Annotated in this window: 76 protein-coding genes; 42 read left to right on the top strand and 34 right to left on the bottom strand. The window is 70.5% G+C overall.

The annotated features are described in order from the left end of the window. Nucleotides 1-62: 62 nt before the first annotated feature. Genes ACWGDX_RS20345 through ACWGDX_RS20330 form a run of 4 tightly spaced genes read right to left on the bottom strand, consistent with a single transcriptional unit; the run spans nucleotide 63 to nucleotide 3,642 of the window. Nucleotides 63-782 carry an ABC transporter permease gene (locus ACWGDX_RS20345; RefSeq protein ID WP_453627395.1) on the bottom strand — a complete coding sequence of 240 codons (720 nt, stop codon included), beginning with the start codon at nucleotides 780-782 and terminating at the stop codon, nucleotides 63-65. A gap of 25 nt (nucleotides 783-807) precedes the next feature. Then, complete coding sequence (locus ACWGDX_RS20340; protein ID WP_453627394.1) at nucleotides 808-1,719, bottom strand: ABC transporter ATP-binding protein; 912 nt, start codon at nucleotides 1,717-1,719, stop codon at nucleotides 808-810. Further along, nucleotides 1,716-2,651 (bottom strand): ABC transporter permease, encoded by a 936-nt coding sequence (locus ACWGDX_RS20335; protein WP_453627392.1) that lies wholly within the window; start codon nucleotides 2,649-2,651, stop codon nucleotides 1,716-1,718. Before ACWGDX_RS20335 ends, ACWGDX_RS20340 begins: the two co-directional genes overlap by 4 nt. Beyond that, nucleotides 2,641-3,642, bottom strand: coding sequence for an ABC transporter ATP-binding protein (locus ACWGDX_RS20330; RefSeq protein WP_453627405.1), 1,002 nt, complete (start codon nucleotides 3,640-3,642; stop codon nucleotides 2,641-2,643). The genes ACWGDX_RS20335 and ACWGDX_RS20330 overlap by 11 nt, the downstream gene beginning before the upstream one ends. Nucleotides 3,643-4,012: 370 nt before the next feature. Here ACWGDX_RS20330 and ACWGDX_RS20325 point away from each other — a divergent pair, with 370 nt between their 5' ends. From ACWGDX_RS20325 to ACWGDX_RS20300, 6 genes are all read left to right on the top strand, one after another. After that, a complete protein-coding gene (locus ACWGDX_RS20325; RefSeq protein ID WP_453627390.1) occupies nucleotides 4,013-4,843 on the top strand; it encodes a M24 family metallopeptidase in 831 nt (276 codons plus the stop codon). Further along, a complete protein-coding gene (locus tag ACWGDX_RS20320; protein WP_453627388.1) occupies nucleotides 4,840-6,705 on the top strand; it encodes an SDR family oxidoreductase in 1,866 nt (621 codons plus the stop codon). Before ACWGDX_RS20325 ends, ACWGDX_RS20320 begins: the two co-directional genes overlap by 4 nt. Next, nucleotides 6,702-7,619, top strand: coding sequence for a metal-dependent hydrolase (locus ACWGDX_RS20315; protein ID WP_453627386.1), 918 nt, complete (start codon nucleotides 6,702-6,704; stop codon nucleotides 7,617-7,619). The genes ACWGDX_RS20320 and ACWGDX_RS20315 overlap by 4 nt, the downstream gene beginning before the upstream one ends. Beyond that, on the top strand, nucleotides 7,616-8,350 hold the full coding sequence (locus ACWGDX_RS20310; RefSeq protein WP_453627384.1) for a MerR family transcriptional regulator: 735 nt from the start codon (nucleotides 7,616-7,618) through the stop codon (nucleotides 8,348-8,350). Before ACWGDX_RS20315 ends, ACWGDX_RS20310 begins: the two co-directional genes overlap by 4 nt. 132 nt (nucleotides 8,351-8,482) lie before the next feature. Further along, nucleotides 8,483-9,037 (top strand): RNA 2'-phosphotransferase, encoded by a 555-nt coding sequence (locus ACWGDX_RS20305; protein WP_453627382.1) that lies wholly within the window; start codon nucleotides 8,483-8,485, stop codon nucleotides 9,035-9,037. Nucleotides 9,038-9,321: 284 nt separating this feature from the next. Continuing rightward, the gene (locus ACWGDX_RS20300) at nucleotides 9,322-9,717 is read left to right on the top strand and encodes a lipocalin-like domain-containing protein (protein ID WP_453627380.1); all 396 of its coding nucleotides are present in this window, start codon (nucleotides 9,322-9,324) and stop codon (nucleotides 9,715-9,717) included. A 155-nt stretch (nucleotides 9,718-9,872) separates the two neighbouring features. On the opposite strand, the gene ACWGDX_RS20295 is transcribed toward ACWGDX_RS20300, so the two are convergent. Continuing rightward, nucleotides 9,873-10,523 (bottom strand): FMN-dependent NADH-azoreductase, encoded by a 651-nt coding sequence (locus ACWGDX_RS20295; protein WP_453627378.1) that lies wholly within the window; start codon nucleotides 10,521-10,523, stop codon nucleotides 9,873-9,875. Nucleotides 10,524-10,641: 118 nt separating this feature from the next. On the opposite strand from ACWGDX_RS20295, the gene ACWGDX_RS20290 reads away from it, so the two are divergent. Further along, complete coding sequence (locus tag ACWGDX_RS20290) at nucleotides 10,642-11,034, top strand: winged helix-turn-helix transcriptional regulator (protein ID WP_453627377.1); 393 nt, start codon at nucleotides 10,642-10,644, stop codon at nucleotides 11,032-11,034. A 157-nt stretch (nucleotides 11,035-11,191) separates the two neighbouring features. Here ACWGDX_RS20290 and ACWGDX_RS20285 read toward each other — a convergent pair whose 3' ends face one another. From ACWGDX_RS20285 to ACWGDX_RS20255, 7 genes are all read right to left on the bottom strand, one after another. Then, a complete protein-coding gene (locus tag ACWGDX_RS20285) occupies nucleotides 11,192-12,199 on the bottom strand; it encodes a methyltransferase (RefSeq protein WP_453627375.1) in 1,008 nt (335 codons plus the stop codon). A gap of 2 nt (nucleotides 12,200-12,201) precedes the next feature. Then, nucleotides 12,202-13,935, bottom strand: a complete 1,734-nt coding sequence (mhpA, locus tag ACWGDX_RS20280) for a bifunctional 3-(3-hydroxy-phenyl)propionate/3-hydroxycinnamic acid hydroxylase MhpA (protein WP_453627373.1) — start codon at nucleotides 13,933-13,935, stop codon at nucleotides 12,202-12,204. Next, on the bottom strand, nucleotides 13,932-14,708 hold the full coding sequence (locus tag ACWGDX_RS20275) for an arylamine N-acetyltransferase family protein (RefSeq protein WP_453627372.1): 777 nt from the start codon (nucleotides 14,706-14,708) through the stop codon (nucleotides 13,932-13,934). Before ACWGDX_RS20275 ends, mhpA begins: the two co-directional genes overlap by 4 nt. Nucleotides 14,709-14,715: 7 nt before the next feature. Further along, the gene (locus tag ACWGDX_RS20270; RefSeq protein ID WP_453627370.1) at nucleotides 14,716-26,544 is read right to left on the bottom strand and encodes an SDR family NAD(P)-dependent oxidoreductase; all 11,829 of its coding nucleotides are present in this window, start codon (nucleotides 26,542-26,544) and stop codon (nucleotides 14,716-14,718) included. Between the two features lie 396 nt (nucleotides 26,545-26,940). Further along, nucleotides 26,941-27,663 (bottom strand): HAD-IA family hydrolase, encoded by a 723-nt coding sequence (locus ACWGDX_RS20265; RefSeq protein ID WP_453627368.1) that lies wholly within the window; start codon nucleotides 27,661-27,663, stop codon nucleotides 26,941-26,943. After that, a complete protein-coding gene (locus ACWGDX_RS20260; protein WP_453627366.1) occupies nucleotides 27,650-28,753 on the bottom strand; it encodes a Gfo/Idh/MocA family protein in 1,104 nt (367 codons plus the stop codon). The genes ACWGDX_RS20265 and ACWGDX_RS20260 overlap by 14 nt, the downstream gene beginning before the upstream one ends. Continuing rightward, complete coding sequence (locus ACWGDX_RS20255) at nucleotides 28,750-29,913, bottom strand: DegT/DnrJ/EryC1/StrS family aminotransferase (protein WP_453627365.1); 1,164 nt, start codon at nucleotides 29,911-29,913, stop codon at nucleotides 28,750-28,752. The genes ACWGDX_RS20260 and ACWGDX_RS20255 overlap by 4 nt, the downstream gene beginning before the upstream one ends. 258 nt (nucleotides 29,914-30,171) lie before the next feature. On the opposite strand from ACWGDX_RS20255, the gene ACWGDX_RS20250 reads away from it, so the two are divergent. From ACWGDX_RS20250 to ACWGDX_RS20225, 6 genes are all read left to right on the top strand, one after another. Then, nucleotides 30,172-30,606, top strand: a complete 435-nt coding sequence (locus ACWGDX_RS20250; protein ID WP_453627403.1) for a type II 3-dehydroquinate dehydratase — start codon at nucleotides 30,172-30,174, stop codon at nucleotides 30,604-30,606. 93 nt (nucleotides 30,607-30,699) lie between these two features. After that, nucleotides 30,700-31,671, top strand: coding sequence for an ROK family protein (locus tag ACWGDX_RS20245; protein WP_453627401.1), 972 nt, complete (start codon nucleotides 30,700-30,702; stop codon nucleotides 31,669-31,671). After that, the gene (locus ACWGDX_RS20240) at nucleotides 31,668-32,792 is read left to right on the top strand and encodes a 3-dehydroquinate synthase family protein (RefSeq protein WP_453627363.1); all 1,125 of its coding nucleotides are present in this window, start codon (nucleotides 31,668-31,670) and stop codon (nucleotides 32,790-32,792) included. Before ACWGDX_RS20245 ends, ACWGDX_RS20240 begins: the two co-directional genes overlap by 4 nt. Before the next feature lies 1 nt (nucleotide 32,793). Continuing rightward, the gene (locus ACWGDX_RS20235) at nucleotides 32,794-33,600 is read left to right on the top strand and encodes a shikimate dehydrogenase family protein (protein WP_453627361.1); all 807 of its coding nucleotides are present in this window, start codon (nucleotides 32,794-32,796) and stop codon (nucleotides 33,598-33,600) included. 156 nt (nucleotides 33,601-33,756) lie between these two features. Beyond that, a complete protein-coding gene (locus ACWGDX_RS20230; protein ID WP_453627359.1) occupies nucleotides 33,757-36,621 on the top strand; it encodes an AAA family ATPase in 2,865 nt (954 codons plus the stop codon). A gap of 558 nt (nucleotides 36,622-37,179) precedes the next feature. Continuing rightward, nucleotides 37,180-40,365: a BTAD domain-containing putative transcriptional regulator gene (locus tag ACWGDX_RS20225; RefSeq protein ID WP_453627357.1), complete on the top strand. Its 3,186-nt coding sequence runs from the start codon at nucleotides 37,180-37,182 to the stop codon at nucleotides 40,363-40,365. A 185-nt stretch (nucleotides 40,366-40,550) separates the two neighbouring features. On the opposite strand, the gene ACWGDX_RS20220 is transcribed toward ACWGDX_RS20225, so the two are convergent. Continuing rightward, complete coding sequence (locus ACWGDX_RS20220; protein ID WP_453627355.1) at nucleotides 40,551-41,462, bottom strand: LLM class flavin-dependent oxidoreductase; 912 nt, start codon at nucleotides 41,460-41,462, stop codon at nucleotides 40,551-40,553. Here ACWGDX_RS20220 and ACWGDX_RS20215 point away from each other — a divergent pair. Next, on the top strand, nucleotides 41,443-41,595 hold the full coding sequence (locus ACWGDX_RS20215; RefSeq protein ID WP_453627353.1) for a hypothetical protein: 153 nt from the start codon (nucleotides 41,443-41,445) through the stop codon (nucleotides 41,593-41,595). The two genes, ACWGDX_RS20220 and ACWGDX_RS20215, sit on opposite strands and share 20 nt — an antisense overlap. Nucleotides 41,596-41,723: 128 nt before the next feature. Beyond that, nucleotides 41,724-42,572 (top strand): Cof-type HAD-IIB family hydrolase, encoded by an 849-nt coding sequence (locus ACWGDX_RS20210; protein WP_453627352.1) that lies wholly within the window; start codon nucleotides 41,724-41,726, stop codon nucleotides 42,570-42,572. A gap of 130 nt (nucleotides 42,573-42,702) precedes the next feature. Here the strand turns inward: ACWGDX_RS20210 and ACWGDX_RS20205 are convergent, their stop codons facing one another. From ACWGDX_RS20205 to hisC, 5 genes are all read right to left on the bottom strand, one after another. Continuing rightward, a complete protein-coding gene (locus ACWGDX_RS20205) occupies nucleotides 42,703-44,409 on the bottom strand; it encodes a GAF domain-containing protein (RefSeq protein ID WP_453627350.1) in 1,707 nt (568 codons plus the stop codon). A gap of 129 nt (nucleotides 44,410-44,538) precedes the next feature. After that, nucleotides 44,539-48,150, bottom strand: a complete 3,612-nt coding sequence (gene cydD, locus ACWGDX_RS20200; RefSeq protein WP_453627348.1) for a thiol reductant ABC exporter subunit CydD — start codon at nucleotides 48,148-48,150, stop codon at nucleotides 44,539-44,541. 51 nt (nucleotides 48,151-48,201) lie between these two features. Beyond that, nucleotides 48,202-49,200 (bottom strand): cytochrome d ubiquinol oxidase subunit II, encoded by a 999-nt coding sequence (gene cydB / locus ACWGDX_RS20195; RefSeq protein WP_453627347.1) that lies wholly within the window; start codon nucleotides 49,198-49,200, stop codon nucleotides 48,202-48,204. Between the two features lie 20 nt (nucleotides 49,201-49,220). Next, complete coding sequence (locus ACWGDX_RS20190) at nucleotides 49,221-50,729, bottom strand: cytochrome ubiquinol oxidase subunit I (protein WP_453627345.1); 1,509 nt, start codon at nucleotides 50,727-50,729, stop codon at nucleotides 49,221-49,223. A gap of 224 nt (nucleotides 50,730-50,953) precedes the next feature. Beyond that, on the bottom strand, nucleotides 50,954-52,036 hold the full coding sequence (gene hisC, locus ACWGDX_RS20185; RefSeq protein ID WP_453627343.1) for a histidinol-phosphate transaminase: 1,083 nt from the start codon (nucleotides 52,034-52,036) through the stop codon (nucleotides 50,954-50,956). Nucleotides 52,037-52,496: 460 nt separating this feature from the next. Here hisC and ACWGDX_RS20180 point away from each other — a divergent pair, with 460 nt between their 5' ends. The 3 genes from ACWGDX_RS20180 (at nucleotide 52,497) to ACWGDX_RS20170 (ending at nucleotide 55,923) form a co-directional block, all read left to right on the top strand. Continuing rightward, a complete protein-coding gene (locus ACWGDX_RS20180; RefSeq protein ID WP_066951829.1) occupies nucleotides 52,497-53,609 on the top strand; it encodes a LacI family DNA-binding transcriptional regulator in 1,113 nt (370 codons plus the stop codon). Nucleotides 53,610-53,847: 238 nt separating this feature from the next. Then, nucleotides 53,848-54,948, top strand: a complete 1,101-nt coding sequence (locus tag ACWGDX_RS20175) for a metallophosphoesterase (RefSeq protein WP_453627400.1) — start codon at nucleotides 53,848-53,850, stop codon at nucleotides 54,946-54,948. Nucleotides 54,949-55,095: 147 nt separating this feature from the next. Then, a complete protein-coding gene (locus ACWGDX_RS20170; protein WP_453627341.1) occupies nucleotides 55,096-55,923 on the top strand; it encodes a hypothetical protein in 828 nt (275 codons plus the stop codon). 59 nt (nucleotides 55,924-55,982) lie between these two features. On the opposite strand, the gene thiC is transcribed toward ACWGDX_RS20170, so the two are convergent. Then, nucleotides 55,983-57,815 carry a phosphomethylpyrimidine synthase ThiC gene (thiC, locus tag ACWGDX_RS20165; protein ID WP_453627339.1) on the bottom strand — a complete coding sequence of 611 codons (1,833 nt, stop codon included), beginning with the start codon at nucleotides 57,813-57,815 and terminating at the stop codon, nucleotides 55,983-55,985. Between the two features lie 209 nt (nucleotides 57,816-58,024). Between thiC and ACWGDX_RS20160 the strand changes: the two genes are divergently transcribed. Next, nucleotides 58,025-59,539, top strand: a complete 1,515-nt coding sequence (locus tag ACWGDX_RS20160) for a YibE/F family protein (protein WP_453627337.1) — start codon at nucleotides 58,025-58,027, stop codon at nucleotides 59,537-59,539. A 91-nt stretch (nucleotides 59,540-59,630) separates the two neighbouring features. Here ACWGDX_RS20160 and ACWGDX_RS20155 read toward each other — a convergent pair whose 3' ends face one another. The 3 genes from ACWGDX_RS20155 to ACWGDX_RS20145 form a co-directional block, all read right to left on the bottom strand. Beyond that, nucleotides 59,631-60,065 (bottom strand): SsgA family sporulation/cell division regulator, encoded by a 435-nt coding sequence (locus tag ACWGDX_RS20155; protein WP_093594306.1) that lies wholly within the window; start codon nucleotides 60,063-60,065, stop codon nucleotides 59,631-59,633. A 736-nt stretch (nucleotides 60,066-60,801) separates the two neighbouring features. Next, on the bottom strand, nucleotides 60,802-61,020 hold the full coding sequence (locus tag ACWGDX_RS20150) for a DUF5326 family protein (RefSeq protein ID WP_453627335.1): 219 nt from the start codon (nucleotides 61,018-61,020) through the stop codon (nucleotides 60,802-60,804). Nucleotides 61,021-61,177: 157 nt separating this feature from the next. Continuing rightward, nucleotides 61,178-61,495: a cupin domain-containing protein gene (locus ACWGDX_RS20145; RefSeq protein WP_365902132.1), complete on the bottom strand. Its 318-nt coding sequence runs from the start codon at nucleotides 61,493-61,495 to the stop codon at nucleotides 61,178-61,180. A 14-nt stretch (nucleotides 61,496-61,509) separates the two neighbouring features. Between ACWGDX_RS20145 and ACWGDX_RS20140 the strand changes: the two genes are divergently transcribed. The 5 genes from ACWGDX_RS20140 (at nucleotide 61,510) to ACWGDX_RS20120 (ending at nucleotide 65,534) form a co-directional block, all read left to right on the top strand. Further along, on the top strand, nucleotides 61,510-61,890 hold the full coding sequence (locus tag ACWGDX_RS20140) for a phage holin family protein (protein WP_363082765.1): 381 nt from the start codon (nucleotides 61,510-61,512) through the stop codon (nucleotides 61,888-61,890). Further along, nucleotides 61,883-62,503 carry a low molecular weight protein-tyrosine-phosphatase gene (locus ACWGDX_RS20135; RefSeq protein ID WP_453627333.1) on the top strand — a complete coding sequence of 207 codons (621 nt, stop codon included), beginning with the start codon at nucleotides 61,883-61,885 and terminating at the stop codon, nucleotides 62,501-62,503. The genes ACWGDX_RS20140 and ACWGDX_RS20135 overlap by 8 nt, the downstream gene beginning before the upstream one ends. Next, complete coding sequence (locus tag ACWGDX_RS20130) at nucleotides 62,500-63,708, top strand: cystathionine gamma-lyase (RefSeq protein WP_453627331.1); 1,209 nt, start codon at nucleotides 62,500-62,502, stop codon at nucleotides 63,706-63,708. The genes ACWGDX_RS20135 and ACWGDX_RS20130 overlap by 4 nt, the downstream gene beginning before the upstream one ends. 400 nt (nucleotides 63,709-64,108) lie before the next feature. Beyond that, entirely contained in the window at nucleotides 64,109-65,002 is an 894-nt protein-coding gene (locus tag ACWGDX_RS20125; protein ID WP_453627329.1) for a LysR family transcriptional regulator, read from the top strand. A gap of 52 nt (nucleotides 65,003-65,054) precedes the next feature. Next, entirely contained in the window at nucleotides 65,055-65,534 is a 480-nt protein-coding gene (locus ACWGDX_RS20120) for an NUDIX hydrolase (protein WP_363082763.1), read from the top strand. A 92-nt stretch (nucleotides 65,535-65,626) separates the two neighbouring features. Here ACWGDX_RS20120 and ACWGDX_RS20115 read toward each other — a convergent pair whose 3' ends face one another. Both ACWGDX_RS20115 and ACWGDX_RS20110 read right to left on the bottom strand, forming a co-directional pair. Beyond that, nucleotides 65,627-67,471, bottom strand: a complete 1,845-nt coding sequence (locus ACWGDX_RS20115; RefSeq protein ID WP_453627327.1) for a globin domain-containing protein — start codon at nucleotides 67,469-67,471, stop codon at nucleotides 65,627-65,629. A 470-nt stretch (nucleotides 67,472-67,941) separates the two neighbouring features. After that, nucleotides 67,942-68,583, bottom strand: a complete 642-nt coding sequence (locus ACWGDX_RS20110; protein ID WP_453627325.1) for an HAD family hydrolase — start codon at nucleotides 68,581-68,583, stop codon at nucleotides 67,942-67,944. Between the two features lie 76 nt (nucleotides 68,584-68,659). Between ACWGDX_RS20110 and ACWGDX_RS20105 the strand changes: the two genes are divergently transcribed. The 3 genes from ACWGDX_RS20105 to ACWGDX_RS20095 are packed head-to-tail and all read left to right on the top strand — an operon-like array spanning nucleotide 68,660 to nucleotide 70,587. Continuing rightward, nucleotides 68,660-69,187, top strand: coding sequence for a DUF2269 domain-containing protein (locus tag ACWGDX_RS20105; RefSeq protein ID WP_453627323.1), 528 nt, complete (start codon nucleotides 68,660-68,662; stop codon nucleotides 69,185-69,187). Nucleotides 69,188-69,192: 5 nt separating this feature from the next. Next, entirely contained in the window at nucleotides 69,193-70,074 is an 882-nt protein-coding gene (locus ACWGDX_RS20100) for a GNAT family N-acetyltransferase (protein ID WP_453627321.1), read from the top strand. Nucleotides 70,075-70,134: 60 nt separating this feature from the next. After that, nucleotides 70,135-70,587 (top strand): N-acetyltransferase family protein, encoded by a 453-nt coding sequence (locus ACWGDX_RS20095; RefSeq protein ID WP_453627319.1) that lies wholly within the window; start codon nucleotides 70,135-70,137, stop codon nucleotides 70,585-70,587. A 101-nt stretch (nucleotides 70,588-70,688) separates the two neighbouring features. Here the strand turns inward: ACWGDX_RS20095 and ACWGDX_RS20090 are convergent, their stop codons facing one another. Next, a complete protein-coding gene (locus ACWGDX_RS20090) occupies nucleotides 70,689-72,137 on the bottom strand; it encodes a serine hydrolase domain-containing protein (RefSeq protein ID WP_453627317.1) in 1,449 nt (482 codons plus the stop codon). A gap of 196 nt (nucleotides 72,138-72,333) precedes the next feature. On the opposite strand from ACWGDX_RS20090, the gene ACWGDX_RS20085 reads away from it, so the two are divergent. The 8 genes from ACWGDX_RS20085 (at nucleotide 72,334) to ACWGDX_RS20050 (ending at nucleotide 81,332) form a co-directional block, all read left to right on the top strand. Beyond that, complete coding sequence (locus ACWGDX_RS20085; RefSeq protein ID WP_453627315.1) at nucleotides 72,334-73,722, top strand: pyridoxal phosphate-dependent decarboxylase family protein; 1,389 nt, start codon at nucleotides 72,334-72,336, stop codon at nucleotides 73,720-73,722. Nucleotides 73,723-73,757: 35 nt separating this feature from the next. Beyond that, entirely contained in the window at nucleotides 73,758-74,378 is a 621-nt protein-coding gene (locus ACWGDX_RS20080) for a hypothetical protein (protein WP_453627313.1), read from the top strand. Further along, the gene (locus tag ACWGDX_RS20075; RefSeq protein WP_453627312.1) at nucleotides 74,375-75,010 is read left to right on the top strand and encodes a DUF6875 domain-containing protein; all 636 of its coding nucleotides are present in this window, start codon (nucleotides 74,375-74,377) and stop codon (nucleotides 75,008-75,010) included. Before ACWGDX_RS20080 ends, ACWGDX_RS20075 begins: the two co-directional genes overlap by 4 nt. Before the next feature lie 474 nt (nucleotides 75,011-75,484). Further along, nucleotides 75,485-76,915, top strand: a complete 1,431-nt coding sequence (locus ACWGDX_RS20070) for an FG-GAP-like repeat-containing protein (protein WP_453627310.1) — start codon at nucleotides 75,485-75,487, stop codon at nucleotides 76,913-76,915. Continuing rightward, nucleotides 76,912-78,357, top strand: a complete 1,446-nt coding sequence (locus ACWGDX_RS20065; protein ID WP_453627308.1) for an FG-GAP-like repeat-containing protein — start codon at nucleotides 76,912-76,914, stop codon at nucleotides 78,355-78,357. The genes ACWGDX_RS20070 and ACWGDX_RS20065 overlap by 4 nt, the downstream gene beginning before the upstream one ends. 132 nt (nucleotides 78,358-78,489) lie before the next feature. Continuing rightward, nucleotides 78,490-79,053, top strand: coding sequence for a dihydrofolate reductase family protein (locus ACWGDX_RS20060; protein ID WP_453627306.1), 564 nt, complete (start codon nucleotides 78,490-78,492; stop codon nucleotides 79,051-79,053). Nucleotides 79,054-79,344: 291 nt separating this feature from the next. Beyond that, complete coding sequence (locus ACWGDX_RS20055; protein WP_453627304.1) at nucleotides 79,345-80,847, top strand: S1 RNA-binding domain-containing protein; 1,503 nt, start codon at nucleotides 79,345-79,347, stop codon at nucleotides 80,845-80,847. 137 nt (nucleotides 80,848-80,984) lie between these two features. Further along, a complete protein-coding gene (locus ACWGDX_RS20050; protein WP_453627302.1) occupies nucleotides 80,985-81,332 on the top strand; it encodes a hypothetical protein in 348 nt (115 codons plus the stop codon). A 9-nt stretch (nucleotides 81,333-81,341) separates the two neighbouring features. Here ACWGDX_RS20050 and ACWGDX_RS20045 read toward each other — a convergent pair whose 3' ends face one another. The 3 genes from ACWGDX_RS20045 to dnaB all read right to left on the bottom strand — a co-directional run bounded on the left by ACWGDX_RS20045 (nucleotide 81,342) and on the right by dnaB (nucleotide 84,243). Continuing rightward, nucleotides 81,342-82,058 carry a LysR family transcriptional regulator gene (locus ACWGDX_RS20045; RefSeq protein WP_453627300.1) on the bottom strand — a complete coding sequence of 239 codons (717 nt, stop codon included), beginning with the start codon at nucleotides 82,056-82,058 and terminating at the stop codon, nucleotides 81,342-81,344. Nucleotides 82,059-82,119: 61 nt separating this feature from the next. Next, nucleotides 82,120-82,620 (bottom strand): TnsA-like heteromeric transposase endonuclease subunit, encoded by a 501-nt coding sequence (locus tag ACWGDX_RS20040; RefSeq protein WP_453627399.1) that lies wholly within the window; start codon nucleotides 82,618-82,620, stop codon nucleotides 82,120-82,122. Between the two features lie 144 nt (nucleotides 82,621-82,764). After that, the gene (dnaB, locus tag ACWGDX_RS20035) at nucleotides 82,765-84,243 is read right to left on the bottom strand and encodes a replicative DNA helicase (protein ID WP_453627298.1); all 1,479 of its coding nucleotides are present in this window, start codon (nucleotides 84,241-84,243) and stop codon (nucleotides 82,765-82,767) included. Nucleotides 84,244-84,665: 422 nt separating this feature from the next. Here dnaB and ACWGDX_RS20030 point away from each other — a divergent pair, with 422 nt between their 5' ends. Then, nucleotides 84,666-86,003, top strand: a complete 1,338-nt coding sequence (locus ACWGDX_RS20030; protein WP_453627296.1) for an MATE family efflux transporter — start codon at nucleotides 84,666-84,668, stop codon at nucleotides 86,001-86,003. A 165-nt stretch (nucleotides 86,004-86,168) separates the two neighbouring features. Here the strand turns inward: ACWGDX_RS20030 and rplI are convergent, their stop codons facing one another. The 4 genes from rplI to rpsF form a co-directional block, all read right to left on the bottom strand. Beyond that, nucleotides 86,169-86,615 carry a 50S ribosomal protein L9 gene (rplI, locus tag ACWGDX_RS20025; RefSeq protein ID WP_363079910.1) on the bottom strand — a complete coding sequence of 149 codons (447 nt, stop codon included), beginning with the start codon at nucleotides 86,613-86,615 and terminating at the stop codon, nucleotides 86,169-86,171. 18 nt (nucleotides 86,616-86,633) lie between these two features. Next, the gene (rpsR, locus tag ACWGDX_RS20020) at nucleotides 86,634-86,870 is read right to left on the bottom strand and encodes a 30S ribosomal protein S18 (RefSeq protein ID WP_003967857.1); all 237 of its coding nucleotides are present in this window, start codon (nucleotides 86,868-86,870) and stop codon (nucleotides 86,634-86,636) included. 43 nt (nucleotides 86,871-86,913) lie between these two features. Further along, a complete protein-coding gene (locus tag ACWGDX_RS20015; protein ID WP_453627294.1) occupies nucleotides 86,914-87,516 on the bottom strand; it encodes a single-stranded DNA-binding protein in 603 nt (200 codons plus the stop codon). A gap of 74 nt (nucleotides 87,517-87,590) precedes the next feature. Beyond that, the gene (gene rpsF / locus ACWGDX_RS20010; protein ID WP_006604399.1) at nucleotides 87,591-87,881 is read right to left on the bottom strand and encodes a 30S ribosomal protein S6; all 291 of its coding nucleotides are present in this window, start codon (nucleotides 87,879-87,881) and stop codon (nucleotides 87,591-87,593) included. Nucleotides 87,882-88,153: 272 nt separating this feature from the next. On the opposite strand from rpsF, the gene ACWGDX_RS20005 reads away from it, so the two are divergent. From ACWGDX_RS20005 to ACWGDX_RS19995, 3 genes are all read left to right on the top strand, one after another. Next, nucleotides 88,154-88,468, top strand: coding sequence for a hypothetical protein (locus ACWGDX_RS20005; RefSeq protein WP_365902148.1), 315 nt, complete (start codon nucleotides 88,154-88,156; stop codon nucleotides 88,466-88,468). 110 nt (nucleotides 88,469-88,578) lie between these two features. Then, complete coding sequence (locus ACWGDX_RS20000; protein WP_453627293.1) at nucleotides 88,579-89,697, top strand: lipid II:glycine glycyltransferase FemX; 1,119 nt, start codon at nucleotides 88,579-88,581, stop codon at nucleotides 89,695-89,697. 114 nt (nucleotides 89,698-89,811) lie between these two features. Beyond that, nucleotides 89,812-90,843, top strand: a complete 1,032-nt coding sequence (locus ACWGDX_RS19995) for an alanine racemase (protein ID WP_453627291.1) — start codon at nucleotides 89,812-89,814, stop codon at nucleotides 90,841-90,843. 209 nt (nucleotides 90,844-91,052) lie between these two features. Here the strand turns inward: ACWGDX_RS19995 and ACWGDX_RS19990 are convergent, their stop codons facing one another. Both ACWGDX_RS19990 and ACWGDX_RS19985 read right to left on the bottom strand, forming a co-directional pair. Further along, the gene (locus ACWGDX_RS19990) at nucleotides 91,053-92,543 is read right to left on the bottom strand and encodes a glycosyltransferase family 87 protein (protein WP_453627289.1); all 1,491 of its coding nucleotides are present in this window, start codon (nucleotides 92,541-92,543) and stop codon (nucleotides 91,053-91,055) included. A 173-nt stretch (nucleotides 92,544-92,716) separates the two neighbouring features. Next, nucleotides 92,717-95,422: a transglycosylase domain-containing protein gene (locus tag ACWGDX_RS19985; RefSeq protein ID WP_453627287.1), complete on the bottom strand. Its 2,706-nt coding sequence runs from the start codon at nucleotides 95,420-95,422 to the stop codon at nucleotides 92,717-92,719. A gap of 370 nt (nucleotides 95,423-95,792) precedes the next feature. On the opposite strand from ACWGDX_RS19985, the gene ACWGDX_RS19980 reads away from it, so the two are divergent. From ACWGDX_RS19980 to ACWGDX_RS19970, 3 genes are all read left to right on the top strand, one after another. Continuing rightward, nucleotides 95,793-96,509, top strand: a complete 717-nt coding sequence (locus ACWGDX_RS19980; protein WP_453627285.1) for a helix-turn-helix transcriptional regulator — start codon at nucleotides 95,793-95,795, stop codon at nucleotides 96,507-96,509. 60 nt (nucleotides 96,510-96,569) lie between these two features. Then, entirely contained in the window at nucleotides 96,570-97,652 is a 1,083-nt protein-coding gene (locus tag ACWGDX_RS19975; protein ID WP_453627397.1) for an inositol-3-phosphate synthase, read from the top strand. A gap of 166 nt (nucleotides 97,653-97,818) precedes the next feature. Next, nucleotides 97,819-99,081, top strand: coding sequence for an MFS transporter (locus ACWGDX_RS19970; RefSeq protein ID WP_453627283.1), 1,263 nt, complete (start codon nucleotides 97,819-97,821; stop codon nucleotides 99,079-99,081). Nucleotides 99,082-99,124: the final 43 nt, after the last annotated feature.

Here is a 99,124-nt window from a genome sequence, read left to right as displayed (position 1 = left end):
GCCCCTGCCCGCAGGGCAAGGGCCCGCCGGGCAGGGGCTGCCGCCGCCGGTGCGACTCCCGTCTACTCCTCGCCCGCGAGCTTCAGTGTCCGGAGCTTCTGGCCCGCGTACCAGGTCGCCACCACCGAGACCCCCGCCAACAGGCCCACCGCCAGCGGCAGGCCGACGTCCGAGGTGATCGTGCCCTCGCCTGCGATCCGCTGGGCGAGCGCGAGCGCCCACTGCTGAACGCTGAGCGTCCGCGCGCCCGCCACCAGGCTGCCGAAGAGCGTCTCCCAGACCAGGGCGTAGACGAGTCCGATGACCACCGCGTGGCGGCTGACCGTACCCAGCAGCAGGAAGAGCGCGCTGTACGCGATCGAGGCGACGAGCGCCGCGACCGTGTACGCGACCGCGATCTGCTGGCCGTTGCCGTTGAGCACGTATCCGGCGATGAAGGTGGGGACCGCGGAGAAGGCCATGGTCACGGCTATCGCCACGATCAGCTTGGTGAAGATGATCGACGACCGCTTCACCGGCTTGGAGAGCAGATAGACGATCGATCCGTCGTCGATCTCGGGTCCGATCGAGCCCGTCCCCGCGATGACACCGATCAGCGGCACCATCGTGGCGAGCGCGAAACCGCCCAGCACATCCACCGCGACCTGGTCGTCCGCGCCGTTGAGCACCCGGACCGCCACCGCGATCAGGATCAGCAGCGCGGGCAGTACGAAGAGGATCGCGGCCCGGCGCCTGCCGAGCAGGGCCCGGTAGGTGAGCCGGGCGACTGTGGGGTTGTACATGACGTCACAGCTCCTTTCAGGCCGCTCAGGCCGCTACGAGATAGGAGAAGACCGATTCGAGGGACTCGTCCGAGGGCGAGACCGTGAGCAGCCTGATGGAGTGCTCGCGGGCGACTCTCGGCAGCAGTTCGGTGAACCGGCCGAAGTCGACCGCCTGGATACGCAGCGCGCCTTCGGCGAGGTCCACCTCGATACCGGCCGTCGACGGGTCGGCGATCAGTGCGGCGGCGAGCGCGCGGTCGTCACTGGACCGTACGAGGTAGCGGTGCGGCCGGTCGGTCATGAGACGGCGGATCTTGCGGAAGTCCCCGGAGGCGGCATGGCGCCCGGCCACGATCACCTCGATGTGCGAGGCGAGCTGCTCGACCTCCTCCAAGATATGGGAGGAGAAGAGAACGGTGCGACCCGTGGCGCCCATACGCCGCAGCAGATCCATGAGCTGCATCCGCTGACGCGGGTCCATTCCGTTGAACGGCTCGTCCAGAAGGAGTACGGACGGGTCGTGGACCAGCGCGGACGCCATCTTCACCCGCTGCCGCATGCCCTTGCTGTAGGTCGCGATCCGGCGGTCCTGCGCGTACTCCATCTCGACCGTGGCGAGCGCCGTACGCGCCTCTTTCGCACCCAGCCCGTGCAGTTCCGCGTTGGCCACGACGAAGTCGAGGCCGGTGAGGAAGTCGTACATCGCCTCCCGCTCCGGCACGATGCCGATCTCCCGGTAGACGGACTCGTTGCGCCAGATCGGCTGCCCGTCGAGGGTGACGGTGCCCGTGGACGGCGCGAGGAAGCCCGCCATCATATTGATGAGAGTGGACTTGCCGGCGCCGTTGGGGCCCAGCAGTCCGGTGACCCCGGGGCCGATCGTCATGGTGACGTCGTTGACGGCCACCACATTGCCGAACCAGCGTGAGGTGTGCTCGATATCGATGGTGGTCACAGCCCGACCTTCCGGTAACGGCGCATGAGAACGGCGTACGAGCCGAGCACGAGCGCGAGGACGACCAGCAGATAGACCACGCCCACGCCGGCCGAGGGGCCCGCCTCGCCGGGGAAGGCGGAGGTGGCGCCCAGGAAGGCGGTCTGTACGCCGTCGATGAGCGTGACCGGCGAGAAGAGGCCGAGCCACTTGACGGCGCCGGTCGCGTCCGAACTCCACGCGATCGCCTGGAGGGTGGAGACCGCGCCGTACGAGATGGTCAGGGTGGCTATCACGGCGGCGACGCCGAAGCCGCGGCGCGGTGTGAGAGCGGCCAGCACCAGCCCGAGTCCGCCGAAGAGCAGGGAGAGCAGCGCCACCGATACCAGCCCCTGGCCGAATCCCTTGCTCTGGTCCGCGAAGTCCATCTTGGCCAGCAGCGAACCGGCGTAGAGGATGACGAGCGGCGCCCCCGTCAGCACGAAGAGGGCGGAGGCCATCGCCCCGTACTTCGCGAGCACGTAGTCGACGCGCTCGATCGGACGGGAGAAGTAGAGCGGCACGGTCTTGAAGCGCAGATCGCGGGAGACGGACTGCGGGGCCTGGGAGGCCAGATAGAGACCGATGACGGCCTGGGTGAAGATCGCGTAGCGGGTGTAGTCGAGGGGCAGGGTCTTGAGATTGGTCGCGATGGCGACCGCGACGATGATCGCCGCGGGCAGGCACATCACCGCGAAGAGGATCATCGGCAGGACCTTGGACTTGGCCGAGCGGCCGAGTCCGTACGCGCCGCGCAGGGACTGTGAGTAGAGGGAGCGGCGGGCGTAGGCGCGGCCGAGGCGCGGCCCGTCGTAGTTGCGGTATCCGATGTTGTGGATCCGGGTCGTCCCGGCTCCGGCCGCGGAGCCGGACCCGGACCCGGCCGCCGTACCGTTCTCGGTCTCAGTGCTCATCGTGGGCGCCTCCCTTCGGCGATGTGTGCTCCGTCTCGTGCCCGGCCGGCTGTGCGGCCTGCTGGGGGCGGAAGACCTCCGCTATGTGATGGCGCCGCTGTTCCATCCGTACGAGCCCCAGACCGAGTCCGGCGACCGTGTCGCGGACGACGTCGTACGTCTCCTCGCCCTTGGCCTCGATCAGCAGGATGTGACCCGCGCCGGGAAGCCCCTCCTCCGTGCCCGCGTGGAGGGTCAGCCCGGCCGTGGTGAGGGCCTCGCGCAGCGCCGACGTGCCGTCGGGGTGCGCGTCCGTGTCCGTGACCTCGACCGCGAGGGTCGTGGTGATCTGCGTGAAGTCACTGGTGGAACTGGAGCGGAGCAGCGTTCCGCCGTCGATGACGACGACATGGTCACAGGTGCGTTCGAGCTCGCCCAGGAGGTGCGATGTGACCAGGACGGAGATACCGAAGTCCGTGTGGACACGGCGGATCAGACCGAGCATCTCGTCGCGGCCAACCGGGTCGAGGCCGTTGGTCGGCTCGTCCAGGAGGACGAGCTGGGGGTCGTGGACCAGCGCCTGGGCGAGTTTGACGCGCTGCTTCATACCGGTCGAGTAGCCGCCGATGGGGCGGTACCGCTCCTCGTAGAGGCCGACATGGCGCAGGGTGTCCGCGGTGCGCTCACGGGCCGCGGTCGGCGGGAGTCCGGACATGCGCGCCATATGGACGACGAACTCGGTGGCCGAGACGTCCGGCGGCAGGCAGTCGTGCTCGGGCATGTATCCGACGCGCTCGCGGATGGCGCTGCCGCTGGTGGCGACATCGAGCCCGAGCACCGTGGCCCGGCCTTCCGTGGCGGGGGAAAGACCCAGCAGGATCTTGATCATGGTGGACTTGCCGGCCCCGTTGGCGCCCACCAGACCGGTCACACCGGGTCCGATGTCCAAGGAGAGCCGGTCAAGCGCGGTTACCCGGGGGAACCGCTTACTCAGGCCTTCTGTCGCGATCACAGTCACGGTCCGACCGTAGTGGCGAAGGCAACAGGGGGCGTCAGACCTGGCGGCTGTATCGGTGTCCGTCTCCAGATGTAGGGACCCGTAAGGGGGACGTAAGGGCAGGGGGTCCGCCGGGCGGTCGTCCGCGCCGATCCGCGGTCGGTCCGCCGCTGATCCACAGCCGGTCGGCGGCCCGTCCACAGCCTGTTCGCGTCGGTCCACACCTGGATCCACACCTGATCCACACCTGGATCCACATCGGTTGTCCACAGGTACGACCCGGCGCTTGACGCCGCCGTCGGCCATTGTCACATTCATCACTGTGACATTCATCTGTGTCACGTCGCGAACACGTACCGCACACAGCCTGGTGGGAGGCGATGCAGTGACGGATCGACGGACCGCGGAGCTGCGGGGATTCAGGGATGTCCAGCGTCTGGCGTACGAGTGCGCGGAGGCCGTCTCCGCACGGCTCGGGCCGGGGGTGACGGAGCGCGGGGCGGCACGGATGCAGCGTGCGTGGCTGCGCGCCCGTGGGGTGCGCGACTGGTTCCATCTGCCCTTCGCCTGGTTCGGGGACCGTACGGCGTTCGCCGGCTTCCGGATACCGCTCCAGTTCTTTCCCACCGGGCGCCGGCTGGAGGAGGGGATGCCGTACATCCTGGATCTCGCGCCCATCCACCGGGGCTTCACGGCGGATGTCGGCTACTCGGGCTGTCTCGGTCCCAATCCCCTGCACGACCGGCTGCTCGCCGATCTGCGCACGCACCGCGAGCTGATCCTGCGGGAGGTGCGCGAGCGGCGGACGCTGCGCGAGATCTACGAGGACGTGGACCGGCTGATGACGCGGCAGGGCTATGCCAACCGGCACCGGGCGTACCCCTTCGGTGTCATCGCCCACAAGGTCGACCGGGTGAAGGAGCGCCGCTGGTCACCGCACGTTCTCGGATTCGGCACCCAGTCGCTCAAGGGGCTGGCGGGTGACGCGCTGCGTGGTCACCGGGAGGGCTGGTCGCCGCTGTGGAGTCCGTACGGATTCTCCGACCACCCGCCCACGCCGGGTCTGTGGGCGGTCGAACCCCACCTCGGATTCCGGGGTACGGGCGCGAAGTTCGAGGAGATCCTGGTGGTCACCGACTCGCGGGATCCGGAGCAGAGCGCGTTCTGGCTGGATGACGATCTGCCGCATGTGCGGCGCTGGGCGGAGGCCGGATGAGTACGGGGCTGAACGGGGCGCGGGAGCGCCGGGTGCGGACGGGCGGGGTGGAGCTGTGCGTCGCCGAGCTGGGCGACGCGGCCCGGCCGACCGTACTGCTCGTGCATGGCTATCCCGACAGCAAGGAGGTCTGGTCCGAGGTCGCGGGACGGCTCGCCGAGAACTTCCATGTGGTGCTGTACGACGTACGCGGGCACGGCGGATCGACGGCACCCGCGCCCCTGCGCGGCGGCTTCACGCTGGAGAAGCTGACGGACGACTTCCTTGCGGTGGCCGACGCGGTGAGCCCGGACCGGCCGGTCCATCTGGTCGGCCACGACTGGGGTTCCGTACAGGCCTGGGAGTTCGTGACCGTGGCGCGGACCGAGGGGCGGATCGCCTCGTTCACCTCGGTGTCGGGCCCTTCGCTGGACCACATGGGGCACTGGATCAAGCGGCGGGCGAAGCGGCCCACGCCACGTGGGGTGGCTCAACTGCTCGGCCAGGGAGCCAGGTCCTGGTACGTCTACGCGCTGCATACGCCCGTGCTGCCCGAGCTGGCCTGGCGGGGGCCTCTCGGCAGGCGGTGGCCCGCGATCCTGCGGCGGGCCGAGAAGCTCTCCGGTACGTCCTATCCGACGTCCTCCCTGCCGCGGGACGCCGCGCACGGTGCGTGGCTCTACCGGGACAATGTCCGCGCCCGGTTGAGCGGGCCGCGTACCGACGCCTACGCGCACGCGCCCGTCCAGCTCATCACTCCGACCGGCGACGCCTTCCTGTCGGAAGGGCTCTACAACGATCTGGAGCGGTGGGCCCCGGGGCTGGTACGGCGCACGCTGCCCGCCAGGCACTGGGTGCCCCGCACCAGACCGGACCAATTGGCCTCCTGGATCGTCGACTTCGTCCTGGTCCACGAGAACGGCGGGCCCCGGCCCGGGAGTACGGACGGCGGGGGCGGTACGGGCACGCGTACGGGTGCCGGTACGGGAGCGCGTACGGGTGCCGGTACGGGAGCGCGTACGGGTGCCGGTACGGGAGCGGCGCCGGGCGGAGCGTACGCACAGCGTTTCGGTGGACAGCTCGTCCTGGTCACGGGTGCGGCCGGCGGTATCGGGCGGGCGACCGCCTTCGCGTTCGCCGAGGCGGGCGCGCGGATCGTGGCGGTCGACCTCGACAGGGAGGGGGCGGCCAGAACGGCGGAGCTGGCCCGGCTGATCGGAGCCCCGGAGGCCTGGGCCGAGCAGACCGACGTCGGTGACGGGCAGGCCATGGAGAAGCTCGCGGAGAAGGTCGCCGCGGAGTACGGCATCGTCGACGTCCTGGTCAACAACGCGGGGATCGGACTGTCGGGTGCCTTCCTCGACACCACCGCCGAGGACTGGAAGAAGGTCCTGGACGTCAATCTGTGGGGCGTCATCCACGGCTGCCGCGTCTTCGGCGGACAGATGGCCGAGCGCGGCCAGGGCGGCCATATCGTCAACACCGCGTCGGCGGCGGCCTATCAGCCCTCGAAGGCGCTGCCCGCGTACAGCACGTCCAAGGCGGCGGTGCTGATGCTCAGCGAGTGTCTGCGGGCCGAACTGGCCGGACAGGGCATCGGGGTCTCCGCGATCTGTCCCGGTTTCGTCAACACGGGCATCACCTCCACCGCGCGCTTCACCGGGGTCTCCGCGGAGGAGCAGGATCGGCGCAGAAGGAAGACCGCGCGGCTGTACGGCCTGCGCAACTATCCGCCGGAGAAGGTCGCCGACGCCGTGCTGCGGGCCGTCGTACGGAACCAGGCCGTCGTGCCGGTCACCCCCGAGGCCCGGGGCGCCCGCCTGCTGTCCCGCCTCGCGCCCGGGGCGCTGCGCGCGATCGCCCGCGTGGAGCCCCCGCTGTGAGCGCCGGGAAGCGCTACGCCATCGTTCCGCGCCGGGTGTCGTTCGACTGGCACGGGACTCCCCTCCACTGGATACCGGACGAGCCCACGGCCACCCATGTCATCAATGTGCTCCATCTGCTGCTGCCGGCGGGCGAGCGGTGGTTCGTGAAGGTCTTCAAGGAGGGCCTGCCGCTGGTCACCGACCCCGAATTGCTCAAGGACGTCAAGGGGTTCATGGGGCAGGAGGCCACGCACAGCGTGCAGCACTCCTCCGTACTGGACCATCTGGCCGAGCAGAAGCTGAGCACCGAGGCGTTCACACGGCGCGTCGACTTCCTCTTCGAGAAGCTCCTCGGCGAGAGGCCGCCGTGGGGGATCCCCTTCCCCGCCGGGAAGTGGCTGCTCTACCGGCTGGCGTTCGTCGCCGCGATAGAGCAGTTCACCGCGGTGCTCGGTGACTGGGTGCTGCGCGCGGAGGGGCTGGACCGGGCGGGGGCCGACGAGGTCATGCTCGATCTGCTGCGCTGGCACGGCGCGGAGGAGGTCGAGCACCGCGCCGTGGCCTTCGACATGTACGAGCACTGCGGCGGCCCGGCTCCCGCTCGCTACGCCCGCCGTGTCGGCACCATGTGCGTCACCGCGCCCGTACTGCTGTGGCTGTGGATCTGGGGCGCCGCCTATCTGATCCGGCACGACCCCCTGCTCGCCGGACGGCCGCGCTATTCGCCACGTGAGCACAACAGGGCGATCGGCAAGGGGCTGCTGCCCCCCTGGGGTGACCTGGGCGCGGCGATACCCCGCTATCTCCGCCGGTCCTACCACCCCTCGCGGGAGGGTTCGCTGCGCAGGGCCGTCGAGTACCTCGCGAGCTCCCCCGCGGCCCGTGCGGCGGCGGGCGCGGCGGGCCGGGCGGCGCCGGGGCGGAGGCGATGAGCGGGTCCGGGCCGTCCGCGCGCGCCGAGTACCGGATCGAGGGGCTGGCGCACGCGAGTGGCACCACCGTCCGTACGATCCGGGCCTACCAGGACCGCGGGCTGCTGCCGAGACCGGAGCGGCGCGGGCGGGCCAATGTGTACAACGGCACCCATCTCGCCCGGCTGCGGCAGATCGCGGATCTGCTGGACCGGGGGTACGGCCTGGCCTCCATCAAGGAACTGCTGGAGGCATGGGACACGGGACGCGGTCTGGGCGGGGTGCTGGGTCTCGCGGCCGAGGCGCGCGGACCGTGGACCGACGAGGGGGCGGCCAGGATCTCCCGGGCTGACCTGGACGAGCGGTTCGGTGGGACACAGGACGACAAGGCGATCGCCGAGGCGGTGGAACTGGGGGTGCTGGAGCGCGTTCCTGGCCGGGACGACATGTTCCTGGTGCCCAGTCCCCAGGAGCTCTCCGTGGCAGCGGAGTTGCACGCGGCGGGAGTGCCGCTGCCCGCGATCTCCGGGCGGTTGCGGGAGCTTCGCGGCCAGGTCGAGCACATCGCCGCCCACTCATTGACCTCTGTGGTACTTCCCGCCGACACGATTCGGGCCGTACGGAGGCTGGTCGGCCATGAGAACGTCGCGGCCTTCATCACGGCGGCCACCGAACGGGAGCTCCATACAAGGACCTTGGACGCCCTCGCCTCAACCGAGGTGCAAAGCAGCCATATTGATCAAATAGGTTAAGCAGTCGGCTCATTGTCCACAGGATCGGCAAATCCCCTGTGGATAACCCGAGTTGGCTGTGGATCAAACCTGTGAACCGCGATTACTTGGAAATGAGTGGCGGTGCGCGGACGCCATGGCCACGCTGTCCGTATGAACGGAGTACCCGACGAACGACGCACAGTGAAGGTGTCGAAGTATCTCTCCAAGCATCTGCGCCATCAGCCCGAGCGGATCGGTATCGCCCTGGACGCGAACGGCTGGGTGGCGGTCGACGAGCTGATCCGCGCGGCCGGCGAGCACGGCTTCCGTATCACCCGCGCCGAACTCGACCATGTCGTGGCCGTCAATGACAAGCGGCGCTTCACGGTCGACGGCGACCGCATCCGCGCCAATCAGGGCCACACCGTCACGGTCGACCTGGAACTGCCCCCCGCGGAGCCGCCCGCGTATCTCTACCACGGTACGGTCGCCCGCCATCTGGACGCGATCCGGGCCGAGGGGCTGCGCCCCATGTTCCGCCACCATGTGCATCTGTCGCCCGACCGCGAGACCGCGACCCGGGTCGGCGCCCGCCGCGGCCGGCCCGTGGTCCTGTCGGTGGGCGCGGGGGCGATGCACCGCGACGGACTGGTCTTCCATGTCAGCGCCAATGGCGTCTGGCTCACCGACGCCGTACCACCGCGCTATCTGCGCTTCCCCGGCTGACCGACTGACCCACTGACCGGCCCACCGGCCCACTGACCCACGGCCGGCCGACCGATACCGGCCGACCGTGGGGCGCCCGGCCCGGCCGCTCCCGGCCCGGCCCTCGCGGGCAGAGGCCGATTGAAGTCCCGGACGTCTCTGTCTAGGCTCTCGCCGATGGCGGCGACCGGAGCGCGACCACTCCGTACGCGGGGCCGTCACCGCGGATCGACACCCTGGGGGAGTGCCGTCATGCACCTCGCGACCGTCACCCGCCATCTGCTGAGTGGGCGGGAGAACAGACTATGAACACACCACGGATCACGGCGGCCGACCTCATCGGACGGTGGCGGCTGGAGTCCTTCGTGGAGATCGACGAGCGGGGGACCACCCTGGAGAGCCCGGTGGGTCCCGCTCCGCTCGGGTCGATCCTCTACGGCGCGGACGGCCGGGTGTCGGTGCACATCATGCGCACCGACGGCAAGCCGTACCCCGCCGTCGCGTACATCGGTTACACCGGCACCTGGCATCTGGCCGGAGACCAGGTCGTCCATACCGTGGAGATCGCCGCCGACCCCAGCTGGTCCGGCACCGAACAGGTGCGGGACGTGACGCTCAGCGGCGACGACCTCGTGCTCGGCCGGACCTGGACGGTGGACGGCCGTACCATGCGCGCCCGGCTGGAGTGGCACCGCCACTGAGGCGGACAGCACGCCGGACGGGACGCCGACGGCACGCCGGACAGTACGGGCGGGGCGGCGGGCCGCCGGAGAGCGCCGAGGCCGTAGCGGGCCACCGGGAAGCGCCGAGGTCCGGGGCCGGGTGGCCCCGGACCTCTCAGCCGGTCAGCGCCGCGTCAGGCGGCGAGACGGGTGGCCAGCGCCTTGGCCTTGGCCTCGGCGTCGGCAAAGGCCTTCGTGCGGGACTCCTCGAAGAGCGGGACGAGGTCCTTCATCGAGTCGTAGGCCGGGGCGAGCGTCAGCTCGGGAATGATGAAGTCGACGTCCAGGCCGAGCTTGTCGCGCAGGACCAGCTCCAGGTACGGCTGCGCGTAGTCGTTGCCGTGCTCCGGGGTGCCCGGGGCGTAGGAGCCACCGCGGCTGGAGACGACGACCACGGGCTTGCCGGCGAGGGCCGGCTGCTCGGTCAGAATGTTGCGGCCGATGGTGATGATGTGGTCGAGCCACGCCTTCAGGCCGGAGGTAACGCTGTAGTTGTACAGCGGCGCGCCGATCACGATCGCGTCGGCGGCCTCGCTCTCCGCCAGCAGCTCCTCGCGCAGGACGAAGGCCGCGCTCTGCTCGGGGGTGCGCTCGGCGGGGTCGACGAACGACGCGTAGTACGTGAGGGCGTCGAGGTGGGGCACCGGGTTCGCGGCGAGGTCGCGGTAGATGACCTTGCCCTCCGGGTGCTGGTCCTCCCACGCCTTGCGGAACGCGGCGGTGACCTTGCGGGAGTGCGAGTCGTCGCCGTGCAGGGAGGAGTCGATGTGCAGCAGTGTCGCCATAGTGATACCCGATCCGATCCGAGGTTTAGTAAGCAGGTTCTCTTTTACCGGAGAACCCTTGATAGCACAGTCACTTACCTTACTGCAGCTCCGTATCCCGAACGGGTACCATGGCTCCATGACAGAGCTTCGGGACGTGACGGTGGAAGGCCCGGCGCAGGGCTCTGGGTGCACCGAGCCCGAAGCGGGGATCACCCGAGTCTTCCAGATGCTGGGCAAGCGCTGGTCCGGGCTGATCCTCGCCGCGCTGATGAACGGCCCGGGACACTTCGTCGAGCTGCGCCGCGCGGTTCCCGGCATCAGCGAGCGAATGCTGTCGGACCGGCTGGCCGAGCTGGCCGCGCTGGATCTGGTGATCCGCGAGGTGGACCCCGGCCCGCCGCTGCGCGTCAGCTACCGCCTGGCGGAGGCCGGTCTCGCCCTGCGGCCCGCGATGAGCGAGCTGACGCAATGGGCGAACGCCCATCTGCCGGATGAGGGATCCAACTGCCCCAAGGAGTTCCAGGGCTGAGGAGCTCCGGGGTCGAGGAGCTCCGGGGCCGAGGAGCTGCAAGGCTGAGCGGCGCCCGCGCAAGGCCGCGGTCCCGCGGTCCGTGCGCGTCGCGTCATCCAGCCGCCGTGCCGTCGGGTCATCCGGCCACCGTGTCATCCGGCCGCCGTGTCCGTGGTCACTTGACCGCCGTGATGAGGTGGTCGGTCGTCCCGGACAGCGGCTGCACCCGGCAGTCGCGGAAACCGGCGTCCTTGAGCCAGCCGAAGCACTCCTCCGTCGTGTAACCCTTTCCGCCGCGCTGGTCCACCAGCATGTGGAGGCTGACGATCAGGGCGCCCGCGCTGTCCCGCCGGTCCTCGCCGACCAGCGTGTCGTAGACCAGCACCGACCCGCCCTCCGGCAGCGCCTCGTACGCCTTGGCCAGCAGCATGCGGCGCACCTCGACATCCCAGTCGATCAGGATGTGCCCGAAGACGACGGCGTCGGCGGCCGGGAAGCCGGACGTACGGAAGTCACCGCCCGCGAACGAGAGCCGGTCGTCAAGGCCGCCGCGGGCCACCGCCTTCTCGAAGGCCGGCCCGGACGTGGGCAGGTCGAAGCCGATCCCGGAGAGGTGCGGCTGCGCGCGCAGCAGACGGATGAGCATGGCACCGTCCGAGCACCCGACGTCGGCGACGGTCGACACCTCCCGCCAGGGGAACTCGTCGATCAGCACGGCACCGGGCGTGGCACCCGCCATGGCCCGCTGGAAACGCTCCACGAGTTCGGGGTCCGAGTGGATCGCGTCGTACGGGGACTCGCCCCCGTACGACTGGGAGCGGCCCGTGCGCAGCGCGTCCGTCAGCTTCCCCCACGACCAGTACCAGTGGCTGCCCGCGTACTCCAGCATGCCGCCGATATAGCTGTCCGACTCGGGGTCGCCGAGGTGGGTCGTGGTGGTCGGCGTGTTGGCGTAGCACCCGTCCTCGTACGTCAGCAGGTCGAGCGCGACCAGACAGTCGAAGAAGTCGGTGGCGCCGCGCTCATGGAGGCCGAGCTTCGCGCGCAGCCCGTCGGCCGACGCCGGGCCGCCCTCCGTCAGCGCGGCGAAGACACCGAGTTCGACCGCCGACTGCATGACCCGCGCCCCCATGAACCCGAGGGCGAGCCCCCTGATGCGGTCGAGTTCCTCGTTCATCGCCATGTTCAGCCCCTTTCCGGCCGGGACAGCTGGGTACGGAGATCGTCGATGAGCGCGGCGGCGGAGTCCCGGTCCCGTGCCGCGCCGAACACGTAGAAGTCCGGACGGACGAGTACGGCCGTGGCCGGCAGACCGGCCAGATGGGGCACGTAGACATCGTCGGTGTCGACCACGACCGAGCCGGGGACCGAGTCGGGGCCGGAGCCGGACGGCAGGACGTGGACGACGGAGGCGTCCAGGGTGCCGAGGAAGGCCAGGCGGTCGCCGTCGAGGAGTTCACCCGGAGGGACGAGCGTGATCAGGCTGAAGCCATGGCCGACGACCTCGTCGTAGCGGCCCGTGACCCCCTCGCCCGGGGCGCCTTCGGCCGTGGTGCCCTCGCCCGGGGCGCCCGGCCGGGTGACCCTGCCCTGCGGGAGGAGCCGGGTGACCCTGCCCTGCGGGAAGAGGTGTCCCGTGGCGCCGTCTCCCGGGCGGTGCAGCAGGCCGTCGGTCAGCGGTCTGATCTCCAGCACCAGACCGTCCGAGCCGCCCACCTCTTCCTTGGCGGCCAGCATCTTCTTGTCGCGCTCGCGCGCCACGGCCGGGTCGGGTTCGCAGATGATCCGGCCCAGCTCCACCGACTTGGTGATGGCGTACTGGACGTGCTCCCGGCGCTCGGTGGTGTACGTGTCCAGGATCCCCTCGCGGGCCCGGCCGTCCAGCACCAGATGCAGCTTCCAGGACAGATTGGCGGCGTCGCGGAAGCCGGAGGACATGCCCTGGCCGGCGAAGGGCGGCATCAGGTGCGCGGCGTCGCCCGCCAGCATCACCCGCCCCGCCCGCCACCGGTCGGCGTGGCCCGCCTTGAAGGTGTAGACGGCGTACCGGTCCAGCGTGGCGTTCCCGGGGGTGACGCCGTCCAGCGCGAGCAGGCGCCAGGCGGACTCCACCGAGTCGAGTTCCTCGACGGTCTCGCCGGGGACGCGCATGAACTCCCAGCGCCGGTGGCCGGGCCCCGCGGACACCGACGTCCGGGGGCGGGCCGGGTCGCAGGTCTGGAGGTTGTCCGGATCGAAGTCCCGTGGCGCGTCGAGCGTGACGTCACAGGTCAGCCAGTCGTGGCTGAACCCGAGCTCGGTGAAGGCCGCGCCCATCCCGGCCCGTACGACGCTGTTGGCGCCGTCGCACCCCACCAGACAGCGGGCCCGCAGGGCCAGTCGTCCGCCCGTGGCGCTCTCGGCGACGACGTCCACGCCCGTGCCGTCGTCGGTGATCTCCTTCGCCTCGTAGCCGCGCAGGACACGCAGGCCGGGCAGCTCGGCGCCGCGGGCGATGAGCGCCGACTCCAGGCCCGGCTGGTAGTACGACGTGGTGATGGGCCAGCCCTGCGGTCCGATGTCGCCGATGCCGGTGAAGAGCAGCAGTTCGAGCCCGTCGCCGTTCTGCCAGCCGTAGTCCCCGGTGGGCTTTCCGTACTCGCCCAGGGACGGGTCGAGGCCGGCCGACGCGAGGATGCGCGCCGACTCACCGTCGAAGGTCACCGCGCGCGGCAGCGGGAAGGGCTTGGGGTAGCGCTCGACCACGGTGACGTCCCAGCCCCGCTGGGCCAGCAGGATGGCCAGCGTCTGGCCGATCGGGCCGTATCCGACGATGGCCACGTCGGTCGCGACGGTGACCACGTCGGTCGGCGTCGGGATGGTCACGCCGGTCGCGACGGTGGCCGCGCCGGTCGGCGTCGGGGTGGTCTGGGCGCTCATGAGGCGCCGCCGCCCATGATCTCGTCCACGGCGGCCTGGTGGTCAGCGGGTTTTATCAAGACCCTGATCTCCTCTTCTCCGTTGTGCACCCTGGTCAGTCGCCGTCCCAGGAGCACCGACTGTCCGTTGTCGAAGGCGCGCGACCGTACGACCGTGCCGGGACCGAGGCCGTCGGCTTCCGCCTCCGGGGGCCTGGGGTCCCATGCGTCGAGGGCGCGCAGCCGCGGCTCGAACCGGTAGAGCGCCTGCCAGTCCCCCGTGAGTGCCTTGCGCTCGACCACGTGGTAGCCGTCGCTCCGCACGATCCGGTAGGCGCAGCCGTACTGGTGCTGCACGTCCTCGGTCACCCGCAGCGGTGCCAGATAGCCCGGTCCGGCGAACCCGACGTCGGCCAGCCACAGGTCGCCGTCGAGCCGGACGCCGACGAGGACATGCCCCACGTCCACTCCGAACGTGCCACCGGGACCGCGCAGACCCGCCGTCAGGAAACCGGCGTCGAACCCCAGCTCTCCGAGCAGCCGGTGGAAGAGCCCGGCGAGCTCGCCGCAGTGCCCTCCCCGTCCCGCGAGGACCGCGCGGTCGAAGGCGGCGTCGAGATCGACGCTCCGGCCGTCGAGGCCGCCCGCGACCTCGTCCGCGAGCCGGGAGTTGTCGTAGGGCAGCGCCATGAGGTGCCGCTTGTGCAGGTCCCGCAGGTCCCGCAGGGTCCCGGGCCCGGGTTCCGGTGGCCCGGGGTATCCGATGGCCGACAGATAGGCCGCCACGCTGAACATGATCCGCTCAGCCCTCCCGCTCGGTGGTCGACTCGGTGGTCAACTCGGTGATCGACCCGGTGGTCAACAGGTCGTGGGTCAACAGGTCGTGCAGATGCTCGGCGAGCATCCGCGGCGTGGGCTGGTCGAAGAGCAGACCGGCCGGCAGCCGCAGCCCGGTGGTCCCGGCCAGCCGGTTGCGCAGTTCGACGGCGTTCAGCGAGGTGAATCCCTCCTCGAAGAAGGCCGCGTCCGGATCGAGCCGGTTGTCCAGATAGCCGAGGGTCTCCCCGGCCTCGCCCTGGACCAGGTCGAGCAGCGCCGTGAGTCGCTCGTCCCCTGGAAGGTCCCGGAAGCGGTCGCGGAACGAGGTCCCGTTCGCCGTCCCATCCACTGCCCCGTTGGCCGTCCCGTTCGCTGCTCCGGGAGCCGACGCGGTGCCGCCGACCGTGCCGCCGGCCGGCGCGGCGGCGCCTTCACGGATGACGGGACCCGTCGACGCCAGCCAGTAGCGCCGGCGCTGGAAGGCGTACGTCGGCAGGTCCACGCGCCGCGCCCCGGTGCCGGCGAACACGGCCGGCCAGTCGACGGCGGTCCCCCGGGCGTGCGCGGCGGCCAGGGCCGTCAGCACGGTCCGGGTCTCCGGCCGGTCGCGGCGCTGTGTCACCAGGCAGGTCGCCGTGGTGCCCGTCTCCCCCAGCGACTCCGCGACCATGGGCGTCAGCGCGGCGTCCGGGCCGACCTCCACATACGTTCTGACGCCCTGTTCGAAGAGGGTGCGGACGGCGTCGAGGAAGCGCACCGGCCGGCGGACGTGCTCGACCCAGTAGTCGGGCGAGGTGAGCTGATCGGGCTTCAGGACCTCTCCGGTGACATTGGACACCACCGCGATCTCCGGCCGGTGATACGTGAGGCCCGCCGCCACCTCGCGGAACTCGGCGAGCATCGCGTCCATCCGGGGTGAGTGGAAGGCGTGGCCGACGCGCAGCCTGCGGGTCTTCCAGCCGCGCTCGGCGCACTGCCCGGCGACCGCCAGCACGGCGTCCTCGTCGCCGGAGACCACCACCGAGGCGGGGCTGTTGACGGCGGCGATGCCCGCCCGTCCCTCCCGTCCCGCGAGCAGCCCCAGCACATCCGCCTCGGCCGCCTGGACGGCGACCATGGCACCGCCCGGGGGCAGCGCCTGGATCAGCCTGCCGCGGGCGGTGACCAGCGCGGCGGCGTCCCGGAGCGGCAGCACACCGGCGACATGCGCCGCCACCAGCTCCCCGAGGGAGTGCCCGGCGACGAAGTCCGGGCGCATCCCCCACGACTGGAGGAGCCGGTACAGCGCGGTCTCGAACGCGAAGAGGGCGGGCTGGGTGTACGCCGTCGCGTCCAGCAGCCCCGGGTCCGGCGCGCCGGAGACGACCTCGCGCAGCGGATGCCGCAGATGCGGGTCGAGCGCCGCGCACACCTCGTCGAAGGCGTCTGCGAACACCGGGAAGTCGGCGTACAGCTCACGGCCCATCCCGGTCCGCTGGCTGCCCTGGCCGGTGAACAGGAAGGCCAGGCCGCCGCCGCCCGCGGTGTCCCGTACGACATGCCTGGCGGGGCTGCCGTCGGCCAGCGCCGCGAGACCGGCCAGCAGCTCGCCGCGGTCCGCGGCCAGCACCACGGCCCGCCGCTCCAGACCGGCCCGCGCGACGGCCTGGGAGAACGCCACGTCGGTCAGGGACGTCGTGGGGTGCTTGTCCAGATGGCGGGCGAGCTTGGCGGCCTGGCCGCGCAGACCCTCGGCCGACCTGGCCGACAGCGGCACAGGCACCGGCACAGACACAGGCACCGGCACCGGCACCGGAGCGAGGGCGGAGCCGTCCTTGCCGTCAACGGCGCTCTCGCCGCCGTCGTGCTCCTCGGGTGCGGGCGGCGGTGCCTGCTCCACGATCACATGGGCGTTGGTGCCGCTGATGCCGAACGCCGACACCCCCGCCCGGCGCGGCCGGTCCGCCTCGGGCCAGGCGCGCGCCTCGGTCAGCAGCTCGATCGCGCCCGCGTCCCAGTCGATGTGCGAGGACGGCGTGTCCGCGTGCAGTGTCCTGGGCAGCACGCCGTGCCGCATCGCCTCGATCATCTTGATCAGGCCCGCGGCGCCGGCCGCGGCCTGGGTGTGCCCCACGTTGGACTTGACCGACCCGAACCACAGCGGCCGGTCGGCGGGCCGGCCGCGCCCGTAGGTCGCCAGCAGCGCGTCGGCCTCGATGGGGTCGCCCAGCTTGGTGCCGGTGCCGTGCGCCTCCACCGCGTCCACATCGGCCGCGGTGAGCCGCGCCTGGGCCAGCGCCTGCCGGATCACCCGTTCCTGCGACGGCCCGTTCGGCGCCGTCAGACCGTTCGACGCGCCGTCCTGGTTGATCGCCGAGCCCCGGATCACGGCCAGCACCTCGTGCCCCGCCCTGCGGGCGTCCGAGAGCCGTTCGAGCAGCAGCAGCCCCACGCCCTCGGCCATGCCGAACCCGTCGGCACCGTCGGCGAACGCCTTGCTGCGGCCGTCGGCGGCGAGTCCGCGCTGGCGCGAGAAGCCGACGAGACCTTCCAGCGTGGACATCACCGAGGCACCACCGGCCAGCGCCAGCGAGCACTCGCCGTTACGGAGCGCCTGCGCGGCCAGGTGCACGGCGACCAGCGACGACGAGCACGCCGTGTCGACGGTCAGGGCCGGCCCTTCGAGGCCGAGCGTGTACGACAGCCGCCCGGACAGCACGCTGCCCGCCCTGCCGGTGATCAGATAGCCCTCGTCGGCCCGGCCGTCGGTGGCACCCGTGCCGTAGTCCTGGCCGTGGGTGCCGACATAGACGCCCGTGGGGGTGCCGCGCAGCGCGGCCGGGTCGAGCCCGGCCCGCTCCAGCGTCTCCCAGGCGACCTCCAGCAGCAGCCGCTGCTGCGGGTCCATGGCGAGCGCCTCGCCCGGTCCGATCCGGAAGAAGCCGGCATCGAAGTCCGCGACACCGGGCAGGAAGCCGCCGCCGCGCACATAGGTCTTGCCGGGCACGTCCGGGTCCGGGTCGTACGTGCCGTCCAGGTCCCAGCCGCGGTCGGTGGGCAGGGCGGTGATGGCGTCGCCGCCGCCCAGGACGAACTCCCACAGGTCCTCGGCCGTGTCGAGGCCGCCGGGGAAGCGGCAGCCGGTGGCCACGACCACGATGGGATCGTCCTCCGGGCCCGCCGCCGCTGCCGAGGCCACGCCCGGCGCCGCGCCCGGCGCCGGCCGGGTCTTCCCGGGCGTCTCCTCGGAGGTCTTCCCGGGCCTCTCCTCGGGCGTCTCCTCGGGGGTCTCGCCGACGAGTTCGGCCGTCAGATACCGGGCGAGTTCCGTCGGTGTCGGGTAGTTGAAGACCAGGGTGGCGGGCAGCCGCAGCCCGGTCGCGGTGCTGAGCCGGTTGCGCAGTTCGACGGCGGTCAGCGAGTCGACGCCCAGGTCCTTGAAGGGGCGCCGTTCCTCGATGCCGTCGGCCGAGGCGTGGCCGAGCACGGTGGCGGCCTGCGCGCGTACGACGCCCAGCAGCACCTCCTCGCGTTCGGTGCCGCGCAGCGCGGCCAGCCGCTGGGCGAGCGCGGAACCCCCGCCCTCGGCGGCGGGCGCCGTGGCGGCGCGGCGCGGGGTGCGGCGAGGGCGCGCGGCGGGCGCCAGATCCCGCAGCAGCGCGGGCACTTCGTCGCGCCGCCGGCCGGTCAGATCGAGCCGGATCGGTACGAGCGCGGCCCGGTCGCTGTCCAGGGCCGCGTCGAAGAGCGCGAGACCCTGCTCGGCGGTGAGCGGGAGGGTGCCCGCGCGGGCCATCCTGGCGAGGTCGGTGTCGCCGAGCCGGCCGCCCATGCCCGCGGACTCCGCCCACAGGCCCCAGGCCAGCGAGACGGCGGGCAGGCCGAGCTCCCGGCGGTGGGTCGCGAGGGCGTCGAGGAAGGCGTTGCCCGCCGCGTAGTTGCCCTGGCCGGAGCCCCCGAGGACGCCGGACACGGACGAATAGAGCACGAAGGCGGCCAGGTCGAGGCCCTGGGTCAGCTCGTGCAGATGCCAGGCCCCGTCCACCTTGGGGCGCAGCACGGTGGTCCACTTGTCGTCGTCGAGGGCGCCGATCACCCCGTCGGCGACGACTCCGGCCACATGGACGACGGCGGTGAGCCGGTCGGAGACGGAGTCCACGACGCGGGCCAGCGCTTCCCGGTCGGCGACATCGGCCGCCTCCGTACGTACCCGGGCTCCCGCCGCCGTCAGTTCCCCGACCAGTTCCGGCGCCACCCCGGAGCGGGCGAGCAGCACCAGCTCCGCGACGCCGTGCTCCCGTACGAGGTGACGGGCCACCAGGCGGCCGAGCCCGCCGGACGCGCCGGTGACCAGGACCGTGCCACCGGTGAGCCGGGCCGGCCGGTCCGGAGTCCGCGGGCCGGTCCGCCTGAGGCGGGCGACATACCGCTGGCCCTCGCGCACCGCGATCTGCGGCTCGTCCGGCAGGGCGGCGAGGACGGCGGGCAGCGCCGCGAGGTCGTCGGTGTCCAGCAGTACGAACCGCTCGGGGTTCTCGGACAGCGCGGTCCGTACGAGGCCGCGGACCGGCTCGTGGACGAGGTCGCCGCGGCGGGCGACGACCACCAGCCGGGACGACACGGTGCGCGGGTCGGCCAGCCAGTCCTTGAGGACGCCCAGCACCTCGCGCCCGACGGCACGCACCCGCTCGGGCACGGCCGCCGCCGGGTCGCCGTCGCCCACCCGCAGCACGACGAGCGGTGGCGGCGGGGCGTCGGCGGCCAGTTCACCGTGGAAGGCCCAGGCGTCCTCCGCGAGAGCGGTCGCGGCCGTGGTCGCGGGGGCGGTGGTCTCCTCGTCTGCGGAGGCGGTCGCGGGTGCGGCCACGGAGACGGTCGCGGAAACGGTCAGGGAGGCGGTCGGAGGTGCGGTCAGGGAGGCGGTCGCGGAAGCGGCCTCCCCGCCCGTCGGGACGGGCACCCACTCCACCTCGTGCAGCGCCGCGCCGGCGGTGCCGAGCCGGCCCGGGTCCACCGGGCGCACCGTCAGCGTCTCGATATCGACGACGGGCGCGCCGGTGTCGTCGGAGGCGTGGATGCGTACGGACTCCTCCCCCTCCTTGGCGAGGACCACCCGCAGCGAGCGGGCGCCGACGGCGTGCAGGCGGACGCCGGACCAGGAGAACGCGAGCCGGGGCCGGCCGGGGTCGGCGAAGAAGCCCGCGGCGCCCAGCGGGTGCAGCGCGGCGTCGAGCAGGGCCGGGTGGAGGCCGTAGGCATCGGCATCGGCGTCCCCGACCGCCGCCGGGAGCCGGAGCTGCGCGTAGAGGCGCCCGTCGCGCGTCCAGGCGGCCTCCACCGCGTGGAAGGAGGGGCCGTAGTCCACGGTGAGCCGGTCGTAGAAGCCGTCCAGATCGACCGGGTCGGCCCCGGCGGGCGGCCAGGACACCAGATCCGCCCTGGCGTCGCCCGGGGGCTCCGCCGGGGCGAGCACCGCGGTGGCGGTCTCGGACCACTCCCGGTCCGCGCCGGCCCGGGTGAGCAGCCGTACGGTACGGCGGCCGGCCGCGTCCGGACCGGCTTCCGCGTCCGGACCGGCTCCGGCACCAGCACCTGCTCCTGCACCAGCACCAGCACCAGCACCAGCACCCGATACCGCGTCAGGAACGGCTTCGGCGACATGCACCTGGAGGTCCGTACCGCCGCCGTCGGGGACGACGACCGGCGCGGAGATGGTCAGTTCCTCGACGACCGGGACGCCCAGCCGCTCGCCGACGTGCAGGAGCGCGTCCAGCAGGGCGGTGCCGGGCAGCAGGGACACCCCGCCGACCCGGTGGTCCGCCAGCCACGGCAGGGCGCGCTCGGTGAGCCGTCCGGTGAACACCGCGCTCTCGCCGCCCGCGAGCACCAGTCCCGCGGTCAGCAGCGGGTGCCCGGCGTCGTCCAGGCCGGCCTCGGCGACGTCCCCGGAGGTCCGCTCGGGTTCGAGCCAGTAGCGCTGGTGCTGGAAGGCGTACGTGGGCAGGTCCCCGGGCCGTACGGTGCCCGCCCCCGCGAAGGCGGCGGCGAAGTCGACGGGCACGCCGCGGACATGCAGTTCCGCCGCGGACGTCAGCACCCGGCCGAGGCCGCCGTCGTCCCGGCGCAGGGTGCCGGTGACCACGGCGCCGACCGGGGCGTGCTCGTCCAGGATCTCGCTGACGCTGTGCGCCAGCACCGGGTGGGAGCTGACCTCGACGAAGGCCCGGAAGCCGTCCTGGGCCAGCGCTGCCGCCGTGTCGGCGAACCCGACCGTGTGCCGCAGATTGCGGTACCAGTAGCCGCCGTCCAGCTCCGGGCCGTCCAGCCGGCGGCCCTCCACGGTCGACCAGAACGGGATGGCGGCCCTGCGCGGCGCGATGCCGGCCAGCAGCCCGGCCAGTTCGCTCTCGATGCCCTCGACGTGCGAGGTGTGGGAGGCGTAGTCGACCGGCACGCGCCGCGCCCGTACGCCCTCCGCCTCGTACGCCGCCATCAGGGCGTCCAGCGCCGCCGGATCACCCGCGACGACCACGGACGCCGGGCCGTTGACCGCGGCCAGCTCCACCCCGTCGCCCAGCCGCTCGGCCACCGCCTCGCGCGACAGGGCCACGGAGAGCATGCCGCCCCGGCCGGCCAGACCGCGGGCGATGGCCTGGGAGCGCAGCGCCACCACGGCCGCCGCGTCCTGGAGCGTCAGCGCCCCGGCCACCTGGGCGGCGGCGATCTCGCCCTGGGAATGGCCCAGCACCGCGTCCGGCACCACCCCCAGCGACTCCCACACCCGCGCCAGGGACACCATCATCGCGAACGAGGCGGGCTGCACCACATCCACCCGCTCCAGCGACGGCGCGCCCTCCGCCTGCCGGATCACGTCCGTCAACGACCAGTCCACGTAAGGCGCCAGCGCGGCCGCGACCTCGCCGAGACGCTCGGCGAACACCGGCGAGGTCTCCAGCAGCTCCCGGCCCATACCGGCCCACTGCGACCCCTGTCCCGGGAAGACGAAGACCCGCCTGCCCTCCACATCGGCGGTCCCGGCCACCACGCCGGGCCCCTCGCCCGCGCCGGCCAGCCCGGCCAGTCCGGTCAGGGCGGCCGTCCGGTCAGGGGCGATCACCACGGCCCGCCGCTCCAGGGCGGCCCGGGAGGCGGCCAGCGAGCGGGCCACCGCGGACGGCTCCAGCTCCGGCCGGGCCTCGGTGAAGGCGGCCAGCCGCGCGGCCTGCGCGCGCAGTGCCTCGGGCGTGCGGCCCGACAGGAGCCAGGGCACGACCGAGGGCGCGCCCCGGCGCGTGTCCTCGGTCCCGTCGGCCTCGGGCACGGCCGGTGCCTGCTCCAGGATGAGATGCGCGTTCGTCCCGCTCACCCCGAAGGAGGAGACGGCCGCCCGGCGCGGCCGGTCCACCTCCGGCCACCGGCGCCCCTCGGTGAGCAGTTCGACGGCTCCCGAGCCCCAGTCGACCTTGGACGTCGGCGCGTCCACGTGCAGCGTCCTCGGCAGCACGCCGTGCCGCATCGCCTCGACCATCTTGATGATGCCGGCGGCGCCGGCCGCGGCCTGGGCGTGCCCGATGTTGGACTTCAGCGAACCGAGCCAGAGCGGCTGGTCCGCCGGGCGGTCCTGGCCGTAGGTCGCCAGCAGCGCCCGCGCCTCGATCGGATCCCCCAGCATGGTGCCGGTGCCGTGCGCCTCCACCACGTCCACGTCGGCGGCCGTCAGCCGGGCGCTCGCCAGCGCCCGCTGGATCACCCGCTCCTGCGCCGGACCGCTGGGCGCCGTCAGGCCGTTCGACGCGCCGTCCTGGTTCACCGCGGACCCGCGCACCACCGCCAGCACCTCGTGCCCGTTGCGCCGGGCGTCGGACAGGCGCTCCAGCAGCAGCACCGCCGCGCCCTCGGACCAGGCGGTGCCGTCGGCGGCCTCGGCGAACGGCTTGCACCGCCCGTCCGGCGCCAGCGCCCGCTGCCGGGAGAACTCCACGTACGAGGTGGGCCGCGCCATCACCGCCACACCGCCGGCCAGCGCCAGATCGCACTCGCCGCTGCCCAGGGCCCGCGCCGCCAGATGCACCGCCACCAGCGACGACGAGCAGGCCGTGTCCACCGTCACCGCCGGGCCCTCCAGGCCCAGCGTGTACGACACCCGGCCGGAGGCCACGCTGCCGGAGTTGCCGGTGCCCAGATAGCCCTGCAAGTCCTCCGGGACCTCGCCGACGCCGGTCAGGTAGTCGTGGTACATCAGGCCGGAGAAGACCCCGACGCCCGCGCCGCGCAGCGACGTGGGGTCGATGCCCGCGCGTTCCAGGACCTCCCAGGACACCTCCAGCAGCAGCCGCTGCTGGGGGTCCATCGCCATCGCCTCGCGCGGCGATATCCCGAAGAAGCCCGCGTCGAAGTCCGCCGCGTCGTAGAGGAAGCCGCCGTGGTCGACATAGGACTTGCCGGCCTTGCCCGGGTCGGGATCGAAGAGCTCCGCGAGGTCCCAGCCCCGGTCGCCGGGGAAGGCGCCGATCGCGTCGGTCCCCTCGCTCACCAGCCGCCACAGGTCCTGCGGCGAGGTCACTCCGCCGGGCAGCCGGCAGCCCATGGCGACGATCGCGACCGGCTCGTCGGAGCGCGCCGGGAGCGGCCGGGGGGCGCCGCCCGGGGACTTCTCGCCGCCCATGAGGAGGGTGCCGAGACGGCGCGCCGTCTCGGCCGGGGTGGGGTGGTCGAAGGCGAGCGTGAGCGGCAGGTCGAGACCGGTGCGCGCGGTGAGCCGGTTGCGCAGCCGCACGGCGGTGAGCGAGTCGAGACCGAGATCGCGGAAGGCCTTGTCGGCGGGGATGCCCGCCGCGCCGCCCGGCGCGTCGTACAGCTCCGCGACCTCGGCGCGCACCAGGTCCACCAGGACCCGGTGCCGCTCCTGGGCGGGCAGCGGTACGAGCCGCTCCCGCAGCGCGGCCGTCGCCGCGTCGTCGGGGGCGCCGGCCTGGACGGGTACGTCGATCAGGTCGCGCAGCGCGGTGGGCAGACCGGCGCCGCCCGCCACCGTGGAGTCCAGCCGCATCACCATGAGGGAGGACCGGTCGGCGAGATGCGCGGCGTCGAACATCGCCACGGTCTCCCGGGCGGTCAGCCGGCCCAGGCCCGTGGGCAGCGGCCGGTCGTCGTGCTCCGCGGGGCCGAGGGCCAGGGTGAGCGCCGGCAGCCCGCGGGCGGCGCGGTGCTGCGCGAACGCCTCCAGGAAGGCGTCGGCGGCGGCCTCCTCGCCCCGGTCCCGCTCGCCGAGCACGCCGGCGAGCGAGGCGAGCAGCACGAAGGCGGTCAGTTCGGTGCCGCTGGTCAGCTCGTGCAGATTCAGCGCGCCGTGCACGACGGAGGTCAGCGGGCGTCCGGTGGCGCCGGGCGCGTACACCACGGCCGTGGGCCGGTTCCCGGGAGCGCTCAGCAGCGCGGCGAGCGCTTCCCGGTCGGCGAGGTCGCAGGCCGCCAGGGTGGCCTCGGCGCCCTGGCCTGCCAGTTCGTCCCGCAGCGCGGCGGCGGCCGGGTCCGCGGCGCCGCGGTCGCTGACGAGCAGGAAACGGCGCGCGCCGTGCGCGGCGGCCAGATGACGCGCCAGCACCGCGGCGACGGTGCTGTCGGCGCCGGTGAGCAGCACGGTGGGCCGCGGGCCGAGCAGGGGCGGCGCGCCCGCGTCCGCGGTCGCCGGGACCCGTACCGCCTGGGGCCGCAGCGCGACGCCCGAGCGCAACAGGAGCTGGGGCTCGGCGGAGAACACCGCGCCCGCCAGTCCCGCCACCGACGGGTCGTCGGGGTCCAGGTCGACCAGCGCGGTCCGGCCGGTCCCCGTGGCCTGGACGGCGCGGACCATGCCCCACACCGGGGTGCCGGCCAGGTCGGTCACGTCGTCGTCGCGGCCGGGGGCGACCGCGCCCCGGGTCGTCACGACCAGCGTGCCGGCCGCGAACCGCTCGTCGGCCAGCCAGGCGCGCACCCCGTCGCCGAGCTCCCGCAGGGTACGGTCCGCCTCGTCCGCGAGCGGACCGGGTACGCGGATCCCGGCACCGGCGTCCGACAGCACGGTGACATCGGGGACGGGCGCGCCCAGGGCGACGGCCTCGCGGAGCCCGGCGAGGCCGGAGTGGAGGTCGACGGTCTGGCCCTGGGCGCGCAGCGGTCCCGCGATGCCGAAGGTGTCCGGCCCGGCCACCGCCCAGCGCCGGGCGGGCAGTTGTACGGGTACGGAGGACAGCGGCAGCCAGTCGAGCTGGAAGAGCGACTCGTGGTGGGCGCCGCCCGCGGCCCGCAGCCGGGCGGGGCGGTCCAGCAGGACATGCCGGGTGATCTTCCCCGAGGCGGTCCGCGGGATGCGGTCGATCTCGTAGAGCTCCTCGGGCACCTTGAAGTACGACAGCCGCTCCCGGCAGGCCGCCAGCAGCTCCTCCGGGTCGAGTCCCTCCGGGCCCGGGACCAGGAAGGCCACCGGGACCTCGCCCAGCACATCGTGCGGCTTGCCGACCACGGCGGCGTCCGCCACCCCGGTGCCCGAGCGCAGCACCTCCTCGATCTCGCCCGGGTGGATGTTCTCGCCGCCCCGGATGATCAGTTCCTTGATCCGCCCGGTGATGGAGAAATAGCCGGCGTCGTCGCGCCGGGCCAGGTCGCCGGTGCGGTACCAGCCGTCGTGGAAGACCTCGGCGGTGACCTCCGGCTTGTTGTGGTAGCCGGCCATGACGCTCGGCCCGCGCACCCACACCTCGCCCTCCTCACCGGGGCCCACGTCGACGCCGCGCTCCGGGTCGACCAGCCGTACGCCGAGTCCCGGCACCGGGAGACCGCAGGATCCCTCGACCCGGGAGCCGGTCGGCCAGTTGATGGTGATCGAACCGCAGGTCTCGGTGGAGCCGTAGGCGTCCAGCAGCGGGGCGCCGAAGGCCTCCTCGAAGGACCGGCGCAGCGCCGCCGTGGTGATGGCGCCGCCCACCAGGCACATCCGCAGGTCCGGCAGTTCGAGCCGCTCCCGGCCCGCGGCCCGTACGAGGTGGTGGTACATCGTGGGCACACCGGCCAGGAAGGTGGTGGCGTCCGCGCGCAGGGCGTGCAGGACCTCGTCGGGCGAGAAGCCGTCGAGCAGGCGCGCGGTGGCGCCCACCGCGGTCACGCTGAGCACGCAGGCGATGTGCGAGAGGCTGTGGAAGAGCGGCAGCGGCCACAGCACCCGGTCCTCGGCGGTCAGACCGGGGATCGGCACATAGCAGGCGGCCACCGACCAGAGGCAGTTGCGCTGGCTGGACAGCACGCCCTTGGGCCTGCCGGTCGTGCCCGAGGTATAGAGCATCCACGCGGGGGAGTCGAGCGGCAGGTCGTCCCGCGCCGGGGTGGCCGGCTCCGTCAGGGCCAGCGTCTCGTACGGCACCGTGCCCGCGGGTGCGGGTCCGTCGCCGACGACGACGATCCGCGGCTCCCCGCCGCCACCGGCCGCGGCGGCGGCGCGCAGCTGGTCGACATGGGCCTCGTCGGTGATCACCATCCGGGCGCCGCTGTCCTGGAGCAGATACGCCAGCTCGGTCTCGGTGACCCTGGGATTGAGCGGCACGCCGATCGCGCCCGCCCGCAGGACCGCGAGATAGCTCTCGACCATCTCCACCCGGTTGCCGAGCAGGATCGCCGCGCGGTCGCCGGGCTGGAGCCGGAGATCCGCCAGATGCCCGGCGAGCCGCCCGGTGCGCAGCTCCAGTTCGGCGTAGCTCACGCTTCGCCGGGCGTCGCGGAACGCGATCTTGTCCTCGAAGCGGGAGGCATGCGCCCGCAGAAGCTCGGGCAGCGGCCGGATGAGCTCCGTACGCAACATGGCATCACATCCCTTGGGGCGGCGGACCACTTGACCAGGCCCCAAGTCTCATCGCGCCCGTCCGCCGCCCGTCCCCTAACGACTCCCCTATGTCCCCCTTACATCGAGGCCGGGGGGCGGCGCCGGTACGGGTGAGGCCGGCGGAGTCACCCGGCCCACGGGCGGGGTGCGGGGGTCTCCGCCCATGCGGACGCCCCCCATGGGCGCTCGCCCATGGGGGGCGTCCCCCGGCCCGGAAGGCGGAAAACCGGAAGACCGTCAGGCTGTCGGGCCGGAAGACCGTCAGGCTGTCAGGCCGTCAGCGACTCCCGTCGTAGAGAAGATCGAAGCGGGCGAGCGTCGGCCACGGCGAGAAGGACAGGCGGAACCGCCGGTCTGTGCGCCACAGGTGGGGAATCACGCTCTTCTGGATCGGTTCTCGGGCACCGGGGCGGGCGGGTCCGGTACCGCGGCGGCCCCCGAGGACGACCGCCGCACCGGTGGGCAGAGGTCCAGGAGTTCTTCCGGCTTGTGCAGCACCACATCGGGCCGGGCGGCGAGCAGCGTGTCCGCGTCGCCCTCACCCCAGAGCGCCGCGACCGCCGTCACCCCCGCTCCGCAGGCGCTGGCCAGGTCGGTGACGGCGTCGCCGACCATCATGGCCCGGTCCGCCCGCGCGCCGAGCAGGTCGAGCGCGTGCAGCACGATGTCGGGGGCCGGCTTGGGGCGCGCCACCTCGTCCGAGCCGATCACATGGTCGAAATGGCCGATGATGCCCAGGATTTCGAGCAGGGACCGTGCGCGCACACCGCTCTTGCCGGTCGCGATGGCGAGGCGGATCTCCCGCGCGTTCAGCTCGGTCAGCAGGTTCTTGATGCCGTCGAAGACGGTGACCTGATGGGCCAGCCGGTGGCTCTCCCGGACGAAGGGCCCCTCCATCTCCAGCGGCAGCCCCATGATCTTCATGATGTCCGGGAAGTACCGGCCGAGGTGCCGGCTGTACTCCTCGAACGGCGCGGGCTCGTCGCCCACCACCTCGGCGTGGGCGATCCGGAACGCCTCGCGCATGACGGCGAAGCTGTCCACGATCACTCCGTCGAGGTCGAACACCACCGTGTCGAACGCGTCAGGCACGGGCACGGGTGACCTCCTGTGTGCGGGCAGGACGCCGGGGGATCCAGGCGGAGTCGTAGAACCGCTCGATCGCCCCGATCATCTGGCGGGCGGGTCCGATCGCCCTGCCCCGGCTCGCCGGATCGGCCAGCAGGGCGGGGAGTTCGTCGAGCTGGCGGACGTACTCGGCGCCGATGGGCTCCTCGGGCACCGGCACCTCCTCCGTGACACCGTTACGGGTCCGGCTGAGCACCGAGCCGGCCCGCCGGTTGGTGCTGAATCCGAAGGTGCAGGTCAGCGTGGCCGTTCCGGCGCCGCCCTCGACGGTGATCCGGGTGGTGTCACGGGCCTCGTGGGACGCCCAGCTGGCGCGCAGCGCGACCGAGACGCCGTCGGCGGTGACCAGGAAACCGCGGGCGGTGTCCTCCACGTCACCGGCGCCGCCGTCCTCCTTCGCCGCGTGCCAGGCGGCCTGTACGGAGCTGTCGTTGACGAAGTCGGTGGAGACCGTGCCGACGATCTGCTCGAAGACGGCGGGGCCCAGCAGCGGGCCGACCGAGTCGAGCAGATGCCAGCCGAGATCGACCAGCGCGCCGCCGCCCGCCAGCCGGCGGTCGGTGAACCAGCCGCCGGCGCCGGGCACGCCGCGGGCGCGGACCCAGGAGAGGTCCACATGCCGCAGCGGGCCGGTCTCCTCGGCCAGGTCGTGCAGCGCCCGCACATCGGCGCGGTAGCGGGCGGCGCTGCCGGCGAGCAGCACCGCGCCGCCGCGCCGTTCGGCCGCGGCCAGCAGGTCCGCCTCCTCGACGCTCAGACACACGGGCTTCTCCAGGAAGACCGGGATGCCGCGGTCGAGCAGCCGGCAGGCGATCGGGCTGTGCAGATGGTTGGGGACCGCCACGACGGCGAGGTCCACCTCGGCCGGGTCCAGCGCGTCAAGATCGGCCAGCGCGACGGTGATGCCCTGACCGGCGGCGAGGGCCCGGGTCTTCGCGTCCGGTTCCACCACGGCGACGACCTGGTAGGCGGAGTGCTCGGCCAGCCGGGGCAGCCAGATCGACCGCCCCGCCCAGCCGAACCCCACGAGAGCGACGCGCAGCCGCGGGGCCTCGCTCATGCCGTCTCCAGGGCATCGGCGATGATCTCCGCGACCTGGTGCATCTGCTGCTCGGTGCCGAGCAGGGTGCGGTGGTGCAGCCAGATGCCCTCGGTGGCGATCTTCTCCGTGTTGGGGCAGCGCTCGGCGATGGCCTCCACCGTCTCGTCGGGCGCCCCGGTCTCCCAGAAGCCGTCGGTGCGGTAGATCGCGCGGAAGACGACAAAGGCGGGCAGCCCCCTGGCCACCAGCTCCTGGACCAGCGCGTCGCGCCTCTCCTCGGTGAAGCCGGGGACCCGGAACATGGCCATGTAGTGCGGGATGCGGTCGGCGCGCTCGTCGCGGCCCTGGGGCACCACGCCCGGAATCCCGGCGAGCAGTTCCTTCAGGACCACCGACCGGCTCTCACGTGTCTCGATCTGGGCGTCGAGGCGTTCGAGCTGGGCGCGCAGCACGCTCGCGGAGAACTCGTTCATCCGGAAGTTGGAGCCCGAGGTCTTGTGGAAGTACTTCTTGTCCGTCGGCGGCCGGCCGCAGCTGTGCCGCAGGAACGCCTCGTCGCGGGACTTCTCGTCGGGGAAGAGCACCAGACCGCCCTCGCCCGCGGTCATCAGCTTGCCGTTCTGGAAGCTGAAGGCGGCGATGGAGCCCAGTTCGCCGGCCTTCCTGCCCTCCCACTGGCTGCCGTGCGCGTGCGCCGCGTCCTGGATGATCTCGGCGCCGCTGTCGGCGGAGAGCTTGCCCAGGGCGCCCATGTCGCAGAAGTGGCCCGCCATGTGCACCGGCATGATGGCCTTGGTCCGCGGGGTGATCGCCGCCCCGGCGGCCGCGGCGTCGAGGCAGTACGTGTCGAGGTCCACGTCGACGGGGACGGCGACCGCGCCGAGCCGCTGCGCGGCCTGGGACGAGGAGATGAAGGTGAACGCCGGCACGATCACCTCGTCACCGGGGCCGACGCCCATCACCTGGAGGGCGAGCTCCAGCGCGTGGGTGCCGTTGGTGACGGCCAGGGCGTGCTCGGAACCGTGGTAGGCGGCGAACTCCCGCTCGAACGAGTCGACCTCGCTGCCGCCCATGCGCCACCACTGGCCCTGCTCCAGCGCGCGCAGCAGGGCCGTCCGTTCCTCGTCGCCGTACTGCGGCCACGCGGGGAGCTGGGGGGCCGGGTGCTGATTAGCCATAATTCTGGATTCCCTGAATTCTCTGAGGTTTTAACGGCGGATGAAACCAGCAGAAGACCAACATGGGGCACGCTAACCAGCGGCGGGCTTTAGTGTCATCCCCCTACCGTCCCCCCTACATCGCCCTTATCACCGGTCCGTAGTGCCTCTTCCGCTTACCCCGGACGTCGTTCTTTGCTAGACCTTTGAGGCGAACGGATCCGGTGTCCGCATTGAGGCGGCAACACCGGTCGGCGACTAATCCGAATGCGAGGAATGGTGTCCGAACTGCTTTTGCTGAACGGGCCGAACCTTGGAATACTCGGGCGGCGCGAACCCGGGATCTACGGCACCGACACCCTCGCGGACATCGAGAAGGCCGTGGCCGGGGAGGTCGCGGAGCGCGGCTGGAAGGTCGTTTCGGTCCAGCGCGAGTCCGAGGGCGAGCTGATCCAGCGGATCCACGAGTCCTGGGACACGGTGGGCGCGATCGTCAACCCCGGCGCGCTGATGATGGCGGGCTGGAGCCTGCGGGACGCGCTCGCCGCCTATCCGCGGCCCTGGATCGAGGTCCATCTGTCGAATGTGTGGGCGCGGGAGACATTCCGTCACGAGTCGGTGCTCGCGCCGCTGGCGCACGGCGTGATCGTCGGTCTCGGAGCGTTCGGCTACCGGCTCGCGGCACGGGCCCTGATGGAGAAGGTCCCCGTCTGATTTCCGGAGCGGGCGTCGACCGATCTCCGGAGCCGGCGTCGACGCCCTCCGGAATCCCCACCTCCGGAATCCCCACCACCGGAATCTCCGCCTCTGGAATCTCCGCCTCTGGCGTCACCCATCTCTGGAGTCGTCATCAGCTATCTGGGAATCGACATCGGCGGCACCAAGGTCGCTCTGCGGGCCGAGGGCGAGGGGCGGAGCAGCCAGGAGACGTCCTTCCGCTGGCCGTCCCCCGCGAATGTCACCGCGGACGTCGCCGCCGACGTCACCGCGAATGTCACCGCGGACCTGGCGGCCCTGACCACGCATGTCGCCGCGCTCCGCGAGCGGTGGGAGGCACCGTTCACCTCGGTCGGCGTGGCGGTGCCGGCCACGCTGGACGGCTCGGGCCGCGTCGTGGTCTGGCCGGGGCGTCCGGTGTGGGAGGGGCTTCAGCTGCGCCGCGTGCTGGGCGATCTGTTCCCCGAGGCCGCGGTGGGCTGGGCCGACGACGGCGACCTCGCCGCGATCGCCGAGGCCGACCGGGCGGGCTGCCGCGATGTCGTGTATCTCGGCGTCGGGACCGGGATCGGCGGCGGGATGGTGCTGGACGGGCGCTCAGTCCCCGGTCCCGCGCGCGGGTCCGCCGAACTCGGCCACATGATCGTCGACGCGTCCGGGGCCCGGTGCGACTGCGGCCGGACCGGCTGCGTACAGGCCATGGCCTCCGGCCCCGCGACCCTGCGCAGGGCGGGCGAACTCAAGGGCGAGCCGGTCGCGTTCGACGAGCTGCGGAGCGGCCTCGCGGCCGGCGAGCCATGGGCGGTGTCCTCGGTGGAGGCGAGCTGCGCCGCGCTGGGCGCGGCGGTGATCAGCCTGTGCGAGCTGGTCCGCCCGGAGCTGGTGCTGATCGGCGGCGGCTTCGCCACCGGGCTGCCGGGCTTCGTCGACACCGTCGCCGCACACACCCGGCGGCTGAGCCGGCCGGGCACTCCCGCGCCGCGTATGGCGGCAGCCGCCCTGGGCGGGCTGTCCTCCCTGCACGGCGCCCTGTTACTGGCCAGACGAGAGGGATCCGCGTGACCACCGAAACCGCCCGCAGTGAACCCGACCGGAATGAACCCGCCCGGACGACCGAACCGCCACGGACGATAGACGTCGCCCTGGGCGAGCGGGGCTACCCCGTCCATATCGGCCCCGGGGTCCGGCACCTGCTCCCCGAGATCGTCGCCGGTCTCGGCGCGCGCCGGGTGGCCGTGGTCACGGCCCGGCCGACGGAGTGGACCCCCGACCCCGGCGTCCCCCATCTGGTGATCCGGGCCCGCGACGGCGAGAAGGACAAGTCGCTGGCGTGGGTGGAGGAGATGTGCCGCCGGTTCGCCGAGTTGGGGCTGACCCGCACCGACGTGGTGGTCTCCTGCGGCGGCGGCACCACCACCGACGCGGTCGGCCTGGCCGCGGCGCTCTACCACCGCGGTATCCCCGTCGTCCATCTGCCCACCTCGCTGCTGGCCCAGGTCGACGCCAGCGTCGGCGGGAAGACCGCGGTGAACCTGCCCCAGGGCAAGAACCTGGTCGGCGCCTACTGGCAGCCCCGGGCCGTGCTCTGCGACACCGACTATCTGCGGACCCTGCCGGAGCGGGAGCGGATCAACGGCTACGGCGAGATCGCGCGCTGCCACTTCATCGGCGCCCCCGACCTGCTCGGCCTCCCGGTCACCGAGCAGATCGCCGCGAGCGTCGCGCTCAAGGCGTCGGTCGTCGCCGCCGACGAACGTGACACGAACCTGCGGCACATCCTCAACTACGGGCACACCCTCGGCCACGCGCTCGAACGGGCCACCGACTTCCGGCTGCGGCACGGCGAAGGGGTCGCGATCGGCACGGTGTTCGCGGGACGGCTCGCCGGCGCGCTCGGCCGGATCGGCGAGAAGCGGGCCGAAGAGCATCTGGAGGTCGTCACCGGGTACGGACTCCCGGCCCGGCTGCCCGCGGGCGTCGGCACGGACCGGCTCACCGCCCTCATGCGGCTGGACAAGAAGCGGTTCAACGGCGCGGGAGCGGACGGGCTGGCCTTCGTGCTCGACGGGCCGGACGGCGCGGAGCTGGTACGGGACGTCCCCGAGGAGATCGTCAGGGCCACGCTCGACGCCATGCCCCGGGAGAGCGAACTCCCTGAGACCGGAGTCCGGGAGGGCGACTGACATGCCCGGCATCAGCGGCACGACACGGCTGTTCGCCGTCCTCGGCGACCCCGTCGACCAGGTACGCGCCCCCGAACTGCTCAACCCGCTCTTCGAGAGCCTGGGCCTGGACGCCGTCCTGTTCCCCGTACACGTCCGCCCCGAGCACCTCGGCGAGGTCGTCCGGGGGCTGCGGCACACCGGAAACCTCGACGGGCTGCTCATCACCGTGCCCCACAAGATCGAGATCCGCCGGTACGCCGACGAGCTGAGCCGGGCCGTCACGGTCTCCGGAAGCGCGAACGCCCTGCGGCGCGAGCCCGACGGCCGCTGGTTCGCGGACAACTTCGACGGCGTCGGCTTCGTGAGGGGTCTGGAGAGCCAGGGGCACGACATGACCGGCAGGCGGTGCGCCCTGGTGGGCGCGGGCGGCGCCGGGGCCGCGATCGCGACCGCCCTGCTCGACGCCGGCGCCGAGCGTCTGGCCGTCCACGACCCCGACACCGCCCGGCTGGATCATCTGCTGGGCCGCCTGGAGGAGCTGTGGCCGGGCCGGGCGACCGGCGGCGCCTCGCCCCTCCTGGACGATGTGGCGCTGGCCGTCAACGCCACCCCCCTCGGTCTGCGGACGGAGGACCCGCTGCCGTTCGACCCGGAGGACCTGAAGTCGGACACCGTGGTGGCCGACATCATCATGAAACCGCGGGAGACCCCCCTGCTCAGGGCCGCGGCCGCGCTCGGCCTCACGGTCCACCACGGCCACCACATGCTCGACCATCAGCTCGACCTGTATCGAACATTCTTCCGGCTGGACTCCGGAAAAGGCTGACCACCGCCCCGCGACATGGCCGGTAATCCCCCATCGCCCGCCAGTGGGCGCACGATTCCCGGCCAATGGGCGGCGTTCGTCAATCATGGGTGCCGGGGCGGCTGGACGCACCCCATGACGGAGGATTTGTACGAACATCAGCATGGGGGATGCCTGGTGTCCGGACCTGGACTGATCGAACGCGATGAACACCTGCTGCACATTGACCGTGTGTTGGCGGACTGTGTCACCCAGCGGGGCCGGGCGGTCCTGATGGAGGGGCCGCACGGCTGCGGGAAGACCGAACTTCAGCGGATTTTCGCCGAGCGGTCGGAGGCCTCGGGCTTCCGTCTTTTCGGCGCCGTCTGTTCCCCGGCGGAACGGACGGTGCCCTTCGGGGTGGTCAACCAGCTCTTCGGCCACATCTGCTGGCCCGACGGCCCGGCCGCGCCCCGCGGGGCGCGGCTGCTGGAGCGGCTGGCGGCGATGGCGGCGGGCGACGCCCCGCCCACCGCGCCGAAGTCGGCGGACGAGGTGCGGATCCACAGCGAGCTGGCGTATCTGCTGGGCGAGCTGGCCGCCCGGCAGCCGATCCTGATCGGTGCGGACGACCTGCGCCACGCGGACGGGCCGTCCCTGAACGTCCTGCTGCACCTCTTCCGGTGGGCCGGGTCGGCGCGGCGTGTCCTGCTCGTCCTCACCGACGAGCCGTCGCTGCGCCCGCCGGCACTGCGCACGCTCACCGAGCTGTCGGGCCTGCCGCATGTCCATCGGCTCACACTGACACCGCTGTCCGGCGCGGGGGCCGAGCGTCTGATCGCCGAACGGCTGGGCCGGCAGACCGCGCTGCGGCTCGGTGCGGACTTCCGCGCCGTCGGCGGCGGCAACCCGCTGCTGCTGAACGGCCTGATCGAGGACCACCTCAGGACGGGCGACGGCCCCCGGCCCAGCGGCTACGGCACGGCGCTGCTGAACTGTCTGCGCCATGCCGACCCCGTGGTGACACAGGTCGTACGGGCCCTGGCCGTGCTGGGCGACGACTCCTCGCCGGCGGAGCTGGGCCGGCTGGCCGGCTGGGACACGGCGGTGGCCAACCAGGCCCTGCGCGCGCTCGACGCGGCCGATCTGCTCGACCGGGGACGGTTCCGGCACCCCGTGGCCCGGACGGCGATCCTCGACGACCTGAGCAGCGCGGACCGCGCCGAACTGCACCGGCGCGCCGCGGACCTCCTGCACGACCGGGGTGCGACGGCGCCGCGGGTGGCCCACCATCTCGTGGCCGCCGATCACACACACGCGCCATGGACCACCGACGTACTGTCCGAGGCGGCCCGGCACGCCCTGATCGACGACGACGTGGAGCTGGCCGCCGACTGCCTGCGGCTGGCACACCGGTCCTGCGCCGACGAGTCGGCCCGCGCCGCGATCAGGGCACGGCTCGCGGCAGCCGAATGGCAGGTCGACCCGGCCCTGGCCACCCGCCACTTCGCGCCGCTCGCCGCCGCCGCGCGGACCGGCCGGCTGCGCCTCACCGACAGCACGGTGCTGGTCAGAAACCTGCTGTGGCACGGCCGGGACGAGGAGGCGGCCGGCCTCGTCGGTCTGCTCCGCGCCCGCGCCGAGCAGACCGACGCGGCCTCCCGGACCGAGACGGCGGGCGCCTCGGGGAACGACGCCTGCGGGCTGCGCGACCTGGAGGCATGGCTGGCGTACACCTATCCGCCGCTGGCCGCCGAGCGGCGCGCCTTCCATCCGGCCGCCGACCGTCCCCCGCTGCCGCACGGACGTGGCGGACACCTCCAGGACGATCTGATCGCGCCGGACGTCGATCCGCAGCTGCGGTCGGTCGCCGTGATGACCGACGCGCTGCTGCGCGACCGGGGCCACGAGGTCGCCGACCGCGCCGGGCAGGTGCTCCGTGATCTGCCGCTGCACCGCCGCAGCCCCTGGACGGAGGACGCGGTGCTGCTGGCGCTCCAGGTCCTTCTCCTGGCGGACCGGCTCAGCTCCACCGTGTCCTGGTGCGACTGGCTCTCGCCCGGGGCGGAGATCGGCGCGCCCCCGACCCTGCGGGCGTTCCTCACCGCCGCGCGCGGCGGGGCCGCTCTGCACCGGGGCATTCCGGCCGCCGCCGCCGAGGACGCCCGCGCGGCCCTGACCGCGCTGCCGCCGACGTCGTGGGGAGTGGCGGTGGGGCTGCCGCTCGGTATCTCGATCCTGGCCCGCACCCGGCTGGGCGAGTTCGACGAGGCCGCCAGGGAACTGGCGCGTCCGGTGCCCGAGGAGATGTTCCGGAGCTTCTACGCGACGTACTACCTCTACGCCCGCGGCCACTACCACCTCGCCACCGATCACGGTCACGCCGCGCTGGCCGACTTCCTGACCTGCGGTGAGCTGCTGCGTGACTGGGGACTGGACGCGATCGGCCTGCTGCCCTGGCGCACCGACGCCGCCGAGGCGTGGCTGAAGCTGGGCAATCCGGGCCAGGCCCGCAGGCTCGCCCAGGAGCAGCTGCGGCGATCGGGTCCCGGCACCTCCAGGACCCGTGGGCCGGCGCTGCGGGTCCTCGCCGCCGTCAGCCCGCCCGGCCGCCGGCTGCCGCTGCTCACCGAGGCGATCGATCTGGCCGAAGCCGCGGACGACCGGTTCGAGCAGGCCAAGGTGCTGGCCGAGCTCAGCAGGGTGTACCACACGGCCAAGAACAAACGGCGCGCGCGGCTGATGCTGCGCCAGGCGCTCCATCTGACCAACACGGGCTCGATGCGGCAGCTGGCCCAGGAGCTTCTGTCGGTCTCCGCGGAGCTGGGCGGCACCGGGGCCACGGCCGACGCGCCGGAGGGAATCGGATCGCTCACCGATTCGGAGCGCCGGGTCGCGGCCCTGGCCGTGCTGGGACACACGAACCGCGAGATCGCGACCCGGCTCTACATCACGTCCAGCACCGTGGAGCAGCATCTGACCCGGGTCTACAGGAAGCTCAGGATTCGGCACCGAGGAGAACTGCCGGCCGAGCTGTGGGGCGGGCTCTCAAGAACCGGATGATTTGCTTGTGGTCGAATTCCGGCCAATTTTATTCCGAGTGAATCCGAGCCCGACAAGGAATAGCCTCGTGAAAGGGTGGAGACCAACCATCCGGAACCAGAGGTTCGCTCATTGATACCCCACGACGATGCCCGACGCCCCCCACCCGCCCGTGCCGCACCCCGGCCGACCGCTCCCCGCGAACGCGGCGGGCACGACCCCGGGGAGCCGGGCACCACCGACCGCTCACGCACCCGGTGTGCGCCCCGTCGCCGCCGCCTCCCGAGCGCACGCCGACCGCGCCCGGGACCGCGGCGTCCCGGACACCGGAGTCCCCCGCGGCCGGACGGTGTCCGGCCCGTACCGGGCAGCCCGTACCCGCGTCCTCACCTCGATTGAGACCGCCGGAAGTCCACCGGCGCGTCACCTCGGTCCTGGCTGCGGCGCAGCGTCGCCACGCATGCCTCGTCCTCACCCGTCGAGCACGGCCGTGCTCATGGAACAAGCAGTGAACACGGAAAGACCCGTGCGTGTACAGGGCCCACAAGGCCGAGGAGCCTTTTCACGATTGGAATGTGGATGCGGTTCAACATCTTAGGCACGCTGGAAGCGACGAAGGACGACACCAGGATTCTGCTCGGCGGAGTCAATCAGCGGGCGATCCTGGGATTTCTGCTGCTGCATGTGAACGAAGTGACGCCCACCGGTGATCTGGTGAAGGCGCTGTGGGGCGACGAGCCACCCCCGACCGCCCGGAAAATGGTGCAGAACGGGGTCGCCGGGCTGCGCAGGGCGTTCTCGGGCGAATACTCCGTCTCGCTCGACACGATGCAGCCCGGCTATCTACTGCGCGCCAATCCGCGCGAGACCGACCTGTGGCACTTCCGCAAACTGGTGAAGCAGGGCCGGTCGGCGTTCCGCGCCGGGGAGTGGGACTCCACGTCCCGGCTGCTGCGCGAGGCTCTCGCGCTGTGGCGCGGGCCCGCCCTGGCCGATCTGACCGACGCGGTCGGCCGCTGGCCGGAGCTGACCCGGCTCTACGAGGAGCGGCTGGCCGCCCTCGAAGTGTGCCTGGAGGCCGAGCTGGCCCTCGGCCTGCACCGCGAACTGATCGGTGAGATGGCGTCCCTCGTCGAGGAGAGACCGACCAGCGAGCGGCTGTGCCGGCTGTTCATGCTGGCGCTGTACCGGTGCGGGCGGCAGTCCGAGGCGCTGGCCGCGTACCGGCGCACCCGCAGCAGACTGGCGGACGAGTTCGGTCTCGACCCCGGCCCCGAACTACAGGTGCTGGAGCGTCAGATCCTCAACCAGCACCCGGCGCTGGCCTCACCGGCGGCCGGTGCGCTGCCCGGGGCGGGGGAGGCGTTCGCCCGGACGGACGGGATCCCCGGGGCGGCGGACGGCCTCCACGCGGCGGCGGTGACGGCGGCCGTGACGGCGCACGGCGCGCGGATTCCCGCCGGGCCCGCCGGGAATCCGGCCGGGAAGGGCGCGGCACCGTCGGACACCGGCCCGGACGGCCCGGCCACGGGCGCCCCTTCGGCGCCCGTGCCGTGGGACGCCGGGATCACGGGTGCGGCCGAGCGCAAGTACGCCAGCATCGTGCTGATCCAGACCTGTGTGAACGGCGCGACGGACGATCCCGAGTCGGTCGAGGAGGCGACGGCGGACGTGAACCGGGTCGTCCGGGACGTGGCGGCGCGCTTCGGCGGGCTCCTGCGCGCACCGCTCGGCACCGTCCGCCCGATGGTCTTCGGCTTCCCGAGGGCGTACGAGAACGACCCCGAGCGCGCGGTCCGCGCGGCGCTGACCATCCGGGACCGGCTGCCTCCGGCCTCCGGCCGCGCCACCGTCCGGCTCGCGGTGGCCACCGGCGAGGTCCTGGCGACGTACCGGACCGCGGGCGACGCCGCGCCCGCCGGGCTGACCGGCGGCGTCCTGGACACCTGCATAGGGCTGCTGTCCCGTACCCGGCCGGGCGGTGTGCGCGCCTGCGAGGTCACCCTGCGGGCGGCCGGCACGCTCTTCCACCGTGCCGGCGGCGGACCGGACCAGGGCTGGGAGATCACCGCCGCCCGGCCGCGGGCGGCGGCCCCGCCGCCGGCCACGCGGATGGTGGGCCGGGAACGGGAACTGGAGAGCCTGCTGAAGCTGCTGGACGAGGTCCGCAGGCGCCGGCGGCCGCATTTGGTCACGCTGTTCGGCGAGCCCGGCCTCGGCAAGAGCCGCCTGGTCGCCGAGTTCCGGCGCGCGGTGCGGGACCTGGCCGACCCCGGGCCCCGGCTGTCCTGGTACGCCAAGTCTTTCGGCGCCGACGGCCTGGACACCTCGGCGACGGGCGCCCGCGCGGGCCTGGGAACGGACACCGTGTTCGCCGCCCTTCAGGAGGCCCCGGACGCCCCGGCGGGCGCGAGCGGTCCGGCGAGCCTGAGCGGTCCGGCGGGCCCGAGCAGCCCGGTGGGTCCGAGCGGTCCGGCGGGTTCGGTGTGTCTGTTCGGCGCGGGGGGCCCGTACGGCCCGGGGGGCCCGGGTGGCCCTGACGTGGAGATCGGCTCGCCCGGCCGGGACGGCCGGCGCGGCCAGGGCGGCCAGGAACGGCGCCGGTCCCCGGCGAGCGCGGCGTTCACGGCCTGGCAGCACCACCTTGAGGAAGCCGCGGCCGAGGGACCCGTCGTGGTCTTCCTCGAAGACCTGCACAGAGCCGACGCCGACCTGCTCGACCATCTGGAGGACCTCACCGAACGGCTGGCCAGGGTGCCCCTGCTCCTCGTCGCCACGGCCCGCCCCGAGCTGCGGCAGCACCGGCCCGGCTGGGGCCGCGACAGGCCGGGGGCCACCGCGATCACCCTCGACCCGCTGTCCGACGACGCGGCCGAGGAACTGCTGAACAGCCTGCTGAACGGCCCGTCGCGGCACGAGGACCCGACGGGACCCGCGGCGCAGCCGGGGCAGACGGGCCCGGCGGAACCGGACGGCTGCCCGAAAGCTCCCGCCGTCCGCGAGAGCGGGGCCCGCGAGCTGGTCCCCCTCGTCGGGGGCAACCCGCTGTTCGCCCGGGAGTACGCGGCCGCGCCGCCGGCACGACCGACGGGCGGGCCACCGCCGCCTCCCCCGCTGGTCCGCGGCGTGATCACCGCCCGTCTCGACACCCTGCCGCCGGCCGAGAAGGCCGTGCTGCGGGAAGTCACCGTGCTCGGCGAGCAGTTGTCGGCCGGCGGTGTGGCGGCGCTGACCGGGCTGGACCCGGCCAGAACGGCGGAGGTGTTACTGAGCCTGGAGGAGAAGGGCTTCCTGCACCGCGTCTGGCACGACGCGCGGCCGGAGGAGACCGGTTACGGCTTCCGCCAGGCACTCGTCCGCGATCTCGCGTACGCGCAGCTGCCGCGCAAGACCCGTGTCGTCCTGCACCGGCGGGCAGCCGCCTGGATCGCCGGACTCCCGCCGCACCGGGGGGATCTACTCGTCCACCACTACCGGTGGTTGGTGGCGCTGACCACGTCCACGTCCACCGGGCGTCCCGACGCCGCCATGGTGACGGAGGCGTACGAGACGCTCACCGCGGCCGGTGACCGGGCCGCCGCCGCGGGCGCCTACCGGACGGCCACGCGATGTCATCGCAGCGCACACGAACTGCGCCTGTGCGCCGCCTCGCGCCGGCGGTTCCTCCTCCCCCCGCAGAGTCCCGCACCGGCCGCCCCGGCGGAGACCGCCTCCACCGGCCCCTGCCCGGCACGGGAGGACGTCACGACATCACCGGGCGGCTGACGCAGGTCCGCTTCGAAGAAGTCGTGAACAAGTTTCTTCGCCGATTCAGCAGATCCCAGCCGCGGGTCCAGGTCGATGGGCAATCAAGGGGCAACGGTGAAGCTGCGACCGGCCTCCCAGATTCTGCGACGTGACCTTTGAGGCGTCGGTACGATCCGAGGATCGAGCAGGCCTGAGGAGGTCCATCAGCCCAGCTGCTCAACCGCCTCCAGGGCTATTTGCTCGAAGACGCCCTCGTCCGCGGCGAAGTCCGAGTCCGGGATGGGCCAGTGGATCACGATCTCGGTGAAGCCGAGTTCCCGGTGCTCGCCGACGAAGTCCACGAAAGCGCCGAGGGACTCCAGGGGACGACCGCGGTCCGGGGTGAAACCGGTGAGCAGGATCTTGTCCATGGCGTCGGCGTGGCGGCCGGCGTCCACGCATGCCTTGCCCAGCTTCTCGACCTGGTCGCGCAGGGCCAGTCGGGACTGCTCAGGGGTGCCCGCCTCGTACAGCTTGGGGTCTCCCGTGGTCACCCACGCCTGGCCGTGGCGCGCGGCAAGCCGCAGCCCGCGTGGGCCGGTGGCAGCCACCGCGAAGGGCAGGCGGGGACGCTGAACGCAGCCGGGAATGGTGCGCGCCTCGTGCGCCGCGTAGAAGTCGCCGCCGAGCGAGACACCGTTCGTGCCGTCCTGGGTCAGCAGCCGGTCGAGCAGCGGAACGAACTCGGCGAACCGGTCCGCACGCTCCCTCGGCGTCCAGGGCTCCTGCCCGAGCACAGTGGCATCGAAGCCGTTGCCGCCCGCGCCGATGCCCAGCGTGATCCGGCCGCCGGAGATGTCGTCCAGCGAGATCAACTCCTTGGCAAGGGTTACCGGGTGGCGAAAATTCGGTGAGGTTACGAGGGTGCCCAGGCGCAGGCGCTCCGTGGCGGTCGCGGCGGCGGTGAGCGTGGGCAGCGCGCCGAACCAGGGGCCGTCCCGAAAGGTCCGCCAGGACAGGTGGTCATACGTGTAGGCGGCATGGAACCCCAGCTCTTCGGCACGCCGCCAGCGCTCGCGGCCTCCCTCGTGCCAGCGGTGGACGGGAAGGATCACGGTGCTCAGGCGCAAGGTCATACGACGAGCCTACGACCACGCAAACCCCCGCAGTTCCGGCGCCTGCCTCCTCCCGATCCCCGGCACGGACTTCGCCGCCGACCAGGGCGTCTTCGAGAAGATCGCCACCGACGGCGCCGCGCGGCTCGGCTGAACGCCGCCCCGAAGCGGCGCGGTCGCGCGGCGCCCGACACGCCCTCCCCCGAAAGAGGTTCGGCGCCCGGCTTCTCAGATGTGCGCCCCTCCGCACGCCCGTGCGCGACCGTACGGGAGAATGGCGCCGTGACCCCGCCTGCTGACTCCCCGCTGCCCGCCCGGCCCCGGCTGATCGCCACCGATCTCGACGGCACCCTGCTGCGCGACGACAAGTCCGTCTCGGACCGTACGATCGCCGCGCTCAAGGGCGCCGAGGACGCGGGCATCGAGGTCTTCTTCGTCACCGGGCGCCCGGCCCGCTGGATGGGGGTCGTCAGCGAGCATGTGCACGGCCACGGCATGGCCATCTGTGCCAACGGCGCCGCGGTGGTCGATCTGCGGGCCGACGGAGAACTGCTGAAGGTCCGTCCGCTGGACCGGGAGACGGCGCTGGACGTCGTACAGACCCTGCGCGACGCCGCCCCGGGGACGGCGTTCGCGGTCGAGATGACCAACGGCATCAACTACGAGCCGACGTACCCGCCCTTCCTGGAGGACCCGGGCGCGACCGTCGCCACCGCGGAGAAGCTCCTCCGCGAGGCGTACGAGGAGACCGCGGGCCCGGTCGTCAAGCTGCTCGCCCACCACCCGGAACTGACACCCGACGGTTTCCTCACCGTGGCCCGTACGGCGGCGGGGGACCGGGCCACCATCACCCGGTCGAGCCCCACCGCGCTGCTGGAGATAAGCGCCCTGGGGGTGAGCAAGGCCAGCACGCTCGCGCTCTGCTGCGCGGAGCGCGGTGTCTCGTCCGACGAGGTCGTCGCCTTCGGAGACATGCCCAACGATCTGGAGATGCTGACCTGGGCCGGGACCTCGTACGCGATGGGCAACGCCCATCCGGATGTGCTCGCCGCCGCCTCCGGACGTACGGCCACGAACAACGAGGACGGCGTCGCGATCGTCATCGAGCGGATTCTCGCGCGGCTCCAGTAGGGCTTGGTCGGCCGGACGGGGACCCGGCGCGCGAGCGGCGAGCACCGCCCCCGTCGCGGCACCGGGGCCGGCGACGGGCCGTGTCACCCGCGGGAGCCGTCGCCGCCCGGCGCCGTCCGTCGCCGCCTCGTCACAGGGGCGCCTCCCAGATCACCGTCGTACCCGCCCCGCCCTCCCCGATCCCCGCCTCGCAGGTACTCGATCCGCCCAGCGACTCGGCCCGTCGCGCGAGATTGCGCAGCCCGCTGCGCCGTCCGCCGTCCGGGATGCCCACACCGTCGTCGGCGACCGACAGCCGCACCGCCGCCCTGCCGTCGGGAAGCCGGGCGGCGGCGTCGACGACCACGTCGATCCGGGTGGCCCGCGCGTGCCGGAAGGCGTTGGACAGCGCCTCGCGGAGCGCGGCGATCAGATTCCGCCCGGCGAGTTCACCGACCGCGGTGTCGACCTGTCCGAGAAAGCGGTGGGTGGGCCGGAAGCCCAGCGGCACGGCCGCCATATTGATCTCCCGCAGAACGCGCGTCCGCACGCCGGCCGGTGCCTCGGCCGGTCCCTGCTGGAGCGCGAAGATGGCCGTACGGATCTCCTGAATGGTCACATCCAGTTCGTCGACCGCCTTGTCGATGCCCTGGTGAACCTCGGGAGCGACCGTGCCGCGCTGGGCGCTCGCCAGCGTCATCCCGGTGGCGAACAGCCGCTGGATGACCAGGTCATGGAGATCCCGCGCGATCCGGTCCCGGTCCTCCAGGACGGCCAGCCGCTCCCGGTCACGCTGCGCGTCGGCCATCATCAGCGCCAGCGCCGACTGGGCCGCGAACTGGTCGGCCAAGGTGTGCTCCCGCTCCCCGAAACGGCGCGCGCCCCGTGCGCGGGGCATCACCAGGGCGCCGAGCACCCTCCCGTCGGCCCGCAGCGGCAGCAGCATGCCGGGGCCGAAATCCCCGGCCAGACCCGGTGTCACGCGCGGGTCGGTGGCGAGGTCGTCCACGAAGAGCGGCTCGCCGGACAGGAGCGTCCTCGCGACGACGTTCTCGGGCGGAACGACATAGTTCCGCTTGACGGTCGGATGGACGTCGGAGACGGCCACGACCTCCAGCCCGCCGTCCTCCGTGCGCAGCAGCACCACACCGATGACCGAATCCGCCAGTCTGCGGATCTGTTCGGCGACCACGGAGAGCGCGTCCGCCGCGTCACCGCTGGTGAGCAGGGCGGTGGTGACGGCGACCGAACCCTCGATCCACCGCTCGCGCTGTCTGGCCGCCTCGTACAGCCGGGCGTTGCCGATGGCGTTCCCGGCCTCGGTGGCGAGGACGCGCACCATGTGCAGGTCGTAGTCGCTGAACTCGCCGCCGCCGGGCTTCTCGGCCAGATAGAAGTTGCCGAGGGTCTCACCCTGGGCGCGGATGGGAACACCGAGGAACGTCCGCATCGGCGGATGTCCCGGGGGAAGTCCGGCGGCGCGCGGATCGACGGTGAGATCGGCGAGCCGGATCGGCTCCTCCCCCCTCATCAGCGCGCCGGGAAGGCCGGTGCGCGCGTCGGGCGGGTGACCGATCAGCCCGGCCACATCGTCGCCGACGCCATAGGTCACGAAGTCGGAGAGGCTGTCGCCCGTCTCGTCGAGGACTCCGATGGCGGCGAAGCGGGCCCCGGCCAGTTCGGCCGCGGTCTCACAGATCCGGGCGAGCGTGGTGCGCAGTCCGTGGCCCGTACCCACGGAACACATCGCCTCCAGCAGCTGGGGCACTCGCGCGGTGTTCTCGACGGACAGGCCCTCCAGGCTGCTGGCGGCGCGGGTGACCGCGTCAAGAGGGCCCAGTGGCTCGGGCACTTTCATAAGCCAGAGCGTAGTAACTCCTATTTAATAGGGAAAGTCCGCTTACGCCCGCCACTCAGGACAGCGGCGACCGGCCCGCCTCCGCCTCCCCGTCCGCGACCGGCTGGGCCTCCGCCTCCCCGTCCGCGATCAGCCGGTCATCAGCCGGTCACCGGCCCGCTCACGCTCCAGCATCCGCCGCAGCGGACCCTCCTCGGCCGCCAGCTCGGCGTAGGTGCCCCGCTGCACGGGCCGGCCCCCGTCGAGCACGATCACCTCGTCGACCCCGTCGAGCCCCCGCAGACGGTGGGTGATCAGCAGGGTCGTCCGGCCCTCCGTCGCCTCCAGCAGATCGGCGGTGAGCGCGTCCGCCGTGGCCAGGTCCAGATGTTCGGCGGGCTCGTCCAGGATCAGTACCGGGAAATCGGCGAGAAGAGCGCGGGCCAGCGCCAGACGCTGCCGCTGTCCGCCGGAGAGCCGGGCGCCGTGCTCGCCCACCAGGGTGTCGAGCCCGGCGGGCAGGACATCGGCCCAGTCGAGCAGCCGGGCCCGGCGCAGGGCCTCGCGCAGCTCGTCCTCGGTCGCGTCCGTACGGGCGAGCCTCAGGTTCTCCCGTACGGAACTGTCGAAGAGATGCGCGTCCTGCGCGCACAGCCCGATCATGCCCCGGACCGTGTCCCCGTCGAGCGCGGCCAGCTCCGTGCCGCCGAGCCGGCAGTCTCCCTCACGCGCGTCCAGGAAACGCAGCAGCACCTGCGCGAGCGTCGTCTTGCCCGATCCGGAAGGCCCGACGACGGCGACCCGCTTCCCGGCGGTCAGCGTCAGATCGAAGCCGCCGAGCGCGTCCCGCCGCTGTCCCGCGTACCGCGCGGACAGCCCCCGTACCTCCAGCGGGAACGGTGATACGGGAGCGACGGCCGGCCGCTCCGGCTCCTGTACGGGGACGGGCGAGTCCAGCACCTCGCACACCCGCTCCGCGGCGCGCCCGGCCCGCTGCCGGTGGCGTACGGCGAGCGGCAGCCCGGTCACCGCCTCGAACGCGGCGAGCGGGGTCAGGACGACCACGGCCAGTTCCACGCCGTCGAGGCGTCCGTCGCGTACCGCCTGAACGCCCGCGAGCGCCGCCGCCGCCACGGTCAGTCCGCACACCAGCGCGGAGAGTCCGCCGCCGAGCGCGTTGGCGCCGGCGCCGCGTGCGGCGATGGCCGTCAGCGTTCCGTCCGCCTCGCGTACCCGCCGCAGACGGCTCCGCAGCGCGCCCGCGACGGTCAGCTCGGCGGTGCCCCGGAGCAGATCGGTGACCCGGGTGGCCAGGAGTCCCCGTGCCGGGGCCAGCCGCCGTTCGGCCCGCCGGGCGCCCGCGCCGGTCACCAGCGGCACGCCCACCCCGGCGGCGAGCAGCCCGGCGGCCAGCACGGCACCCGCCTGCGGCAGCAGCCACGCGGTGAATCCGACGGCCCCCGCCCCGACGAGCAGCGCGGTCCCGACGGGGAGCAGCCACCGGAGCCAGTAGTCCTGGAGTTCGTCCACGTCCGCGACCAGCCGGGACAGCAGATCCCCGCGGCGGGTCCGGCGCAGCCCGGCGGGTGCGATGCGCTCCAGTCGCCGGTACACCGAGACCCTGAGGTCGGCGAGCATCCTGAGTACGGCGTCGTGCGACACGAGGCGCTCGGCGTACCGGAAGACGGCCCGGCCGATACCGAAGGCGCGGGTCGCCGTCACCGCGACCATCAGATAGAGAACGGGGGGCTGCTCGGAGGCGCGGGAGATGAGCCACCCGGAGACCGCCATGAGTCCGACGGCGGATCCGAGGGCGCAACCGCCGAGGACCAGCGCCAGCATGAAACGCCCGCGCAGCGCCCCGGCGGCGGCCCTCATCCGCGCGAGCGGATCCCCGGACGCCCCGGCTCCCCCACCGGCCGTACCGGCACCGCCCCGGGCTTCCCCGGCTTCCACGGCTTCCACGGCTCGCCCGACTCCCCAGGCTTCCCGGGCTTCCGCGTCGGCCTGTTCGTCGACGGGAGCCGCGAGCGCCGGCACAGAACCAAGACCCCCGCGTTCCCCCACCGATCCGGCTTCCCCCACCGATCCGGCCTCCGCCGCCGATCCCGCTTCCCCCGCCCGCCGATCCGGCAGCGCGACCACCCGGTCGGCCACCGCGAGCAGCGCCGGTCTGTGGACGACGAGCAGCACCGTACGGCCCACAGCCAGCCGCCGTACCGCCTCGACGATGCCCGCCTCCGTCCCGCCGTCGAGCGCCGCCGTGGGCTCGTCCAGCAACAGCAGCGGCCGGTCGGCGAGAAAGGCCCTGGCCAGCGCGAGCCGTTGCCGCTGACCGGCCGAGAGCCCGGAACCGTCCTCGCCGAGCGGGGTGTGCGCGCCCTGCGGCAGCGCCGCCACGAACCCGTACGCGCCCGCCTCCCGCAGCGCGTCACGGACCGCCGCGTCGTCCGCGTCCGGCCGGGCCAGCCGTACGTTCTCCGCGATCGTGCCCGCGAAGAGATACGGCTGCTGCGGCACCCACGCGATCCGCTCCCGCCAGCGGTCCGGATCGAGGGAGGACAGATCGCGGCCGTCCACCCGCACCCGGCCCTCGTCCGGTGCGGTGAAGCCGAGTACCACCTGGAGCAGCGTGGACTTCCCGACACCGCTCGGGCCGACCAGGGCGACGGTCTCCCCCGGCTCGACCGTCAGCGAGGCCGCGTCCAGCGAGGGTTCCGTACGGCCCTGATGGCGGACGGTCACACCGTCCAGCTCCAGCCGTGGCGCACCCGTGCCCTGCGCCTCCCCCGTACCGCCCGCCCGCGGCCCGGTCTCCAGGACCGTGAAGATCTCCTCGGCGGCCGACAGCCCCTCGGCCGCCGCGTGATACTGCGCGCCCACCTGACGGATCGGCAGATAGGCCTCCGGCGCCAGGATCAGCACCACCAGCCCGGTGTACAGATCCAGATCGCCGTGCACGAGCCGCATCCCGATCCCCACCGCGACCAGCGCCACCGACAGCGTCGAGAGCAGTTCCAGCGCGAAGGACGACAGGAAGGCGATACGCAGCGTACGGAGCGTTGCCCGCCGGTACTCCGAGGTGATCGCGCGGATCGACTCGGCCTGGGCCTTGGCCCGGCCGAAGACCTTGAGGGTCGGCAGTCCGGCGACCACATCCAGGAAGTGGCCCGACAGCCGGGAGAGCAGCCGCCACTGCCGGTCCGTCCGGGCCTGCGTGGCCCAGCCGATCAGCACCATGAAGAGCGGAATCAGCGGCAGGGTCAGCACAATGACCGCCGCGGAGACCCAGTCCTCGGTGACGATTCTCGCCAGCACCGCCACCGGCACCACCACGGCCAGCCCCAGTTGCGGCAGATAGCGCGCGAAGTAGTCGTCCAGAGCGTCCACACCGCGGGTGGCGAGCGCGACCAGTGAACCGGTGCGCTGTCCGCTCAGCCACCCGGGGCCCAGTGCGGTCGCCCGCTCCAGCAGCCGTCCGCGCAGTTCCGACTTGACCGCGGCGCTCGCCCGATGGGCCGCCAGTTCGGTCAGCCAGGAGACCAGGGCGCGCCCGATGGCGACCGCGGCCAGCAGAAGCAGGGGAGTGCGCAGCTCGGAAGCGTCGAGTCCGCGCTGGAACGCCCCGACCACCACCTCGGCGATCAGCATCGCCTGGGCGATCACCAGCCCCGCACCGGCCACCCCGAGTGCCACCATGGCGATCAGGAAGAAGCGGGTGGCGCGGGCATACCGCAGCAGCCGTGGATCGATTGGTTTCACGTGAAACACCCACCCCTGCACATCGGACTCAGCCCTCGTACGTATCGGCGGTTACGCATCGGCGATGTGCTGCGTTCCGATCCGCTTGCGGAACACCCAGTAGGTCCATCCCTGGTAGAGCAGCACCACCGGAGTCGCGATACCCGCGCACCAGGTCATGATCTTCAAGGTGTACGGGGTGGACGACGCGTTCGTCACCGTGAGATTCCACGCCGGGTCCAGCGAGGACGGCATGACATTCGGGAAGAGCGTCAGGAAGAGCATCGCCACCACGGCCACGATCGTCACGCCGGAGAGCGCGAACGACCAGCCCTCGCGCCCCGCCGCGATCGCTACGATCGCGGCGACCAGCGCCACCACGGCCACGCCCAGCGCGACCAGACTCCTGCCGTCGCCCTTGTCCGCCTGCGTCCAGAGCAGAAAACCGAGCGCCAGCACGGCGGTCAGCACCCCGAGGACGACCGCCAGCCTTCTGGCCCGGACCCGGATGTCCCCCACGGTCTTGAGCGCGGCGAATACCGTGCCATGGAAGGTGAAGAGAGCGAGGGTGACCAGACCGCCCAGGATCGCGTACGGATTGAGCAGATCCCCGAGGTCGCCGATGTACTCCTTGTGCGCGTCGATCTTGACGCCCCGCACGATATTGCCGAACGCGACACCCCACAGCACGGCTGGGAGCAACGACGTCCAGAAGATCGCGTGTTCCCAGTTGCGCTGCCAGTTCTCCTCGGGCCGCTTGGCCCGGTACTCGAAGGCGACACCGCGCACGATCAGACAGACCAGGATGAGCAGCAGCGGCAGATAGAAGCCGGAGAAGAGTGTGGCGTACCACTCGGGAAAGGCCGCGAAGGTCGCCCCGCCGGCACTGAGCAGCCAGACCTCGTTGCCGTCCCAGACGGGCCCGATGGTGTTGATGAGGACCCGCCGTTCCTTACGGTCGCGGGCCAGCAGCTTGGTGAGGACTCCGATGCCGAAGTCGAACCCTTCGAGGAAGAAGTAGCCGGTCCAGAGGACGGCGATCAGGACGAACCAGACGTCGTGGAGTTCCATAGCCTTAGCTCCTCAAGTCCTCAGTACGAGAAGGCCATCGGCCGGTCGGCGTCCGTGGGGTCGCCGCCGATCTTCGTGGGGGGATGGAGGTCGGCGTCCGTCAGCTCCGGCGGGCCGGCCTTGACGTACTTGACCAGCAGCTTGACCTCGATGACCGCGAGCACCGCGTAGAGCAGGGTGAAGACGGTCATCGAGGTGAGCACCTCACCCTGGGACACACCGGGGGAGACCGCGTCGGCCGTGCGCAGCACTCCGTACACGACCCATGGCTGGCGTCCCGTCTCGGTGAAGATCCAGCCCCAGGCGTTGGCTATCAGCGGGAAGAGCAGGGTCCAGAGGGCGACGATCCAGTACCACCGGGCGAGCTTCGGGCTCAGCGCCTTCTTCCGGAAGAGCACGAGGTTCGGCACCTCGTCCTCGTCCGTCCGCAGGGCGGGTGGCAGCAGGAACTTCCTCCGGGTCAGCCAGAGACCGAGCAGACCGATGGCGAAGGAGGCCATACCGAAGCCGATCATCCAGCGGAAGCCCCAGTAGGCGACCGGGATATTGGGCCGGTAGTCACCGGGACCGTACTTCTCCTGCTCGGCCTTGTTGACGTCGTTGATGCCGGGGACATGCGAGCTGAAGTCGTTGTTGGCGAGGAAGGACAGCACTCCGGGGACCTCGACGGCCACGGTGTTGTGGCCCTTCTCGACATCTCCGTAGGCGAACAGTGAGAACGGCGCGGGCGACTCGCCCTCCCACAGGGCCTCCGCCGCCGCCATCTTCATCGGCTGCTGCTTGAACATGACCTTGGCGAGCGAGTCACCGCTCACGGCGGTGAGCATCCCGGCGATCACGACGGTGACAAGGCCGAGGCGGAGCGAGGTCCGCATCACGGGTATGTGCTTCCCGCGCGCCAGATGGAAGGCCGCGATGCCGACCATAAAGGCGCCGCCGACCAGGAAAGCCGCCGTCAGGGTGTGGAAGAACTGGGTGAGCGCGGTGTCCTGGGTCAGCACTTTCCAGAAGTCGGTGAGTTCCGCCCGCCCGGCTTCCTTGTTGATGCGGTAGCCGACCGGGTGCTGCATCCAGGAGTTGGCCGCCAGGATGAAGTACGCGGAGAGAACCGTGCCGATCGAGACCATCCATATACAGGCCAGATGGATCTTCTTCGGCAGTTTGTCCCAGCCGAAGATCCACAGTCCGATGAAGGTCGACTCGAAGAAGAAGGCGATCAGCGCCTCGAAGGCGAGCGGAGCGCCGAAGATGTCACCGACGAATCGCGAGTAGTCGGACCAGTTCATCCCGAACTGGAACTCCTGCACGATGCCGGTGACGACACCCATCGCGATATTGATCAGAAAGAGCTTGCCCCAGAACTTCGTGGCCTTGAGGTACTTCGGATTCTCCGTGCGGACCCACGCGGTCTCCAGGCCGGCCGTGAGCGCGGCGAGCGAGATCGTCAGCGGGACGAAGAGGAAGTGATAGACGGTGGTGATGCCGAACTGCCATCGCGCCAGGGTCTCCGGCGCCAGAGCGAGGTCCACGTCGTCTTCTCCTAACATCGCCGTGGTCACAGCGGCAGCTTGTCCCGTTCGCCCTGGACATACCGCGAGAAAACAGGACGCGCTTGTGAACGCGTTCACATTCACAAGCATTATGTCGCACACGCATCCGGACCTTCGCAGGGGGGTCGGCATGCGAAAGGGCGGCCTCGAAGAGACCGCCCCTGACCGGCCGCACCGCACCGGCTACAGCAACATCACCCCGGCTACAGCTCCTTGCGGAACGCCTCGGCCGCCTGGAGGAAGATGTCGTTGGCCTCGTGCTCGCCGATCGTGACCCGTACCCCTTCGCCCGCGAAGGGCCGTACGACCACACCGGCCGCCTCACAGGCCGCCGCGAAGCCGAGCGTGTGCTCGCCGAGCCGGAGCCAGATGAAATTGGCCTGGGTCTCGGGCACGGTCCAGCCCTGGTCGACCAGACCCCTGTAAACCCGCGCACGCTCGGCGACCAGCGCGCCGACCCGGCCCAGCAGTGCGTCCTCGGCACGCAGGGAGGCGATCGCCGCCTCCTGCGCGATCTGGCTCACACCGAAGGGGACGGCGGTCTTCCGGAGGGCGGCGGCCACCGGTTCCCGGGCGATCGCGAAGCCGACGCGCAGACCGGCCAGTCCGTACGCCTTGGAGAACGTACGCAGTACGGCCACATTCGGGCGCTCGCGGTAGATCTCCACACCGTCCGGCACGTCGCCGTCCCGGATGAACTCGCGGTAGGCCTCGTCGAGCACCACCAGCACATCGCCGGGAACACGGTCGAGGAACCGTTCCAGCTCGGCGCGGCGCACCACCGTGCCGGTCGGATTGTTGGGGTTGCAGACGAAGATCAGCCGGGTCCGCTCGGTGATCGCGTCGGCCATGGCGTCCAGATCGTGCGCCTCGCCGGAGGTCAGCGGCACCTCTATGGAGGACGCGCCGGAGATCCGGCTGATGATCGGATACGCCTCGAAGGAGCGCCAGGCGTAGATGATCTCGTCACCGGGGCCCGACGTGGCCTGGACAAGCTGCTGAGCCACACCGACCGAACCGGTGCCGGTCGCGAGATGCGTGACGGGCACGGCGAAGCGGTCCGCCAGCTCGTCCATCAGACCGGTGCAGGCCATGTCCGGGTAGCGGTTGAAGACGCCCGCGGCCGAGATCGCCCGCTCCATCACGCCCGGCAGCGGCGGATACGGGTTCTCGTTGGAGGACAGCTTGTACGCGGCGGGCCCTCCGCCGGACGCGGCCGGCCTGCCCGGCTTGTAGGTGGGGATGCCGTCCAGCTCGGCGCGCAGCTTGGGGCTCGTCTCACTCACCGCGGGTCCTCCTCGGCCGTTCACGGGTCCGTACAACTTCTATGACGACTTCAACGACGACTTCAATGCTGTTCACCTTATGAGGATTCGCGGCTCCTGCGAAGCGCGTCCGCCGGACCGCCTCCCGAAGTCCGCCGGACCACCTCCCGGACACCTCCGGGACCACCACCCGGACCGCCGCGGAACCTCCGCGAAAGAGGGGGCGCACTCGCTTCCCTGGCGCGCGCCGGTGGCTCGCTCCGTGGCGCGCGTCCCCCGTAGAGGTGAGTTGAGACCTCTTCGAAACATGGGCCCTACGACAGGCCCATGCGGCTCGTTGCATGGCAGAACATCGCTAGACCTGTTAACTCCCTTATGTTCCAAGGCCATCAACCACCTTCAACCATGCAAAAACGTGCCTGCCCATAGGTGATTGTGCGACCGGACCCACCGCCCGCCCGAGCCCTACTATCGGCTCGCCATGACAGCAGCAGGGAAACACCAGGTGAGCCGGACGGACACATCCCGCCGGGGAAGCCGGCAAGGTCGGGCGGGCATCCGGGATGTGGCCGCCGCAGCCGGTGTCTCCATCACGACTGTCTCGGACGCGCTCAACGGCAAGGGACGCTTACCCGACGCCACACGACGCCATGTCCGGGAGGTCGCAGAACGCCTCGGCTATCGACCGTCCGCCGCCGCCCGAACCCTCCGTACCGGCAAGTCGGGCCTCATCGGCCTGACGGTCACCACGTACGGGGATGAACCTTTCACCTTCACCGAGTTCGCCTACTTCGCCGAGATGGCCAGGGCCGCCACCTCCGCGGCGCTCGCCCGCGGCTATGCCCTCGTCATCCTCCCCGCCACCTCCCGCCATGACGTCTGGGCGAATGTCGCTCTCGACGGCACCGTCGTCATCGATCCCTCCGACCACGATCCGGTCGTCACCGAACTCGTCCGCCAGGGTCTTCCCGTCGTCTCCGACGGCCGGCCCGCGGGCACCCTTCCCGTCACCGCCTGGGTCGACAACGACCACGAGGCGGCCGTCCTCGATCTGCTCGACCATCTCGCCGCGGCCGGCGCACGCCGGATCGGTCTGCTCACCGGCACCACCACGGACACCTACACCCGGCTCTCCACCACCGCCTATCTGCACTGGTGCGAACGCGTCGGCCAGGACCCGGTCTACGAGTCCTACCCCGCCCACGACCCGTGCGCCGGGGCCGTCGCCGCCGACCGGCTGCTGGCCCGCCCCGACCGGCCCGACGCCGTCTACGGGCTCTTCGATCCCAACGGCACCGATCTGCTCGCCGCCGCACGGCGGTACGGACTGCGCGTACCGGACGATCTCCTGCTCGTCTGCTGCAGCGAGTCCACCGTGTACGCCTCGACGGAACCGCCCATCACGACGCTCTCGCTCAAGCCGCGCCGTATCGGCACCGCCGTCGTCCAGCTCCTCATCGACGCCATCGAAGGGCTGGAGACGGACCGGCCGGTCGAGCAGGTCATACCGACCGAACTGATCGTCCGCACCTCTTCCCAGCGACGCCCTCCGCGCACCACGGTCAGCGCGCCCCGCTCTCCCGCGGGCGACTGACCGGAGGCGCTGCCCGGTGAAGGCCCGGACCGTTCGCATTTCGGGCGATCGGCGCGAAACCCGCCACTGAACCCGAGGTGCGATCGGATTCACCACCCCTGGTGCGTCACACAGGACGACCTGCATTCCTATGATGGGCGCACGACACCACGGACCTTCCCTCACCACCGGCGGGCTCACCGCCACCGGACGGACGGCCCGAGAGGTGTACGGCGGTACGACGGCGGTGGAGGGGTCGATGACACAGGGGGCCGGCCAGGGACCCGTGGTGCGGACGGCGACATTGCGCGACTTCCGCGTACCGCCGTACGCACAGGTCCCCGTGCAGTCCGGACTGCCCGGACAGCCCGGCCCCACGGCCGGAGCCATGTCCGGGCACCCCGGCAACGCCGTCCCCGACGACGAGCCACCGGAGGGCTACACCCCCACCGAGCGCGACCTCCCGGTGATCAACCGGGGGGACACGGTGCAGGTACAGATGGCCCCCGACGCCGAGTTCCCGGGGGACGGCCTCGGCCCGCTCTATGTCGTCGGCGATGTCCACGGCTATCTCGACGAACTCCTCGCCGCCCTCGCCGAACAGGGGCTGATCGACGCCGACGGCCAGTGGAGCGCGGGCAGCGCCCGCCTCTGGTTCCTCGGGGACTTCACCGACCGCGGTCCGGACGGCATCGGTGTCATCGATCTCGTCATGCGGCTCTCCGCGGAGGCTGCGGCGGCGGGCGGCTACTGCAAGGCGCTGATGGGCAATCACGAACTGCTGCTCATCGGTGCCAGGCGGTTCGGCGACACCCATGTCAACTCCGGTGCGGGCACGGCCACCTTCCAGGCCGCCTGGCTGCTCAACGGCGGCCAGCGCACCGATATGGAACGCCTCCAGGACGTCCATCTCCAGTGGATGTCCCGGCTCGACGCGGTGGTCGAGGAGGAGGGGCATCTGCTGGTGCACTCCGACACGACGGCCTATCTGGACTACGGATCCACGATCGAGGACGTCAACGACACCATTCATCAGATCCTCACCCGCAATGACGCGGACGAATGCTGGGATCTGTTCCGCAAGCTCACGAAACGCTTCGCGTTCCGCGACGAAGGCGGCCCGCAGGCCGTCCAGGAACTGCTCTCCAAGTACGGCGGACAGCGCATCGTCCATGGCCACAGCCCCATTCCCTATCTGCTGGGCGAAGTCGGCACCGAAGATGTCTCGGACGGCGAGACGGACAGCGGTCCGGTGGTGGAAGGGCCACATGTATATGCCGATGGACTTGCCATCGCGATGGACGGCGGAGTGACCATGGCGGGAAAGCTGCTGGTCGTCAGGCTTCCCCTGAAAAACTGAAACACCGTCGCGCGGGTGATTTCCGCAAACCCCCTGTCATCGCGCGCCGGAAGAGCTCTACCATCGGTTTATCCGTAGCAGGCTCTCCTCCGTTTTCGCCAACTGCCCGTTCCACGCGGGCGAACCGGCCCTACGGAGCATCGGGGGATGCACATGAACAGCGCTCCGCACCTGCTGAGCGAGGATCGCGCGGATTTCGAGCGGATCCTCGACGATGTGCTGCGCAACGCGCACGACCGGCCGGATCTCACCTCGGTCGGGGAACGGCTCAACACCGAGCAGCTGCGCACCATGGCCCTGAACGCCACGGTGCCGATCACCACGGCCGCCGCGGCCGAGTACGAGCACTACAGAAAGGTCCGCGAGGAGTCACGTTCGCCGGGGCCCTCCGTCCCGGTCCGCGATTCCGCGCCGGAGCCCGACGCGAGCGAGCCGACGGGATCCGGTGCGGGGCTGACGGCTGTCGTCACCGTGCTGCTGCCGGTGCTCGGGGGCACCGCCGCGGTGATCTTCCTGCTCGTCGGCTATCTCCTCAAAGCGCTCAGCCGGCCACCCGCGTTCGCCGACAGCCTGGTCGCCGTGGGCTGGTTCTTCGGCGCCATCACCGCGATAGGCATCCTGGCCGCCGCGACCGGCCTGCTGATCACGGCCCTGCGCAACAGTTCGACGCAGCTTCCGGCCGAGGAGCCGACGGGCGGTGAGCTGCCCGACGAAGTGGCCCGTGCGCGGGAGGCCTGGCGCCATGCCCTGCTGGAGCGCGGCCTTCTGCCCTTCCTGCGCGCCGCACTGGCCGACCCGAACACGGATCCGGCCGCCCCGCCACCCAGGTCGATCAAGCATCTGCCCAAGATCGGCTACAGCCGGCCGGACTTCACCAGCCCGGACGAAGGCGCCACCACCGGCCAGCGTCCGAGCTTCACCAGCCCGGACTTCACCAGCCCCGACTTCGGCGGCCCGGACCACCCCCCGGAGTAGATCCGCCCGAGCGGCGGGGGCCCGGAAGGCCGCCCCCGCCGCTCACCGCACCGCGGGGGTCAGTCGGCCAGCGGCAGATACACCCTGTTGCCGCTTGCCGCGAACTCCTTGGACTTCTGTGCCATACCCGCCTCGATCTCCGCGGTTCCGATCGCGCTGTCCTCCGTGGCGGCGCCCTTCGCCCCGCTGCTCGCCATGTCACCGCCGTGTCGCTGCCTGATGTCCTGCGAGATCTTCATCGAGCAGAACTTGGGGCCGCACATCGAGCAGAAGTGGGCCGTCTTCGCCGGTTCGGCCGGGAGGGTCTCGTCGTGGAACTCCCGGGCGGTGTCCGGGTCGAGGGCCAGATTGAACTGGTCCTCCCAGCGGAACTCGAACCGGGCGTCGGAGAGCGCGTCGTCCCAGTCCTGCGCCCCGGGGTGCCCCTTGGCGAGGTCCGCCGCATGGGCCGCGATCTTGTAGGTGATGACACCGGTCTTGACGTCGTCCCGGTTCGGCAGACCGAGATGTTCCTTCGGAGTGACGTAGCAGAGCATCGCCGTCCCCCACCAGGCGATCATCGCCGCACCGATCCCGGAGGTGATGTGGTCGTACGCCGGAGCCACATCGGTCGTCAGCGGGCCGAGCGTGTAGAACGGCGCCTCCTCGCAGATCTCCTGCTGAAGGTCGATGTTCTCCTTGATCTTGTGCATCGGGACATGGCCCGGCCCCTCGATCATCGTCTGTACGCCCAGCCGCTTCGCGGTCGAGTTCAGCTCCCCGAGCGTGCGCAACTCGGCGAACTGGGCCTCGTCGTTGGCGTCCGCGATGGACCCCGGCCGCAGACCGTCGCCCAGGGAGTACGTCACGTCGTACGCCGCGAGGATCTCGCAGAGCTCCTCGAAGTTCTCGTACAGGAACGACTCCTTGTGGTGCGCCAGACACCAGGCCGCCATGATCGAACCGCCCCGCGAGACGATGCCCGTCTTACGGCGCGCCGTCAGCGGCACATACCGCAGCAGCACCCCGGCATGGACCGTCATGTAGTCGACGCCCTGCTCGGCCTGCTCGACGACCGTGTCCTTGTAAATCTCCCAGGTTAGCTCCTCGGCCCTGCCGTCGACCTTCTCCAGCGCCTGGTAGAGCGGCACGGTGCCGATGGGCACGGGGGAGTTGCGTAGCACCCACTCACGCGTGGTGTGGATATTGCGGCCGGTGGAGAGGTCCATGACCGTGTCGGCGCCCCAGCGTGTCGCCCAGGTCATCTTCTCCACCTCCTCCTCGATGGAGGAAGTGACCGCGGAATTGCCGATATTGGCGTTGACCTTCACCAGGAACCGCTTGCCGATGATCATCGGCTCGATCTCCGGATGATTGACATTGGCCGGCAGTACGGCACGGCCCGCCGCGATCTCCTCGCGGACGACCTCCGGGGACACGTTCTCGCGGATCGCGACATACTCCATCTCCGGGGTGATGTCCCCGCGACGGGCGTACGCGAGCTGCGTCACCACCTGCCCGCTCCGGCCCCGGCGCGGCTGACGCGGCCGGCCGGGGAAGACCGCGTCGAGATTGCGCAGTCCCCCGCGCGGCGCCGTGTGCTTGAGTCCGTCGTCCTCGGGGCGGACCGGCCGGCCGGCGTACTCCTCCGTGTCGCCCCGCCCGATGATCCAGTTCTCCCGCAGCGGCGCGAGACCCCGGCGTACATCCGTCGCGACGGTGGGATCGGTGTACGGCCCCGAGGTGTCGTACAGCGTCACGTCCTGGCCATTGGTGAGATGCACCCGGCGGACCGGCACCTGAAGGTCGGGGCGTGAGCCCTGGACATATCCCTTGTGCCAGCCGATGGACCTCTGAGCCTCGTTCGGATCTCCCGAATCGGAGGCAGGCGTGTGTGCGTCCTGAACGGTCATGAGACCTACTCCCTACGCCGGCATTACCCGGTAACAGGTTCAGCGGTCGGCGCAGCTCAGGGGTCTCGGGGATGGTCCCCGGGACTACACAGTCAGCGCCCTCTCAGCCCGGTGCTCCGAGCTCCCGCGTGTGCAAAAGGTGCCACCACGCTAGCGTCATATCCGGCGTGCTGAACAGAGGGCCTCACGCTTCTTGCGATGATCGGAGGGTGACCTCACCCCAGCAGACCCACGAATCACATGGACACTCGCACAGCCATGGCCCCGCCGCGCCGGTCTCCCGGCACCTCCGCAAGGTCATCGCCGCGGTCCTGATTCCGTTCGCGACCGCGGTGGTCGTCGGGCTGGCTGTTCTCTGGCCGGGTGGTACGCCAGCGCATGAGCGCACCGGTGTGGGCTTCGACCGGCAGACCGTGCAGGGTCAGGTGGTGCAGATCGAGCGGGTGGACTGCAAGGACGTGAACGCCGCCCAGATCCCGTCCACCGGCGACCTCTCAAAGCCCCAGGGGCGCGAGGCGGAGCGGGCGGAGAACGGTGACTGCGTCAAAGCGACGATCGAGCTCACCAGCGGCAAGGAGAAGGGTCACACCTTTATCGAGATTGTCCAGCCGGACGCACCGCGACAGTTTCACGTGAAACAGGGCGTAGTGGTCGCCTACGCACCCGACGCGCCCCGCGATCTCCAGTACTCCGTGACGGATGTGAATCGCACCTTCCCCATGGCCCTGCTGGCGGGGATCTTCGCCCTGGCCGTGGTCGTGGTGGGGCGGCTACGCGGTGTCATGGCTCTGGTCGCACTCGCCGTCTCCTTCGCCGTGCTGACGCTGTTCATCCTGCCCGCGATTCTTCAGGGCTCGAATCCACTGGTCGTGGCCGTGGTCGGGGCCAGCGCGATCATGCTGCTCGCGCTCTATATGTGCCACGGTCTGACAGCCCGTACCTCGGTCGCGGTCCTCGGCACGCTGGTCTCACTGCTGCTGATCGGACTGCTGGGATCGCTCTTCATCGGCTGGGCGAGCCTGACCGGCAATACCGATGACAACACCGGACTGATCCATGGCCTCTATCCCGAAATCGATATGAGCGGTCTGCTGCTGGCAGGCGTCATCATCGGCTCACTCGGGGTCCTCGACGATGTGACCGTCACCCAGACCTCGGCGGTCTGGGAGCTGCACCAGGCGGATCCGTCGATGGGACCACGTGCCCTCTACCGGGCGGGTATCCGGATCGGGCGGGACCATATCGCCTCGGTGGTCAATACGCTCGTCCTCGCCTACGCGGGCGCCGCGCTGCCACTGCTGCTGCTCTTCTCGATCGCGCAGTCAGGGGTGGGTACGGTCGCGAACAGTGAACTGGTGGCGGAGGAGATCGTCAGAACCCTGGTGGGCTCGATCGGTCTGGTCGCATCCGTACCGGTGACCACGGCGCTGGCGGCGCTGGTGGTCTCCGCCGACCGCGCGGGGGCGAAGGGCTCGCCCCCGGCCCCGCCGAGGGCCCCTGTGGAGGCCCTGCCTTCCGTATCGCCGTACCCGGCGGCTGGGGGGACGGCGGGCGCCCGGCCGGCGGGTCCGGCGGGTCCGACAGGTCCGGCGGGTCCGACAGCCCTGACAGGCCCGGTGGGACCCTCGGATCCCGACAGCCCGGAAGCGGCGCCCTCGCTGCCCGTACAGAGCGCATCTGCGCGCAAACTGGGCGGCGGCAGGGGCCGACGCCGTAAGAAGTAGTCCCCCGGCCGTCCCGGCCCGGAAATCGCCGTCCCGGCCGGATATTCGTTCGGCGGGAAAGGATCACCCGGACGGCCCCGTTCCATCCGGCTCAGCCGGCGTTCTCCTCGGCCAGAATGCGGCCGAGCGCCTCCTCGAGATTGCCCTCGAAGTCACCGAGCGTGCGCTCCTGACCGAGCGGAACCAGTCGGTCCGTCCGGTCCAGGAAGGCCACCAGAGGGGCGGCGCTGACCCGGAAGAGCGCGTGATCGTCTCCGACCTGGAGCCGGATATGGACATCGGAGAGGTCCTCGGGCTCCGTGGGCGCGATATGCACATCGCCGTCACCGCTGGGCGTATTGATCCCGTCGAGCAGCAGCTCTCGGCCGAAGGTCCAGGTGACAGGCGCGTCGCCGGGCAGATGGAATGTCATGCGCACGGCGTAGGGATCTCTCATCTCGTAGTGGAGTTCCACCGGGATCCGGAACGCCAGCTCCTCGGAGACGAGGAAGCTCATCAGGACCTCGGCCTGCACCGACTCGCGCATCGTGTACTCCGGAGTAGATGAAACAGTGGCTGGGAATGATCCCCGTTGACCCTCTTGACGCAATCGTCCTGTAAGCGCTAGCAGATCACAAGGAGTAATTTTTCAGATACAGACAGAGAAGGCGAGCGGACTGAGCAACAATCCGGTCTCTCTGCGTAATCACTCGACCGTCGAGAGCTGTTGCTTCCGTTCGCGGAGTGGCACAGAAGCAGCCACGGTCGCCTCGTGGATCCGAAACGGACGGGCGCGTCGAGCGTGTCGCGCCGACGACCGATCGAGTCGGTGACCTTGCAATCGAGTCGGTGACCTTGCACTGGTCGCTGAACCGCCCCAGCGGGGAGAGAACACTCCGATACGTGGCGGACGGCGGGGGGCGCGGTCTCGCGCGTGAGCGGTTTCGCGGGGGCTCCGCGCGGATCCGGAGGGGAGCCCGTCGGCCCGAGCGGGCGCGGCGCGCGAGGCACGGACCGATCAGGGTCGGAGCTGCGCTTCTTGTAGCCGTGGCCAAGGTCACCCCCAGGCATGCCGACGGGCGAGGGCCCGCCCGCGGGGGCCGCCCCCGCGCGCCCGCCGCACCCCTGAGGGGGACCGGGGAACAGTGGGATTCGTCACTCTAGGGGCAGGCCGCTCACCGGGATGGTTTCCGGTTCATCTTTCCCTCGCGCGAGCTAACGGCCGTACGCGCGGTCTGGCCTGCCGGTCGCCGCCGGGCCCGCCTGCCGGTCGCCGCCGACCCCTACCAGTCACCCCGCGAGGACGAGGAGGACATGAACTTCCGTACGACATAGATGAGTCCGCCGACGAGTGCCACAAAGATCAGCAGCTTGAAGAGAATTCCGATCACGAACGTGACCACACTCATGATCAGTCCGCCGAACACCACGATGGCGATCACAGGCACCGCGATCCACTTCACCCACCAGGGCAACCCCGTGAGTAGCTCCCGAACCGCCATCGTCCTTACCTCGCTTCACCGAGTGACTCGCGTACCTGCTGTGCACCATCGATGCTAGAGCCGCGGGGACCGCGGCGGAGCCCGCGCGGCCCCCGCTCTCCCCTGATGCGACCCTGAGGCGGCCCTGAGAAGACCGGCCGGTTCCGGGGCGGTCCGGTCAGCCCTCGGGGGGTGAGAACACCACCATCACCCGCAGGTCCTCCGTGATGTGGTGGAACTTGTGCGCGACTCCGGCCGGTACGTACACGACGCTGCCCCGGCCGACCTGGGTCGTCTCCATTCCGACGGTGATCGAGGCCCGGCCGCTCACGACGAAGTACACCTCGTCCTGCCGGTGCGGCAGTTGCGGGTCGATCTCACCGGCGTCCAGGGCGTAGAGGCCCACTGACATGTTGCGCTCCCGCAGAAACTGCAGATACGCCCCGTCGTTGGCGGCACGCTCCGCCTCCAGCTCGTCCAGTCGGAATGCCTTCATGCCACGATCAGACCATGAAGAATTTCGTAGTCAAGACGATCGCCAACGCGGCCGCTCTCGCGGTGGCGATCTGGCTGGTCAAGGACATCACTCTGACCGGTGACAACACCGGCAAGCAGGCCCTGACACTGGTGCTCGTCGCCCTGGTCTTCGGGCTCGTGAACTTCATAGTCAAGCCAGTGGTGAAGCTGCTGACGCTGCCGCTGTTCATCCTCACCCTCGGGCTGATCACGCTGGTGGTCAACGCCCTGATGCTGCTGCTGACCTCGTGGCTCGCGGACAAGCTGGATCTCAGCTTCCATGTCGACGGCTTCTGGACCGCCGTGCTCGGCGGGCTGATCATCTCGATCGTGTCGTGGGCGCTGCACATGGTGCTCCCCGACGACAATGACTGACCGCCCCCTGACCGGCCCGGCCGGTTCCACCGAGCCCTCCACCGGCCCCTCCACCGGCCCCTCTGCCGAGCCCGCCGCCGACCCCACCGTCGGCGCCACGACCGGCGCCGCGGCTTCTCCGTACCGCGTCTGTTTCGTCTGCACCGGCAACATCTGCCGCTCCCCCATCGCGGAGGCCGTCTTCCGCGCGCGGCTGACCGAGGCCGGCCTCGACGGGCTGGTCGAGGCGGACAGCGCCGGAACCGGCGGCTGGCACGAAGGGGACGGCGCCGACCCGCGCGCCGTGGCCGTACTGGACGCGCACGGCTATGGGAACGATCACACCGCACGGCAGTTCCACGCCTCGTGGTTCTCCCGTCTCGACCTGGTGATCGCGCTGGACGAAGGCCATCTTCGCGAGCTGCGCCGGCTCGCCCCCACCCCTGCCGACGCCGCGAAGGTACGGCTGCTGCGCTCGTACGACGCCGCCGCCGAGCCGACCGGCGATCTGGGCGTGCCCGATCCGTACTACGGCGACATCACAGGCTTCGAGGAGTGTCTGGAGCTGGTGGAGGCGGCGAGCGAAGGGCTGCTCGCCGCCGTACAGGACACGATCGAGGAGGCTGCCGCATGAGCGGGAACGGCGTGAGCGGCGGGGACGGCGTCAACGGCGAGGACGGCGTGGCCGTGGGGGACAGCGTGTCCCATGGGAACAGCCCGGCCCTCGGGGACGGCACACGGGCGGTGCGGGCGGGGCTGCCCGACCCGGTGACCTACGAACCGACCCTGCCGGGGCCGGTCTTCGCCGCCCACTACCATCTGCCCGGCGAACCGACCGGCCCGTACACCTACGGCCGGGACGACAATCCGACCTGGACCCATCTGGAACGCGCCATCGGTGAGTTGGAGGCGCCGGGGGAGAGGGTCGAGACCATCGTCTTCGCCTCCGGGATGGCCGCGATCTCCGCGGTGCTCTTCTCACAGCTGCGGACCGGCGACACGGTCGTGCTGCCGAACGACGGCTATCAGGCGCTGCCGTTGCTGCGCGAGCGCCTGGAGGCGTACGGCGTGACGGTGCGGACGGCGCCGACCGCCGGGGATGCCCAGCTCGGTGTTCTCGACGGTGCCCGGCTGCTCTGGATCGAGACCCCGTCCAACCCCGGCCTCGATGTCTGCGACATACGACGGCTGGTGCGGGAGGCGCATGGAGCCGGTGTGCTGGTCGCCGTCGACAACACGCTCGCCACCCCACTCGGCCAGCGGCCCCTGGAACTGGGCGCGGACTTCTCGGTGGCCAGTGACACCAAGGGCATGACGGGCCATGGCGACATCCTGCTCGGCCATGTGACCAGCGCCGATCCGGAGCTGGCGGCGGGAGTACGGCGCTGGCGCAAGGTCGTCGGGGCGATCCCGGGGCCGATGGAGGCCTGGCTCGCGCATCGTTCGCTGGCCACGCTCCAGCTCCGGGTCGACCGCCAGTGCGCGAGCGCGCTGACAGTGGCCGAGGCGCTGCTGGAACGTGCCGAGGTGAGCGGGCTGCGCTATCCCGGTCTGCCGAGCGACCCCTCGTACCCCGTCGCCTCACGGCAGATGCGGCGTTTCGGCTCCGTGGTCTCGTTCGTGCTGCCCGACCGGGAGTGGGCCGAGCGCTTTCTCGCCGGGCTGCGGCTGGTGGACGACGCGACCAGCTTCGGCGGCGTACGGTCCACGGCCGAGCGGCGCGGCCGGTGGGGCGGCGACGCCGTACCGGAAGGCTTCATCCGGTTCTCCGTGGGGGCCGAGGATCCCGAAGACCTGGTCGCGGATGTGGTGCGTGCCCTCGACGGGGCGGCCCGCTGACGTCCGCGGCGCGCCCGCGGAGGGCGTTCACCGGATACGGAGCCGGAGCCGGGTACAGACGCCGGGTACGGACGCCGGAGACGGGTACGAACGCCGGATACGGACGGGGAACGGGGATACGGGGGCGGGGATACAGGCGGGCCGGGGCGGGTACCAGGACAGGTGTCGTGGCGGGTGCCCGCACGGGGGCCCGAGGAGTCTCCCGTGCGAACAGACGGTCCGAGCCTCCCCCCTCATGGCTCGGACCGTCCCAGGTTCCACGCGCGGAGAACCAGTTCCACAAGGCTAGTTGACTCTGCGTCAGTGTCCAATCACAGTAACGACAGCAAGCTATCGACTTATTTATAGTTGCGGTCCGAAGACGCTGCGGGGGCGCGGTACGAGACGGGAGAGCAGGAAGATGGACCTGGCCCTGCTGCGTACCTTCGTCACCGTGCACCGCGCCGGCTCCTTCACCCGGGCCGCGGCGCTGCTCGGTCTCTCCCAGCCCGCGGTGACCAGCCAGATCAGAGCTCTCGAACGGCAGCTCGGCCGCCCGCTCTTTCTGCGCCAGGCCCGCGGCGTGACCCCCACGACGATCGGCGACGAACTCGCCCACCGCGCGGCGCCGCATCTGGACGCGCTGATCGAGATCGCCGAGACCGGGCTCGACGAGGAGTCCGGTGTACGGACGCTCCATCTGGCGGGGCCGCCGGAGTTCATGTCCGTGCGCGCGCTGCCGGCGCTCACCCCGCTCACCGCCCATGGCCTCACGCTGCGCATCTCGTTCTGCGCCAACACCGAGGAGACCCTGGAGGGGCTGGCCGCGGGACACCACGATCTGGCCATCACCACGGCCCGGCCCCGAGGTGGACTACTGACCTCGACTCCGCTCTGCGACGAGGAGCATGTACTGATCGCGGCGCCCCGCTGGGCGGCACGGCTGGGTCATACGGTCCTGCGCGAGGGCCATGTGGTGCTGGAGCGGCTCCCGGTGGTGGAGGTGCATGAGTCGCTGCCGCTCGTCTCCCGCTACTGGGCGTCCGTCTTCGACTCCCCGCCGGCCGCCGCGGGCACGGTGATCGCGCCCGATCTGCGAGCCGTGCTGGAGTGCGCGGCGGCGGGCGCGGGACTGGCCGTACTGCCCCGCTATCTCTGCGAGGGCGCGCTGGAGCGGGGAGAGGTGGTCGCGCTCCTCGATCCGCCGGTGCCCCCGCTGCGCACCTATTTCCTGGTCGTGCGCACGGGCACACTCGCGCTGCCCCCGGTCTCGCGGGCGCACGAGTGGCTGCTGCGTGCCGCGGTGGACTGGTGACAGCGTGGCCGGTGGGAGTTTCAGAACGGGTGCCACGGGCGAACCTCTTCCCATGACCGAACGGCCCGTGGTCAAGCGCACCGCACGCGCCATCCTGCTCGACGGCGACGACCTGATCCTGATCAAACGCACCAAGCCAGGGGTGGATCCCTACTGGATCACACCCGGCGGCGGGGTCGAGACGACGGACGACACCGTCGTGGAGGCGCTCCACCGTGAAGTCCACGAAGAACTGGGCGCCAAGATCATCGACGTGGTGCCGTGCTTCGTCGACACCGTGGAACATATCGCCGACGGCGGCGTGACCGGCGTCAAGGTGCAGCACTTCTTCGTCTGCCGGCTGGAGTCGATGGACATCTCGCTGCGGCACGGCCCCGAGATGGACGAGCCCTGCGGCGAGTACGAGATCGTCCGGGTGCCGTTCAGCCGGGTCGGGATCGCCGCCGTCCATCTCGTGCCGCTCTCGCTGCGGCACTATCTCGACGGCAACATCGAGGGCGTGCGCGCGATGCACGCCCCCGATCTCGGCTGAGGATTCCGGTCCCGGCCCGCCTGGCGCCGGCTCCCGGCTCCCGACGGAGTGCGGCCGACGTGCGGGCCCGGGGCGGGTCGGCTCCGCCGGACTCAGTTGGCGGCGGCCACCAGCTCTTCGAGAGAGTCGTGGCGGATCCGCTCGGACGGGATCCCGGCGCCCTTGAGCGCGTCGAGGCCGCTGCGGATCATCCCCGGCGGACCGGACAGATACGCGTCGTACTCATGCCAGGGACCATGCTCACGCACCGCCTCGGGGAGCTGCCCCGTCAGACCCAGGGTGGGCCCCTCGGCGACCACCGGGCGCACGGAGAGCCAGGAATGCTCACTCTCCAGTCGCAGCATCGTCTCGATGTCGTACAGATCCTGATCGCTGCGCGCGCCGTAGAAGACCTCGACCGGGCGCCGGTGGCCATGCTCGGCGACATCCTCGACAAGCGCCTTGATGGGCGCGATACCGGTCCCTCCGCCCAGACAGAGCAGCCCGTTGTGGCTGCTGTGGTCGACGGTCATCGAGCCGGCCGGCGGGCCGAGACGGAGCACATCGCCGGGACCGGCGCGATGGACCAGGGCATTGGAGACCCAGCCCGCCGGGACGGCCTTGACATGGAAGGAGAGCAGTCCGTCCGGGCGCGGTGCCGAGGCGAAGGAGTAGTGCCGCCAGACCCGGGGCCACCACGGCGTCTCCAGGCTGGTGTACTGCCCCGCGAGAAAGGGGTACGGCTGGTCGGGCCGGACGGTGACGACGGCGATGTCGGCGGTGCGCAGCTCGTGCGAGACCACCTCGGCCTGCCACCAGGCCGGGGCGTGCAGCTCGTTCTCGGCGGCGGCGTCGATCATGATCTGCGAGATGGTCGTGTACGTCCTGACCCAGGCGCCCTCGGTCTCTTCGTCCCAGATGGCGGACGCGTAGCGGGTCAGCGCGCCGATCAGGGCCTCTCCCACGGCCGGATAGTGCGTCGGCTGGGTGCCGTACTTGCGGTGTCCGCGGCCCAACTGGCGCAGATAGCCGGTCAGGACATCCGGGGTGTCCATGTGCTCGGCGGCGGTGAGCAGCGCCTTGAGGAGGCGGTCGCGCTGGGCGTCCATGGCCGCGGGGAACAGATTGCGCAGATCGGGGTGGCGGACGAAGAGCAGCGCGTAGAAGTAGGAGGTGAGCTGGTCGGCGATGGGGGCGACCTCCTCCAGGGTGCGACGGATGAGGATCGCGTCGGGGGACGCGTTGCGGTCCTCCGGGAAGAGAGAGGCCGCGGGCGCCGCGACGGACGGCTGCGTGGCAGGTGCGGTGGCCGACGGCTGTGCGGCAGGCTCGGTGGCCGACGGCTGTGTGGCGGGCGCGGTGACCGACGGCTGTGTGGCGGGCGCGGCCGGGACCTCCGGAGGCAGCGCGGCCGATACCGGGACCTCCTGCGGCAGCGGAGCGGCGACCCGGGGCCCGGTGGCGCCCGTCTCGGCGCGGCCGGTCTCGACGGGCTCCGGCTGGGCGGCAGAGGTCTTGACGGCCTCCGGTCGGGCTGCGCGCGACTCCGTGTCCGGATGCCCTTCCGGCTCCCGCCGCATCGGATCGGCGGGCGGAGCTGTGTTCTCCTGTGCGGCCGTGGGGTGCGCCTGGGGAGGCCCTACGGGCTCCGGCCGGCCGACGGCGGACCGTACGGCGGCCTCCGCGGCCGCCTGAGAGACGGGTCCTCTCCCGCTGCCCGGGTCGGCCGCGGTGACCGGACCCTCCGGGACCGGCGGATGCGCGGCCGGTCCGTCACCGCTCTGGGCCCCCTTGGCACGCGGGCGAAAGGCCGCGGGGACATCGTCCACCGGCGCCGGCGGGCGGGGGACGGTATCCGTACGCGCGTCACGCCCCGCGGGGCCTTCGTGCGGCGGGCGCGCGGGACGCGTCGCCCCGGAACCGACCGGGCGTATGGAGGCGAGTGAGCGGCTCGGCATGCGTATTCGCTCCCGGCCGGCCGGCTGTGCCGCACCGCCCGTAGGTCCGCTTGCCGGGCCGGAGTCACCGCGGCCGTCGGCGCTCGGCGCCCTGCGGGGGGCGAACCAACCGCCCTTTCCGCCCTCTCCGGAAGTGCCGTTGTCGGCCGACGTGGTGGTCGGAGCGTCCATGGTGTGCCTCGCCTCGAACATCTTTCGGTCGGTCTGCGCACTTCCGCTGGTCCGGAATACGCTAGCAATTCCCCGCTCGACTAGGACTGTTGGCTTCCCACATTAGCCTCCGCCACGCTCCTGGTCCCTGCCGTCGCAGCATGACAGGGAACAGCGACGGAGGGGACAAAGAGCGTGAAGTCCGGCCATCCACACCGGATTTACCGTTATGCTGCTTTGCTCCCGTGCCCATTCGCGGTTTCCAGCCGTGCTTCCCGGGGCCCCCCGGGGTCAGCGTATTACTGTCGGCGGCACGCGAGTCACCGCGTAGGGCAGACCAGTTCATAGGCCTCGCGCAGATCGCCTCCGCTGTACGTGTGCGTGGCAAGCCCCGAGAGATGGTGGTCGGCATTCACCGCCACCGCCCTGGGCACCGCCGCGAAGATCTCGGCGTCCGACATGGAATCACCGTACGCAACGCAGTCGTCCAGGCTTACCCCGAACTCTGCACAGAGCCGGTCCGCGATCTTCACTTTGGCCGCCGGGTTGAGAATGCCCGCCCGGTCGACCGGCTCGGTGAAAGGCAGAACCGGCCAGCGTGAACCATGGGCGGCATGCGCGCCCCAACCCAGCAGCCGTGTGACAAAGAAGTCGGGCGAGAGGGAGATAACGGCACAGTAATCTCCTTGCCTTCGGATATCCGCCCAGACCTCACGTATTCCGGTCAGCCAGGGCGCCCCCTCGAAGGCCGCCGATACCTGCTCCATGGTCAGATCGGCCCATAGCTCCCGCGCCCGTACCGCGAACTCGTCCGGCGCCATCCCCCGTGAGAGAAAGTCGCCCTCCAGCCTGGCGATCTCGGCGCTCAGCCCGAGCTGCCGGGAGATCTCCACTGCCGCGGCCGAACCGCGGATGAGTGTGCCATCGAGGTCGAAGAGATGCAGTCTGCGTACGCTCGCCATGTACGCCGAGGTTAGTACGTGCGGTTACTCCCCTCGTCAGACGCCCTTCCGCCGACCGGACGGCACCGTGTTTCACGTGAAACACCTCAAACGCCCTCTTCGCCGAGCCCTCCTTGTCATCCATGTCGCTACGTCCGTGGGCTGGCTGGGGCTCACGCTCGGTCTGCTGACACTCGGCGTGACCGCCTTCATCACCGACGACCCGGCCACCACCTGGACCGCTTACCGGGCCATGAGGATCCTGGTCGACTGGCCGATCATTCCGGTGGCGCTGCTCGCCCTGATCAGCGGACTGGTGCTCTCACTCGGTACGCCCTGGGGTCTGGCCCGCTACTGGTGGGTGTGGATCAAGTTCTGGCTCACGCTGATCACCTTCGGTGCCACGGCCTTGGCCCTGCGGCCGGCCATCCATGAAGCGGCGGCTACCGGAATACCCGACGGCAGCCTGGTCGCCGCGCCGTCGGTGGCCACCTCCGCCTATCTCCTGATGACCGCGATCTCGGTACTCAAGCCGTGGGGGCTGACCCGGCTCGGGCGACGCCTGCGGGCTCTGCCGACTTCCCGCAAACCGGTGGACGAACGATCATCGGCTCCGACAGCCTGATCCCCATGCCGACATCACTCTCCGTTCTGCCCATCCGCCGTCTGACCTTGGGCGACCTCATCTCCTGTGCGGATCTCGCCGAGGACCGCGGCTGGGCCCGGGAGGAGCACAGATGGGGTCTGCTGCTGACAGCGGGCACCGCATACGGCATCGATGATCCCGAGGGCAAGGGCCTGGCGGCCGTCTGTGTGATCACCTCGTACGACCCCTCGGGCGGGGGCCGGGGTCTCGCGGCCATCGGCATGATGCTGGTCGCCGGACGCCATAACCGGCAGGGGCTCGGACGGCGGCTGATGACCCATGTGCTGGGTGAGGCCGCGGACACCCCGCTGATGCTGCATGCCACGGAGTACGGCCGACCGCTCTATCAGCAGCTCGGCTTCACGGACATCGGCGTGACCGAGACGGTCGCCGGGCGCTTCCGGTCTCCGGAGACCGCGCCCTCGGTGATGACACGGCCCGCTGCCGCCGGCGATCTGCCGGCGATCGTGCGCCTGGACACCGAGGTCTTCGGAGCCGACCGCACCCATGTGATCGCGCGCCTGCCCGCCTTCGCGGACCGGCTCAGAGTCGCGGAGGACAGCTCCGGGCTCATCGGATACGCGGCGGCCTGGCCCACCCCGGAGGTGCATGTGATCGGTCCGCTGGTCGCCGCGGACACGGCGACCGCGAAGTCGCTGATCTGCTCACTGGTGTCCTCACTGACCGCCGCCCCCGAACGGCCGGTACGTACGATGATCGATGCACGCCATGAAGAACTGCTGGCCTGGGTGAAGGTTCACGGTCTGGAACAGGCGGCCCGCACCACGACAATGGTCCATGGCATCCCGGATCTGCCCGGTGACTGGACCAGACGGTTCGCACCGCTGAACCTGGCGACGGGCTGACTCGCCTGCCGGCCCGGCTTCGGCACTCTCCGCCCTGCCCTTCGGCGTAATCTGCGGATCATGAGCGACCTGGAGATTCGGCCCGCGACCCCTGACGACCTCCCCGCCATCGTGGCGATGCTCGCGGACGACCCGCTGGGCGCCCAGCGTGAGTCCCCGGACGACCTCACCCCGTATATCGCGGCCTATGAGCACCTGGCCCGCGACCCGAACCAGCGGATGATGGTGGCCGTGCGCGAGCGCCGGGTGGTCGGGACGCTCCAGCTCACCATCGTTCCCGGACTCTCCCGCCGTGGTGCCCTCCGCTCGATCATCGAGGGCGTACGGGTCCATGCCGATGAACGCGGCAGCGGACTCGGCACCCGGTTCATCGAGTGGGCGATCGATGAATCCCGCCGCCAGGGCTGCCAGCTGGTCCAGCTCACCTCCGACGCGAGCCGCATCGATGCCCACCGCTTCTACGAGCGGCTGGGCTTCAGCGCCTCCCATGTGGGCTTCAAGCTCCAGCTCTGACGGACGGCACCAAGGAGTCGGAGGGCCTAGATCGTCCGGGGAGTCCGCCATACGCCGGAACACCCGCCGTCGCCTGTTTCACGTGAAACATCCGGCTTGTTTCACGGCGTCACCCCGCGCCAGCCTCCCTTGTCCACGCCGCCGGGCACATCCGCCTCGGGGTCATACGGCTGACGGGTAAAGACAAACGAACCGAGGTCGAGATGGTCCGCCGAACCATCCGCCCGACGCACCACCCGCAGGGTCTCCCCCGCGTAATAGCCGTCGAGCCCCACCCAGGTGCCGTCCGGCTGTACGACAAAACGTGAGCCTCGTCCACCGCCGCGCAGCGGATGCAGCTCCACGCCTCGCTCCGCCACCAGCTTCAGTCCGAAGGCATGGGTACCCCAGTACCACGGTCCAGTCAGCTCCAGCAGCCGCTGATCGGCTTCCGGCAGCGGACGCCAGGGCTCGGGGATCCGTGGCTCGGCATCCGCCACGATCCCGATGAGATCCGCCGCGACCATCCCGGTCAGCGGTCCCGAGGTGGCATTGGCGAGCACCACCGCCGCCACCCCGTCCTCCACACCGACCCAGAGGGCGGCGAGAAAGCCGGGCAGCGAGCCCGTATGCCCAGCCAGGCCACGACCGCTCTGACGGGCCAACTGCATACCGAGCCCATAGCCGCCGTCCCACTGGCCGGCCTCCGGTGGGGCGGACGGTGTCCGCATCTCCCGTACGGACTTCGGACTCAGGACCTTCGCATCGCCCTCGGCGAGAAACCCCGCGAACCGGCAGAGATCGGTCGCGGTCGACCAGAGCTGACCGGCAGGGGCCATCAACCCGAGGTCCATGGCGGGCTCGGGAAGCATCACGTCCGCCCACGGATGCACGGCCCAGCCTCCGGCGTGCGGGGCCACAGGCTGTGTGGTCGTACGGTCCATGCCCAGCGGCTCCAGAATCTCCCGCCGCAGCACCTCTTCCCAGGACGCGCCCCGCACCGCCTCGATCAGCGAACCGAGCAGGGTGTAACCCGGGTTGGAGTAGTGGTGACGGCGCCCCGCGGGGTGGAGTACGGGCCGCTCGCCGAGGACGTCGGAGAGTTCCGGGCGCACCGTGCCCGGTGTCCGCTCCCACCAGGGCGCCGGGCTCTCGGCGGCCAGTCCCGCGGTGTGGTCGAGAAGCTGGGCGATGGTGACCTCTCCCACACGGGTGCCCCTGCCGGCGCCCTCACCGGCTCCCGTACCGCTGCCCGTGCCCGTGCTGATGCGGGCGCCCGCATCCGGGAGGTGCTTCTCCAGGGGGTCACGGAGATCGAGGAGTCCCTCGTCGCGCAGCCGCAGTACCAGAACGGCGGTGAAGGTCTTGGTGATCGACCCGACGCGGTACTGGGTGTCGGCGTCCGGGGCGTGCCCGTCCACACAGCTACGGGAACCCGTCCAGACCATCCGTCCCTCGCGTGCCACCGCCGCGACCAGTGAGGGCGCGCGCCCCTCCGTCTGTGCGAGGGCGATGCGGTGCAGCAGGGCCCGCCGGGTGCCGGGCAGCAGTTCTTCGAAGGGTGATGTCATGGACCACATCTACCGGTGCCGTCCGATGGAGTCGACTTCATTTCACCCGGCGCCGAAGAGCCCTCCGCCCAGCCCCGAAGAGCCGATACCGGACGAGTCGACGCGCGTTGCGCGGGGCTTGCGGGCCGGCCCGTATACGTACTCCTACGTACGTCCGAGTCGTACGTCCAAGTCGTATGCCCGGGGAAGGCTGACCGTGGATCTTCGCTACTGGCTGCCGCGCGCGGTGGATGTGGCCGAGCAATGGGGCGAGCGGTTCGGTCCCTTCGAGGCGCATACCGCGCACCAGGTCGGTGACGAGGCGTTCGCCGACGCGTTCGAGCGGTTCGCCAAGCGGATGGAGGACAACTACCCGTTCTTCCATCCCCGTTACGCCGGGCAGATGGTGAAGCCGCCGCATCCCGCCGCCGTCGTCGGTTATCTCACGGCGATGCTGTTCAACCCCAACAACCACGCGGCGGAGGGCGGCCCCGCGACCACGGAGATGGAGCGCGAGTGCGTCGCCGCGCTGGCCGGGATGTTCGGTCTGCCCGCGCATGTCGGGCATCTGACGACGAGCGGCACGATGGCGAACCTCGAAGCGCTGTACGTGGCCCGCAGACTGCATCCGGACCGCGGGGTGGCCTACAGCTCGGAGTGCCACTACACGCATGAGCGGATGTGCGAGGTACTGGGCGTCGAGGGCCACCGGGTGGCGGTCGACACATACGGCCGCATCGATCTGGACGCCCTGGAGAGCCTGCTGAAGACGGGCCGGGTCGGCACGGTGGTGGTGACGACGGGCACCACGGGGCTGGGGGCCGTGGACCCGGTGCACGAGGTGCTGCCCCTGGCCCGGCGGTACGGGGCCCGGGTGCATGTCGACGCGGCGTACGGCGGCTTCTACGCGCTGCTCGGACGGGCGGACGAGCGGGCGGACACGCCCGAAGGGATCGACCCGAGGCCCTGGCGGGCGCTGGCGGAGTGCGACTCGATCGTGGTGGACCCGCACAAGCACGGGCTTCAGCCCTACGGCTGCGGGGCGGTGCTGTTCCCCGACCCGCGAGCCGGCCGGCACTTCGCGCACGACTCGCCCTACACCTACTTCACCGACGCCGAGGTGCATCTGGGCGAGATCAGCCTGGAGTGCTCACGGGCCGGAGCCGCCGCCGCAGGACTGTGGCTGACCCTTCAGCTCCTCCCGCTGACCCCGGACGGATTCGGGGCGATCCTCGCGGCCAACCGTCGCGCGGCGCTGCGGTGGGCGGATCTGCTGGAGGCGTCGGACGCCCTGGAGCTGTACCAGCGGCCCGATCTCGACATCGTCACCTACTTCCCGGCGACCCGGCCGGCCTCCCTGTCCGCCGTCGACGCGGCGTCCGGACGACTGCTGCAAGGCGGCATGACCGCTCACAAGGAGCCGGTCTTCCTGAGTGTGCTCCGTACGGACGCCGAGGCGTTCGTACGCCGGCATCCGCGGATCATCCGCGACGCCGATGCGGCACGGGTAATGCGCAGTGTCCTGATCAAGCCGGAGGCCGAGCACTATCTCGACCGCCTGCACGCCCGGGTGGAGCAACTCGCCGTCCGCGGCGAGGAGCGGTAGCGCACGGCCCCCGCACCGCCTTCCGGAGGGAATCGTTGTCCACGTTCGAAAGTCCGCCGCGTGGTGTTCTGCGCCGTCCTGCCAGGCCGGACACCGATGAGCTGGCCGCGCTGCTGGCCGCGGCCTTCCACGACGATCCACTGACCCGCTGGATCATTCCGGACAGCCGGACCCGGGCGGAACTGCTGCCCGGCCTGTTCCGTGTCTTCGTCGACGTCTCGCACGACTACGACGGAGTGGCCCTCTCCCCCTGCGGCGACGCGGTGATGCTGTTTCTGCCGCCAGGGGCCTCGAAGGAGGTGGACGCGCGCGGGGACGAGCTGGAAGAGCGGTTCACCGACGCCCTCGGTGAGTACGCCGAGGCGCTGGGGACCATCGTCGGGCTCCAGGCCGAGCGCCATCCGGCCGGCCCCCCGCACTACTACGCGTCGTTCGGGGCGGTCCGCCCCGAACGGCAGCGGAACGGCCTGCTCTCCGTTCTGCTCCAGGAGCTCATCGACCGCGCCGACCGGGAGGGCCACCCGGCGTACGCGGAGGCCAGTTCACCCGGTGGCGAGACGCTCTGCCTCCGGCAGGGTTTCGTTCCGCTCGGCGGCGACATCACGCTGCCGAACGGCGGTCCGTCGCTGCGTCCGCTCTGGCGGGACCCGCGGTGAGGGGCGACAGGCACATCCACTTCTGGACCGCGGCCGAGGTGGCGCGCGGCGAGGTGCCGGGGCGGCATCTTCCGCATCTGCGCGCGGTCCTGGAGTGGAGCGGCGACTTCCTGGTGTCCGGCCATCCCGAGCTGGGTCGGAGCGGCCCGGTGTGCCCGTACACCCAGCCGTCGCTGCGCAAGCAGCTCTTCCATCTCGCGGTGCCGGCCGGGACGGAGGGCGCGGATCTGTCCTCGGCCGTCGGCTCGCTGCGTGCCTGGTACGAGAAGCTCTCGGCCGACCTGGACGAGGAGGACCAGGAGCTGCTGACCCTGCTGCTGGTGCTGCCGGGCTTCGACCCGACGGACTCGGGCGAACTGGACGAGCTCCAGCGCAAGGCCAAGGACGAGTTCGTGGCCGACGGCCTGATGATCGGGCAGTTCCATCCGGTGTGCGAGGAACCGGGCCTGTGGAACTCCCTGTTCCGTCCCCTGCGGGCTCCCGTGCCGCTGCTCGCGGTCCGTAAGCTCCTCGTCTTCGACCTGCCCTTCCTGCTCGGCGACGATACGCACATGGACCACTATCTGCGCCGGTTCGCCCCGGACATCCCGGCCCGGGTCCGCGGCCAGTTGGTCAGCCGCGTGGTGTCCTGAGCGACGCGTGGTGTCCTGAGCCACGGCCCCCGCCCCTCACCACCCGCCCGCCACGCACCCCGGAAAGCCCGGCGCCCGTCCCCAGCTCCTGGGGACGGGCGTCCTCCGTCGGAGGGGCGCCCACCGCGCGGCGGCCCGTACCGGTCCAGAGGCCGGTGCGGTTCAGAGGTTGGTGCGGTTCAGAGCCAGGTGCGGCTGATACCGGCCCCGCGGACTCCCTCCCTGTCACAGGCGACTCAAAAATTCACCGGCCGCACGTACAACCCCCGCGCCCGGGTGGCGGTCTCCTGATCGCCGGCTTCCTCCGCGTACCGCGGGAGAGCCCGCGCACAGCAGCCCCTACGATCCGCTCCGCCCTCGTAGGGGCCACACCCGCAACACCGCCCCACCGCCCCACCGCCACACCGCCACACCCGCAACACCGCCATACCCTCCGTACCCGGCGCACCCTCGCCTCCCCTGCCTGGAGCCCCCTTGCGCAGAAGCACCCTCCTGCTGGCCGCCACCCTGACCACCGGTCTGCTCACCGCCCTGCCCGGCACCGCGACCGCCGCCCCCTCCGGGCAGGCCGGCGACTTCAACGGCGACGGCTACCGCGATGTCGCCATCGGCGCGTTCACCGCCCAGGTCGGCTCCGTGCCGAACGCCGGTGCCGTCGTCGTCCTGTACGGCTCGCGCTCCGGCGTCTCGGCCGCCAAGAAGACCGTGATCACCCAGAACTCCGTCGGCGTCCCCGGCACCGCCAGGGACGGCGACCGCTTCGGCAGCAGCCTCGCCGCCGGCGACCTGAACGCCGACGGTTACGCGGACCTCGTCGTCGGCGCCCAGTTCGAGAGCGTCGGCGACCGCGACGGCGTCGGCTCCGCCACGGTCATCTGGGGCGGCAAGTCCGGCCTGACCGGCGGCTCGGCCCTGCCGTCGCCCTCCGGCCTCACCGAGTGGGGCGGCTACTCCTCCGGCGTCGCGACCGGCGACTTCGACGGCGACGGCAAGACGGACGTCACCATCACCGGCCAGAGCCGCACCGGTCTGTACAGGGGCCCCTTCGCCCGCAACGGCAAGCCCGTGAGCCTGACCGGCGTGGACGAGCTCGGCTCGACGTACGAGGTGATCGCGGGCAACCTGAACAGCGACCGCGCGGCCGAGCGTGTCTATCCGTTCGCCGTCGACGGCGACGAGGGCGGCGACATCCGCTACTTCAGCCACGACCCGGGCGACGAGTCCCACCCCGAGTCGGACTACGCGCAGACCCGGCTGCCCGGGGCCGACGGGCACCAGGGCGCCGTCGGCGACATCAACGGCGACGGCTACGGCGACCTCGTCCTCGGCGACCACGAGGACCCGCGCAGCGCCAAGAAGGCCGGTCACAAGGGCGGCCAGATCACCGTCTGGTACGGCGGCCCGAACGGTCCCGCCCCGGCGCAGAAGCCGACCGTCGTCCACCAGGACACGGCGGGCGTGCCCGGCACCGGCGAGACCGAGGACCTCTTCGGCTCGGCGCTGGCCGTCGGCGACATCAACGGCGACAAGTACGCCGACGTCGCCGTGGGTGTAGTCGGCGAGGACAACGGCAAGGCCAGGGACTCGGGTTCCGTGACGATCCTGTTCGGCTCGGCCACCGGACTCAAGGGCTCGGGCGCCAAGACGTACACACAGAACAGCGCGGGCGTCCCGGGCACCGACGAGTCCTACGACGCCTTCGGCCAGTCGCTCCGCCTGACCGACCTCGACAAGGACGGCAAGGCCGATCTGGTCGTCGGCGCCGGCGGGGAGAACGGCTACGGCGCGGTCACCGTCCTGCGCGGCAGCGCCTCCGGCCTCACCACCACCGGCGCCAAGTCCTTCACCGCGCGCGATGTCTCCCTCAAGGACGGCGCCGGCTTCGGCTGGGTGATCGCCCAGTGACCTACCGCCGACTGGCCGTCCTGCTCGCGGCCTCCCTCACCCCGCTCGCCCTCACCGCCCCCGCCGCACAGGCGGCCACACCGGCGAAGCCGTACGACTTCAACGGCGACGGCCGGGCCGACCTCGCGATCGGCGCGCCCGCGGCCACCGTCGGCGGCAAGGCGCGGGCCGGTGCGGTGTCCGTCGTGTACGGCGGCGCGAGCGGGCTCAAGCCGTCCTCGTACAAGCTGATCACCCAGAACTCGGCCGCCATCCCCGACACCGCCGAGACCGACGACGCCTTCGGCTCCTCCCTCGCCTCCGCCGACCTGAACCGCGACGGCTACGCCGACCTCGTCGTCGGCGCCCCCGGCGAGGACGTCGACGGCGACACCAACGACGGGACGATCGTCATCGTCTGGGGCTCCAAGTCCGGCCTGTCCGGCGGCCGTACGCTCGTCAACCACAACCAGCGCGAGAACGACCGCTACGGCAAGGCGGTGGCGGCCGGCGACTTCACCGGCGACGGAATGCCCGAGATCGCGACCGGCTCGACCGGATTCTTCGGCCTCAACTTCGTGTCCGGCCCCTTCACCAGGACCGGCGCCTTCGGCGGCGGCAACGGCGGCTCCTTCTCCGCCACCGCCCGCCCCTACTCGGAGTCCTACGGCATCGAGTACCTCTCCGCCGGAGACGTCACCGGCCGCGGGTTCGCCGGTCTGATCGTGCACGGGCGCCAAGAGGGCACCGACGACGCGGTCACCACCCTGGTGGACGGCCGCATCGGCAACTTCGTCGACTGGCTGCTGTACATGCCCAGCGGTTACGTCTCCGCCGTCGGCGACATCGACGGCGACGGCTACGCGGACATCGCGGTCGGCAACCACCGCGAGACCTCCACCGACCCGGCGGGCGCGAAGGGCGGCAGGGTCACCATCCGCTACGGCGGCCCGGACGGCGTGGACACCCGCCGCGCCCCGCTCGCCGTCACCCAGGACACCCCGGGCGTACCCGGCACCGCCGAGACCGGCGACGCCTTCGGCTCCGCGGTCTCGCTCGGCGACATCAACGGCGACGGGTACCCCGACCTCGCCATCGGCGCGTCCGGCGAGTCGACCGGCGCCGCCGCGACGACCGGCTCGGTCACCGTCCTGTACGGCTCGGCCGCCGGCCTCACCACCAAGGGCGCCACGACGTACACCCAGAACACGGCGGGCATCCCGGACACCGAGGAGAAGTCCGACCGCTTCGGTGGCCGCACATCCCTGCTGGACCACTCCGGCGACCGGCGCGCCGAGCTGTCCGTGTCGGCGCCGGGCGAGAACTCGGGCGACGGCGCGGTGTGGTCGCTGCGCGGCACACCCACCGGCCCGGCGACCACCGGCGCCGTGAGCTTCGGCCCGTCGTCCACCGGCATCACCACCTCCGGCACACCGGGCTACGGATCCGCCCTCGGCAACTGACCCACCCGCCTCGCCCGGCGCGGCTGAGCCACCGAGCACGAGGACTACATGCGAGCGCAGATCGCGCACCGATGAGTTTCCCGCGCCGCGCCGGTCTGTACACGTGAGACCGACTCACGGAAGGCTGGCGCCATGCGGAAACTGATCTACGGCATGAACCTGACCCTGGACGGCTACATCGCCGCGCCCGGCGACGACATCGGCTGGAGCGCGCCGAGCGACGAGCTGTTCCAGTTCTGGTCCGACCAGTTGCAGGCGACCGACCTGACGCTGTACGGGCGCAAGCTGTGGCAGACGATGAGCTCCTACTGGCCGACCGGCGACCAGCAGCCCAACGCCACCCCGGCGGAGATCGAGTTCGCGCGCCGCTGGCGGGACATGTCGAAGGTGGTGTTCTCCTCGACGATCGACAAGGTCGACTGGAACACCCGCCTGGTCACCGGCGACGCGGTCGCCGAGATCACCCGGCTCAAGGCCGAGGACGACGGCCCGATGGACATCGGCGGCGCGACGCTCGCCGGGGCGGCCATGCGGGCCGGGCTGATCGACGAGTACGTGCTGGCCACCGCGCCGGTCCTGGTGGGCAGCGGCACGCCGTTCTTCACCGCGCTGGACAACTGGGTGAACCTCAACCTGGTGGAGACGCGGACACTTCCCGGCGGCGCGATCCTGACCAGGTACGAGACGAGGCGCTGAGCGCCCGTCCTGGGTGACCTGGACTACCACCCAAGCCACCCAGACGAGTGAAGCCCTTGAACGGCGAGTCTCATGGCAGTGGCATTTCTGCCATCCATCTGCCAACTGCCCTGAGACTCGGCCAAGGCTTTTGCGACCCTACAAACTTGTAGGGTCTCGCGGCTCGTGACATCGAGCGGAGCTGTGAACAGCAGGTTCTTAACTTGTCTCAGGGCGATGTCCCACGCCTCCGTCTCAGCTCCCATGGCATTTCCTCCCCGGGGTGGCAGGAGGGTGCCGGATGATGGGGAGGTGCAGCTCCCCTACGTCTACCGCGTCACCAAGTACAACCCCGCCGACCGGGACGAACACGGGCATTACACCGGCTCCGAGGACGTCTTCAGCGACCATGGTGAGGTCGAGGCGTCCTATCTTCAGGCGGTCGCGGCCTTCGCCAGGGACACCGGCGTCGATCACCTGGTCGTACGGGAACCGCAGATCCCGTCCCTGGCACACTTCGGCATAGAGCCTCCGGTGGACGGCTTTGGGCTGGACGGACTCTTCCCCGCTGACCCAACCGGCTTTTACGACGGGGCAGAGGTGCCGCTCGATGTCGGGCTGGAGCTGGTGCGAGCCATGTTGCGCGACAACGGCGCCTGGTGCCGACTGGAAGAGGAAGGCACTTTCGCGGTCCACGTGGGATGGGACCAGTACCTATACATCGGCAGCGTCCAACCCTGCGAAGAGGCACTCACCCGAACCCGCACGCTGGGGCTGTTCCCCGAACGCCTGGACGCCTCTCCCTACGGCATGGAGACCCAAGAAGACGTCCAGCGGCCTGGCGACGACGAATTCTGGGCCGGTCTGCACTGGGCCGTCGCAGCCGACCGTGCAGGACTCCTGGAAGAGATGCACCTCCAAAACACCTCTCGATGGCACCGCCTCACCCGCGACACCATCGACACGGTTCGCGCCGGCCTCGCCCCCCGTGCCCGTCTGGCCGTGTGGCCGAACCTGTCCTCCGACATCAACGAGGTCCTCGGCGCACTCCCCGCCGACGGTCTCATCGAAGGCGTCTGGCAGGACAAAGACGGCCGGATCCACAGCGCTGTCGCCGACGACGACGAGTTCCCGGAGCTGACTGCCCGAATATCCGGCGCCGAGGCCGCAGCACTCCTGTCCGTGTATGCCGATGACCGGGCGCCACTGTTCACCGCTGTCATGCCTGACAGCGACGGTGTGGTTCGGGCCCGCTGGCGGACCGAGCCGACGCCGAGCGACCGGAACTGGGCCTTCCTCAAGACCCTCCGCAGAGGGGAGATCGTCACCGGCACGGTCACCCACATCGCCAGCTTCGGCGTCACCTTCGTGGACATCGGCGGCTTCGAAGCCATGATCAACATTCCCGAGCTGTCATGGCGTCACATCAACCACCCCTCCGACGTCGTCTCCGTTGGTCAGGAGGTCAACGCCGAAATCCTCGACGTCGACCCCATCCGCGAACGTGTAGCGCTATCCCTCCGGACCCTGTTCGAAGATCCGATACCGCTACTGATCGGGCAGGTCGGCCGGACAATCATGGGTCACGTCACCAGGATCGTGCCCTTCGGAGTGTTCGTTCGCATTGAAGACGTAGAGAACGGTCTGGAGGGTCTGGTGCACAATTCCGAACTGACCGCCAGCAACCCGGACACCCCTCAGCTCGGCCTCCAGGTGGGTGACTCTCTCCTGGTAAAGGTCTTGGAGATCGACACTGTCAGACGCCGCATCACGCTCTCACACAGACAAGCTGCGTCAGAACCGTGCTCTGATTGATTGCCCTAGGAGCACCAATCCGGGATCAGGACGCAGAGTCGGTACTTTGTGGGCCACACGGTCGGGACGGGACCAACGATCGCAAGCCGTGACTCGGATGGGATGATCACAGGCGGTCGCCGAAGGGTGGGATAACAATGGAACAGCTTCTCGATCCGGTTCAGATCATTACGCGCCCGAGTCAGGCAGTCGCGAGTGATCGAGAGCAGGTCCTGGGTTTTTGGATCCACACGGCGCGGAAGGCCGGCTGGCAGGTCGAGCAGGTGGGCGAGCCCACCGACTGGTCAGCCGGCGAGTGCGGAGTCGTCGAGATCGAGGGACTCCGCTATCTGATCCGTGTAGGACCGCGAAGCCGTGGTCGCGCGATAAACGTCCCTGACAGGCATGTTGGAGCCTTCGTCGCGAACACGGTCGTCCAGAACCAGCCCGTAGCGTCCTACCCGGTCTTCACGCTCACCGCATGGGCAGAGCCCATCGTGCCCTGAGACCTGACGTCACGTGGTCGGCTCCCGCTGCCGAACATTCCGTGCTGCGGTGGCCACCTTCCTGCCGATCGGTGTCAGCTTCATCGGACGGCCGCGTTCGGCGCGCTCAAACAGGGTTAGCCCGAGGTCCTGTTCGAGACGATTGATCTGCGTAACCAGCGCCGACTGGTTGATCCCGAGGGCTCCGGCAGCCTCGCGCATCGTCGGATGGGCGATGACAGCCAGGAAGCGATCGAGTCGCTGCCAGGCGTCGGGGCTGGTGAGAGCTTTCCGCAGGATGGACAGGGTTTGGGAGGCCTTGTCGGGGAGTCCGAGAGCTGTGTCGTGGCTCCCTCCGCCACGCGCCCGAAGCGGGACGTTGTGGGTGTGGGCCCCTCGGGACATGTTCGCGGTGCTCATGCCCTTCTCCCGCGCGAGGTCGGGCAGAGTCCGCAGGCGAACTACGTACTGTTCGAACAGCCAGTCCCGGTCGACGGTTCCACGGCGCTGGTAGTCCTGGGCACCGCGGAGTGGGACGCCGTACTCGCGGGCGAGTTCGGTCAGCACCTTTCGGGAGAAACCAGTGAGTTCGGCGATCTGCGGAAGAGAGCGGTGTTCGTCCATGTAGAGGCGAGTAAAGGACTCTCTCGGCACCCTCAACCGGGCCTTGAAGCGGGTGTGTCCCGTGGCCTTGGCCGCAGTCTTCGTTGGCGGGAGGGCGGGAGCCGGCTGCTCGTGCAGGATCAAGCGGCGGTCTCCCCGTCGTAGCGGAAACGCGTACCGACCCCGACCCGCGACCCGGCCCTGCTCATGACACCATCCGCAACACCCGTGACGGGCTGAGCGGCTGGTCGAGATCGGTGACGAGCCGGCCTGCCCAGAGCAGGTGATAGACCGCCGATCTCACCAGTGGTTCCGGATGGGCAGGCAAACGGAGCGGGACCTGGCCCAGCGGGACTCCATCGAGGTCAAGGGTGAGTAGTTCTTCCAGGAGATCGGGGCTCAACAGCCAGTCCCTGCGATAACCGCCAAGGAAACGGATGTTCTCCAGGCGTGCCGTTGAGGGCTCGCTCCACACCTCGTACTGCCATCCCCGCGACTCAACTCCTCGTCGAGTCCAGTCGAAGGTGAAGGCCACCTCGGGCTTGGACAACCGGCGCAACGGCTTCACGTCTACGATCACCGGCCCCTGATCGCTGACCAGTAGGTAGTCCGGAATGTGCTTCCGGAGCTTCCCACCCAGTTCAGCTTTCAGAAGGAAGGGCTGAGCCACGATGGACCGCACGGCGGGATCGAAATCGGCGACCAGCAGTCGACGGGCCGGATCAGAATTCCCATCATTCGAAAGAGTGAAGGCTCCGACCAGGGAGTCTCACAACAGCGGCATAAGCGCCATCGTTGTGCCATCGCGGCTGAGACTGTGCCACGAAATCTGAGACCCGACACTCCGGCGTCAGGTCTGCGCCATGTCCACGAAGCGGGAGTAGTGGCCCTGGAAGGCCACGGTGATCGTGGCTGTCGGGCCGTTACGGTGCTTGGCCACGATCAGGTCGGCCTCGCCCGCGCGGGGGGACTCCTTCTCGTAGGCGTCCTCGCGGTGCAGCAGGATCACCATGTCCGCGTCCTGCTCGATGGAGCCCGATTCACGCAGGTCGGAGACCATCGGTTTCTTGTCCGTACGCTGCTCGGGGCCACGGTTGAGCTGTGACAGCGCGATGACCGGCAGCTCCAGCTCCTTGGCGAGGAGCTTGAGGTTTCGCGACATGTCCGAGACCTCCTGCTGGCGGCTCTCGGCGCGCTTCGAGCCGCCGGACTGCATCAGCTGGAGATAGTCGATGACCACCAGCTTGAGGTCGTTGCGCTGCTTGAGGCGACGGCACTTGGCCCGGATCTCCATCATCGAGAGATTCGGCGAGTCGTCGATGTAGAGCGGGGCCTGGGACACGTCCGGCATACGGCGGGCCAGTCTGGTCCAGTCCTCGTCCGTCATCGTGCCGGAGCGCATATGGTGCAGCGCCACTCGGGCCTCGGCCGACAGCAGACGCATCGCGATCTCGTTGCGGCCCATTTCGAGCGAGAAGATCACGCTGGGCAGATTGTTCTTGATGGACGCGGCACGGGCGAAGTCCAGCGCGAGCGTGGACTTGCCCATCGCGGGACGGGCGGCGATGACGATCATCTGGCCGGGGTGCAGGCCGTTGGTGAGGGAGTCGAAGTCCGTGAACCCCGTCGGCACACCCGTCATCTCCCCGCTGCGGGAACCGATGGCCTCGATCTCGTCGAGCGCGCCCTCCATGATGTCGCCGAGCGGCAGATAGTCCTCGCTGGTCCGCTGCTCGGTGACGGCATAGATCTCGGCCTGGGCGGAGTTGACGATCTCGTCGACATCGCCGTCGGCCGCGTATCCCATCTGTGTGATCTTGGTGCCCGCCTCGACCAGCCGGCGCAGCACCGCCCGCTCATGGACGATCTCCGCGTAGTACGACGCGTTGGCCGCGGTCGGCACCGACTGGACGAGTGTGTGCAGATACGAGGCCCCGCCGACGCGGGTGATCTCCCCGCGCCGGGTCAGCTCGGCCGCCACCGTGATCGGGTCGGCCGGCTCGCCCTTCGCGTAGAGGTCGAGGACGGCCTGGAAGACGGTCTCGTGCGCGGGGCGGTAGAAGTCATGCCCCTTGATGATCTCCACGACATCGGCGATGGCGTCCTTGGACAGCAGCATGCCGCCGAGGACGGACTGCTCGGCGTCGAGATCCTGCGGCGGAACCCGCTCGAAGCCCGTGGATCCGCCGTCCCAGACCCCGGTGTCACGCCCGCGCTCGTGCTGCTCGTCGCGGCCCCGGCCCTCACCACGGCGCTGCCGGGAGACAGGCGGACGGTCACTGGGACCGGCATCGGTCCAAGGGTCGTCCAATGGCTCGGGAATGCTCACCGGCCACCTCCTCACGTCCGCGCCGCGGACCTCGCCATGCCACTGTTTCTACGGCACGACACTGACAAAACGAGAGGCCTGACTCCGGTTCCGGCGCGTCGGACGCCGGTCCACGGTAGGCCCGTCTGCACCGTCAGCCAATCTGGTTATCCACAGGCCATGTGGACGACGGATCAGATGCTGTGGAGAACCCCCGCGAACCTGTGCACGGACCGGGGGACAGCACTGTGGACAAAGTCATAGCGACCTCATCGCACCCCACTTGAGCTGGCCTTCTTCCATCCACTGGCTGTGGGGGAGAAAAACTTTCCCGACTGGACCAAGATCAGAACAAACAGCGCACAGCAGAGCCCTCACCGAGGAGTCGAGTAAGGACTGCAAGTTGATTGCGCCGCTTACCTGTGGAAGATTAGATTGACCGCATGACACAGGCCCCCGCGGGATCCAGAACCCTACGGCGACGGCACGATCGCGAGATCCTCGCACTCGCCGTTCCCGCCTTCGGCGCTCTTGTCGCCGAGCCGCTCTTCGTGATGGTGGACAGTGCGATCGTCGGCCATCTCGGCACCCCGCAACTGGCCGGGCTGGGCATCGCGGCCGCCCTCCTCACCACCGCGGTGAGCGTCTTCGTCTTCCTCGCCTACGCCACCACCGCGGCGGTCGCCCGTCGCGTCGGCGCCGGCGATCTCCCGGGCGCCATCCGTCAGGGCATGGACGGTATCTGGCTGGCCCTGCTTCTCGGCGCCGCTGTCATCGCCGCCACCCTGCCCGCCGCACCCTGGCTCATCGCCCTCTTCGGGGCATCGGACACCGCCGCCCCGTACGCCATCACCTATCTGCGGATCTCCAGTCTGGGTATCCCCGCCATGCTGGTCGTACTGGCCGCGACCGGCGTACTGCGCGGGCTCCAGGACACCCGGACACCGCTCTATGTCGCCATCGGCGGATTCGGTGCCAACGCTGCGCTCAACGCCGTACTTGTCTATGGCGCCGGTCTCGGTATCGCGGGCTCGGCCTGGGGCACGGTCATCGCCCAGTGCGCGATGGCCGCCGTCTATCTGGTGGTCGTCGTACGAGGAGCGCGTCGGCATGGCGCCTCGCTACGCCCCGACTCCGCGGGGATACGGGCCAGCGCCCAGGCCGGCGTGCCCCTGCTGGTCCGTACGCTTTCGCTGCGCGCGGTACTGATGATCGCCACCGCGGTCGCGGCGCGCCTGGGCGACGCTGATGTGGCCGCCCACCAGATCATCCTGTCGCTGTGGAGTCTGATGGCCTTCGCGCTCGACGCGATAGCGATCGCGGGCCAGGCGATCATAGGTCGCTATCTCGGGGCCGATGACATCAAGGGCGCCCAAGAGGCCTGCCGTCGCATGGTGCAGTGGGGAATCGTCTCCGGTGTGGTGCTCGGCGCTCTGATCGTGCTCGCCCGCCCGCTGTTCATCCCGCTCTTCACCGGCGACCAGGTGGTGCGGGACACTCTGTTGCCCGCCCTGCTGGTCGTGGCCGTCTCCCAGCCGGTCGCGGGCATTGTCTTCGTCCTGGACGGCGTACTGATGGGCGCGGGGGACGGCCCCTATCTGGCCGGGGCGATGCTGGTGACACTGGCGGTCTTCGCACCGGTCGCTCTGCTCGTCCCCGCTCTGGGCGGTGGCCTGACGGCACTCTGGTGGGCGATGGGACTGATGATGGCGGTCCGCATGCTGACGCTCTGGCTGCGCACCCGCTCCGGCCGCTGGCTCGTCACGGGTGCTACACGCTGACGCGGCGCACCAGTGCTGATCGCCGTTTCACGTGAAACATTCAGGAGCGAGCCATCCAGGGTGCCCGTTTCACGTGAAACATCAGCGACAACGCCAGCGACAACAGCGAGAGGGCCGCACCCCTGACGGGATGCGGCCCTCTCCATGCTCTGCCGAGCGCAGCGCTTACGCGGCGATGACCTCGATGCCGAGCTTCGCGGCGACCTCGGGGTGCAGACGCACAGACACCTGGTGCGAACCCAGGGTCTTGATCGGCGAACCCAGCTCGATACGGCGCTTGTCGACCTCCGGGCCCCCGGCGGACTTGATCGCCGAAGCGAGGTCGGCCGGGGTGACGGAACCGAAGAGACGACCGGCGTCGCCGGAGCGAACAGCCAGCCGCACCTTGACGGCTTCGAGGCGGGCCTTGATCTCGTTGGCCTGCTCGATGGTCGCGATCTCGTGGATCTTGCGGGCGCGGCGGATCTGCGCCACGTCCTTCTCGCCACCCTTGGTCCAGCGGATCGCGAAACCGCGCGGGACCAGGTAGTTGCGAGCGTAGCCGTCCTTGACGTCGACGACGTCACCGGCGGCACCGAGGCCTGAGACCTCGTGGGTGAGGATGATCTTCATGAGTCGGTCACCCTTCCCTTATCGCGCGGTGGACGTGTAGGGCAGCAGCGCCATCTCACGGCTGTTCTTGACGGCCGTGGCGACATCACGCTGGTGCTGCGTGCAGTTGCCGGTGACGCGGCGGGCACGGATCTTGCCGCGGTCGGAAATGAACTTCCGCAGCATGTTCGTGTCCTTGTAGTCCACGTACTGGGTCTTGTCCTTGCAGAAAGCGCAGACCTTCTTCTTAGGCTTGCGCACAGGCGGCTTCGCCATGGTGTTTCTCCTGTGTGATCAAGAAGTGGGGTACGAGCCCGCCCTAGAAGGGAGGCTCGTCCGAGTAGCCGCCGCCGGAGCTTCCGCCCCAGCCGCCTCCATTGCCCCCGCCGCTCTGCGGCTGCTGGCCGCCGCCGGCCGGCGCGCTGGTGGCCCACGGGTCGTCGGCGGGAGCACCGCCACCGCCCTGCTGGCCTCCACCACCGGGGCCGCCGCCCCAGTTGCCGCCGCCTTGGCCGCTGCCGCCCTGGCCGCCGCCGTAGCCGCCCTGGCCACCACGGCCGGTGGTCTTGGTGACCTTGGCCGTGGCGTTCTTGAGGCTGGGGCCGACTTCCTCGACATCCAGCTCGTAGACCGTGCGCTTGACGCCCTCGCGGTCCTCGTACGACCGCTGCTTCAGCCGGCCCTGCACGACGACGCGCATGCCTCGCTGAAGCGACTCGGCGACGTTCTCCGCCGCCTGACGCCAGACCGAGCAGGTCAGGAACAGGCTCTCGCCGTCCTTCCACTCATTGGTCTGACGGTCGAAGGTGCGAGGAGTGGACGCGACGCGGAACTTCGCGACCGCCGCACCGGACGGGGTGAAGCGCAGCTCGGGGTCGTCGACGAGATTGCCGACGACCGTGATGACGGTCTCGCCTGCCATGGGTGAACCTCTCGGCGGGGATTGCTTCTGGCTGCTTGCTGCTACTCGGACCCGATGACCTCTGAGCTAGACGCTCAGTGGGTCTCGGGACGGAGGACCTTGGTCCGGAGGACCGACTCGTTCAGGTTCATCTGTCGGTCGAGCTCCTTGACGACCGCAGGCTCGGCCTGAAGGTCGATGACCGAGTAGATGCCCTCGGGCTTCTTCTTGATCTCGTAAGAGAGACGACGACGGCCCCAGGTGTCGACCTTCTCGACCTTTCCGTTGCCCTCACGGACGACGGAGAGGAAGTTCTCGATCAGCGGGGAGACAGCGCGCTCCTCGAGATCGGGGTCGAGGATGACCATCACCTCGTAGTGACGCATGTGGAACCCACCTCCTTTGGACTCAGCGGCCACGGTCGTTCCGTGGCAGGAGGGTCGTGATGCGTGAGCAACGGTATCGGCAGCCACTGACAATCCGGCTCGCGGTACGAGGGATCGTGTGCTGGCCTGGGCAGACACCGGTGCAGACCGTACAGACTACCCGCACTGCGGCTTCCGCTTGAAATCCGGCCGCCCTCGGCCGCAATCTGTACACATCGGGTGTGTGCGACGCTACGATGCGCCGCCTTCCGGCTATGGCCAGGAGGTGCCACATGGCACAGGCAATGCGACCGAACTCCGCCACCTCTCTCTTCTCCACGGACGGCAAGCGCCATCCCCGCCAGGACACGCTGGTCGCGGTGACGCTGACACTGGGACTTCTCGCTTTTTTCTCGGCCTTCTTCTACAACCTGCATCTGCTCAGCTCATGGGCCGGACTGATCGGGATCCTGACGGGTGCTTACGGACAGTTCATCTCCGTCACGACCCGTGAGCGCTTCCTCAACATCCTCGGACTGGGAGCATCCGCGGTCGGCTTCTTCCTCGGAATGGCACACGGCGGACTGTTCGGCGGAGTCATCGGCTGACGGCCGCTCCGTACACGGCCAGACCGGGCGCTCCATCGGCGCAGTAGGCTTCGGCGCGAGAGCCGGAGCCCCTGTATCCATGGGGACACACCTGCCGAGGAGCGCCCCGCATGAGCCTGACCCTGAGGACCATCAGCCGAGAGCAGCATCTGGCGTACATCCAGAGCCTGCCCGCGGCGAGTCATTGCCAGGTCCCGGCATGGGCTGACGTCAAGACGGAGTGGCGCTCCGAGAACCTGGGCTGGTTCGACAAGAACGACCAGCTCGTCGGCGCCGGACTGGTGCTCTACCGTCAGCTCCCCAAGATCAAGCGGTATCTGGCGTATCTGCCCGAGGGCCCGGTGCTCAACTGGTACGCCCCCAACCTGGACGACTGGCTCCGGCCGATGCTGGCGCACCTCAAGCACCAGGGCGCCTTCTCCGTGAAGATGGGCCCGCCGGTCGTCATCCGCCGCTGGGACGCGGCCGCCATCAAGTCCGGCATCCAGGACCCGGACGTCAAGCGCCTGCGCGATGTCGAGGCCACGCACATCGAGCCCCGCGCCTTCGAGGTGTCCGACCGGCTGCGCAAGATGGGCTGGCAGCAGGGCGAGGACGGCGGCGCCGGCTTCGGGGACGTACAGCCGCGCTATGTCTTCCAGGTGCCCCTGGCCAACCGCTCGCTGGACGATGTCCTCAAGGGCTTCAACCAGCTCTGGCGGCGCAACATCAAGAAGGCCGAGAAGGCCGGCGTCGATGTCGTCCAGGGCGGCTACGACGACCTCGCCGAGTGGCAGCGGCTCTACGAGATCACGGCCGAGCGTGACCACTTCCGGCCGCGGCCGCTCTCGTACTTCCAGCGGATGTGGTCCGTCCTGAACGCCGAGGACCCCAACCGTATGCGTCTGTACTTCGCTCAGCACGAGGGCGAGAACGTCGCGGCGGCGACGATGCTGATCGTCGGCGGCCATGTCTGGTACTCCTACGGCGCGTCCGCCAACCATAAGCGCGAGGTCCGGCCCTCGAACGCGATGCAGTGGCGGATGCTGCGCGACGCCTACGCGATGGGCGCCACCGTCTACGACCTTCGCGGTATCTCCGACTCGCTCGACGAGACCGACCATCTCTTCGGTCTGATCCAGTTCAAGGTGGGCACCGGCGGCGAGGCCGTCGAGTACATCGGCGAGTGGGACTTCCCGCTCAACAAACTGCTCCACAAGGCGCTCGACATCTACATGTCGCGCCGTTAACCGCGATGATGGGCCGCGGACACGTGCGGTGGACATTTCCGTAAAGCCCTCAAGAACCCCAAGACCACTCATATCCTTCATACACCGCAGCCCCGAGAAAGGTTCCGGACCGGCATGGCGCTCTCCCTCTACGTCGACACCGCGCGCTGGCGGGCGCACCAGAAGTCGGTCATCGAGCAATTCCCGGGGCTTGTCCCGGTCTGCAAGGGCAACGGCTACGGCTTCGGCCATGAGCGTCTCGCCGACGAGACCACACGCTTCGGCTCCGACACACTGGCCGTGGGCACCATCTACGAGGCCGCCCGGATCAAGGACTGGTTCAGCGGTGACCTCCTTGTGCTCACCCCTTTCAGGCGGGGCGAGGAGCCGGTTCCGCTGCCCGATCGCGTCATCCGCTCCGTCTCGTCCGTCGACGGGGTCTTCGCGCTGGTCGGCGCCCGTGTCGTCATCGAGTGCATGTCCTCCATGAAGCGCCATGGCGTGAGGGAGGAAGAGCTGGGCCAGCTCCACGCGGCCATCGAGGACGTACGTCTGGAGGGCTTCGCCCTGCACCTTCCGCTCGACCGTACGGACGGCTCCGACGCGGTCGAGGAGGTCATCGGCTGGATGGACCGGCTGCGCGCGGCACGGCTCCCGCTGCACACCATGTTCGTCAGCCATCTGCGCTCCAGTGAGCTGGCCCGGTTGCAGCAGCAGTTCCCGCAGACCCGTTTCCGCGCCCGTATCGGAACCCGGCTCTGGCTCGGCGACCACGAGGCCACCGAGTACCGCGGCTCCGTCCTGGACGTCACCCGGGTCGTCAAGGGCGACCGGTTCGGCTACCGGCAGCAGAAGGCCGCCTCGGACGGCTGGCTGGTGGTTGTCGCGGGAGGTACGTCCCACGGCGTCGGACTGGAGGCGCCCAAGGCCCTGCACGGCGTGATGCCCCGCGCCAAGGGCGTCGCCCGAGCCGGCCTGGCCACGGTCAACCGCAATCTCTCCCCGTTCGTCTGGGCCGGGAAGCAGCGCTGGTTCGCCGAGCCGCCGCACATGCAGGTCTCGATCCTGTTCGTGCCCTCGGAGGCCGACGAGCCCAAGGTCGGCGACGAACTGGTGGCCCATCTGCGCCACACGACGACCCAGTTCGACCGCCTCGTCGACCGCTGACGCCGGACCCGCGGCCCCCGGCGCCCTCGCGGCACCGCCCTTCGCAGCACCGCGCTCTGAGCGCCCTCACAGGCGCTCAGAGCGTTCTCAGTGGCGCTCTGAGCGTTCTCAGTGGCGCTCAGAGCGCCAGGGGGCCCGCGGAGAGGCGCAGGGGGAGCCGGAGGAGCCGGAGTCGGGGATGCGCACGGCAAGCCCGCACCGAGCCGCTCTCAGGCCGCCCCGGGGGGCCGCGTCCCCCAATCGACGCGCGGTGCCTCCACCGTCTGAGCCGTGTGCTCCGTCGAGCGGCGGGCCTGTCCGAGTACGAACACGTCCTTCGCGCCGTCCAGCACACCGCCCGAAGGGTCGTCCGTACCGTCCGTCCGTACACCGTCCCGCTCGGGCAGCAGCGCGTCCCGTACGACCAGCGCGCACAGATACAGCGTCCCCGCCAGATGCAGGGCGATGGCGAGCTGGTACCCCTCCGTGGGCAGGCCCTTGTGGGCGTCACCGCTCGTCGTGTACGCGAGGTACATCCAGATGCCCAGGTAGTACATGACCTCGCAGGCCTGCCAGATCAGGAAGTCGCGCCAGCGCGGCCGCGCCAGGGCGGCCAGGGGAATCAGCCACAGTACGTACTGCGGCGAGTAGACCTTGTTGGTGAGGATGAACGCGGCGACGACAAGGAAGGCGAGCTGCGCGAAACGCGGCCGGCGCGGAGCCGTCAGGGCCAGCAGCCCGATGCCCGCGCACGCCAGCACCATCAGCACCATCGCATAGGTGTTGACGGTGTCGACCTCCAGTGACTTGCCCGTGCGCTGTGTGATGATCAGCCAGAAGGAACCGAAGTCCACCTGCCGCTCCTGGCTGAAGGTGTAGAACTTCTTCCATCCCTCGGGTGCGAGCACCATCACCGGCAGATTCACCGCCAGCCACGCGCCCGCCGTGCCCAGCAGGGCCGTGCCGTACTCCCGGAACCTCCCGGCCCGCCAGCACAGCACGAACAGCGGTCCCATCAGCAGAACGGGATAGAGCTTGGCGGCGGTCGCGAGCCCGATGAGGATGCCGAAGGCCAGCGTCCGGCCGCGGGACCACATCAGCATCGCCGCGGCGGTGAGCGCCACGGCCAGCAGATCCCAGTTGATGGTGGCGGTGAGCGCGAAAGCGGGCGCCAGAGCGATCAGCAGCGCGTCCCAGGGGCGGCGCCGGTGGGTGCGTGCGGCACAGACCGCGATGACCGCGGCGCAGATCATCAGCATCCCCGCGTTGACCATCCAGTACATCTGCTCGCGGTACTGGATGGAGCCGCCCGGCGTGAGCCAGGAGGCGACCTCCATGAAGAGGCCGGTCAGTACCGGGTACTCCAGATACGGCATGTCGCCGTTCAGCCGGTCGAAGTACGGCACCAGGTTGTCGGCGAAGCCACGCCCCAGATAGAGGTGCGGAATGTCCGAGTAGCAGGCGTGGGTGTACTGCGAGCTGGCGCCCCGGAACCAGGCCCATTCGTAACAGGGCATCTTCTGCGCCATGCCCAGCGCAAACATTCCGATCGCCACCAAGGCGACGACGCGTACGGGGGTGAGCCGGCTGCTGCCGAGCCAGGCCCAGCGTCCGATCGGGCCCCCGATCAGCTCACTGCCGGCCGTGGCGATCTCGTCCCGCCGGGTGGGGGACACGACCGGCCGGTCCTGGTGCACGGTTGTCTCTTCTGCGCTGGGCATGGCGCCCATCCTGCCGTACGGGGCCGTGAACGCGACGAGGGCCGCCGCACGGTACGCACAGTGGGTCTGTACGTAACCGGTGCGACGGCCCTCGATCAGGCACGTCGGACGCTGCCAGGGGCAGGATCGTCGGTCAGGCCGAGCGGCTGTCCTCCCGCCGCGACCCTGGCCGGCTAACCCCCTGAGCCTCCGAAGAAGCCACCGCTGCCGTCCTGGCCGCCTGGATCGGCTCCGGTCGCCGGCGGTGACGTACTCGGTCCGCCGTTGCCGCCGCCGTTGTCACCGCCCTGATTGCCGCCTTGATTGCCGCCGCCGTTGTCGCCGCCCTGATTGCCTCCGCCGTTGTCGCCACAGCCGAAGATCTGCTCACAGGTGTCGCTCGGGCTGGGCGGGGGCGAGGACGGCGTCTCGGACGGCGTCTCGGAGGGGGTCTCCGACGGCGTCTCGGACGGGGTCTCGCTCGGCGTCGGGGTCGGGCTGGCGGCGCCGCCGCCGTACCAGGTCCCGCCGATGGGCTCGGGCTTGGGGAAGGCCTTGGCGGGCACGTTCTTCAGCGCCTCCGCCATGTAGTCGTGCCAGATCTCGGAGGGGAACGACGCACCGTGGATCGATTCCTGATCACCGGTGCCGTACATCTTCAGGAACTCGCGCTTCTTGTTGTTCGCGTCGTCGTCCATCCGGTACATGTCGATGGCGGTGGAGAGCTGCGGGGTGTAACCCACGAACCAGGCCGACTTGTTGCCGTCGGTGGTACCGGTCTTGCCGGCCACCTCACGCCCCTCCAGCCGGGCGTTCTTGCCCGTTCCCTCCTCCACCACGGTCTTCAGGACGTCCGTGACATTGTCCGCCACCGCGGCGGAGAAGGCCGTCTTCGCCGGCTTGTCGTGCTGGTACACGACCTCGCCGCCCTTCTTCACCTCGGAGACGGAGTACGGGTCGCGCTGCTTGCCACTGGACGCGAACGTGGCGTAGGAGGCCGCCATCCGGATGGCGCTGGGGTCGGAGATACCGATCGAGAACGACGGCACATCGGACTTGTTGAGAGAGCTTTCCAGCAGACCCGCCCGGATCGCGTAGTCCCGCACCACCGGGATGCCCACATCCATGCCGAGCTGGACGAAGGGGGAGTTGGCGGATTCCCGCATCGCCTCGCGCAGATCGATGTCGCCGTACGACTCATCCCCGTCGTTGGTCTGGAGCCACTCCTTGCCTTCCTCGTTGGTCCAGATCGAACCGTCGTAGTTCTTGATCTTCAGCTTGTTGTCGCCGTTGTAGATCGTCTTGTCCGGCGAGACCGGAGTGCGCTGGTCCAGGCCCTGGTCCGGGCCTACCTGAGGATCACGCACGCCCTTGTCCATCGCGGCGGCCAGCACATACGGCTTGAAGGTCGATCCGACCTGCGCGCCCGTCTGGTCGGCGTTGTTGGTGAAGTGCTTGACGGCGTCCTGACCGCCGTAGATGGCGACGATCTTCCCGCTCGCGGGCTCGACGGAGGCACCGCCGAACTGGACGTGCGTATCGGTCTTCGGCCGCTTCTTGGGGTCGATATTGGCGTCGTAGACCTTCTCGACCGCCTTCTGGAGCTGCTGGACCTTCTTCTTGTTGAAGGTCGTGTGGATCTCGTAGCCGCCCGTGGCCAGCTGCTCGGCCGTGGTGCCCCGCTCGTTGTTGTTGACGAAGTAGGCCTTCGCCAGGTCGACCAGATAGCCGATCTGCCCGCTGAGCTCGCCGTTCTTCTTCGGCGGGTCCGGCATCGGGAAGCTTGTGTACTTGGCGCGCTCCGCCGCGTCGAGGCGCCCGTCCTTGACCATCTCGTCGAGAATCCAGGACCAGCGCTCCGTGGCCCGCTCGGTGTTCTTGGCGGCGGTGGCCTCCGGGTCGATCTCGGACTGTCCGGCGGGGTCGTAGAGCGTCGGACCCTTGAGGAGCGCGGCGAGGAAGGCGCACTCGCTCGCGTTCAGCTCCTTGGCGTCCTTGCCGTAGTACGTACGGGCCGCGGCCTGGATACCGCTGGCACCGCGTCCGTAGTACGAGGTGTTCAGATAGCCCGCCAGGATCTCGGGCTTGTCCATGTCCGTGCCGACCTTCATGGAGATGAACAGCTCTTTGAACTTACGGCTGAACGTCTGGCTCTGGTCTCCGAGGCGGGCGTTCTTGACGTACTGCTGGGTGATGGTCGAGCCGCCCTGCGTGTTACCGCCCATGGCCATGTTGAACAGCGCCCGGCCCATGCCCATGACATCGATACCGGGGTCTTCGTAGAACGACTTGTTCTCGGCGGAGACGACCGCCCCCTGCATCGCCTTGGGGATGCTCTCGATCCCGATGATCTGCCGGTTGACCTCACCACCGGTGGCGACCATCTGCGTGCCGTCGTCCCAGTAGTAGACGTTGTTCTCGGCCTTCGACGCCTTGTTGTCGTCGGGGACCTGGACCACGGCGTACGCGATCGTCCCCGCGGCGAGGACGGAGCCGAGGAAACCGATGGAGAGGGCGGTGGTCTGCTTCCAGGACGGCACCCACCGGCGCCAGCCGTATTTGCCGTAGCGCGGATAGTCGATCAGCCGTTTCTTGCCCGGCTGGCCACCGCGGCCGGGCCCTTCGGCCCCGCCGCCCCCGCCACGCCGGCCACCGCCGGGTCCACCACGGCCCGGCCCCCCGGCATCCGGCGCGCGTCGGCGGCCGCCCCGCTGGGCGGCACGCCTGGCGGCGGCACGTCCGCCGTAGGGGGTCTCCTCCTCGTACGAATCGGAGTGCGAAGCCGAAACGGTTTCCTGGGAAGGGGCAGCACGGCGGCCTGATGGCTGCGGGGCCGCACGCCTGGCCGCGGCACGTCCGCCACCCTGCGGCTGCGGTTGTTTGCGACGGTGCTCGCTCATCGAACGACTACTCCTCGGGCAGGCGCGGACGCCTGGAAGCGGCAGTTGAGTTCCGGTCCCCCCGAAATGAATACGGACCAGCCCGGTTGGGAGCTCATCCGGCAGACAGCCGGTAAGCCGACAGTCTTGACGCTCGGCCGCGTCGTTCGGTTCCCAGTGGTCTGCATGCCGCACAGACTACGCACGGTCAAAACCTTCCGAGAGCCGAAGTTCGTCTCAAATCAGGCAAGTTGCTTCCTGAGAATTGTCAATGTGACGCCGTTCACCTTGACCCCACTTGTCCCAACTGCATCTCCGTTCTATCGTCGGGATGTATCGAGTCGATACATCAGAACGCCATAAGGATCCCGGACGGTGGAGGAGGCGAAGGGTGAGTAGACGCTCGGGCATCCTTGAGTTCGCTGTCCTCGGTCTGCTCCGCGAGTCCCCCATGCACGGCTATGAGCTGCGAAAACGGCTCAATACCTCGCTGGGGATCTTCCGGGCCTTCAGTTACGGGACGCTCTATCCCTGCCTCAAGACGCTGGTCGCCAACGGCTGGTTGATCGAGGAGCCGGGCAGCGCCCCCGAGGAAGCACTCGCCGCGTCACTGGCGGGGCGCCGCGCCAAGATCGTCTATCGGCTGACGGCGGAAGGTAAGGAGCACTTCGAGGAACTCCTGTCGCACACCGGTCCCGATGCCTGGGAGGACGAGCACTTCGCTGCTCGGTTCGCCTTCTTCGGCCAGACGGAGCGCGAGGTGCGGATGCGGGTGCTGGAAGGGCGGCGCAGCAGGCTGGAGGAGCGCCTGGACAAGATGCGCGCCTCCCTGACCCGTACACGTGAGCGCCTCGACGACTACACGCTTGAGCTCCAGCGCCACGGAATGGAGTCCGTGGAGCGCGAAGTGCGCTGGCTGAACGAGCTCATCGAGAGCGAGCGGGCGGGACGGGACCAGCGACGGTCCGGCCCCGAGGATCCCGCCGCACAGGAAGACACACCGGGGAAAGCGGATGGCCTGCCCCGGCACCTGGACGCCGCGTCTCCCGGGGGCATGTCCCCGGGGCATCCAGGACCGCCGGATCCGTCCGCGGACACCACCAAGTGAGGTCCTGCACCTCCGCAGGGTCTCATCATGAACACTGAGATCGAACAGGGAGCAACCGGAATGGGTTCGGTTCGCGTAGCCATCGTCGGCGTGGGCAACTGCGCCGCCTCGCTGGTGCAGGGCGTCGAGTACTACAAGGACGCCGACCCGGCGGGCAAGGTACCGGGTCTGATGCACGTCCAGTTCGGCGAGTACCACGTGCGGGACATCGAGTTCGTGGCCGCCTTCGACGTCGACGCGAAGAAGGTCGGCCTCGACCTCGCGAACGCCATCGGCGCCAGCGAGAACAACACCATCAAGATCTGTGATGTGCCGACCACGGGCATCACCGTCCAGCGCGGCCACACTCTCGACGGTCTGGGCAAGTACTACCGCCAGACGATCGAGGAGTCCCCCGAGGCACCCGTGGACATCGTCCAGACCCTCAGGGACAAGCAGGTCGACGTCCTCGTCTGCTATCTGCCCGTGGGGTCCGAGGCCGCCGCGAAGTACTACGCGCAGTGCGCCATCGACGCCAAGGTCGCCTTCGTCAACGCCCTTCCGGTCTTCATCGCCGGCACGAAGCAGTGGGCGGACAAGTTCACCGAGGCCGGTGTCCCGATCATCGGTGACGACATCAAGTCCCAGGTCGGCGCGACCATCACGCACCGCGTCATGGCGAAGCTCTTCGAGGACCGGGGCGTTGTCCTGGACCGCACGATGCAGCTCAACGTCGGCGGCAACATGGACTTCAAGAACATGCTCGAGCGTGAGCGCCTGGAGTCGAAGAAGATCTCCAAGACACAGGCCGTCACCTCCCAGATCCCCGACCGCGACCTGGGTGCGGACAATGTCCACATCGGCCCGTCGGACTATGTCGCCTGGCTCGACGACCGCAAGTGGGCGTACGTCCGCCTCGAAGGCCGCGCCTTCGGCGATGTCCCGCTGAACCTGGAGTACAAGCTCGAGGTCTGGGACTCCCCGAACTCCGCGGGTGTCATCATCGACGCCGTGCGTGCCGCGAAGATCGCCAAGGACCGCGGCATCGGCGGCCCGATCCTGTCGGCGTCCTCGTACTTCATGAAGTCGCCGCCGGTCCAGTACTTCGACGACCAGGCGCGCGAGAACGTCGAGAAGTTCATCAGGGGCGAGGTCGACCGCTAGCGGTCGCTTTTCCCGTACGAGCCACGAGCTGTACGCGGAGCCATACGAGAGGGGTCACCGGGCAGCCGTCCGGTGACCCCTCTCGTATGTCCTGCCGAGGCGTCCCGTGTCGCGTCGAGGCGTCCCGCCGAAATGCCTCACGGAGGCGTGTGTGACGCTGGCTCACATGCCTGTCCGACGTGATCTGCGTGTGCTCCTGCGCCTCAGCGCTTTCCGTCGGCTGCTCGCGGTCCGTCTGCTGTCCCAGGGGGCCGACGGAGTCTTCCAGGTCGCGCTCGCCGCCTATGTCGTCTTCTCCCCGGAGAAGCAGACCTCGCCCGCCGCGATCGCCTCCGCGATGGCGGTGCTGCTGCTGCCGTACTCACTGGTCGGCCCATTCGCCGGTGTGCTGCTCGACCGCTGGCAGCGCCGCCAGGTCTTTCTGTACGGCAATCTGCTGCGGGCCCTTCTGGCGAGCTGTACGGCGCTGCTGATCCTGGCCGCCGTGCCCGACTGGTGCTTCTATGTCTCGGCGCTGTCCGTGACCGCCGTCAACCGGTTCGTTCTCGCAGGGCTTTCAGCCGCCCTGCCGCAGGTCGTCGACAAAGACCGTCTCGTCCTCGCCAACTCCCTCTCCCCGACCGCCGGCACGCTCGCCGCCACCGCGGGAGGCGGTCTCGCCTTCGCCGTACGGCTGACCGTCTCGGACTCCGACGCCCCCGTGATGCTGCTGGGCGCCGTCCTCTATCTCTGTGCCGCGCTCACCTCGCTGCTGCTGGCACGTGAACTGCTCGGTCCCGAGCAGTCGCTCACCCAGACCCGCCTGGGTGCCGCCCTGGCCTCCACCGCACGCGGACTCGCGGGCGGACTCCGGCATCTCAGGGAACGGCGAGCAGCGGCCGGCGCACTGGCCGCCATGACAGTGATGCGCTTCTGCTACGGGGCGCTCACCGTGATGGTGCTGATGCTCTGCCGGTACGCCTGGACCGACCAGAACTCCGACGGGCTGGCGCTGCTCGGACTCGCTGTCGCTGTTTCCGGAGCGGGCTTCTTCGTCGCCGCGGTGCTGACCCCGTGGACGGCGGGCCGGCTCGGACCGTATGGCTGGATGGCGGTGTGCTCGGGTGCGGCTGCCCTTCTCGAACCCGCCCTGGGACTGCCCTTCGCTCCCGTGCCCACGCTCGTGGCCGCGTTTGTTCTCGGTCTGATCACACAGGGAGCGAAGATCGCCACGGATACGGTGGTGCAGACGGCGGTGGACGACGCCTTCCGGGGCCGGATCTTTTCGCTCTACGACGTCCTCTTCAATGTGGCCTTCGTCGGCGCCGCGGCGGTCGCCGCACTGATGCTGCCGCCGGACGGCCGGTCGGTACCGCTCGTACTGACAGTCGCGGTTCTCTATGCGGCCGTCGCCGTGGCTCTGACGCGCGGAAGGCGATGTTTCACGTGAAACATCGCCCCCAAGCACACGCAGCGCGGGTCATGTTTCACGT

The sequence above is a fragment of the Streptomyces sp. NPDC055025 genome (assembly GCF_053608565.1).
This window is presented reverse-complemented; position numbering and strand designations above follow the sequence as displayed.

Excerpts from the sequence above, each read along its gene's own strand:
- ACWGDX_RS20285 (WP_453627375.1), bottom strand. The coding sequence starts at position 12,199 with ATGGCGATGAACGAGGAACTCGACCGCATCAGGGGGCTCGCCCTCGGG.
- ACWGDX_RS20100 (WP_453627321.1), top strand. The coding sequence starts at position 69,193 with ATGCCGACATCACTCTCCGTTCTGCCCATCCGCCGTCTGACCTTGGGC.
- ACWGDX_RS20000 (WP_453627293.1), top strand. The coding sequence starts at position 88,579 with ATGAGCCTGACCCTGAGGACCATCAGCCGAGAGCAGCATCTGGCGTAC.
- ACWGDX_RS20260 (WP_453627366.1), bottom strand. The coding sequence starts at position 28,753 with ATGAGCGAGGCCCCGCGGCTGCGCGTCGCTCTCGTGGGGTTCGGCTGG.
- ACWGDX_RS20305 (WP_453627382.1), top strand. The coding sequence starts at position 8,483 with ATGAACGGAGTACCCGACGAACGACGCACAGTGAAGGTGTCGAAGTAT.
- ACWGDX_RS20320 (WP_453627388.1), top strand. The coding sequence starts at position 4,840 with ATGAGTACGGGGCTGAACGGGGCGCGGGAGCGCCGGGTGCGGACGGGC.
- ACWGDX_RS20145 (WP_365902132.1), bottom strand. The coding sequence starts at position 61,495 with ATGAAGGCATTCCGACTGGACGAGCTGGAGGCGGAGCGTGCCGCCAAC.
- ACWGDX_RS20170 (WP_453627341.1), top strand. The coding sequence starts at position 55,096 with ATGCACATGAACAGCGCTCCGCACCTGCTGAGCGAGGATCGCGCGGAT.
- mhpA (WP_453627373.1), bottom strand. The coding sequence starts at position 13,935 with ATGAGCGCCCAGACCACCCCGACGCCGACCGGCGCGGCCACCGTCGCG.
- ACWGDX_RS20060 (WP_453627306.1), top strand. The coding sequence starts at position 78,490 with ATGCGGAAACTGATCTACGGCATGAACCTGACCCTGGACGGCTACATC.
- ACWGDX_RS20335 (WP_453627392.1), bottom strand. The coding sequence starts at position 2,651 with ATGAGCACTGAGACCGAGAACGGTACGGCGGCCGGGTCCGGGTCCGGC.
- ACWGDX_RS20005 (WP_365902148.1), top strand. The coding sequence starts at position 88,154 with ATGGCACAGGCAATGCGACCGAACTCCGCCACCTCTCTCTTCTCCACG.
- ACWGDX_RS19975 (WP_453627397.1), top strand. The coding sequence starts at position 96,570 with ATGGGTTCGGTTCGCGTAGCCATCGTCGGCGTGGGCAACTGCGCCGCC.
- ACWGDX_RS20120 (WP_363082763.1), top strand. The coding sequence starts at position 65,055 with ATGACCGAACGGCCCGTGGTCAAGCGCACCGCACGCGCCATCCTGCTC.
- ACWGDX_RS20270 (WP_453627370.1), bottom strand. The coding sequence starts at position 26,544 with ATGTTGCGTACGGAGCTCATCCGGCCGCTGCCCGAGCTTCTGCGGGCG.
- ACWGDX_RS20125 (WP_453627329.1), top strand. The coding sequence starts at position 64,109 with ATGGACCTGGCCCTGCTGCGTACCTTCGTCACCGTGCACCGCGCCGGC.
- cydB (WP_453627347.1), bottom strand. The coding sequence starts at position 49,200 with ATGGAACTCCACGACGTCTGGTTCGTCCTGATCGCCGTCCTCTGGACC.
- ACWGDX_RS20220 (WP_453627355.1), bottom strand. The coding sequence starts at position 41,462 with ATGACCTTGCGCCTGAGCACCGTGATCCTTCCCGTCCACCGCTGGCAC.
- ACWGDX_RS20290 (WP_453627377.1), top strand. The coding sequence starts at position 10,642 with ATGACAGAGCTTCGGGACGTGACGGTGGAAGGCCCGGCGCAGGGCTCT.
- ACWGDX_RS20310 (WP_453627384.1), top strand. The coding sequence starts at position 7,616 with ATGAGCGGGTCCGGGCCGTCCGCGCGCGCCGAGTACCGGATCGAGGGG.
- ACWGDX_RS19990 (WP_453627289.1), bottom strand. The coding sequence starts at position 92,543 with ATGCCCAGCGCAGAAGAGACAACCGTGCACCAGGACCGGCCGGTCGTG.
- ACWGDX_RS20155 (WP_093594306.1), bottom strand. The coding sequence starts at position 60,065 with ATGCGCGAGTCGGTGCAGGCCGAGGTCCTGATGAGCTTCCTCGTCTCC.
- ACWGDX_RS19970 (WP_453627283.1), top strand. The coding sequence starts at position 97,819 with ATGCCTGTCCGACGTGATCTGCGTGTGCTCCTGCGCCTCAGCGCTTTC.
- ACWGDX_RS20300 (WP_453627380.1), top strand. The coding sequence starts at position 9,322 with ATGAACACACCACGGATCACGGCGGCCGACCTCATCGGACGGTGGCGG.
- ACWGDX_RS20295 (WP_453627378.1), bottom strand. The coding sequence starts at position 10,523 with ATGGCGACACTGCTGCACATCGACTCCTCCCTGCACGGCGACGACTCG.
- ACWGDX_RS20275 (WP_453627372.1), bottom strand. The coding sequence starts at position 14,708 with ATGTTCAGCGTGGCGGCCTATCTGTCGGCCATCGGATACCCCGGGCCA.
- ACWGDX_RS20180 (WP_066951829.1), top strand. The coding sequence starts at position 52,497 with ATGACAGCAGCAGGGAAACACCAGGTGAGCCGGACGGACACATCCCGC.
- rplI (WP_363079910.1), bottom strand. The coding sequence starts at position 86,615 with ATGAAGATCATCCTCACCCACGAGGTCTCAGGCCTCGGTGCCGCCGGT.
- ACWGDX_RS20135 (WP_453627333.1), top strand. The coding sequence starts at position 61,883 with ATGACTGACCGCCCCCTGACCGGCCCGGCCGGTTCCACCGAGCCCTCC.
- ACWGDX_RS20345 (WP_453627395.1), bottom strand. The coding sequence starts at position 782 with ATGTACAACCCCACAGTCGCCCGGCTCACCTACCGGGCCCTGCTCGGC.
- ACWGDX_RS20050 (WP_453627302.1), top strand. The coding sequence starts at position 80,985 with ATGGAACAGCTTCTCGATCCGGTTCAGATCATTACGCGCCCGAGTCAG.
- ACWGDX_RS20015 (WP_453627294.1), bottom strand. The coding sequence starts at position 87,516 with ATGGCAGGCGAGACCGTCATCACGGTCGTCGGCAATCTCGTCGACGAC.
- rpsF (WP_006604399.1), bottom strand. The coding sequence starts at position 87,881 with ATGCGTCACTACGAGGTGATGGTCATCCTCGACCCCGATCTCGAGGAG.
- ACWGDX_RS20150 (WP_453627335.1), bottom strand. The coding sequence starts at position 61,020 with ATGGCGGTTCGGGAGCTACTCACGGGGTTGCCCTGGTGGGTGAAGTGG.
- thiC (WP_453627339.1), bottom strand. The coding sequence starts at position 57,815 with ATGACCGTTCAGGACGCACACACGCCTGCCTCCGATTCGGGAGATCCG.
- ACWGDX_RS20140 (WP_363082765.1), top strand. The coding sequence starts at position 61,510 with ATGAAGAATTTCGTAGTCAAGACGATCGCCAACGCGGCCGCTCTCGCG.
- ACWGDX_RS20110 (WP_453627325.1), bottom strand. The coding sequence starts at position 68,583 with ATGGCGAGCGTACGCAGACTGCATCTCTTCGACCTCGATGGCACACTC.
- ACWGDX_RS20175 (WP_453627400.1), top strand. The coding sequence starts at position 53,848 with ATGACACAGGGGGCCGGCCAGGGACCCGTGGTGCGGACGGCGACATTG.
- ACWGDX_RS20130 (WP_453627331.1), top strand. The coding sequence starts at position 62,500 with ATGAGCGGGAACGGCGTGAGCGGCGGGGACGGCGTCAACGGCGAGGAC.
- ACWGDX_RS19995 (WP_453627291.1), top strand. The coding sequence starts at position 89,812 with ATGGCGCTCTCCCTCTACGTCGACACCGCGCGCTGGCGGGCGCACCAG.
- ACWGDX_RS20030 (WP_453627296.1), top strand. The coding sequence starts at position 84,666 with ATGACACAGGCCCCCGCGGGATCCAGAACCCTACGGCGACGGCACGAT.
- ACWGDX_RS20205 (WP_453627350.1), bottom strand. The coding sequence starts at position 44,409 with ATGAAAGTGCCCGAGCCACTGGGCCCTCTTGACGCGGTCACCCGCGCC.
- ACWGDX_RS19985 (WP_453627287.1), bottom strand. The coding sequence starts at position 95,422 with ATGAGCGAGCACCGTCGCAAACAACCGCAGCCGCAGGGTGGCGGACGT.
- rpsR (WP_003967857.1), bottom strand. The coding sequence starts at position 86,870 with ATGGCGAAGCCGCCTGTGCGCAAGCCTAAGAAGAAGGTCTGCGCTTTC.
- ACWGDX_RS20115 (WP_453627327.1), bottom strand. The coding sequence starts at position 67,471 with ATGCCGAGCCGCTCACTCGCCTCCATACGCCCGGTCGGTTCCGGGGCG.
- ACWGDX_RS20095 (WP_453627319.1), top strand. The coding sequence starts at position 70,135 with ATGAGCGACCTGGAGATTCGGCCCGCGACCCCTGACGACCTCCCCGCC.
- ACWGDX_RS20225 (WP_453627357.1), top strand. The coding sequence starts at position 37,180 with ATGCGGTTCAACATCTTAGGCACGCTGGAAGCGACGAAGGACGACACC.
- ACWGDX_RS20255 (WP_453627365.1), bottom strand. The coding sequence starts at position 29,913 with ATGGCTAATCAGCACCCGGCCCCCCAGCTCCCCGCGTGGCCGCAGTAC.
- ACWGDX_RS20235 (WP_453627361.1), top strand. The coding sequence starts at position 32,794 with ATGCCCGGCATCAGCGGCACGACACGGCTGTTCGCCGTCCTCGGCGAC.
- ACWGDX_RS20090 (WP_453627317.1), bottom strand. The coding sequence starts at position 72,137 with ATGACATCACCCTTCGAAGAACTGCTGCCCGGCACCCGGCGGGCCCTG.